A 115,343-nucleotide genomic window follows, 5' to 3' on the forward strand; every position below is an offset into this window, starting at 1 on the left:
GGGTACCGATGTCGCGCTGTTCAATGCGATGCTCAACGTTGTCGTGACCGAAGGGCTGTATGACGAAACCTATATCCGCGAGCATACCGAAGGGTTTGAGGCGCTGAAGCGACATGTTGTGGATATGACTCCGGAAGCGATGTCTCCACTGTGCGGCATTCCGGCAGAGGAGATCCGCGAAGTGGCGCGCCTGTACGCAACTGCTGATCGGGCGATGATCTTCTGGGGCATGGGGATATCGCAGCATGTGCACGGCACCGACAACGCGCGTTGCCTGATCTCACTGGCACTGGCCTGTGGCCAGACAGGGCGTCCGGGTACTGGTTTGCATCCTTTACGTGGCCAGAATAATGTTCAGGGCGCTTCCGATGCCGGTCTTATCCCGATGGTGTTGCCGGATTATCAGCCAGTAACCGATCAGCAGGTGCGCTCAGCCTTTGAAGAGCTGTGGAATACACCGCTGAGCAAGACTCCCGGCCTGACGGTGGTCGAGATCATGCATGCAATCATGGATGGCGTTATCAAGGGAATGTATATCCAGGGTGAGAACCCGGCGATGTCTGATCCCGATCTGGATCATGCCCGTGGTTCTCTGGCGAAACTGGAGCATCTGGTGGTGCAGGATCTGTTCGTGACCGAGACGGCGCAGTTTGCTGATGTGATTCTGCCAGCCTCTGCCTGGGCAGAGAAGGATGGCACGGTAACCAACACCAACCGTCAGGTGCAGATGGGTCGTGCAGCTGTACCTATGCCGGGCGATGCGCGTCCGGACTGGTGGATCATTCAGGAGATAGCTCGTCGTTTCGGCCTCGACTGGCAGTACACTCATCCGCGCGATGTTTTTGCCGAGATGAAACAAGGTATGCCTTCGCTTGCGCATATCAGTTGGGATCGTGTGGAGAAGGAAAACTCTGTTACCTATCCAAGCCCTGCCGAGGATCAACCGGGACAGGATATCGTCTTTGGGGATCACTTCCCGACTCTCAGTGGCAAGGCGAAATTCTCACCGACCCGACCGCTGCCACCGGACGAGCCGATTGATGATGAGTTCCCGGTCGTACTGACCACCGGGCGTCAGTTGGAGCATTGGCATACCGGATCAATGACTCGGCGTGCCCGTGTGCTGGATGCACTGGAACCAGAGGCGGTGGCCAGTCTGGCACCGGCAGAGCTGGCCAAGTATGGCCTGGAGCCGGGCGATGATCTGACCATTACAACTCGCCGGGGCAGCATCACACTGGTGGCGCGAGTCGACCCTCAGATGCCGGAGGGTATGGTGTTTGTGCCCTTCTGCTATGTCGAAGCAGCTGCTAACATACTCACCAATCCGGCGCTTGATCCTTTCGGCAAGATTCCGGAGTTCAAGTATGCCGCCTGCCGCTTGAGTCCGGCGCGTGCAGAAGTGGTCAGTTGATCGCGGAAGAGTTGAGGTGAGCGCGATGATGATCATCGACCTGGTTGATGAAGATGATTTCCGGCAGCAATTGATACTGCTGGGGATCGAATTACCGGCGGATGCTGATCCTGAAACCTGCGCCAGATTGGCGCAGGCACAGCATCAGCAAACACCTGTAGAGGGGCTGGCACAACTGGTCAGCGAATGGCAGCAGCAGCGCGATCTGATGCAGCCGGAAGTGCGGCAGGTGATCGATACCTATCTGCAGGATCTGTGACTCCTTATCCGCTGCTGGTACGAAAGCTGCTTGAGGTCGGAATTTGCCTGATCGAATGCTTTCGAGCTGTAGTGACTGCAGACAATGATCAATCATCTTTGTCTCGGTTTTTCCAGGCTTGAGCAGCGGGCTGGAGTATCAAGTATCTCTTTTCTCTGCCACAGTTAGTCCTGTATAGACCTCAACGGCAAATACTGAGCAAAGTACAAGGGCATCACGATATTAGTTTGCTCCATTGCTGAAGAGCCTTGTGTGCCGGTTAATTTGAACGTTTTTGTTGGTGCGCACTTTTCAATGTAGGAAGTCAGCGATTTAGACCGTGTGCGTTTGCCGCTTTTGACTTCGATTGGGACGATATCACCTTGATCCGTTGTCAGGATAAATTCAATTTCAGCGCGGGCGTCATGCCAGGAGTAACTTGGGTCAATACCTATGGCAGTCAGCTCTTGCTGAACAAAATTTTCTGCTACATATCCCTTGTACTCGTAGCTTTGCTGTTTGATCTCCTTATAACTGCTACCTAACATGTGGTTTAACAGGCCAACATCAAACAGAAACAGCTTGACCATATTGTCTTTTTTATAGGCCGCTAGTGGGGATTTCGGTTTGCCTTCAATAGGGTAGTTTGCCAAAGCCAAGCGACAGCACTTTAACCAGTGGATGGCGGTTTCAAAATCGCTGTAACGAGACTTTCGCTCGTGGACATTTTTAAATTTAAAGCGCTTAACCGATTCATCAGAAACCATTGATAGCTGTGACGGAATGCTCGTGAATACCGATTCGATCAGAGTTGCATCGATCTTGCCCGAGTATTTGCCGAAATCACGTCGATAACCTTCGACCAAGTCAGTATGAATTTTAGAAACCCTTTCAATGCGCTCTAAAATGCTGGACTCTTTATATTGATACCAGGCGGCAACTGCTTCAGGCATGCCTCCGGTAAAAAAGTAGTCTGTCAGCTTATCCATTAGTGTGCTGTGTGCTGCTGGGGAGCTTGCCTGGCTGTCAAATGCTTTGATCAGAGCCTGCTCCCCTGAAGCATAGATAAATTCCTGGAAGGATAATGGACGCAAGTTGTATTGTTCCACCTTGCCAACAGGGAAAGTGTTTAACAAACCAATGTTTGAGCCACTGGCCGCCACAAAATAGGACGGTGCTTTTTCGGCAAAATACTTTAATGAGGTAACAGCGCGTTCACACTCGCCAATCTCATCCAGGATCAACAGGTCTGTTTCCGGGTTGAACACTTGGTTGGTGAGTAGCTCAATGTTCATCAGTAGTTCGTCTGGCGACAATGATCCATCGAACGCTTCTTTGTAAGCAGGATTCTCCAGAAAGTCGATACGGAGGATGTTGGCAAAGGTGTTGCCAAACAGCTCCTGCAGCAAGAACGTTTTACCCGTTTGTCTGGCACCATCAATCAATAAGGGCTTACGAATGGGTTGAGTTTTCCACGCCATTAAGGCGTTGAGTAAGGTGCGCTGCATCGTCTGTTTCTGCCTGCAAGGTCGTTAGCAGGTCAAGACTATAACTTATCTTACACTTTTATGCGCGTAAAAATGATTAATTTTACATTTTTATGCGCATAAAAATGATGTGATTGCTTCCTGAACCCGGTACGGGTTAGTGGCTCTCGCCACATAACGGCTGGCGCAACGCCTCGTGTAGTGCCTCTCCGCTCAGCCCTTTGCCCAGCAGCACATGCAGTTTGGCAAAGGCGGCTTCCGGGGTCAGATCGCTGCCGGGGATAACACCGATCCGGTTCAGGGTCGCGCCCGTCGCATAAGTGCCCTGGCTGACAGCCCCCTGCTGGCATTGCGTCAGATTCAGCAGCGTGATGCCACGCGCTGCCGCTTTCTCCAGCGCCTCGATAAGACCCGGTGTCGCTTCCGGTGGATTACCCGCTCCGTAACTCAGCAGTATCAGTCCCTTCAGCCCCTCCCGCTCAGTCAGTGCGCTCATCACAGAGGCCGAGATACCGGGATAGAACTGTAACAGCGCCACCGCATCGGCATCAAAGGTCGGTACCTGAGCGTCGGGGAGGGCAAATTCAGCCTTTCCGGCAGGCAGCAGCAGTTCGGGTTTAAGCGCAATATCGATGCCGGCTTCACCCAGCCAGGGGAAGTTGGGCGAGTCGAAGGCTGCCAGATGAGCACTGCTGACCTTGCGGGCACGGTTGCCGCGTAGTATCCGGCCATTGAAGCAGATCACCACTTCATTCAGGTCAGTTCTGCTTGCCAGCAGCAGGGAGGTGATCAGATTATCCAGGGCATCGTTACGCAGCTGAGACAGTGGTATCTGAGAGCCGGTCACGACGACCGGTTTGTTGCAGCCCTGCAGCATGAAGGAGAGGGCTGATGCCGTGTACGCCATGGTATCGGTACCGTGCAGCAGGATAAAACCGCTGTAGTCCTGCCAGCGGCTGATCAGTGCCTGCGCAATCCGGTGCCAGTCGGCAGGGACCAGGTTGGAGCTGTCGATCAGAGGCTCCAGATCCAGAAATTCAAAGGCCGGCAGTTGGGCCGTGGCTGAGGTGGGCAGCTGTGCCAGCAGGCGGTCGCGAAAACCGGCAGCGGGCACATAACCCTGATCGGAGGGCACCATTCCGATGGTACCGCCCGTGTGGAGTATCAGAATACGCGATGTCATCTCTTCTTAAGCCTTTTGTTTATTAGCACTTTCTTGGTTCTGATCGCTGGATGGCTGGTCAGTGGCATTATGACTCGACTATCCTTAATTTGCATGTGTTGTCAAAGGTGCTTATTCTTTTGAGAACATCTTCTTGGCTGTCATAAACTGATGCAGTATCTGGCCTTCACTAACAACAGCATGGATATCAGCCAGGCGTATCACGGCAGCCATGCGCCCGGCCTTGTGCTGCTTTCGGTTCTGATCGCGATTCTGGCAGCCTATACCAGCTTTGGATACAGTCGTCTGATGCGTAGCCCCGGCACGGCGGTGAATCATCGTGCATGGCATTTCAGTGGTGCCGTAGCGATGGGGCTGGGTGTCTGGGCCATGCACTTCACCGGCATGGTCTCTTTCAGTTTACCGGTAGAGGTGGATTACCAGATCTCTTTGACCCTCATCTCCGTGGTGCCCGCCATACTGGCCGCTTATGTCACCCTGAGCGTGATAACCCGCCGCGAACCTTCATTCAGTCGCATAGCGCTGGGTGGACTGTTGATGGGGGGCGGTATTGGGGTGATGCATTACACTGGCATGGCAGCCATGGTCATGGCAGCGGAGCGCCTGTATCAGCCCATTCTATTTGCCCTGTCAATTCTCATAGCCGTTGCACTGGCAACTCTGGCTCTTGGGATCTACTCGTTACTGGGGCGCCGTGTGCAACATCAGGCGCTGCTGATTCTGCTCAGCTCAATCATCATGGGGGTAGCGATCGCTTCGATGCACTATGTCGCGATGGGTGCCACTGTTTATCTGCCTGCGGATCAGCGTTTTGGGCTGGCTGGACCGACTCTGGGCCGCAATATGCTGGGGTCACTGGCGGTGGTCGTGTCGGTTGCGCTTCTGCTGATTGCGCTGGCCGCCGTGACCATGCGACAGCGTGTACAGTCGGCAGAGCAGGTCAGTCGACGTTCTGAGCGTATTGCACGGGAGTTGGGTGATCGACTACAGCGTATTGCTGAGCGTGTACCCGGGTTGGTTTATCAGTTCCGTCTTGATAATAATGGTGCCTTCACCTTCCCCTATGCGAGTGAGGCGATCAGGGATTTCTATCGCATCTCACCCGAGGCGGCGCGGCTGGATGCAACACCAGTCATGGATATGATTCATCTGGATGACAGGGAGGAGGTGTTGAACTCCATCTTTCAGTCAGCCACCGAGATGACACCCTGGCAGCATGAATATCGGGTCCGTTATCCGGATGGGCAGGTGCGCTGGTTGTTCGGCAATGCTGTTCCGGAAAAGGATGAATCAGGTGTGAGCTGGAGCGGCTTCATCACGGATATCACCGAGCGCAAAGCCACTGACGAAACGATCGAACGGCTGGCATTTCATGATCCGCTGACAGGGCTTTTCAATAGAGGGCGGATTCAGCAACTGCTGTCTGAGGTTTGTGTCAGCGTTGATCAGGCGAGCTGTATGGGTGCCATATTCTTTATCGATCTGGATCACTTCAAGCGGGTCAACGACACACAGGGGCACGATGCCGGAGATCAGTTGCTGAAGCTGATATCGCGCAGACTGGAAAATCTGGCACCGGCCGGCAGTTATCTGGGGCGCCTGAGCAGTGATGAGTTCACCCTGATAGTGAGTCACCTGCCACGCGATGAGGTGGCTGCAGAAAATATGGCCGAGCAGATGGCCACGAATATTCTGGAGCGATTACAGCAGCCTTTCAGTATCGCCAATCGCTCATATCAGAGCTCTATCAGTATCGGAGCCTGTCTGTTCAAGGATGCCAGTCGCAGCAGTGAAGAGCTGCTCAAGTGTGCCGATATCGCGATGTCCCATGCCAAGAGAGCTGGTGGTGGGGTTTATCAGCTTTTTGATCCGCTTATGAATGATGAGCTGCAGGAGCGTTTTGAGCTGGAGCAGGCGCTGCGCGAGGCGATTCAGGAGCAGCAACTAGAACTGTATTATCAACCTCAGGTCACGGCAGATAATCAGGTTGTCGGTGCTGAAGCGCTGTTGCGCTGGCGCCATCCGGTACGGGGTATGATTTCGCCAGCCATATTTATTCCACTGGCAGAGGAAACCGGCCAGATAGAGCAGATTGGCAGCTGGGTATTGAATCAGGCGTGTCAACAACTGAAACAGTGGCAGCAGGACCCTGTACTTGGCAAATTGATCATCTCGGTTAATATCAGTGCCCGTCAGTTTTATCAGTCCAACTTTGCCGAACAGGTGCAGGAGCTGTTGCAGACGTATCAGATCAAGCCTGCCGGTCTGATGCTGGAGTTGACGGAGAGTCTGGTACTGGCTGACCTGGATGATGCCGTTGAGCGCATGCAGGTGCTGAAAGAGTTGGGCCTGCGCTTTTCCATGGATGATTTTGGCACCGGCTACTCATCACTGTCCTATCTGTCCAGGCTACCCTTCGACGAGGTGAAGATCGATCAGTATTTCGTGCGTCAGTGTGAAGGTGGTGCGCGCAGCAAAGAGTGGGTCATCGTCGAGGCTATCATCGGGATTGCACATACCTTCGGTATGCTGCTGGTGGCTGAAGGGGTTGAAACTGAGGAGCAGCGAAAGTTGCTGTTCGACAGTGGGTGTACCTGTTATCAGGGCTATCTGTTTGCCCGTCCGGCACCGGTGGTTGTCATCGAAGACTGGGTGCGAGGAGTGACTGCGCAGTCGCGAAACTAGCTGCCTGTTGTGAACAATTAAAATGCCGGATGTGGTTAAGGCAGAAACGAATAGCGGCAAATTTGTGCCGCTTCGCATGTTGCTTCAGGTTAGGTGTATATCTGGTTTATCTAGTCCGTTGTTTTATAGCTGTAAATCCAAGGCTGGTGCGCATTTTGCTTGTTTTCCTGTGAACAAAGGAGGTGGCAAATGCAGATTAACTTCCATCAAACCGGATTTCAGGCCACAAACGGTGTTAAACGCTCAAGTGATACAACCTCATCGACCGACTTTGATGCTATTCTGCTCCAGGCTGTAGAGTCGATGCGAGAGAGCCAGACACTGCAGCAACAACATCAGGCTCCGGACCTGCCCGATAAACAGTCACGTGCTGAAGATACCCATGACCGTGACCGTGAGCATCTGCTCAAACTGCTGCGTATGAACCCGATAGAGTTGATGCGCTACAATCTTCTGCGAGAGAAGGGCCTGACCGAAGAGAGCCTGGCCGCCTTGCCGCCGGAAGAGCGTGATGCGATCGAGCAGGAGATAGCGCAGCGGATAAGAGAGTTGGTCGAAGGAGAGCAGTTGGAGGGTCGCGCTCGACCGTTGTAAACCCTCTATTATTCTTGTGAATAGTCATTAACTTCAGTGGTTAAGCTGGTAGTGCTCGCCAGTCAGGTCAAGCCATGTGAACTGATCTCTCCAGGGCGGGTCGGATAGAGATCTGGTATGCTGGCAGAAGACGTAACAGCATCAGAAATCCGATAGATGCAGATACCCTGATGGAGAAAAATGGCGATGATCAGAGGATTGAAGTGGCCACTGCGCATGCTCGCGATTCTGCTGGCTGTGTTTTTTCTTCCGTTGGGCTGTGCCGTGACCTCTCATCTGGGCGGTGATGATCGCGGTTCTGACTGGCGTACGGCGCGCCGCGACAGTGCCGGTATTGCTCCGGCAGCCGAGACTACATCCGAGGCGGTGATACATGTCTATGCAGGGCGCGCCTTTCGCTGGCGAGGTGCCTTCGGCGTGCACACCTGGATTGCTGCCAAGTCTCAGGGCGCTGATCATTACACACGTTTTGAAGTGATAGGCTTCAGTGTTGCCAGGGGCGGTGAAGCGGTGCGTGTGGCGCGTGGTATTCCGGATGGTTACTGGTATGGCAGTGAGCCTGTACTATTGCGCGAAGTGCGTGGTGGTGCTGAGGTGGATGCCTTGATAGAGCGTTTGCATGAGGCTGCAGGACGCTATCCGCATAACCATGAATACCGGATCTGGCCCGGTCCCAACAGCAATACGTTCATCGCCTATCTTGGTCGTGAAGTGCCTGAGCTACGCCTGAATCTACCCCCTACGGCTATCGGTAAGGACTATCTGCCGGAGGGCGCCATCTTCGCCAGTGCGCCCAGTGGTACCGGACTGCAGCTCTCATTCGGCGGCCTGTTGGGGCTGATTATGGCACCGGAGGAGGGGCTGGAGTTGAATCTGCTGGGCTTGAGTGCCGGAATAGATCTCTGGCCGCTGGCTATCAATCTGCCGGGAGTCGGTCGGCTGGGCATGCCGACCCATACGCCAGTCGTGACCAACTGAATACAGGTTGCTCAGGCTGCCTGCTCTCCAGACTGCTCCGGTTGTTACACTTTGATACTTGCCTGATCGGGCTGCTTTGGCTTAAATCCAAGTCAATCAGCTCAGGAGTCAGCCGCGTGTCAGTACAACCTATTCGAGTGGGATTGATAGGCTTTGGCCTGTCTGGACGTATTTTTCATGCCCCGTTTTTGCTGGATCATCCCGATTTTGTTCTGGCAGGCATCTGTAGCAGCCAGGCTGATCTGGTGCATCAGATGGCGCCGGGTGTACCAGTGATGGCGAGTAGTGATGAATTGATCCATGCGGATGATCTGGATCTGATCGTCATCACGGCACCGAATCACCTTCACTTTTCGCTCGCTCAACAGGCGTTGCTGGCGGGTAAGCATGCCCTGCTGGAAAAGCCCGCCGTCACTGAACTGGCGCAGATGGAAGCGCTCAAAACGCTGGCAGAGCAGCAGGGCAAGGTGCTGACGGTGTACCAGAACCGGCGTTACGATGGTGATTTTCTCAAACTCAGAGAGCTGGTGTTCAGTGGCGCACTGGGCAAACTGCGCCATCTGGACAGTCGCTTTGACCGTTTCCGCCCCCGTCCTCAGGCCCGCTGGCGTGAACAGCCGGGTGTGGGTACGGGGATCTTCTGGGATCTCGGGCCACACCTGCTGGATCAGGTGCTATTGTTGCTCGGTCCACCTGAGCAGCTGTCGGCGAGTCTGCAAACTCTGCGGCAAAGTGACCAGGCAGATGCCTTCAGCACTGACTGGTTCGAAGTACAGCTGTTTTATCCAGACAAAGTTGTCGTGGTGGGCTCAACACCCTTTGAAGCCGGCACGATGCGCCGCTTCAATGCACGCTTTGACGCGGGCAGTTGGCAGTGTACAGGAGTAGATCCGCAGGAGGAGGCATTGAGAGCAGGCCAGATGCCTTGGCACGCGGGTTATCCCGATCTGGGCGCGAGCCAGAACGGGCTTCTTTTTCAGCCGGGCAGTGAGCAGACAGCTTCTGTCTCTTCCTGCTCGGTCCCCGGCGATTATCGACACTTTTATCAACAACTGGCGCTGGCCATTCAGGGCAAGGATGAACCACCCGTCACCCTGCAGGAGGCCTGCCGTTTGATCTACACCCTGCAGCTCGCTGAGTGCTCAGCGGAGCAGGGCAGACGGCTGGCGTGGAGCTATCCCTGAAGCAGGTCTGTCTGAATAGAGGCTATTACAACGGTAGAACTGCCACAGAATAGGCGAGGTTCAGTCTCTGAATACCAGAGACTCAGTTGTTCGGGTCGTTTCTGTCCATGATCTCCGGAGTCAGAAACAGCATCGCATTGAAGCGGACTATCTCTTCATCGCTCAGGTTGTTGATATCATCATGTTCGAGAGCCAGAATCTCTTCGCGCAGGGCGCTGATCTTTTCTCTTATCACCGCCATCTTCCTGCGTGAGGTCACCACACTCTTCTCCATCCAGATACCGGCATCACGGCTTAGATCCAGCGGACGATGAGCGATGATATCGCGTGACACTTCGATGGTGGCACTGAGGAAGTCGGCCACAGCCTTGTAGCTGGCAGCGGTGATGACCGGGTCATTGATGTCTGAAGCATCAGGCAGCAGACGTGCAAAGCTGAAAAAGCGTGCAACACAGGTATAGTACTTTTCTACCATGCCTGTTGATGTGTCGATATGATCCACGCGGATCAAGGCAGCCCCTTCGAGCTGCTTGATATGGTAGTGGGTTTTTGCCCGGGTAAGGCCCAGCTCACGAGCGAGCTGGGCGCCTGTTCTGGGGCGGTCAAGCAACTTGATAATCCGGTATCTGAGAGGGTCAGCCATGACCTGAAGCTGTTCGATGCGCTCCAGATAATAACAATCCGGGATGGAGGCATGCTGAGATAGTTCAGGTGTATCCAAGTCATTTTCCTTACTAGATCAAGGTGTTGTTTCGCCAGCAGGCGGATTGATGAGTACTGCTGACGGCGATCAGAGCAGGTTCCTCCAGTGCACAACGCTCAATTGCCATAGGGCAGCGGTTGCGAAAGCGGCAGCCATCAGGCAGGAACATCGGATCGGGTGGCTCGCCCAGCATCGGCAGCTCATCCGCCCGTGCAGTGGGGTCTGGTGCCGGTACTGCTGCCATGAGTGCGCGGGTGTAAGGGTGGCGCGGCTGGCGGAACAGCTCGGTTCGCTCGGCAATCTCCACAATTTTGCCATAATACATCACCGCTACACGGTCGGCCATGTATTCAATCACTCCCAGATTGTGTGAGACAAACAGATAGGTCAGCTGGTGATCCTGTTGCAACCGTTTGAGCAGATTGAGTATTTGTGCCTGGACCGATACATCAAGTGCCGATACCGGCTCATCGCAGACCACAAATCTGGGGCGAAGAACGAGTGCTCTGGCGATCACTACTCGCTGACGCTGGCCACCCGAGAACTCATGCGGAAAACGGTGAGTATGCTCCGGCCTCAGGCCTACCTCGGCAAAAATATCCTCCACGATCTGCTGGCGCTCGGATCGCTTGCCTATATTGTTGATATCCAGCGCTACCCGAACAGCATTTCCGACTGTCTGGCGAGGGTCAAGTGCCGCAAAGGGATCCTGGAAGATCAGTTGCATCTCTCGGCGCATCGCCTTGAGTTTGGCTGGAGGTTGATCCAACACTGAGGTGCCTTCCAGTTGCACCCTGCCGCCGGTGATGGGTATCAGACCGAGCAGGGCGCGCCCCAGTGTACTTTTGCCGCAGCCTGATTCACCGACCAGGCCAAGAGTCTCGCCACGGTAGAGGCTCAGGTCGACACCGTCTACTGCACGCACGACCCCCTTGAGTGGGCTCAGTGGTCCAGCCTTGACGGGGAAATGCGCTTTTATGCCCTCGGCATTCAGTAATGGAGCTGTATTCATTGCGCGTCTCCTGAGTGGTAGATCCAGCAGCGTGTAGTATGTCCCTGTGCAATTCTGGTTGTGGGTGGCGTCTGCGTCGAACATTGATTTAATCTTCCGGCATAGCTGGCCTGACAGCGATCGGCGAAACCACAGCCTTCAGGGTTTCTGCCCAGCACTGGGACAGTACCCGGTATCTCCTCCAGCCTGGACTCGGAGTAGTGGTTGCCGCGCGGAATGGCATTCAGTAAACCCCGCGTGTAAGGGTGCGAAGGGTTGGCGAAGAGCGTTTCCACTGGTGCCTCTTCGACGATTCGTCCTGCATACATGACGGCGACCCGGTCTGCTACCTGGGCAACAACCCCCAGATCATGAGTCACCAGAATCAGGGCGGTTTGATGCGAGCGGCAGCGCTCTGTCAGTAGACGCAGGATCTGAGCCTGCACGGTGACATCCAGTGCCGTAGTGGGCTCGTCGGCGATCAGCAGGCGTGGTTCCAGTGCCAGTGCGATAGCTGTCATGACACGTTGCGCCTGACCACCTGAGAGTTGGTGCGGATAAGCTTTGGCTTTCTCGGCAGCCCCGGGAATACCGACTCGCTCAAGAAGCCCTACAGCCAGTTTCCAGGCCTTTGCGTGGGGCATGCCTCGGCGGCGTTCAAACTGTTCAGCAATCTGGGAGCCGATCCGCTTGACCGGGTTCAGGCTGCCTTTGGGCTGTTGAAAAATCATGGCTATTTCTGCACCGCGCAGTTCTGTCATCTCCTGGGTCGAGAGTGTCAGCAGGTCGCGACCATCAAAGCTGATCTGTCCCGACTCAATCCGGCCAGGTGCCTCGACCAGCCGCATCAGCGACATGGCTGTAACCGATTTACCGCAGCCTGACTCTCCTACCAGTGCGAGCACTTCACCGGGATAGACAGTAAGATCAAGCTCGTTCACTGCCGTTACCGAACCATAATGTGACTCAAAGCAAGTGCGTAGTCCTCGTACCTGCAACAGAGGAAGTTTCTCTTCCTGCACGTCTCGCTCAGCAATGGGTATTCGATTCAGTGCTGTCATGTCCGGAACTCCTCGTACAGCAGCACACCTATTTCACTCATGACATTGGCAACGGCTGCATTTCGCGTTTCGGACAGGCGAATGTTATCGATTGGCAGAGGGGTTGGGTCAAAGGTGAACAGGGCGTAGGCGATATGATCGTGATCCGCGCGGGTGATGATGCCGCAGTCGTTACGTAACCCGCGAAAGGTGCCGGTCTTGTTGCCTACACTGCGATACGGCAGAAAACGGGGTACACGCCCTGTAGTTTGTGTCTGGCGCATGATCAGATGAGCCTGCTCACTGACCTGTGGGCCAAAGGCCTGCCCGGCAGCGATCATTGCCATGAGGTGAGCCATATCGGCTGCCGTGGTGACGGTATTCTCCCGTTTGCGTGCAAAGGTCAGGCTGTTGTAGTCCATCTGAGTACTGCGTGCGGTGTTGATCAGCTCGTCCAGACCGACCGGCCGATCCAGTGGCAGGTGCCAGGCATGCAGAAACATCTCATGTACATTCATGGTCACGGTGGTGTCGTGGCAGCCAAGTGTATGCAGGGCCTGATTGACCGCATCCTTACCGACCAGATCCAGCAGCATGGTGGTGGCTGTATTGTCGCTGATGATGATCATCAGCGTCATCAGATCCTGCAGGGTCAGATCGAGGCCATCATCCAGTGTGAGCAGAACACCGGTGGTCAGAGTCTTGGCTGCAGTGGTCAGCGGCAGGCGCTGATCGGCGCGCAGCTCCCCGCGATCGATACGCCGTAACACCTCCAGCATGACCGGTACCTTGAACACACTGGCACTGGGATAGAGTTGACGTTCATTCAGGCTGATCTGTTGTCCGCTCTCAACCAGACGAGCGGCAAATCCTATCTCGATACCTTCGTTGGCAGCCAGAGCAGCTACCTGTGTGATCAGGTCTGTATCATGGTTGGTCAGGGTCATCTTGAACTCCTTGGATCCAGAACATCACGCAGGGCATTGCCGAGCAGGTTCATGGCAAGAATGGATATGAAAATCGCAAGTCCCGGCATGGTGACAGTCCACCAGGCTGTGCGCATGAAGGTACGGGCATTGACCAGCATCGCCCCCCACTCAGGTATAGGTGGCTGAGCGCCCAGACCAAGAAATGACAGGGCTGCGGCCGACAGAACTGCCAGTGGTGTGGCATAGCTGGCATAGATGATGATAGATGACATCACGTTGGGCAGGATGGTACGGAAAGTGATGCGGGTCTGACTGGCGCCAAGTGCTCGCATCGCCTCGACATACTCGGTCTGGCGCACTGATAGCACCTCGCCACGGACTAGTCTGGCATAGCCGGGAATGGCTGCGATACCTACGGCCACCATGGCTGTTGTCAGGCTGGGGCCGAGGATGGCAACAACGGCCAGAACCAGCAGGATATAGGGGTAGGCGAGCATGATGTCTACGATGCGCATCAGGAGGCTGTCGAGCCAGTAAGGCCCGGCACCGGCCAGCAATCCGAGTGTCACCCCACCAGTGATGGCGATCGCGGCGGCGGTGATCGAGATGGTGACGAAGTAGCGGCTGCCATAGATGATACGACTGAGGATATCCCGTCCCAATTCATCGGTACCGAAAGGGTGTTGCAGGCTGGGTGGTTTGAGCCGGTTCAGGGCATCCACCAGAAAAGGATCGTAGGGCATGATCCAGTTGCCGAAGAGGGCGCAGAACACCAGCAGTATCAAAATGCTGCCACCGATCTGAGCCGAGCGTTTGACGGCCAGTTCTCGCATCAGCCAGACAAAGCCCGAGCGTTTTCTGACTGGACTGGTGGTACCGGACGGCACGGGTGTCAAAGTTGCAGAGAGGTTACTCATGCGTCATGTCCCCAGGTTGATGCGTGGATCTATCCAGGCATAGAGGATGTCTACGATCAGGTTGACCAGTACATAAGTACCTGCACCAACCAGGATCACGGCTTGCGTGATTGTGAAATCGCGCCATTGAATCGCCTGTACAGCCAACTCTCCAATGCCATGCCAGCCGAATATCACCTCAATGATGAACGCGCCACCGAGCAGGTTGCCGACCTGTAATCCAATAATAGTGACGACGGCGAGCAGGGCGTTGGGCAGGGCGTGTCGGAAAAGTACCGTGGATTCACGCATCCCTTTGGCACGGGCGGCCCGGATATAATCTCGCCCAAGAACATCAAGCATGGCCGAGCGCGCAATTCTCGATAAGGGAGCCGCCTCGATAAGCCCCAGACAGAAAGCCGGTAGAATCAGGCCCTGCCAGCCGCTCCCGATCACCGGAATCCAGCGCAACCAGACCGAGAATACCAATATCAGCACCAGCCCGAAGAAGAAGGCGGGTATCGATATTCCGAACAGACTGAATGTGGTGGCGGTGACATCAATCCAGGTATCCTTGTAATAAGCCGCCAGTACACCGCTGAGCACCCCGACACTGACGCCTATCGCCAGTGCCGAAAAAGTCAGCAGCAGAGTGTTCACGTAGCGGTATCCTATTTCGTCCATCACCGGCTGGCGTGTGCGTATCGACTCGCCGAGATCGCCACGTGCAACGTCAGATACGTAGATCACGAACTGTTGATACCAGGGCTTGTCGAGATGATATTTGGCCCTGATATTGGCAATTGCTTCTGCTGCTTCACCCTCTGTCACCTGACCTTCATAAAGCGCCGTAACCGCATCGGTTGGAATGGCAGCCTTGATGAAGAAGGTCAGGAGCAGAATCCCCAGAATGACGGGGATTGCGATCAGAATACGATGGATAATGTAATAAACCATAGTCTCGCTTCCTGCTCCTGGGTGGCTTAGTTGCTCAGACGAACATCACCCGGAATCAGTAATCCGGTGAAGTCCAGATTGTAATCCTCGACCTTGCTCTGAGTGGCGATAACCACATGGTTGGTCAGGATAGGAACCAGCGTGTGTGATTTGAGCAGTGCAGTCTGTGCCTTGCTGACGCACTCTGTCCGCTCGGGGGGGTTCATCAGGCTGTCGCACAGATCCAGAATGTTGTCCACTTCCGGATTCTCCAGCAGGTGCTGACGATGACCTGGTGAGCGGAACAGGCGACTCATGATGTTCGGGTCGAAAGAGGTCCAGCGCAGCAGCGTCATATCCCAATCATCACGCAGCAGGCTGGGATAGAAGGCGCCCCAGTCGGATGTCACCAGTTCAATCTCGACCCCGACCTGGCGCAGGTTACTCTGAATCACCGCCAGTGTGCGCTCTATATGGGTAAAACCTGAATATGAGTGAATGACCCAGCGCGCTTCCTGTCCATCACGATCCAGCGTCCCGTTTCCATTCGTGTCTTGCCAGCCCGCCTGAGCAAACAGCTCGCGCGCCCTTTCCAGATCAAAGCGGGTACCATACTTTTCAGCCACGTCGGCATCAAAACCTGGGATGCCACGGGCAAGCGGGCCGGTGGCTTCAGATGCGTAACCGGACCAGGCAGCTGCGACAGCAGCAGAACGGTTGATGGCGTGACCAATCGCTTCACGCACCAAGGGCTCATTGAAAGGAGGACGGTTCTGATTGAACTCAAGGAATACCAGATTGGTTGTATTGTCATTCAGGATGACTTTGAAGGCAGGATCATGTGCAAAGCGATCAATGATGTCGGCCTGGAGTGTGGCACCGGTCAGCTCCCCCGTTTCCAGCGCAGCCAAAGCGACAGAGTCTTCACGAATGACCGTCAGTATGACCTTATCCGCGTGAGGCAGTCCCTTGTTCAAGGCGTCATTACGCCATTGTATGAACTGGTCGAAACGTTCCAGCTCAATGCGACTGCCCGGAGTCCAGCGCACCAGCTTGTAGGGACCCGTACCGACCACATTGCGCCCATAGCGGTTACCATGTTTTGCAACCGCTGCAGGGGAGTTGATTCCCATATAACCCACTGAGATGTTGTTGAAGAAGGGGGCGTAAGGGGTTTCGAACTCAAATTCGACCTCAAACTCGCCAGCCACCCTTATATCTTTCAGGGGCCCGAGCATAGGAAGAACCGGTGACGCGTTAGCCGGGTCGAGTATGGCATCGAACTGAGCTTTTACTGCCTCGGCATTGAAGGGAGTACCATCATGAAACTGGACACCCTGACGAAGCGTGAAACTGATCAGTGTCTGATCGTCACTGACTGTCCAGCTCTCGGCCAACCATGGGGCCGGCTGACCTCTCGGGTCGATATAGACCAGACGCTCAGTGAGGTAAGTGCCCATGACATCCGAAGCCGTAACCGAGATGGTTTGAACACCATAGAGCGTCTCAGGGTCTTCCGCGAGACGAAAATGGAGATTGAATGCCGAGGCGGGAGTGATAAAGCCAGCAGACAGAGCGATCACTGTCGATGCCAGCAGAGATTTCAGTTTCATGTTCTACCCTCTTGTTGTTGTTTTGGGTCTTGTGTGATCCTGACTACAGCTCGAACTTAGACAATCATTTTTTACATGTCAAATTTAATTACCCTGTAAAATAAATTTTACTACTACTGCAGGGCTATTTTATCCATTAAATTCTATGGCATAGGTAAAAAATTTCCTATAAGAAATTTTTTACCTTGTTATCCTTTGGTTTTTCTATCTGGCTCCCATGGTGAGTCCGGATCCGCTATCATATGCCCTTACATGGCGTACGCCATCAACACACACTTAATATGGAAAAACCAATGTCCGTACTACCCAACTGCCCGCAATGTGCGGCTGAATACACCTATGAAGATGGGCTGATGTATGTCTGTCCCTCCTGTGGCCATGAGTGGGCACAGGATGCGAGTGCTGATGCGGGTAGTGATGAACCGGTTTATCGGGATTCGAACGGCACGGTGCTGCAGGATGGTGACACAGTGACAGTGATCAAGGATCTGAAGATCAAAGGTACCTCCTCAGTGGTGAAGGTAGGTACCAAAGTGAAAAATATCCGTCTGGTAGAGGGCGATCATGATATCGACTGCAAGATCGATGGCATTGGTCCGATGAAGCTTAAATCCGAATTCGTGAAGAAAGCTCAGGATTGATACTTACCTGTCATATAAGCGCGGCAATGGCCTCACCCATCTCGGTTGTGGAGGCTTTGCCGCCGAGGTCGGGTGTGCGTGGTCCTTCGGCCAGCACTTTTTCCACCGCCTGCAGAATCACGTCATGTGCCTCCTTACAGCCCAGGAAATCCAGCATCAGTGCCGCTGACCAGATCATGGCGACCGGGTTGGCGATATTCTGACCAAAGATGTCCGGTGCCGAGCCATGCACCGGCTCAAACAGGGATGGGAATTTGCGCTCGGGATTCAGGTTGGCAGAGGGTGCAAGACCGATCGTACCGGTACAGGCCGGGCCGAGGTCCGACAGGATATCACCGAACAGATTGCTGGCCACAACAACATCGAAACGGGTCGGTTGCAGTACAAAGCGGGCGCACAGGATATCGATATGCTGTTTGTCGACCGTGATCTCCGGGTAGCCCGTGGCCATCTCATCAGCACGGCTGTCCCACCAGGGCATGCTGATGGCGATGCCGTTGCTCTTGGTAGCCACCGTCAGGTGTTTGCGCGCACGGCTCTGAGCCAGTTCAAAGGCGTATTTCAGCACACGATCAGCACCATGGCGGGTAAAGACCGACTCCTGAATGACCACCTCCCGGTCGGTACCTTCAAAGATCTTGCCGCCGAGGTTGGTGTACTCGCCTTCAGTATTCTCACGCACCACAAAAAAATCGATATCACCGGCCTTGCGACCAGCCAGTGGGCAGGGGACACCTTCGAACAGACGTACTGGACGCAGGTTGATGTACTGGTCGAATTCGCGGCGAAACTTCAGCAGCGAACCCCATAGCGAGATATGGTCGGGCACAGTGTCGGGCCAGCCGACTGCACCGAACAGGATCGCATCCATCCCTTGCACCTGCTCTTTCCAGTCGTCGGGCATCATGCTGCCGTGTTCCAGATAGTAATCACAGCTGGCCCAGTCTACGGTGGTGATCTCCAGTTGCAGATCGAAACGTTCAGCGGCCACCTTCAGTACTCTCAATGCTTCGGGCATCACCTCTTTGCCGATGCCGTCACCGGCAATCACAGCGATTTTGAATAGTTTGCTCATGGTGTCTCCTGATCAGATGGCCGTTACATGGCAGGTGGCTGTGTAGCTGAAGAGTCTGGTTGCATGAATGTATCTCGTTGCTGGGACGTAAGGGGTGACAGATAGGTTTATTCAAGCACGTTATGCTACAGATAATAGCAGCTATCCGGCGCTTGGCTATTATCTGTGTCGTACTGCAGAAGTGGTTTGGCCGATAGTGAGGAAGCTCTGTGTTGCCCAGTATTTCCTTACATCATACATTTTCCTTGGCATCAGTACGTATAATCGCAACGGGTTTAAAAGATTTTCAACTGTTTCGTCAGACTCTCAATCGTATTGCTGATGTTTCTGAGCTGTTCGCTGGTACTCAGGGTCTGATCAGACTGAGTGGCGTTGTCATTGGCTTTGGCTGAGATTTTTTCGATGGTTTCTGCCACGTCTCTGGCAGTCTCGACACTCTGCTCTACTCGCGCAACACCTTCACGCATGCGGTTGACGGCTTACTGTGTTTTCGCCTGTATCTGGCAAACCATTTCGGTGATGTTTTCGGTGGAGTGTGATGTTCGCTCAGCCAGGCTGCGCACCTCATCAGCAACGACTGCGAAGCCTCGTCCCTGATCGCCTGCACGGGCTGCTTCTATCGCTGCATTGAGAGCCAGCAGGTTGGTCTGCCCATTTCCTTACACATAACAGTCAGCTTGACTTCAATCACGGATGAAATCATTGTCAGTCAACCTTGAACCAAAGCCGGGGAGGCAGTAACGGGTGCCGGTGTTTATTTACAGTCTGATCTGCGTGGCCCTTGGCAGTGCGCTGGGGGGAATGGCACGCTACTGTGTATCTGATTATGTCGGGCATAAGTTTGGCGCTCATTTCCCCTGGGGCACGTTGCTGGTGAATGTCAGCGGTGCGCTGGTGATTGGTTTTCTGGCAGCTCTGGCCGGTACTCTGCTGGCACATTCCGGGTTGTTCTGGCAGTTGGCCGTGACCGGTTTTCTGGGCAGCTACACCACTGTATCCTCCTTCAGCCTGCAAACCCTGGCGTTGCTGCGTGAAGGCTATCTGCTGCGCGCATTGGTCAATATCACTCTGTCGCTGCTGCTCTGTCTGGTGTGTGTGGGGTTGGGCTATTGGTTTGGGAGCTGGTTGGAGAGCTTGCTGGGAGGCGGGTTGGGCAGTGGAGTGATCAGTGTTTTGGAAATGAGTGGCCAGGGTAGCCTGATAGTCAGGAGTGATGCATGATCAGGCGTTCACTCTCTATCCGCAAGCGCCGACAGGCAATCAGAGCCTACTGGCGGGCGCTGGATAATCAAGTGCAGGTTTACCTGGCGATAGCGCTGGGCGCGATGCTTGGTGGAGTGGCGCGTGCACTGGCGTCCGAAGGGGTAGTGCTGCTGGCCGGTTCCGGCTTTCCCTGGGGAACCCTGTTTGTAAATGGGGCGGGGTCTTTTCTGATCGGGCTCTATGCCACGCTGAGTGCCCATGATGGCCGCATTGTCGGCACTGCCTACCAGCATCAGTTTGTTATGACCGGCTTCTGTGGTGGCTTCACCACCTTCTCTATCTTCAGTCTTGAGACGCTGGCGCTGATGCAGTCGGGGCAGACCGGGCTGGCAGCGATCAACCTTGGCGGGTCACTGCTGATCTGGCTGCTGGCCGTCACGCTTGGGCATCTGCTGGCCAGACAGATCAACCGCCTGACCGGTTAGCAGATCCGGGATTAACACTCTCGGATCACCTGTGGGGCAGATCATACCGATTGCAGGTCGACACCTACTCCTTCGTGAAAGCCCAGCATCAGATTCAGGTTCTGTACCGCCGCTCCCGAGGCCCCTTTGCCAAGATTATCGAGTTTTGCCACGAGCAGACCAGTGCACCGATCAGGTGAGCCAAAGACTGACAGCTCGACCCTGTTACTGTTTTCCAGTCCATGTGGTGTTATGAAAGGTGCCGATACCGCAGCGATCTCGTTAAAGGGAGCCACAGAGACGAACGTTTCATCCTGATAGCTGCGCACCAGCTCGTTATACAGATCTTCAACGCTGATACCTGCTGCAGTCTGGATCGGTATGAAAATAAGCATCCCCTGGCGGAAATTTCCGACACTTGGAATGAATACTGGCTTCTGACTTAAACCGGACCAGGTTTGTATCTCGGGTAAATGCTTGTGTGCAAAGTCGAGACCGTAAGCGGCAAAGCTTGGAGCCTGATCTGTGCTGTTTTCATAGCGATCGATCAGTGCGTTGCCGCCACCGCTGTAGCCCGAGACTGCATTAATGCAGTAGAAGGCACTTTTAGGGAGCAGGTTGGCTGCAATAAGTGGCTGCAGCAGCAGGATGACACCGGTTGGATAGCAACCTGGATTCGATACGAATTGTGCGTTGGCAATAGCTTGCCGCTGATCTGATGTCAGTTCAGGTAAACCATAAACCCATCCATTGGCGGTGCGATGAGCTGAGCTGGCATCGAGTACACGACAGCCCGCTTCTGCGGCCAGTTTTGCGCTTTCTTTGGCGGCATCATCAGGCAAGCAGAGGACGCTGACATCAGCTGCCTGCATGAGACGGCGTTTGACCTCAATATCACGCTTTTCTGCCGGGTCGATACTCAAAATGTCAATGTCAGGGTGGTTTTGCAGACGCTGGCGTACCTGTAATCCAGTGGTGCCTGTTTCGCCGTCAATAAACACTTTTTTCACGCCTGATCTCCTTTAGTGACAGAGCTTGATATGAGCTGAGGATTCTATATATGTCGATCATAGCAGATTTCATCCAGTAGCCATCTAAATGCTCTCTCCTGTCTCTTTACCTTATTGCTTGACGCTATCGTTACTACAGGTATTTAGCTGAACAAGTCGAATGCATTAAAGGCTCAAATGGAGGCCGTATGGGTAGCTTGGGAAAGTGTGCGCGGGTGGTTCAGGTCACCTTTCGCATAGACAACATGGACTGTCCCACTGAAGAGAAGCTGATCCGCAGCAAGCTGGGCGGCATGCAGGGGATCAAACTGGTCTTTCTGGCGCTGGCGGGCATGGCCACGCTTTGGGTGGCAGTATTTGCCGATGTCGGTGCCAGTCTTCTGGTGATCGCCAATGGTCTGAGGCTATTAATGCGACAGTGATTTTTGATCATAGACTTTATTGACCTCAACTTAACTTAAGGTATTAGACTGCATTCTCGTATCAATGAAATGAAGGATGCTATGCGACAGGTTCAGACTGATCTCTGGGAAACCGAGGTCGAAAGTCCCTTTCCGGGGCTGACAACACATGCTTACTTATTGATACGTGATGAAGGGAATGTGCTCTTTTACAACACTGGGCATCTGCATGAGATCGACAGGGTGAGTCTGGCTGATTCGATCAGGATGTTGCAGACACTTGAGCCAGATGTGGTCTTCTCCAGTGCTTTTTCAGCACCTTCTGGCTTTCAGGAGATGCGGCCGGGAGAGTGGGCCGCGCATCTGGATTGGGCGCTTGAGCAACTGCTGGGTAAGTGAGCTATTTCTCTAAGCTCCTGATGCTCAGAGGTAAGTGAGCAGGATCAGCGAAGTCCTTGCAGAGCGTCGACCACATGGCCGGCTAATACACTGCAGGTCTCATCCGTACCCTGCCTCTGAATCAACAGCATCTGATAGTCGCCCAGTGCAGGCAGGCCATACTCCTTATCCAGCTTGCGCAGGGGTGGTTTCACCAGTCCGGCCGGGAAGGGCGCTACCGCCAGGTCTGCAATCATGGCTGCAGACTGTCCGGAGCAGTGTTCACTGGTATAGGCGATGCGATAATCAATTCCCGCCTGATCCAGAGCTTTCAATGCCATGCTGCGCCAGGCACAACCCTGGCTGGCCAGAGAAATCGGCAGCGGAGTTCTCATGGCGGCAATGCCACCCTCGCGGCCAGCCCAGACCAATGGCTCGGTATGTACAATTTGCCCTCTGCCTTTTTCCAGCCCGGCACTGCCTGCCGTGATGACGATCAGATCCAGTTCGCCGGCATCCAGTCGTGCGGCCATATCGATGCTGCGGCCCATCACAACATCCACCTGAGTAGCCGGGTGTGACCGGGCGAACTGGGCCAGCACGCAGGGCAGAATACGAGTGCCGACATCGTCACACGTGCCAAGGCGGACAGTACCTGCCAGTGAGGGCGACAGAAACTGTGTGACGGCCTCTTCATTGAGTTTTAGCAACCGACGGCCATAACTCAACAGAACTTCGCCATCGGGCGTCAGACTGACCTGTCGTGCCTCTCTCAGAAACAATGTCTTTCCCAGGGTTTCCTCCAGTCGTTTGATCTGCATGCTCAGGGCTGAAGGGGTGCGGAACACCTGGTTGGCGGCGCGAGTAAAACTGCCGGTTTCGGCGATCGCGACAAACATGCGCAGTACATCCGTATCCAGCAGAGGCAGAGAAGCGGGCGTGATATCGGTGTGTGAGGTTTGCAGAGTTGTCATGTCATAATCTTTCAGTTTTTCTTAATCGTGAGTGTAGTTCTTTTCGTTTGATTGAACAGCATTTAGAGGCGATGCTTGCACCAGGAATAGACAAAATTCAAATATTCAACAGATGATAAAAGACAGGTAATGGACTGGCAGGAGGATCGAGTGATGACCCCATGGAAACTCACTGAAACGTTTGATTTTCAGGGACGAACTGTTTCCTATGGCATGGTGGGTAATGGTCCGCCTCTTGTCTGCGTTCATGGTACGCCTTGGTCATCCTTCAATCTGCGTCATCTGATTGGAAAGCTGTCTGAACAGTACAGGGTTTATTTCTATGACCTCCTCGGGTACGGACAGTCGAGTAAGATGCCGGGTGATGTTTCGCTGGGCATACAGAACGAGGTACTGATTCAGTTGCTTGATCACTGGGGTTTGGATAACCCGGTTATTCTGGGTCATGATTTTGGTGGTGCAACAAGCCTCCGAACGCATCTGTTGAACGGGCGCCGATTTGAGAAGATGATCCTGATCGATCCGGTGGCAGTGGCACCATGGGGATCGCCTTTTTTCCGTCATGTAAATACCTATGAGTCTGCATTTTCTGGTGTGCCGGATTATATTCATGAAGCGATTGTGCGTGCCTACGTTCAGACTGCAGCCTGCAGGAAGCTGGATGATGAAACGCTGGATGGCATTATCAGCCCGTGGACCGGGGAAGAAGGTAAATCAGCGTTTTACCGACAGATAGCCCAGGCTGACCAGCGTTATACAGATGAAGCACAGGCTTTATATTCGGAGATTACTATTCCTGTGCTGATTTTATGGGGACGGGAGGATTCCTGGATTCCTCTGGCCAGGGGGCAAGAACTCAGAAACCTCATACCCGGTTCAACTCTTCGGGTAATTGATGATGCAGGTCATCTTGTCATAGAAGAAAAGCCACATGAGCTGTTCGATGAAATGATCACTTTTCTCAATGCATCACCAACCGCATAACCAGCGGTACACCGATTCATGTTCCAGTAGCAATCAAGGCATTCTTATAAGGGTTCCGTTTTTGTTTCCTATAAGAAACTTTTGTTGATGAATGGAAATTAAGTTGCTAATGTCAGCAGTTAATCAAGCCAGATAAGTGAGAGGAGCTGCCCATGACTTCCGTTCAGCCTGAAACCACTCGGTCCTTCTTCAGTGATCCATTGTCTCATCGCGATGCTGAGGTCTTCGCAGCATTGCAGCAGGAGCAGAAAAGACAGCAGGATGGGATTGAACTGATCGCCTCTGAAAATATTGTGTCGCGTGCCGTGCTGGATGCTCAAGGGAGTGTGTTGACCAATAAGTATGCAGAGGGGTATCCCGGCAAACGTTACTATGGTGGATGCGAATGGGCAGATGAAGTTGAGCGCCTGGCAATGGAGCGGGCAAAAGCACTGTTTGACTGTGAGTTTGTCAATGTGCAACCTCACTCCGGTGCGCAGGCCAATGGTGCGGTAATGCTGGCCCTGTTGCAGCCTGGCGATACGATTCTGGGCATGTCACTGGATGCTGGTGGTCATCTGACACATGGTGCACGTCCTGCCCTGTCCGGAAAGTGGTTTAATGCCGTGCAGTATGGCGTGTCCTCTGGAACACAGCTGATCGACTACGCTGCATTGGAGCAGCAGGCTGTCGAGAGTCGTCCAAAACTGCTCATAGCCGGTGGCTCAGCCATTCCAAGACAGCTCGATTTTGCGCGTCTTCGTCAGATAGCGGATAAAGTTGGTGCATACCTGCTGGTGGATATGGCGCACATCGCCGGGCTGGTAGCTACTGGTCTGCATCCCAGCCCCTTACCTCATGCGCATGTTGTCACCACAACGACGCATAAAACCCTGCGTGGTCCTCGTGGTGGCATGATTCTCAGCCGTGACATGGAGCTGGGGAAGAAGATCAACTCTGCTGTTTTTCCCGGTCTGCAGGGTGGTCCACTGATGCACGTAATTGCGGCCAAAGCAGTGGCTTTCGGGGAAGCCCTGCAGCCTGAGTTTGTTCGCTATGCACGCCAGGTGATTCGTAATGCACAGGTGCTCAGTGATACGTTGATTGCACGTGGCTGCGATATTGTGACGGGGGGAACGGATACTCATCTGGTGCTGGTGGATCTGCGTCCGAAAGGTCTGACTGGCAAGATTGCCGAGGTGGCGCTCGAAGCGGCCGGAATTACCTGCAATAAAAATGGTATTCCTTTTGATCCGACCGGTCCGATGATTACTTCCGGTATTCGCCTGGGTAGCCCGGCTGCGACAACGCGCGGATTCGATGAAGTGGCTTTTATACGTGTCGGCCACTTGATCGGCGATATACTGGATGCCACGGATGCGGATGGTTTCACGGATCCTGTTGTCTCGGCCTGCGTGCGGCATCAGGTGAACGGGCTGTGTAACCAGCATCCACTTTATTAGATTTAATCAATATTCATCTGTTTTCGGTTGTTGTACCATGCAGTCTGGATGATGGGGTATCTGTTATACTGAGTCATCCATACTGCAACAGCTTTACGGCCTGAGAGATGCGGGTTGTTCCTTGTTGCAGCATGCAATCAGGGAGCTCAGCGAGCGGGATCAGGCATGGACATCCAGACGAAAGTGACACGTACCTTCCAGGTACTTCTCATCATACTGCTACTGCTCTGGCTGATATTTCAGCTGGTTCTGGTAAATTTCTATACCACCACTGTCGAGCGCTATCAGGCACAGGCTCTGACACAGATTGAGCAGCGCGCAGCCTCTCTGGCTATCACCCAGCGCGAGTTGGTTGCTGCCAAGATGCAGGAGCTGGACAGGATTCTGCTGACCATGCGAGACATGATTCGAAACAGCGGGTTTTCGTCCCCCCAGATTCGAGACATGATGTTGACACGCAAAGGTTTCAGCGATGAGGTTGCAGACTTTCTGCTGCTTGATCAGGATGGAGAGATTCTTGCCTGGACCCAGAGAGGTCCGGCTCCGGATGTCAGCGACCGCGATTATTACCTGTGGCATAAAAACAAGGAAGATGATCACCCCTATCTCTCGCAACCCTCAATGTCACGTGTGGAAGAGTCGCGTCACTTTATCGCCTTGAGTCGACCTGTGCGCTCAGATGATGGTCGGTTTGCGGGTGTGCTGGTCGCTGCCATTGATATTGAACGGCTGGCACGCTCTCTTGGCGAGCTGGCCTATCTCGGTGAGATGACCACCGTGCTGGCCAGAGATGATGGCACGATCGTGCTGCGCCTTCCCTATATAGAACAGCCTGTGGGGCAGACTCTCGCATCTATTGTTGCTTATGGCGAGCAGTTGCCGCAGAGAGACACGTTTATTGTTGTCTCGCCGTTTGATGGACAGTCACGTCAGGTCGCATTTGAGCGTACGCCGCACTGGCCGCTGGTGGTGTTTGTCGGTGAAGAGTTGGCTCCTGTTTATGCCAATATTGATGACTTCACAGCACGAGAGCAGCAACGCTGGCTGATGGTGTCAGGGCTAGTGACACTGTTCATGCTGATCATCGCCTGGCTGCTATGGCGTCGGCATGGCATAGAGAAGGATCTCAAAGCGGGGCAGAGAGCACTGGCCGAGCTGAATCAGCGCAATCTGGCGATCGTGGAGGCGATGCCGGATCTGCTGTTCACGCTGGATGCACATGGGAAGTTTATCGATTATCAGGCGGGTGAAGAAACTCGCTTGCTGCTGCCACCGGAGCAGTTTCTGGGTAAAAAATTATCCGAAGTGATGCCATCTCAGGTTGCAGATAAGGCGATGGTGAGAATTGCACGGGTGATACAGACAGGCTCGGTGCAGCAGTTGGAGTATGATCTTGAAATGAAGGGTGAACAGCACTATTTTGAACTGCGTATGTCGCACCTGGCCGATGACAAGGTGCTGGCGATTGCCCGTGATATCACCACGCGTAAGAAAGCCGAAGCCCAATTGACCTGGCAGGCAACGCATGACAGCCTGACTGGATTACCCAATCGTGTTCTGTTTTATGATCGCCTGAACAGTACATTGAGCGACAGTCGTCGTTATCATCATCGCTTTGCACTGCTCTACATCGATATTGATGGTTTCAAGCCAGTTAATGACTCGCAGGGTCATGCAGCGGGAGATCAGCTTCTGATCGAACTGGCACGACGTCTGCAACAGTGTGTGCGCAGCTCGGACACGGTTGCACGACTGGCAGGTGATGAGTTTGCCATCATTATTCGTCACTGTGAGGGTCAGGAGGTCGCAACGAAAATGGCTGACAAGGTACTCCAGGCCGTTGCACAGCCCTTCGTGCTGGATGCTGGCACTGTTCAGGTATCCGCCAGTATCGGTATTGCACTGGGAGAGGGAGAAGGGATGGATGCCGATCGACTGGTACATGCTGCTGATGCAGCGATTTATGAGGTCAAGGATCAGGGCAAGGGTGGTTATCGACTCTACTCAGAAAGATAAACTGATACATAGCAAACCACCCCCTCTTATTCAGAAGGAGTGGTCATTTACTGGCTAGACTCAGTCGAGAGTCGTACTTTTGTAGCCCGTGTTGGTCAGCATGGTTTCGCTGTACCAGTTAACGAAGTCGATTACACCGAATTCGAAGGTTTCGGAGTAAGGGCCGGGCTCATAAGCGATTGAGTTGATACCGCGCTGATTCTCCTCTGCGAGCACGCGATCCTGATCATTGGTGGCATCCCAGACCTTGCGCATGTGTGCCGGGTCATAATCCACCCCCTCGACTGCATCCTTATGCACCAGCCATTTGGTGGTGACCAGAGTTTTCTGTGGGCCCAGTGGCAGCACACGGAAGACCACTGCATGGTCGCCCATGAAATGGTTCCAGGAGTTGGGCAGATGCAGAATGCGCAGCGAACCCATATCCGGGCTGGTGATGCGCCCCATCAGCTTCTGGCAGGCAGCTTTGCCATCCATGGTCATGGAGACGGTACCATCCAGCAAGGGGGTGCGAGTCATACGGTTGCGCTTGCCGAAGTATTTCAATGCATAGGGGACTTTCATCGCATCCCAGTCCTGCTGCTTGCGCGCGACCAGTGCCTTGTATTCAGGTGTAGCCAACGGGTCATCGGTATCATCAAACTGCTGCAGTGAGTTCAGCAGTTCAGGGTGTGTGCCATTGCAGTGATAACACTCACGGTTGTTCTCGAGCACCAGTTTCCAGTTGGCATCTTCCAGTACATTGGATTCAACGGCAACCTTCAGGTTTTCCATATCATAGGGCTCGAGGTAATGCTCAAGCTCAGCAGGAAATGCCTCGAACTCCGGTGGATTATCAGACAGGCAGATGAAGATATAGCCACCAGCCACCTTGACGTTGACCGGCTTCAGGCTATGCGCAGTCAGGTCAAAATTCTCACCCATGTCAGAACCGGCAAACAGCAGGCGGCCATCCAGTTCATAGGTCCACTTGTGGTAAGGGCAGACAAGCTTGGCAACCTTACCCTTGTCGGTCACGCACAGCCGCGAGCCACGGTGGCGGCAGACGTTAAAGAAGGCATGTACCTTGCTGTCTGCGCCGCGTACTATAACAACCGGATTGTCACCAACGTTCAGTGTAATGAAGTTGCCCTTGGTCGGGATTTCACAGGTCATACCTGCAAACAGCCACTCCTTCTCAAAGATTTCCTTGATATCCAGCTGATACACACGCTCATCGTTGTAGAAGGGTTGTGGCAAGGAATAATTTGGCTTGCGGGTTGCCAACAGCCGGGAGGCAGTTTCGCGGACGCCGTCCATCGGGTCAGTCAGCTGAGAGTGTGATATCTGGTTCATTGCCTTGGTCCTGTAAATGGGTTGCAGCCTGATAATCTTGTTTTGTGTGTTTCAGTCGATCTATGACCGTGCGGCGAGTGTGGATTAGGCAGCGTTCGGTCGATTATCTGCCAGCGACATCGGATGATGCTGCGGCGACGCATAAGACCAAAAAATGCACCGTAAAGGTGTAAATAGCGATGGTCTGTGTCGTTAAGAGATAAGTGGTCGTCATTGAGCATGTCCAGAATGCAGGGTAATGACAAGGGGTGCGTATACTACGCATTATAGTGCTAAATTTCGCTGCCGGATGAACCGATATGACAACAAATTTCCTGAATACGATTACCACTCAGACCTGGGCAAACGGCCGTCATATGGTTCGCTGCGTTAAGGTGATCCAGGAGACCTGGGATGTCCGCACGTTTTGCTTCATGGCAGAGCAGCCGGTACTTTTTTTCTTCAAGCCCGGGCAGTTTGTCACACTGGAACTGGAGATAGATGGTGAGCCGATCATGCGCTCCTATACCATCTCGAGTTCGCCATCGGTGCCCTACAGCTTCTCTATCACCGTCAAGCGCATGCCGGGGGGTAAGGTATCCAACTGGCTGCATGATAATCTGAAGCAGGGCGACGAACTGGCGGTGCATGGTCCGGCCGGTAACTTCAACTGCATGGATTTCCCGGCAGAGAAAATTCTGATGTTGTCAGGTGGTGTCGGGATCACACCACTGATGTCGATGGCGCGCTGGTATTTCGATACCAACGCGGCTGTGGATATAGAGTTTATCCACAGCGCACGCTCACCCAAGGATATTATCTATCATCGCGAGCTGGAACATATTTTCTCACGGATCCCCGAGTTTAAACTGCATATTATCTGCGAACGCAGTGATGAACTCGGTGAGTCCTGGTTTGGCTTCCGTGGTTACCTGAACCAGAAGATGATGGAGCTGATTGCACCGGATTATCTTGAGCGCGAAATTTTCTGCTGTGGCCCCACGCCTTATATGAATGCGATCAAAAATCTGTTGAAAATGACAGGTTTTGATATGAATCGCTATCATGAGGAGTCTTTCGGTGCGACTCCGATTGAGGTCAAGGAGGAGGTGCTGGAGCTGGTTGAGCAGGCTGAGCAGGAAGCGGAAGAGATCAATGTCGAAGATATGGTGCAGGTCGAGTTTTCTGCCACAGGTAAAAGCGTGCGTATTCTGCCGACTGAAACCGTTCATGCTGCCGCGGCCAAACTCGGGCTGCATATTCCCAAGGCTTGCGGTATGGGGATCTGCGGTACCTGCCGTGTCGCTCTGACATCGGGAGAGGTGGAGATGGAGCATAATGGCGGAATTACCGATGAAGATGTGGCAGAAGGCTACATTTTGTCCTGCTGCAGTCGGCCAAAAGGAAATATCGTTGTTGGCTACTGATAGTTGAGTACTGATAACTGTTTGATGGCGCTATAGCTTATTTGTTTGTAGGGCACGTGTTACCGGTCGGTTTATCCGCTAAGATGAGAGCAGGAAAGTCTCATTGACACAAAAACGGATATACGATGAATACGGTAGCACCACACCCATTTGAAACACTGACACCGGAGTTCATCCTGGCCGCTGTTGAGTCTGTCGGCTATTTCTGTGATGGCCATATTCTGGCACTGAACAGCTATGAAAATCGTGTTTATCAGGTGGGAATTGATGATCAACCCCCTCTGATAGCCAAGTTTTACCGTCCGCAGCGCTGGAGTAATGAGCAGATACTTGAGGAACATCAGTATTGCCTTGAGCTGGCAGAGGAGGAGCTGCCTGTTGTAGCCCCGATGGTGGATGAGCAGGGATATACTCTGCATGAATATAATGGCTTTCGTTTTGCACTCTATGTGCGTCGTGGTGGTCGTGCCCCGGAGCTGGATAATCTGGAGCACCTGTTTGTGCTGGGTCGAACACTCGGCCGTATCCATCTGGTCGGAGCCAGTAAACCCTTTCTGCACCGCCCGGTGCTGGACAGTGAATCCTTTGGTTACAAAAGTATCGAGTTTGTGCGTGACCACTTCATTCCTGACTCATTGCGTGAGGCGTATGCAACGCTTGCTCAGGATCTGATGGAGATGGTTGAAGCCGCTTTTGCAGAAGTCAGTGATGTGCGGTTGATCCGTGTGCATGGTGATTGTCATGGCGGTAATCTGTTATGGCGTGATGAAACACCTCATTTTGTCGATTTTGACGATGCGCGAATGGCTCCTGCCATACAGGATCTGTGGATGTTGCTCAGCAGCCCCGAACGACTGGAGCGTGAGAAACAACTGGCAGAGGTGATTGCCGGCTATTCGGAGTTCGCCGATTTTGATCCCCGTGAATTGCACCTGATTGAGCCTCTGCGTACCTTGCGCATGCTTCATTACTGCGCCTGGCTGGCCCGTCGCTGGGAAGATCCGGCATTTCCGCACAGCTTCACCTTCTTCAATACCGAGCGCTACTGGGGTGAGCATATTCTGCAACTGCGTGAGCAGTTTTTCGCACTGAAAGAGCCTGTGTTGAGGCTCATGTAAGGATCTGATCGGCTTTCCAATGAGTAGTATCAAAACCCTGGCAGCACCGGTGGAGTGCGAGCTGGAGATCAGGAAATCCCGCTTTATCGGGCGTATCGAGACCATTGATGATCTGGATCAGGGGATGGCGATTGTCGAGTCACTGCGCAGGCAGCACCCCGAAGCCGCTCATGTCTGCTTCAGTATGCTGGTTGCAGGGCAGGTGCGCCAGTCAGACGATGGAGAACCCTCCGGTACCGCCGCTAAACCGATGCTGAATGTGCTGCAACATAAGCATCTGGATGGCGTGCTGGCTACGGTGGTGCGTTATTTCGGTGGTGTCAAATTGGGCGCCGGTGGTTTGGTGCGAGCCTACAGCCAGGCGATCAGTGAACCATTGGGGCGTGCGGAATATATCGAAATAAAGCCTCGCGCCCAGGCTGTTGTCAGTGTGGATTTCGAGTATGATTCGCTCCTTCGCAGACTGGCCAGAGAGGCGGGGCTGGATATCGAAGTGCACTATCTGGATCGTGTATCAGCCAGGGTGTCGGGTGATGCTGCGGTGCTTCAGAACTGGCTTGATATGCTGACTGAACAGACTCGCGGTAGCGCCATCCTCGAACAGGACGCTCTCTAACAGGACCCTCTAACAGGACTCTCTAACAGAATATGGAAGTGCGATGAATCTGGCTCTGTTGTCGGTTTTTGTACCGACATTTTTCTTTGTCTCGATAACTCCAGGCATGTGCATGACGCTGGCCATGACGTTGGGTATCACGCTCGGCGTGCGCCGCACTCTGTGGATGATGTGGGGAGAAATGCTCGGCGTGGCGTTGGTCGCGCTGCTGGCCGTGTTGGGTGTTGCTGCCATATTGCTGGCCTACCCCGGCTTCTTCCAGGTGTTCAAATGGGTCGGCGGGGCCTATCTTTTCTATATAGGTGTGCAGATGTGGCGCTCGCGTGGCCGCATGGCCATTCCGGAGTCCTCTGCGGTTCGCCAGACTGTGTCTGCATGGCAGCTGTTTGTACAGGGATTTGTCACAGCCGTCGCCAACCCCAAGGGCTGGGCTTTTCATGTCGCACTGCTGCCACCCTTTATCAATCAGCAGCAGGCGCTGATTCCGCAGTTGGTGCTGCTACTCGGTATCATTGTGATACTCGAGTTTATCTGCATGCTGATCTATGCCGGCGGTGGCAAGGCCCTGCGATTGTTTCTGCAGCACACCTCCAATGTAAGGCTACTGAACCGTCTGGCAGGCAGCCTGATGATTGGCGTTGGACTCTGGCTGGCTTTTCTTTGAATAGCAGCCTCCCGGCAGAAGTTGATCCAGTCGGGAGGCCTTGTTTCGTTTTCTTGCACTCTGTTTCAATGTCTTGCCATTACTCTATCGGCACCACAAACCACACCTGATTGAACTCATGCCCGGTGACATCGCCCGGCTCTGCATCCCTGACCCAGGTGTAAAGCGGCATATCCTTGTAGGCCCACTGTTTTGAGCCATCGCTTCGTGTGATGATGCTGAAATCACCTGCAGCCATTGCGCCGTCTTCAGCCATCAGTGGTGGCCAGTTGGCAGCGCAGCCGTCATTGCAGTTGGATGTACCGGCGGAGTCGCGGGTGAAGGTATAGAGGGTCATGCCCTGTTGATCGGTCAGTACTTTTCCGAGGGATGTCTCACCGACAGCAACCGGAGTATCCCCATGCATGTCGGCAAAGAGGAATGCGGAGGTCAGCAACAGGCTGAAAAACAGAGCACCAGTTATTGAACGATTCATGATATTACCTGTTAGATTGTTTGAAAATAATTACGTGCCCGTGTGGGTTGTGGATCAAGTATAGGAAGAGAGTATGGATTTCACACCTGGTTCAGGGCATCATAATTTAGAAGAATGAACTGAATCTGCATTATAATGCGCTGTTCTGATGTTCCTGATCAGGAACTCATCAAGCGTGGGAGTGTCAGTTGGTGTTCAATCCAATCTGGAGTAGATGTGTGCGGCTACTGGCTATTCTTTGTTTGAATGTGCTTGTATTGAGCGGATGTGCCAATATTGCCCGCGAGCAGGTGGCTGGTTCTGGAGTTCAGGATGACTCCGCAGTGGCAGTTGAGCGCGAGGTGAAAGAGCTTTTCAATCAGACCTATATCGATCCACTGACTCGCTATCTGGAACGTTACTCCTCAAACCCTGCTCGGGCAGACTTTATCCAGCAGATAACCGCAGAGCGTGACCGACGCTGTGCCGATATTGCTGCACGCTATGACGGGCAACCCAGAAACCTGGAAACACTTGAGCGCTACCGCAGGGGCTATAACTATTCCTGCCCTGAGGATGTAGCGGCTTTTGAAGCTCAGGTGGAAGGGGTCATACCGGATGTAGATGAGCCGGATGACCGGACTCTATCGACTGCCTCTCCAATTGAAACTGCGCCTCCTGTTGAAACAGTGTCTGATGCACAACGTAATGAGTGTTATCTGCTGACCAAGATCCGTAACTTCAATGAAGCCAGAGCGCTCTGCCTTAAGCCGGCAGAGGCTGGAGATATGCGCTCACAACTGAACATGGCCGTCATTTCGCAGGCACTCAGAGACTATCCTCAGGCGTTGCATTGGGCTCGACTGGTGGCAGATCGCTCGCCGGAGGCACGCTTTGTGCTAGGGCAGTTGTTCGCTAATGGCCAGGGGGTGATGCAGGATTATGCCGAAGCGCTGACCTGGTTCCAGCGTGCGGCCAATGAGGATCATGCCGCTTCTCAGGCGGCACTGGGCATGATGTTTCTGCAGGGTCAGGGTGTTGCTGCCAATCCGCTGACAGCCCGTCAGTGGTTGCTGAAGGCGGCACGGCAGAATGATGGCCGAGCCCAGTATTATCTGGGTGAAATGAACGAGAAGGGTGTGTTGGCAGAGCGCGATCCACTGCAGGCGCTTGCCTGGTATGACCTTGCCAGCCGCAATGGTTTCAGAGAGGCTAGAGCCAGAATTGAAGCACTCAGCCAGCAGATTAACCCCGAGCAGTTTGCTCAGGCACAGGCACAGGTACGACAGATCATGGATGGTGGGCAGTAATGACCCGGGATGACACACCGGCTGCCCCAGGCCGTCTGCAGTTGTTCATGCAGACACTGCGTCACCTGAATCCCTCCAAGCAATCCATCGTCTGGGTGCTCCTGCTGCTGATCGGCTTGTTTATCGCCGGTATGTGGGTCATCTCCACGTTGAACCTGAATTTTTCCCAGAAGGCGATGAGTGAACTGCGTGAAGTGCAGTTGGAGGAGGTGTTCTATGCCAATCTGGACCGTATCAATGCCCAGCATCGCCTGCTGGAAAACTATACTGACGATCTGGCCCGCCTGGGCGAGCTCTTCTGGCATTTACAGCAGCAAACTGATGCGCAGCAAGCCAGGGAGTTTGAGGGTGCGTTGCTTGAGAAACTGAGAGACTTTCCGGATGCGTTCGGGGCAGGTGTCTGGTTCGAATCCGGTGCTTTCATCAGCGATGGCATCTATCATGGAGCCTTTGCCTACAGGGGGGATGGGGCCGAGCCTGTGCTGATGTCACTGGCGGAAGCAGGGCTGATGGATTATCGATCGCAGCCATGGTTTGAACAGGCAATGCCGAAAGACTGGTCATCTGCAGATAGGGATCTGCAGGCCTTTTACTGGACTCCGGCATACTATAATCCCGTTTCCGGGGCGGCGGTACTGACGCTGGTCAAGCCCATGTATGCCCGCAGTGGAGAGCTGATAGGTGTTGTCACCACTGACTGGCATGCGGAAAGAGTGATCGACCTGGTGAGTCAGGTTGAAGTGACTCCAAACACCTTTGCCTACCTGATTGATCGCAATAATCGACGACTATCTGCACTGAGTGAGATTGATGACAGTGAGCAGGCGCTGCAGGTGATGGATGTGATTCTGCAGGAGCGGCTGATCGACTCTCTGAACGAACGTATCCAAACATTACTGCCCGGTCTACAGCAGCGTGGCGTGACCATGCAGCATCACCGCCTGGCTGTTGACGGGCGTGAGTATGAGCTGAGTTTTGCTGCCACGAGCGCTGACATGCTGTTCGGCATAGGCGTTCCGCGTGATGAGATAGATGCTGTACTGCAGCCGATGCGAAGCAGTAATTTCCATATTCTGCTGCTGACGGGTCTGGTCATGCTGCTGTTGTCGGGTGTCATTCTGTACAAGGTGGTTGGGCTGATGCGTCAGTTACAGGCCTCCTATACCGATGAGCTGACAGACCTGCCGAACCGTGCCAGATTACTGCTCGATTTCGGCAGGCAACCCGGTGGCAGTCTGTTGCTGATCAACCTCGATGGTTTCAAGGAGATAAATGCCCTGTTTGGTCATGCCTGCGGTGATTATGTGCTGCGGGTGCTGGCAGGCTGGCTGAGAAGCTTCATCGAGAATAACCGACATCTGGGGCCTGTGCGCCTGTATCGACTGACGGCAGATGAGTTTGCGATACTGGGGCCTGACAGCTCACAAAAGAAAATGCAGAAGTATCTGCATGCACTGAATGACTATCTGCAAAGACGCAGCCTGATCTGGCAGGATCAGGAGATTACGATCGGAGTGACGCTGGGAGCTGCGATCCATCCACCTGATCAGTCAACTGCTTCTGTTTCGCAGGACAGCATGATCACCTGGGCGCGCTTTGCATTGAAGCAGGCGCGTCTGCAGCAGAAGAACTATGTGATTTACGATCTGGACCAGCGCATTGAAGATGCCTATGAGTACAATCTGCTCTGGGCCCGCCGCGTCAAGGAGGCGCTGGAGGATGACCGTATTTTGCCGTTCTTCCAGCCGATCCATGATAACCGCAGTGGTCAAATCACCAAGTTTGAGTGTCTGGTGCGCATGCGTGATGAGTCAGGCGAGATTGCAAGCCCCGGGCAGTTTCTGGATGTGGCCAGGAAGTTGCGTCTGGATCGGCAGCTTACCCGGATCATGGTTGAAAAGAGCCTGGCGACCTTTGCGCATACACCCTATGAGTTTTCGATCAACCTCTCCTATGCAGACCTGCTGGATCAGGATCTGAGCCATTTCATTATTCAGAAGCTGGATGAAACCGGACTTGGGAAGCGCATTATTTTCGAGATACTGGAGTCAGATGGCATCGAAAACTATCAGGAGGTGCGGCGCTTCATAGATGAGGTGAAACGGCGCGGTTGTCGTATAGCCATTGATGATTTCGGCACCGGCTACTCCAACTTTGAGCATCTGCTGCGACTGAATGTGGATCTGATCAAGATCGATGGCAGTCTGATCCGCAATCTGGACTCTGACCCTGCTGCTTTCAGTGTCACGCAGGGGATAGTCAACTTTGCGCGCAGCCTGAACATGGAAACAGTGGCTGAGTTTGTTCACAGTGATGCCGTTCAGGAAAAGGTTCGTTATCTGGGTGTGGATTTTTCACAAGGTGCTCATTTCTCCATGCCACAGGCTGAACTGGTGACAGTGTCTGAGGTTCAGCAACCGATCAGGCAGGATTGACCTGACACTAAGTCTGCTCCTGCTCTTTTTCATCCAGCCAGCGATACAGTGTGCGTCTACCGATACCCAGCAGTGCGGCAGCTCGGCGTTTATTGCCACCTGTTTCCTTGAGCACCCGCTGGACGTAGCGTTTCTGCAGCTGTTCCAGCGTCGGTAGTACCGCTCCGGCCAGCAGACCCTCCTCCTCACTGCTCGATGCATGACTGCTGTTGTTATTGGCAGTGCTGCTGAGGGTGTGTGTCTGTGGACGAATCGTCTGCTCCAGCAGGCGAGCAGGCAGGTGCTCCGGCTGGATCGTGTCACCCTGGCAAAAGGCAACGGCACGTTCCACGATATTCCTCAACTCTCGCACATTGCCGGGAAAGTCATACTCATGCAGGTGTTGCATCGTTTTCCGGCTGAATCCTGAAATGGATTTTTTCTGGATTGCCGAGTGTTGCATCAGAAAACGCTGGGCCAACAGCTCCATATCCTCTGCCCGCTCGCGCAGAGGGGGCGACAGCAGGCTGAAGGTTTCCAGTCGGTAATAAAGATCCTCACGGAACTCGCCGCTGGCCACTTTCTCTTTCAGGTCACGGTGTGTTGCTGCCATGATCCGGACATCCACCTGCTCTTCGTGATCAGTGCCAACCGGGCGGATGGAGCCATCCTGCAGGGCGCGCAACAGTTTGGCCTGAAGCGCCAGTGGCATCTCGGCTATCTCGTCCAGCAGCAGAGTGCCGCCATCTGCTTCCTGCAGCAGTCCTTTGCGCTGCTTACGAGCTCCTGTAAAGGCGCCTGCAGAGTGGCCGAAGAACTCACTTTCCAGCAGCTCCTGCGGAATGCCGGCACAGTTGACGGCCAGGAAAGGCTTTGCGGCACGGTCACTCTCGGCATGCAATGCGCGGGCGATCAGCTCCTTGCCGGTGCCACTCTCACCATTAATCAGCACCGGTCCCTGTGCCCGCGCAATCACTCGTATCTGCTCAAACAACTGGCGCATGGCAGGACTCTGACCCTTGAGGTCATGCAATCCCTGGTCATCAGACAGGGTGCGAAAGCGTTGCACCTCCTGGCGCAGTTCACGGGTTTCCAGCACACGCTGTACAGTCAGCACGAAATGGTCCAGATCCAGCGGCTTGGTCAGGAAATCATCGGCGCCGGCCTGCAGTGCTTCCACCGCCTGACGGACGCTGCCAAATGCTGTGATCACGATGATGGCGGGTGGAACCTTCGGCGCACTCTCCATGATTTCACGCACCAGTGTCATACCGTTTCCATCCGGCAGGCGCAGGTCGGTGATAATAAGCGCTGGCAGGGCGCTGAGCAGCGAGCTGCGCGCCTCGGCCAGTGTCTTGGCATGACGGATTTGCCAGCCATCGGCCTCCAGTTCGTCCAGAATCAGCCGTGCCAGGGCCGGGTCATCCTCTACCAGTAATAAGGGGGTGGCCTGCTTCATAGGGTTGCTCCTGTCGATGGATGAGCTTCGTCAGCTGGAAAGTGCAGCTCAAAGCGCGCCCCTCCCAGGTCGCTTTTTTGAATATCCACACGCCCCTGATGTTCACGCATGATCCGCTTCACGATGGCAAGGCCCAGACCGCTGCCGTCTCCCGGTGCCTTGGTGGTATAAAAGGGCCGAAACAGATGCTCCATCTGCTCTGGAGAGACCCCCGTGCCGGCATCGTCTACAGACAGCACGACACCCTCATCGCATTGCCAACCCAGTATGACAGGGCCTTCGGGGCAGGCCTGACAGGCATTACGCATCAGATTGATCAGTGCCTGCTCCAGCATCAGCGCATCACCCCGAATACGGCACTCAGGGCCTGCTGCAAGCTGGATCTGCAGTCCTTCATCCTGTAGCTGTTTGCGTGCACGTGCGACCAGCGCGGCAACATCCAGTGAGTGGGGTTGGGCCCGGACGCTGCGCCCATAAGAGAGCAACTGCTCGACAATAGCGGTCATGCGCTGGGCCTGATGGCGGATATCTTCCAGTTCACTGATATCCTGCGCCTGAGTATGGCGGCGCAGCAGGCGTCTGGCACGGCCATCTACGACACTCAGTGGTGCGCCCAGTTCATGAGCAACACCGGCAGACAGCTGCCCCAGTGCCGCAAGTGTTTCTGCTTCGCGCAGTTGTCCGGACAGGCGTTCCTGCTCTTTCTGCTGCTCTCTGGCCCTGTACTCTGCCTGCTGGATCGCATCCAGCATCTGATTAAGTTCGCTGGCCAGCCGCATCACTTCGCGTGGTCCCTCCGCTGTGGCACGATGATCTCGCTCGCCGGATTCAACTTTACGGATGCTGTCCAGCAGGCGTTGCAATGGTTGTCCGATAGCGCGTTGATGGGTCAGGCTGAGGGCGCCCAGTATGAGCAGAGACGCCAGTGCAAAGCCACCCCAGGAGCGGTATTTCAGTTGTTTCAGCTCGGCCTCGATGTCGCGTCGCAGACGAGTCACCTGCAGCAGCCCGCTGGGCTGACCGAGATGGTCGAACAGAGGCAGAAAGAAGGAGTAGACATCACGTCCTCGAATGCTTTCATACTGTGCGTATTCGCCATCGACGGTCATCTTCAGTGCTTCATCTGCCTGGCTCTGAGTAGGCCTGACCGCACCGAAGCTGATCAGACGCTGCCCATCGGCATCAAACAGATAGGCACCGTACACTTCGGTGATATCGAAGATGGAGGCGAGGCTGTTTTGCAGCTGTTCAACATCATCGCGTTGCAAGGCTTCGGTTACGGGGAGCCGAATCGCTCTGGCAACAAGGCTCAGGTCACGTTGCAGCCGCTCTTCGGCGAAGTGACCCACTACACTGATTGTGGCGGCGAGGATGACCGCGAGCATCAACAGAAGGGGCAGAGCGACCTGCAGCAGTAGAACAGAACGAAGACTTCCGGGGGTGAGTTTGAGACGCATGCTTGACCTGTTGCTGGCAACCAGAGGCCAGCAGCCGCTGATAGCGAGTAGAGTTCATCTAAGATACATGTGCCAAAATGTCACATATGATGTTTGCGGTCAAATGCTGACCGACGACAAAGCCAGAAAGGGTGAGTTGTTTGTTCTATGATTTTCATATTTTGTGGCATGATCTGCTTTATATGGTCATAAAATCTATTTTTTATCGCTGATTTGAACCAGTGTGTACCCACTTTACTGCAAGAGGTCTCTATGGATAAAACGGATCGCAGAATTCTGTCACTGCTTCAGGTGGATGGTCGTCTATCGAATGTTGAACTGGCAGACCAGGTGAGTCTGTCTCCTTCACCCTGCCTGCGGCGTGTTAAAAGACTGGAGGAGTCAGGTGTCATCACCGGTTATCACGTGGCGCTGGACCGCACTCGTATTGGACTGCCTATGACGGTGTTTGTAGAGATTCGATTGGAAAATCATCGTGATGAAGCCAGTCAGATCTTTGAACAGACAATTATGGATATGCCGAATGTACTGAGTTGTCATGTGATCTCGGGCGCGGCGGATTATCTGCTGGAGGTGGTGGTGGAAAGCCTCCTGAGCTATGAGATCTGGCTGAAAACGGTGCAGAAACTGCCGGTGGTCAAGGATATCAACAGTAATTTTGCAATCAGAACAGTTAAGACGGCCACCGCCTTGCCGCTGGACTGATATAACCTGCCATATCAACTCATGTGTCATATGGGCACATGATGAGGGGCTTTTCAGGTTGCTAAACTCCTTGCTCCGATAGTGCCGGATTTGTAAATATGAATATAAAACATATGCTTAAATATTTTTATACAAGTTGGCACAATGTTCGCAATAGCCTTGGTAGCAGATATAGCTCTATTAACCACTGTATTACTCCAAGGAGAGAACCCATGAAACGATTCACGAAACTGGTTATTGCATCCATCCTGGCTGGTGGTATCGGCGCTGCAACCATCACTCATGCTCAGGGTACAGCTCCTCAGGCTGGTGGTATGGCACAGCAGGGAGCAGTTACCTTTGATGACACTCAGTTGCAGACTTTTGTCAGTGTGCAGCCTGTACTGGATGGCATCCGCTCTGAATATGCACAGCGCCTGGAAACAGCCTCTGATGCGGATGCTGCAGCAGCCTTGCAGGAGGAGGCCGGTCTGGAGATGGTGAGTGCCGTTCAGGAAGCGGGTCTTGATGTGAATACCTACAACCAGATTGCCATGACCATGCAGCAGGATCCTGAACTGCGTGAGCGAGTCGAATCCATGATGAACTGATCATCATTAGTCACAAGATTAATCCAGCGGTAAGTTTCTTTCAGGAAGCTTTGATCAGTGAGCTTCAATCAGGCTGCTGATCTTCTATCAGTCTGATCCGGTCGCCCGGGACTATGCCTTTCCTGGCAAACCATCCCTGATTGACCTCAAGACCAAACTGCGCCGGTTTAGTGGCGCAGTGGGTCTCATCCGACAACGGCTGCATATCAAAGAATTCGATTATGCGGCCGTTTCTGTCTATGTAAGCCAGTGTCAACGGTATCAGCGTGTTGCGCATCCAGAAACACTGTTGCTGGCGATCATCCAGAATGAACAGCATGGCACTGTCTTCCGGTAACGACTCACGCCACATCAGTCCCTGAGTTTTCTGTGCCGCTGTTTCTGCGATCTCCGTATCAAGCAGATGCTCGCCGACCTGCAGCTTTACCCGCTCAAACTCAACTGCTTGAAGTTGTTGAGACTTGATCAGGCGAGGGGTATTGCTCAGGTAAGTTGCATCACCCAAAGCCAGCGCACTCAGACTGATGCCAATCAGCAGCGCTGTGCTTTTCAGACAAGTGCGCAATGGCATGGTATCAGGCCTCCGTGGGTGTCTTGCGCTGATGTTCACGCTTGGCCTGTTTCTTGGCCTTGCGCTGCTTAGCCTGCTCTACCGCTTCTGTGCCTATATGTGCTTCGCCGCGCTCACGTGCAAGCTGAATCTGAAGTTCGCGTGAGGCAAAGCGTTGCCTCTGCTCCGGTGTCAGTTTGTCATGGCAGTGGGGGCAACTGATGCCTTGAACATAATGTTCACTGGCGCGATCCTCAGTCGACAGGGGTGAACGGCAGCCTGCACAGAGTTCGTAGTTGCCCGGTGTCAGGTCATGATTGACGGTGACGCGGTTATCAAACACAAAGCACTCTCCCTCCCACATTGACTCCTGAGCTGGTACCTCTTCCAGATATTTCAGTATGCCACCGTGCAGATGGTACACCTCTTCAAAACCCTGCTCCTTCAGAAATGCGGTGCTCTTTTCGCAGCGAATTCCCCCAGTGCAGAACATGGCCACTTTCTTGTGTTGTTCGGGGTTGAGTGTGTTGCGAACATAATCCGGAAACTCGCGAAAACTGGATGTTTCAGGATTGACTGCACCCTTGAAGGTGCCGATCTTCACTTCGTAACTGTTGCGTGTATCGATCAGCAGCACCTCGGGGTCGGAGATCAGGCTGTTCCACTCTTTGGGTTCGACATAGGTGCCAACTACCTGTTTCGGGTCAATTCCCTCCACACCCATGGTCACTATCTCTTTCTTGAGTTTGACCTTGCTACGGTAAAACGGCTGGGCGTCAACCAGCGACTCCTTGTAGTCGATACCGCTGAAACGCTCATCGCTAGCGAACCAGGCCTTGAGCAGATCGATCACTTCACGTGTGCCGGCGACGGTACCATTGATCCCTTCGCTGGCCAACAGCAGAGTGCCGCGGATGGCATGCTTTTCCATCAGTTGGGTCAGGGGCTGACGCAACTCCTGATGATTATCAAGGGTGACAAATTTGTACAGAGCACAGACAACAATAGTGGACATTCAATAACCTCTCCAGCAGGCCGGATCGTAAATCCGGGGCTGATAAACATGATGATGACAGGATGCTGAGCCAGGCTGGCATTCTGCCTCGATTCGGTGCGGATTGTAGCATATCGATGCTGTTTTGCCTGCCTGAGCGTAGCACGGGTGTCATATGGGAAATGTACACAAAATAACCCGCACCTGTTTTGTGCTTCCAATCAGGCTTCGCACCAAAATGACCTCTTAACTCACTTGATGAAATCGTTTATCTGTTGGAAACAGACGTTTAATCCTTGTAAATCAGAGGGCTGTAAAACTGGTATGAAACCTGCTTTATCAATGCAGAAATTCAATAAGCAAGTCAGAAATCAGCTTTGCACATAACGAAACGGGGACTAACCGATGAAACAGATGAAAAGAAAACTGGTAACGGCTTCATGTACCCTTGCTCTGTCTATTGCAGCCATTACAGCGCAGGCGGCAGACACGATTAAAGTAGGCGTACTGCACTCTCTGTCCGGCACCATGGCGATCAGTGAGACCACACTGAAAGACACCATGCTGATGCTGATCGAGGAGCAGAACAAAAAAGGTGGTCTGCTGGGCATGCAGCTTGAAGCGGTGGTTGTGGATCCTGCATCTGACTGGCCACTGTTTGCTGAGCGTGCGCGTGAGTTGCTGGAGCGCGACAAAGTTGCTGCAATTTTCGGTGCCTGGACCTCTGTTTCACGTAAGTCGGTACTGCCAGTGGTTGAGGAGCTTAATGGCCTGCTCTTTTATCCGGTTCAGTATGAGGGTGAAGAGTCTTCCCGTAACGTGTTCTATACTGGTGCAGCGCCCAACCAGCAGGCGATTCCTGCTGTCGATTATCTGATGAATGAACTGGGTATCGAGCGCTGGGTGCTGGCGGGTACCGACTATGTTTATCCACGTACCACCAACCGCATTCTGGAAGCCTATCTGAAGTCTCACGGTGTGGCAGAAGAGGATATTCTGATCAACTACACGCCGTTTGGTCACTCAGACTGGCAGACGATCGTTTCCGATATCCGCAGCTTTGGTTCTGCAGGTAAGAAAACCGCCGTGGTCTCCACCATCAACGGCGATGCCAACGTGCCCTTCTACCGCGAGCTGGGTGCTCAGGGTGTTTCTGCTGAAGATATCCCGGTCATTGCCTTCTCGGTCGGTGAGGAGGAGCTTTCAGGTATCGATGCTGCGCCACTGGTCGGCCATCTGGCGGCCTGGAATTACTTCATGAGTGTGGACACTGAAGAGAACGATGCCTTCATTGATCAGTGGCATGCTTTTATCGGTAATACCGACCGAGTCACCAATGACCCGATGGAGGCTCACTATATCGGTTTCAACATGTGGGTTGAGGCAGTTAACAAAGCAGGCACGACTGATCCTTCAGCTGTTCAGGAAGCGATCATCGGTGTGACCGTGCCCAACCTGACCGGTGGCTATGCCGCCATGATGCCTAATCACCACATCACGAAACCTGTGTTGATCGGAGAGATCCAGGCAGATGGTCAATTCGAGACGGTATGGCGTACGCCCAGCACTGTGGTGGGTGATGCCTGGTCTGATTTTCTTGAAGGCTCCAAGGATATCATCTCCGACTGGCGCAAGCCGCTGGAGTGCGGCAACTACAATGTCGTGACCAAAACCTGCTCTGGCCAGACATTCTGATCTTCATGCCAGCAGCCTGAGGCTTCAGAGGTTTTCTGAGTGCCGACTGGCTGCTTTAAGCCTGCTCGGTTGATAGCAACCGGTCAGGATTTTTTATGCACAGGGATGTGAAGTATGCTGGCAACGCAGGAGTAGTTGCCAGCTCAGCTCCAGGTATTCACCTATGACAAGCAGAATAATACGCTGGCTGCTCGCCAGTGGGGTGCTCCTTGCCTGCCTTGCTGTCAGTGCAGGCATCCAGGCCCAGACTGATGATCAGGTTCTTCTTGAGGTACAGGCTCTGCTGGTGTCACCCAATGCCCCGGATAAAACCGTCGCAATTGAACGGCTGGCACAAGCCGATCATCCCAGAGCGCTGGAGATCTATGCTCTGCTGCTGGACAGCAAACTCTATTTCAACCGTGCTGATGACTTTCTCTATGTGATTGATAATGTAGTGGAAGGGGCTCCGGCACTGGCGCTGTTGAGTCAGGAGACCAGCCTGATTGAAAGGCGTCGTGATTATCGCCGTGTCGCGATCAACAATGCGCAGCGCACCCAGATCAGGCGCGTTATGGCTCAGACCGGTCTCAACCATGAGCGGATGGAAGTGCGTGTTGGCGCGGTACAGCAGTTGATGGGCGATCTGGATCAGGATGCGCTGACACTGATTCGTGAAGCCTATGTGTCAGAAACGCATGGCCGGGTACGTGATCTGATGGCGGTGGCGCTGGCGATCGATACGCTGACCAGCGGTGATGAAGCTGCCCAGCGTGATGCCATCAGCGTGCTGGGTGGCTCGCTCGAACCGCGAGGCAGAGTGGCCCTGGTCAGGTATGTCGAGGCTACAGATCAACCCCGGCTCAAAACGCTGGCGGAGCAGGCGCTGGTCGGGATAGATCAGCAGGTCAGGTTCTATAAGGGGCTGGAAACCGTATTTTTCGGTCTCAGCATGGGCTCTGTACTGGTACTGGCCGCGATCGGTCTGGCTATCACCTTTGGTGTCATGGGGGTGATCAATATGGCACATGGTGAGCTGATCATGATCGGTGCCTACACCACCTTCGTGATCCAGCAACTGATGCCGAACCATATCGGGCTCTCGGTGCTGGTAGCGGTGCCCGCTGCGTTCATTGTCTCCGGGCTGGTCGGTATCGCCATTGAGCGAGGTGTGATTCGTTTTCTCTATGGTCGGCCCCTGGAAACCCTGCTGGCGACCTTTGGTGTCAGTCTGGTCCTGCAACAGGCGGTGCGCTCCATCTTCTCACCGCTGAATCGCTCGGTGCAGACGCCGGAGTGGATGAGCGGCATGCTGCATTTTAATCCGGTATTTGCCGTCACTTGGAACCGTCTCTATATCATCCTTTTCTGCCTGATGGTGTTTTTCCTGCTGTTGTTGATCCTGAAGCGGACGGCACTGGGACTGCAGGTGCGTGCTGTATCACAGAACCGTGCCATGGCGCGTGCCATGGGGGTGCGCTCGGAGCGGGTCGATATGATGACATTTGGCCTGGGTTCCGGTGTGGCCGGGATTGCCGGTGTCGCACTGTCACAGCTGACCAATGTCGGGCCCAATCTGGGTCAGGCCTATATCATCGACTCCTTCATGGTCGTCGTTTTCGGCGGTGTCGGTAATATCTGGGGCACGCTGGTGGCTGGGATGACCCTCGGGGTTGCCAACAAACTGATGGAGCCCTGGGCGGGTGCCGTGCTGGCGAAGATCCTGGTGCTGGTGTTCATCATTCTGTTTATCCAGAAACGTCCACGCGGTCTCTTTCCGCAACGTGGCCGTGCGGCGGAGGGTTAAAAGATGCTGTGGAAGCTGATTCGTGAAGACCGCGGCGGCCAGATACTGCTGGCGATGCTGCTGCTGGCGATCATCGCAGTGCCCTTGTTGAATGGCCTGCCATCCGATCATCCGTTGCATATCCCCACCTATACCGTGGCACTGCTGGGCAAGTATCTGACCCTGGCCTTGCTGGCGCTGTCGGTGGATCTGGTGTGGGGCTATCTTGGTATCCTGACCCTGGGTCATGGCGCATTCTTTGCGCTGGGTGGGTATGTGATGGGGATGTACCTGATGCGCCAGATTGGCGAACGGGGTGTCTATGGCCATCCTGAACTGCCTGATTTCATGGTGTTTCTGAGCTATGACAGCCTGCCCTGGTACTGGCTGGGATTTGACAGCTTCTGGTTCACCGTGATCATGGTGATGCTGGTGCCGGGCGTGCTGGCATTCGTATTCGGTGCACTGGCATTCCGTTCGCGAGTGTCCGGGGTGTATCTGTCGATCATCACACAAGCGCTGACTTTTGCTCTGATGCTGGCCTTCTTCCGTAATGAGATGGGCTTTGGCGGCAATAACGGCCTGACCGATTTCAAGGATATTCTCGGTTTCAGTCTGCAGTCGCGTGAAACACGTCTGGGGTTGTTTATCGCTTCGGCTGTGGCGCTGATGCTGGGTTATCTGCTCAGTCGCTATATTATCCAGAGCCGACTCGGCAGAGTCTGTGTCGCGGTGCGGGATGCCGAGTCGCGGGCGCGTTTTCTCGGTTATCGGGTCGAAAACGTCAAGCTCTGGGTGTTTACTCTGTCGGCGATGATGGCGGGTGTCGCGGGTGCGCTCTATGTGCCTCAGGTCGGTATCATCAACCCGAATGAGTTTTCGCCGTTGAACTCGATCGAAGTGGTGGTCTGGGTGGCTGTTGGTGGCCGTGCAACGCTGTATGGTGCTGTGGTCGGTGCGCTGTTGATCAACTATGCCAAAACCTGGTTTACCACCGAGCTGCCGGAGGTGTGGCTGTTTGCCCTCGGTGCGATCTTTATTCTGGTCACCTTGCTGCTGCCCCGCGGTGTGACAGGCCTGCTGCGTCGTAAGGAGGCGGTATGAGTCAGTCGCTGCTTGAGGAAGTTAAAAACCGCGATCAGGTGTTCTCCTTTCTGCGCCCGGCCGAACAACCGGCGCTGAATGTGGATAAGCAGATTCTGCTCTATCTGGAGGGGTTGTCGGTCAGTTTCGATGGCTTTCAGGCCATTAATGACCTGAACCTCTATGTGCGCGATGGTGAGCTGCGCTGCATCATCGGGCCCAACGGTGCAGGCAAGACCACAATGATGGATATCATCACCGGCAAGACCCGACCCGACAGCGGATCGGCCTGGTTTGGTCAGACCATCAATCTGCTGGATTTGGATGAGCCGGCGATTGCGCAGGCAGGTATCGGGCGCAAGTTTCAGAAACCGACCGTATTCGAGTTTCTCAGTGTCTGGGAGAATCTGGAGCTGTCGATGCCTTCACCGCGCGCTGTCTTCTCGGTGTTGCGGGCAAAGCTGGATGGCGAGCAACGCGATCGTATCGAAGAGGTACTGACCCTGATCGCTCTGCAGGAGCAACGCGAGAGTCGGGCCGGTAGTCTGTCGCACGGCCAGAAACAGTGGCTGGAGATCGGCATGCTGCTGATGCAGCAACCGCGACTGCTGCTGGTAGATGAGCCGGTTGCTGGCATGACCCATCAGGAGATGGATCGCACTGCCGAGCTGCTGATTTCGTTGGCAGGGCGCCACTCTGTCGTGGTGGTGGAACATGATATGGACTTTGTGCGCCAGTTGGCAGGTCGTGATCGTACCGTCACCGTGCTGCATCAGGGCAGTGTGCTGGCTGAGGGCAGTATGGAGCAGGTGCAGAATGATCGCAGGGTCATTGAGGTCTATCTTGGCGAATAAGTGGGAGAATAAATGATGCTGAGCATAACCGGACTCAACCAGTTCTACGGTGAAAGTCATACCCTGTGGGATCTGGATCTGACCATCCCCGAGAAGGCCTGTACCGTGCTGATGGGGCGTAATGGCGTAGGTAAGACCACGTTGCTGCAATGTATCATGGGGCATCAGAAGGTGCGCTCCGGCTCGATTCAGCTTCAGGGACAGGAACTGCTGAAAGAATCAGTGGAGCAGCGGCCGCGCATGGGCATCGGCTATGTCCCACAGGGGCGCCAGATCTTTCCACTGCTGACGGTAGAGGAGAATCTGCAGGTCGGGCTGCCGGTGCTGCCGCGTGGGCAGCGCCGTATTCCGGACTATATCTTCGAGCTGTTCCCGGTGCTGGCGCAGATGATGCACCGGCGGGGCGGGGATCTGTCCGGTGGGCAACAGCAGCAACTGGCGATCGGTCGCGCCCTGGTGGTCAATCCGCAGCTGCTGATTCTGGATGAGCCGACCGAGGGGATACAGCCCAATGTGGTGCAGGAGATCGGCGATATCATTCGCCGCCTGAACCGGGAGATGGGGCTGACGGTGCTGCTGGTGGAGCAGAAACTACCATTTGCGCGCAAAGTGGGTGATCACTTCTGCATCCTGGACCGTGGGCGCAAGGTGGCACAGGGTGAAATGGACAGACTGGATGATCAACTGGTTAAGCAGTATCTGACTGTCTGATGGTATTATGCCGCAATCGAGGAAACTCTGATTTTAAGGCATCACACCCATGTTCAATCGTTGGCAAGCCCTGGATTCCTGGCTCAGTGAGCATGCTGCCTTCTGGCAGCCCGTTCCCTTTTATACACCTCAACCCGACTGGGCGGTTCAATATCCTGAGCTTTACCGTGCATTACAGGGTTTGTCAGCGGAAGACTATGCCGAGTTGCAGCGCGATGAAGCAGCGATAACAGACTGGTTGATCGACTGGTTGCCGGCGTTATCCCAGCGTGCGAGTTTGCTGGAAGGATTTTCGACGGATGAGTCGGCAGCTCAGACGTCGGCCTGGGTGCTGACCGAAGCACAGGCACCCCATATGCCTGAACGTAAACGCATACAGGCGGGTGTGCTGACAGGCTGTTTACAGCCTTTGTCGCAACCGATAACGGACTGGTGTTCGGGTATGGGGCATCTGGCGCGTACGCTGGCTGCCGCCAGTGGTCAGCCGGTGACAGGGTTGGAGTGGAATCCAGAACTGGTGGATCGAGGAGAGCAGTTGATTCAGGCGAGCCACTGCCCGCATCAGACGAAAGTGACCCTGCAACAGCAGGATGTGCTGCAACTACAGGCGAAGACAACTCACTGGCCTGATACGCCCCATCTGGTGGCACTGCATGCCTGTGGTGATCTGCATCGCCATCTGCTGTATCAGGCAGCCATGGCACGCCAGACTCGGATCAGCCTGGTCCCTTGCTGCTACCACTTGACCGCTGATACCCATTGGCAACCCCTGGCCAAAGTGACACGGCAATCGGCCCTGCATGGCCTGACTCAAGCCCAGATGCGTCTGGCTGTGCAGGAAACAGTCACGGCTCCAGCACGTGTGACGGAGCAGCGCGAACAACTGAATGTCTGGCGCCTGGGGTATGAAGCACTTCGGCAGTCGCTGGCTCAGGATGACACCTACCGTCCTTTACCCTCCAGCTCGGTCAAGCAGCTGCAACATGGCTTTCCAGCGTTTTGTCATTGGGCAGCAAGTCAGCATGCTGGAACCTTACCTTCACAGGTTGATTGGCCCGCCTGGCTACATCAGGGTGAGCAGCGCTATGCGCAGGTCCTACGGGATGAGCTCTTGCGACATCAATTTCGCCGTCCATTAGAGCTCTGGCTAGTGCTGGACTATGTGCTGTTTCTGCAGGAAGCAGGTTACCAGGTCAAATTGCAGACCTTCTGTGCCCGCGAGTTGTCGCCGAGAAATCTGCTGATCGAAGCGCGCTACCAGCACTAGAATCGCCGATTCAGGCCACTCGTAACCTATCAGCCTAAAGCTTCAGCAGTCTGAGCAGCCAGTCGGTATCCAGATGCGCATCCAGCATATCGGCCAGCCGATCCAGTGAGGCCTCACGGTGTTGCTGATAGTCGACCCGGGTCTGCAACCTCTGGCCTGGATGGCCCTCGCCCAGAAAGCCGAGCAGGGCAGAGCAGGCCTCGGCTTGATCAAAGATGCCGTGCATATAGGTGCCGATGATCTGACCATCAGTGCTGATGGCGCCATCTCTCTGATCTGTTTCGTCAGTCAGACTACGAGGAGGGCAGTGAGTCAGACAGCGATTCAGGGCGCTGCCCTCACTGTGGCCGTTGTGGATCTCGTAGCCGCTGAAAGCCATGCCTGACTCGGTTGCAGAGTAAGAGGCTGAGTCAGGGCTTGAGTCAGCGTTTGAATCAGAGCCGGCGCCCGGTAACTGCAAAGTGCCGCTGATATGGCGCAGCGTCTTTTTCTGCATCAGCTTGGTCGTCATATCCAGCAGCCCCAGGCCCTGACTGCTACCAGGTTCACCCTCGACACCCAGTGGGTCGTGGATCGTCTGGCCGAGCATCTGGAAACCGCCACAGATTCCCATCACTTTGCCACCATAGCGCAGATGGCGCTGAATCACATCGGGCCAGCCCTGTTGCTGCAGCCAGGCCAGATCCTGACGCGTGTTCTTGCTCCCTGGCAACAGGATCACATCCGCCGCCGAGATCGTTTCATCCTGCCCGACAAAGCTCAGCTCCACGCCGGGGTGCAGGCGCAGTGGATCAAAGTCATTATGATTGCTCATGCGGGGCAGGCGGGGAATCACGATCTTCAGCGCACCTGCTTCATGCTCACCGGCATCGGCGACACTGTCCTCGGCATCCAGCAGCAGTCCCTGCAGATAGGGTAGAACGCCGAGTACCGGTTTGCCGGTACGGGCCGTCAGCCACTCAAGGCCCGAGGTCAGCAGTGCCGGATCGCCACGGAAGCGGTTGATGATAAAACCGCGCGTGCGCGCCTGTTCAGATTCTGACAGCAATGCCAGCGTGCCAACCAGTTGTGCAAAGACGCCGCCGCGATCGATATCACCGACCAGCAGTACCGGGCAGTCGATCGCTTCAGCAAAGCCCATGTTTGCAATATCGCGATCTCGCAGATTGATCTCGGCCGGGCTGCCGGCGCCTTCGGCGATGATGATCTGATGGCGTTGGCTCAGAGCCTGCCAGGCGTCCAGCATCTCTGTGCGGGCATGGGTTTTGAACTGATGATAATCGATCGCATCCATATTGCCGTACACCTGCCCGCGCACGATCACCTGCGCCCCGCGATCACTCTGAGGTTTGAGCAGAATCGGGTTCATGTCGCTGTGTGGCGGAAGTCCACAGGCCAGCGCCTGCAGTGCGGTGGAGCGACCGATCTCGCCGCCGTCGATCGTCACGGCACTGTTCAGCGCCATGTTCTGCGGCTTGAAGGGTGCCACTGACACGCCGCGGCGGGCCAGCCAGCGACACAGCGCCGCGACCACCGTACTCTTGCCGGCATCTGAGGTGGTGCCCTGGATCATCAATGTGGTCATAACTTACAGCTCGATCCCTTTCTGCGCCTTGATCCCCTGATCCTTGAAGGCGTGTTTGATCACCTTCATCTCGGTCACGGTATCGGCCAGGTCGATCAAAAGCTGCGGTGCATTACGGCCAGTCACCACGACATGCTGATGCGCCGGGCGGGCCTGCAGATCATCCAGTACCTGATCAAGATCCAGATATTCATAGCGCAGTGCGATATTCAGCTCATCAAGCAGAATCAGGTCATAGCTCGGATCCTGCAGCATGTCGCGGGTGATCGCCCAGGCCGCTTCAGCGGCGGCGATATCGCGTTGCAGATCTTTCGTTTCCCAGGTGTAGCCTTCACCCATCACATGGTAGGTTACGCCGGGCTGTCGGCGGAAGAATGCCTCTTCGCCAGTCTGGAAGGCGCCCTTGATGAACTGCACAACACCGACTTTCATATCATGCCCCAGTGCGCGGGCCAGCATACCGAAACCGGAGCTGCTCTTGCCCTTGCCCGGGCCAGTCAGCACCAGCAGTACCCCCTGTTCGTTCTGCGCCTCTTCTATGCGCTGGCGCATGAATGCCTGTTTGCGCTCCATGCGGCGTGCGTGGCGTTCGGGATCGCGTGTTTTATCCTGCATCTTGTACCTCGCATTGTTTATTTGATGGTGTGAAGGTCTGAGCTGTGAACAGGTCGGCCACCAGCTCCGGAGCAGATGGGAAGTAACCATGGAAGTAGCTGGCGATCAGGGAGCCGACACGATACACGGGTTCCGCTTCGGTACCGGCCAGGATGCGGGCGCGAGTGATCGGTGTTTCTGTGGTTTCGAGGCGGGAGTGGTGGTAGGTGTGCCCCCGCAGCTCGCCTTTATCGGTATGTACCGACTGCAGACCGATCGCCTGTAATCTTTGCTGCATTCTGGCGCTGCCTTTGAGCAGGTTAAACAGCGGATAGCTTTGCTCCTCGCGGTCAACGAGGGTTTCACAGCTCGCCATCAATCCGCCACACTCGGCCAGAATCGGTTTGCCTGCCTGATGATGGGCCTGAATCGATGCGATCATCGACAGGTTCTGCGCCAGCGTAGCGCCATGCAGCTCTGGATAACCACCGGGCAACCACAGCGCATCAGCGGCGGGTAACTGAGTATCTGTAAGTGGTGAAAAGAACAGCAACTCGGCGCCCATCGCCTGCAACAGATCAAGATTGGCACGATAGATAAAGGCGAAAGCAGCATCCTGTGCCACTGCAATACGCCAGCCTTCGAGCAGGCGTGGTGGAGGCGTCGGGCGTTCGGCACTGAGCGTCACGCGTGTTGGTAGTCGATCGAGCCCGGCTGCTCTCAAGACTTCGGCGGCCTGGTCCAGTTGTTCATCCAGTCCGGTCAGTTCGGTCGCCTGCACCAGGCCAAGATGGCGATCGGGCATCATCATCGCATCATGGCGAGGCACGGCGCCGAGCAACTGAATACCTTCTGGCATTGCAGATCGCAGTATCTCGGTATGACGAGGACTGCCGACACGATTGGCAATGACTTCATGTATCTGCAGCTCGGGGTGAAAGTGTGCCAACCCCTGCGCCACGGCGGCAAATGTCTGTGCCATACCCCAGGCATCGATCACCGGCAGGGCCGGGATTCCGGCGAGAATTGCCAGATCGGCACTGGATGGGCAGCCATCAAACAGCCCCATGGAGCCTTCCACCAGAATCAGATCAGCATCCTGTGCCGCCTCGGCCAGACGCCAGCGACACTCGGCCTCACCGGTCATCCAGGGGTGCAACTGATACACAGGTTGGCCGGATGCCAGCTCCTGCAGCATCGGGTCGAGATAATCAGGCCCGTGTTTGAACACGCGCACCTTGAGCCCGGCGTTGCGGTGCAGTCGGGCTAGCGCCGCTGTCACCATGGATTTTCCCTGTCCTGAGCCAGGGGCAGTGATCAGTGCAGCGGATGCTGTGGCAGTAATGGAAGACATGGCGATCCTTCAGTCTCGTGCGGGGATGAAAATGGGTGTGCCATCAATCATTGTGGTGATCAGGCGCTGGTTATAGAGTTTTTCCAGTGCAGAGGGGATCAGCATGCTCCGGGTGTCGCCCCAGCAGGCCTCTCCATCCGGGTAGAGCAGCAGAATCCGGTCACACCAGCGGGCGGCAAGGTTCAGGTCATGCAGGCACATGAATACCGCCTTGCCAGCCGCGGCCTGGCGCGACAGCAGTTCGAGTACCGCGACCTGATGGTGCAGATCCAGATGATTGGTTGGCTCATCTGCGAGCCAGATCTCGGGCGCTTGTGTCAGCAGTGTGGCGATGGCTACACGCTGGCGCTCACCACCCGACAGGGTACTGACCAGTCGATCACCCAGATGCGCGACATCCAGTGCTGCAAGGGCGGCTTCCGCCTGGTTGATATCCTCGGCTCCCTCCATCTGCCAGGCAGACAGAAACGGATGGCGTCCGATCAAGGCGGTTTCGCGCACGGTGGCCGGGAAACCATCCTGACGCTCCTGAAACACCAGCCCCAGATGCTGAGCAATGGCCCGCCGTTTCAACGATGCCAGAGGTTCATCATTGAGTAGTATCTGCCCGGAGCGAGGTGGACGAAGCCCTGCCAGTGTATGCAACAGCGTGGTTTTGCCAGCACCATTCGGGCCCAGTACTCCCCATACCTGCCCCGGTTCCACACTCAGGCTAATGGCTCTGCCATCAGCACGCGCTGGAACATCAATGATCAGATCCTTCAGCTCAAGGCAGCTCATCATCGACTCCTGTACAGCAGGAAGAGGAAGGTAGGCACACCGAGCAGGGCGGTCAGCACACCCACGGGCAGTTGTTCCGGCGCGATGATTGTACGTGCCAGCGTATCCGCAAGGGTCAGCAGTGTGCCGCCTGCCAGCACGCAGGCGGGTAAGATCAGGCGCTGATCATTGCCCAGCATCAGGCGCAACATATGTGGCACGATCAAACCAACAAAACCGACACTGCCGGCGGTGGTGACAGCTACTGCTGTGAGCAGACTGGCCAGAATATAGATCAGCGCCTCCATCGGCTTCACGGCAACTCCCAGCGCAGCCGCCTGCAGTGGCCCTCGTGCGAGCACATTGAGACTACGCCCGAAGGGTGTCAGCACCAGACAGACCATCAGTAATATGATCAACGCAGGCCAGGGCGTTCTGGCGTAGGAGAGATCGCCCATCAACCAGTAGAGCATGCCGGGCAGGCGTTGCGGGGGACTCAACGCCAGCATCAGGGTGATCACGGCGCCCCAGCCGGAGGCGACGACCACGCCGGTCAGCAACAGCCGTGACGGCGTCCAACTGCCGGTGCCATGGGCCAGACCAAACACCAGCAGAGTGGCTGACAGGGCACCGATCAGTGCCGAACCTGAAATCAAAAAACCGCCGAGACCGGCCAGCATCGCTGTCAGCGCGCCGACAGCTGCACCGCCGGATATCCCCAGAATATAGGGATCTGCGAGCGGGTTACGCAGCAGTATCTGCATCAGCGCACCGGCCAGCGCCAGCAGTCCGCCTGTGGCGAAGGCAGAGAGTGTGCGTGGCAGGCGAAGCTCCAGAATCAGGGTGCGCTGCAGGTCACTGCCCTGGCCGGTGAAAACGGCGATCACATCCTGGAGTGGAATGCTGGAGCTGCCATGCGCGATAGAGAAGATCATCGCCATCAGGGCTGCCAGTGACAGTGTCAGCAGGGGAATACCGATCTGTCTTGAAAAGGAGGTATGCCCAGGCCGTGGTGCCGCTGAGTGGTTTGAGGGCTCAGCGTCGTGCACGTGCTATCTCCAGCTTCTCGCAGAACAGCTGCGCGCCCGCCAGCATGCGTGGCGTGGGCCTTTGTATCAGAGAGGGCGGGATAAAGAACAGATTGCTCTGCTGCGTTGCCTGCAGGCTGCTGTAGTGAGTCCAGTCGGTTAACCACTCTTTATTCTCTTCACCCATGCCACCGGCCAGAATCGCTTCCGGATTGGCAGTCAGCACTGACTCTACATCAATGCGGGGAATCAGGCGGGGCAGGTCGGCAAACACATTCTCACCGCCACACAGCTCAATGACCTGATGGATCAGATGATCGCCATTAACCGTCATCAGTGGTTCCTTCCACACCTGATAGAAAACGCTGATTGGTGAACTGTCCTGATAGCGCTGGCGCAGAGTATCGATACCCTGACGAAAATCCTCGGCGACGGCCAGGCCGTCAGTATCAGTTCCGGCCAGATGCGCCATACGCTCTATCGCGGTCGATACATCCTCAAAGGTACGTGGTTCCAGATAGAAGATGGGCAGACCCAACTCCTCAAGCCGTTCAGTCTGCTCAACCGGATTGCCGGTTACCCAGCCGATCACCAGATCCGGCTGCAGCGCGATCAGGGTTTCCATATCCACCCGGGTATGGCTGCCCACCGAGGTGACCTGACGGGCTTCAGGGGGATAATCACTGTAGGCGACCACCGCCACCACCTGATCACCGGCCCCGGCAGCATAGACCAGCTCCGTGGCACCGGGTGACAGGGCCGCGATACGCTGAGCCGGTTGATCGAGACACACCTGACGACCCTTGTCATCCAGCACACACAAAGCGTCTGCCCAGGCGAAGGGGATCAACCCGGTCAGGAGCAGGGCGGCGGAACATAGCTGTCGCAGGTGTGGCATCTGTATCGGTTCTCTTGCTGATTACTTTATCCTGATGACCTTGGGTGAGACGCCGTGAATACGTCCCTGTAGGCTTAAATGCCGCATCCCTGCGGCATCCCAAGGTCATCGGGATACACTTCGAGGCTAGGGCCTCAGATTACAGGCCAGTATAGCGCAGGGTCAGGAAGCCGCTGCGACCGGGGTTTTTGTAGTCCCAGCCACCGAAGCCACGGGTCGTGACATATTCCTTGTCCAGCACATTGTCGAGGGTGACAACCGCAGACCAGTTTCTGGCAAACTCCCATCCTGCTCGCAGGTTGAGCAGACCATAGCCCGGCATTTTGTCACGGTTGCGACGTGCATTGTAGCGGCTGCCCTGAGTAATGACCGTGGCGCCGAAGGTCCAGTCATTCATGCGGGTGTCGGCATCCAGGCGAGCGCTTTTGGTGGTACGGCGCTGCAGGCGGGTGTTGTCGGCACGATCGATCGGGTCAAGGCCGGTCAGTGCGGCGCGCAGAGTCCAGTTCTGGATCTGTGTACCGGCGGCAAGCTCAATGCCACGCACGCGTGCACGGTCGATGTTCTGAGGTGAGAAGAGTCCGCTGGGTGTCGGTGCCCAGTTGATCAGGTTTTTGTAGTTGGCTTCATAGATCGCCAGATCCCAGAACAGGGTTTCATACTGCCCGCGGGCACCCAGTTCAAAGGTGTTGGAGGTTTCCGGGTTCAGATCCAAATTGCCACTGCCCGGCCAGTACAGGTCGTTGAAGCTTGGAGCACGGAAAGCCGTGCCGTAGCTGGCACGTAGCGTGTGCTGCTGATCCAGGTCATACCCGATTGCAATACCGCCTGTCACTTCATCGCCATAGACTTCGTTGTCGTCGTAACGCAGGCTCAACTGCAGGCTGACCGGATTGAAGTGGAACAGCCCCTGCCCAAACAGCGCATGGTTGTCACGGCTGAGCGAGCCGTAGCTGGAGGTATTGACCTTGTCCTGTACCAGCTCGATACCACCGATCAGCTCATGCTGTCCTGCCCAGACGTTGTTCTCCCAGCGCAGGCGCTGGCTTTTGGTATCAAAGTTGGAGCGCGAGGTCTGGTAACTGGTGTTTTCGTCACGTGCTTCGCTGAGCTGTACGCGTGAGACCCAGTGTTCATTGACCGGCAGGCTGGCGGTTAAGCCAGCAACCTGCAGGCGGAAGTCAGTTTCGCCACCGACAAACTCGGTATTGCCGCGACTGCTCATGATCAGGCCGCTGATATCAGCACCATTGTCAAAAGTGTGGCCCAGGCGAGCCAGTCCGGTGGTGTTGTCATAGCCTCGGCGACCTTGTCCATCACGGATCTCGATACCATCGGTACGGAAGTGGTTGGCGACAAGGTTGAAGCGAGTATTATCCTGACGACCTGAGAAACCGGCAGTCGCCTGTTTCGAATTAAATGAACCGCCACCGAGGGCCAGATCTACACGCGGTTTGCCCTGACCGTCGGGCAGAAAGCCCTGAATGACCCCGCCGGAAGCATCGGCACCATAGAGGCTGCCACGCGGACCGCGCACGATCTCGAAGCGCTCAAACAATCCCGGTGTCAGAAACTGCCAGGAAGCGCCGCCGGAGGTTGCGGTTTGCAGACGGATACCGTCCACCAGCAGCAGCGTGGAGTCACCGGCCGCACCACGGGTGTAAACACTGGTGGTTTTACCGAAGCCACCGTTGGAGCTGAAATCCACCCCGGGCTGGCCTTTAACCAGGTCGATCAGATCACGAGGCTGTTGCTGCCGAATCTGTTCCTGGTCGATCACCGTAACAGAGGCAAGTGAGTCATCAGCGGTGCGTGGAGCAAGCGTAGCTGTAACCACTATGGGATTGAAGCGTAAGTCAGCGTCCAGTGGCGCGTCATGGTCGTGTGCGACAGCAGATAACGGTAAGGCAGACAGGCAGAGCATGGGCAGATGCTTTGCGTTAAAAACGGACTTGTTCATCGGGACGGATCTCATTCACACCATGCACACCCGCACGGCTGACATTAAGGAAAGCTGTCGGGAAGGAGATCAGGAATAGGGATAACAACAGACGTGTCTGGCCCAGTCCAGTGATCGCCCTCCGCAATCAGGCACAACATCACGGGCAGGTCTCCGGGCTGACAAGCGAAAAGCATGCTTTTCGACAGATCGCCTTCCCATACCTGAGTACAGTGGCGTAGGACCTGTCTTGACTTGAACACCGTTGCGGGGGCAGCGTCGGATATGAGCCGACTTCCCTATTAATCCCGGACGCACGTCCTGGGAACCTGTGAAGAAGCGAAGGGTACCACTGCATGGGATGGACCTCAAGGAGGACTGATTAACGCAAATCCCTGTTAACGGAATAGTCTGTTAACAGGTGGTCTTGCGTATATTTCCAGGTCAGCATACAACAGTAGATAAGGTTCAGTCTTTAATCGCCCGCGCCAGACCATGCCAGAGGTAGTGGATCTGATCGCAGAGCCTGGCGGCATCCTGGCTTAGCCAGCCGTTGAGATCCCGCAGTTGGCGGTCGTGGGCATCGATCGGGACGATACCACGTCCGATCTCCAGCAGGATCAGGCAGACCGCCACGCCCTGTTCCATTTCTGCCTGCTGCAGGGCGCGCAGTTCATGCTGCAGGGTTTGACGTAGGGTCGTCAGATCGGGTTCATCTGCTGCAGAGAGTAGATCCCGGAGCCAGCATTCCCAGCCCTCGAGTACCAGCTGATGATTGGGCAATACGCGTGTGTGCCAGCTCTCCAGAGAGTCTCCCTGATAGGCCGAGTGCCAGATCAGCGCATCTGACTGCTGTCGCGCAAAAGCACGCTTGCCACTGTAACTGCCGCCGATAATCAGTTGCATGGATCACTCTCCCTTTTCGGACTCGAAGGTTTCCACTCCAGTGCAATACCAGCGAGCATCTGAATGGCGCGGTCTGCCCGCTGCACCATACGCTGATGTATCAGTTGCTGAAAGATCAGCCAGGCGCGCACTTGCGAATCGGTGGGGGGCAGTTCCTCATTCAGATCATTGGATACCAGCAGCAGATCCACCTGCATCCGCTCAGACTGTTGCACAAAATCATCAAGCAGGGATAGGCCTTGTGCTTCATTTAACGAACTGCTGAACATCACCTGGCTGCTCCAGAGGGTCAGGCAGTCGAGGAGCAGCGTGCTGTTCGGTTCGACCTGTTGCAGTGCTCGGGTCAGTTGAATGGGTTCTTCCAGTGTGATCCAGTGTGGGCCGCGTGTCTGCTGATGATGGCGGATACGTGCGCCCATTTCGCCATCGGCCGGGGCGGCAGTGGCCAGATAATAGAGGTTACCCCCTTTGCGCTGCTGGTTCTGGCAGGCCAGTGTTTCAGCCAGCGCACTTTTGCCGGAACGGACACCGCCCGAGATAAAGGTCAGCATGCTCTCTCTCACCGATTCTGCTCCCGCCAGCTCTGCAATGCCGCGAGCAGAGATCGGTTCTCCTCACGTGAGCGGATCGCCAGTCGCAGCCACTCTCCGTTCAGACCTGTGAAGTTGTGGGTATGTCGTGCCAGAATTCCCTGCTGCAGCAGGTGGCGAAACAGTGCATCAGCACTGGGTTGCTCTTCAGCAGGAGGGTTGGCATCCTGCAGCAGGAAAAAGTTGGCGGCTGGTGTGGGTATCCGGTAACCGAGCGCGAGCAGTTGTGGCAGTAGCCAGTCGGATTCTGTCCTGAGCCAGTGAGCGGTTGCCTGCAGAAAGGGCCGATCCGCCAGCAGCGGCGCGACCAGTTCAGCTGCCAGGTAATTCACGCTCCAGGGCATCTGCCGGGCGAGTAGCCGCTGGATCAGATCGGCATGGGCGAGGATATATCCCAGCCTCAACCCCGGCAGGGTATAGAGTTTGGTCATCGAACGCAGCAGGATCAGGTGCCGGGACTGATGAAGACAGGACTGATGTAAAGGGGGCTGCTGTAGATGCTCGACCAGACTCGGTTCGCCTGGCTCGCAGAAGTCGATGAAGGCTTCATCAATGATCAGCGTGCAGTGAGACTGCTCAGCCAGTACCAGCCAGCGGCTGATGGTTTCAGCCGGGATCAGTGTGGCTGTGGGGTTGTTGGGACGCGCTATCAGGATCAGATCCCGCTGCCGGATTGCATCACGGATCAGCGATTCATCCGGTAAAAAAGCCGGTTGCTGCAGCGGCAACTGGGTGATGGCGATCCGGTAGTGGTCGCAGGCGCGGGCGTACTCACCGAAGGCGGGTTGCAGGATCGCGGCTTTCTGGCCGGCAAACAGCGAGGCTGCCAGAAAGATCGCCTCACTGCCGCCATTGGTCAGACAGACCTGATCCGGCGAGACTCCTTCACAGTCGGCGATGGCACGTCGGGCATTTATGTAGGTCGGGTCGGGGTAGAGTGCCAGCCCAGCACTCAGACTCGCCAACTGTGCGGCAACCCATTTTGGTGGTCCCAGCGGGTTCAGGTTGGTGCTGAAATCCAGCAATGGGTGAGTGTCGGGCAGGCCAAAGTGTGCCAACAGTGCGTTCCGCTGCCCGCCATGTGAGGGCCAGAAGGGCTGAAGGTCTGTCGGCAAACTGATTCTATCCACGCTCTCTTCATCCACGCTCTCTTCCTCCACTCTCTCTTCCTCCAAACTACACCTGCCCCATCCATCCTGAACCTGCCATGAGTAGTATGCCGATGGCTATCAGCAACAGAAACACCAGCCAGGCCCCATGCATCAAGAAAATAGCACGATGGATGTGCACTTCCCGCAGTGGGCCCAGAGCCTCCCCCATCAGGTTGCGTTCCGAGGCGACTCCCTGATAGTAGTTGGTGCCTCCGAGTCGTACTCCCAGCAGATATGCCATCATCGCCTCAGGCCAGCCTGCGTTCGGGCTCGGGTGCAGGGGCGCATCCCTGAGAGTGCCTTGCCAGGCCTCGCGAGTGTGGCAGCCTGGAAACAATAGCCCACAGCACCAGAGGCACAAAGCGGTCAGTCGTGCAGGAATCCAGTTTGCCAGATCATCCAGTTTAGCCGAAGCATAACCAAAATCGTTGAAGCGCTCGTTACGGTAACCCACCATTGAATCCAGCGTATTCACCGCCTTGTAGGCCAGCGCCAGCGGTGCACCGCCGATCAGTGCCCAGAAGAGCGGGGCGGTGATGCCATCGACAGTGTTTTCTGCCAACGTCTCGACGGTGCCGCGGGTGATCTCGGCTTCATCCAGTTGCTCCGTGTCACGCCCGACTATGCGTGCCAGTGAACGTCTGGCCTGCACCAGATCACCTCGGCTCAGAGGCTCTGCCACCTGAAGGGCTGCATCTTTCAACCCCTTGATGGCCAGCGCTGAGGCCAGCAGCAACACCTCGGCCAGCAGACCGAGCCAGAGATGCAGGTGATACAGCACAGACAGCAAACCCAGTACCAGCAGATAGGTACCACCCACCAGTATCAGTGGCAGCAGAAAACCGCGTCGACGTCGAGTGATGGCTGTGCCTCGGTTCAATCGCCGTTCCAGTGAACTGATAACCCTGCCCATCAGTACGACGGGATGGGGCAGCCAGTCAGGGTCGCCGATCAGCAGATCGATGATGATCGCCACAACCACCAGGGCCAGCATTGACAGACTCAGGGCCGGCAGCATAGCCAGTTAATCCTCAAAATGTGAAAGCGCAGTAGTGTACATCAGGGCACTTTGAAAAACCTGTCCGGTGCCTTTGGCAAGGTTCAAGACGTGTGATCTTCCTTTAATTTTTTCCAGCGCTGCTGGGCATCTTCGGGCATATGCCTGCTTGGTTCGCCAATCAGATCCCGGAAACTAACCGGCTCACCGCACTCAGAGCAGACAACCTGAGGGCTGGTGATCTGGTTGCAGGCTTTGTGAGTCAACTCGATGGGTGGTTGGTTCTTGAATACCCACTTGTCTCCCCACGCGATCAGCGTCAGCAAGACAGGCCCGAGTTCATATCCCTTTTGGGTCAGGTGGTATTCGAAGCGGTTTCCCGTGTCGTATGGAACCTGTTTGAGTATCCCCTCTGCGACCAGGGTTTCCAGCCTGTCGGTCAGGACTTTTCTGGAGATGCCGAGGCTGTCCAGAAGTCCGCTGAAGCGATGATTACCGATGAATACATCGCGAAGAATCAGCAGCGTCCACCACTCACCAACAATATTCAGGGCTTGAGCGATGGAGCAATGCATATCAGAAAAATCGGTGCGTTTCATAACGGCCTGCTGTACTTGAACAAAGTGAGTGCTTGGGATATCTTATCAGTCTCCTAAAGAGACTTTATGGTTATCTTTAATCATAACTGACTGAACAGGTTTCATACACTCGCCAAGGCGACAGTCTGGGCGGGAATTAAAGAGGCAGGATATGCGAAGAGTCGTCATTACGGGTATGGGCATTGTTTCGAGCATTGGCAATCAACTGTCAGAAGTGACGGCGTCATTGAAAAACGGTACTTCAGGTATCCGACTTCAGGAGTCTTATCGAGAGCAAGGACTGCGCTGTCATGTAGCCGGCTCAATACAGAACCTGAATTGTGAAGAGCGGATACCACGAAAACTCTACCGTTTCATGGGTGATGCAGCCGCTTTTGGATATGTCGCCATGGAGGAGGCCATCGCCCAATCCGGCCTGACCGAAGCGCTGATCAGCCATCCCCGAACCGGTCTGTTGATGGGTTCAGGTGGCGCCTCCACCATGGATATAGTCGAGGCGGCAGATATCTTGCGTTCAAAGGGGATCCGCCGTGTAGGCCCTTATCGTGTTACGTCCACCATGGGCAGTACGGTCTCGGCCTGTTTATCCACCTCGTTCGGGATCAAGGGGATGAACGCGACGATGACCTCGGCCTGCTCCACAAGCGCACACTGTATCGGTTACGGCATGGAGCTGATTCAGTGGGGTAAGCAGGATATTATTTTTGCCGGTGGAGGGGAGGCGGAACATTGGAGTCAGAGCTGTCTGTTCGATGCCATGGGCGCTTTTTCCACCCGCTCTAATGATCAGCCAGACAAGGCCAGTCGTCCATATGATGCTGACCGGGACGGTTTTGTTATCGCGGGCGGCGGTGGTGTGGTGGTGCTGGAGGAGCGCGAGCATGCACTTCGTCGAGGCGCCCCTATTCTGGCTGAACTGGTAGGTTATGGTACCGCTTCGGACGGTTATGACATGGTTGCTCCATCCGGTGATGGGGCGGCACGTGCCATGGCGTTGGCGATGGAAACCGTCAATGCGCCTATCGATTATCTGAACACGCACGGTACCAGCACGCCAGCTGGCGATATTGTGGAGTTGGAGGCGGTGGCCAGGGTGTTCGGTTCAGACTTTCCGAGATTCAGTTCCACCAAATCCCTGACCGGGCACTCGCTGGGGGCGGCCGGAGTCCATGAGGCTATCTACAGTATTATCATGCTCAATGAAGGTTTCATAGCGGCCTCTGCGAATGTTGAAAACCTTGATCCGGGCGTGGGTGACTGGCCGATTGTGCTCGAACGCCAGGAGACACCTCTGAGTCGAGTGATGAGTAACAGCTTCGGCTTTGGTGGCTCCAATGTCAGCCTGGTATTCTCCAGGCATGGCTGATTTAATTTTCTGAATGACTCTGGGTCACACTGTTTGGAATAGCTCCTGTGTAGGAACGGAGCTACCCGACAACGTCAGTCAAGGTTGTTATTTTAGCACCAGCGCCTTACTCTGCGACTTTTCCACACCTGAAAAGATCAAAGGGATTGTCGTGAATCAGCCTTTATTGCCGCCTATCTTCCATGTTCAACCGGTCAGCGCAGCGCTGGATGAGCAGATACAGAGTGTGATCGACAACAAAACCAAGCCTCTGGGTTCGCTCGGGAAACTGGAAACGCTCGCGGCGCAGCTGGCACGGATACAACAGAGTCTGTCACCCCGGGCTGATGAGGTGATGCATCTGGTATTTGCGGCAGATCATGGTGTCTGTGATGAGGGGGTCAGCCCTTTTCCACAGGAAGTGACGGCACAGATGGTACTGAATTTTCTGAGCGGTGGTGCTGCGATCAACGTGTTCTGTCGTCATAATCGCGTCGGCCTGAAGGTGATTGATGCCGGCGTTGCTGTGCCTCTGCCGAGTCATCCCGATCTGATCTCTGTGCCGGTAAGAGCAGGTACGGCCAACTTTACCCTGCAGCCAGCAATGACCGAAGCCGAACTGATGAACTGTCTGGAGCAGGGCGCAGCGATGGTGGATACCTGGGCAGCGGATGCACAGATTCTCAGCCTGGGTGAAATGGGGATCGGTAATACCACGGCTGCGGCAGCCATTCTGGCATCGATGATGCAGGTGCAGCCATCCGAAGTGGTGGGGGCTGGTACGGGGGCCAGTGAGCAGATGCAGCAGCATAAAGCAGCTGTAATCGCGAAAGCGCTGGCACGGATACCACTCGGCCCAGATCAACCACTGGCTGTGTTGCAGCAGGTGGGCGGGCTGGAAATTGCGATGATGGTCGGGGCTTTCCTGCGTGGTGCTGCGCTGGGTAAGCTCTTGCTGGTGGATGGTTTTATTGCCACCAGCGCCTGGTGGATCGCCTATGCTCTACAGCCTGCATTGAAGCACTACACAGTGTTTGCACATCAAAGTGATGAACAGGGTCATACCCGTGCCCTGCAAGCGCTGCAGGTGACACCTTTGCTGCAACTGGATATGCGCCTCGGAGAAGGGACAGGTGCTGTAGCGGCAGTGCCGTTGCTGCGTCTGGCCGCGGCCTTTTTCAATGAGATGGCCTCCTTTGCCGATGCCGGTGTGAGTAACGCCTGATATGAAAGTCTCCCTGCAGCACGAATGGCAGGCCTTCTGGCTGGCGTTGGGTTTTCTGACGCGCATCCCGATGCTGGTGCGCATCGACTATTCCCAGTCTTTGATGAATCAGAGCAGTGTCTACTTCCCGCTGGTGGGGTTGCTGCTGGGGGCGGGTTACGTAGGTTTGTATCTGCTGTTGAGTCAGTTATGGAGCTTGCCTGTCTGTCTGCTGCTGGTGTTGATCTTTCACCTTTGGATCACCGGTGCTTTTCATGAAGATGGGTTGGCTGATTCGATCGATGCACTGGGGGGCGGCTATACGGTTGAGAAGCGCCTGAGCATCATGAAGGACAGCCGTATCGGCACCTATGGCAGTGTTGCCTTGATAATGGCGCTGGGGTTGAAGCTGGCGCTCTGGCTCTCGATTGACGGCCTGCTGATCGCCTTGCTGATTGTACCGGCCATTGCCCGCTTCACGCCGCTGCTGCTGATGCATTTCATGCGTTATGTCACGGATCCTGATAGCAGTCGCAGCAAGCCTGTAGCGGAAAGTTTTTCTGGCAGGCGCCTGCTGCTGGCTGGGCTTTTCTGTCTGTTGCTGTCGCTGCTGACACAGACTCTGTTCTGGTCACTGCTGGCCGTGGCTGCCACGGCGCTGATCTGGGGTTTTTATCTGCAGCGACAACTGGGCGGTTATACCGGAGATACGTTGGGTGCCAGCGTTATTCTGACCGAGCTGGTGCTGTTGCTCTTGCTGGCCGTATAAGAGGGGCTTATAGAAGGGCTATGCGCTACTGGATTCGACATGATCGACCGGAGTTGCCGGATCACATCTGTTATGGCTGGCTGGATCTACCGCTGGCGGTACCTGTTGAGCAGACCTTGCAGGCTCTGCCGGAGCTGCCGCACGGGCTGCCGATTTTTACCAGTCCATTGCAGCGTTGCCGGTTGCTGGCTGAATCCCTAGCGGAAACCCTGTCTGAGTCGATGGCGGGAAGCATTGAGATCGAGTGTCTGACATCGCTGCAAGAGGTGCACTTTGGCCGTTGGGAAGGCGTGCGCTGGGATGATGTACCCAGGGATGAACTGGATGCCTGGGCTGCAGATCCTTTCGGATATCAGTTTCCGCAGGGTGAGTCGGTTCCGGCTTTTATCGAGCGTGTCAGATTGGTGCTGAACAGCCTGCCAGCGGATGCGATCATCATCACTCATGCCGGTGTGATCAGGGCCGCGCTGCATCTGAGTCAGTCTATCACTCTGGCTGAAGCATTTGATCGCAGAATCGATTTTGCTCAGTGCCTGCGTTTTTGAGAAGAGATAACAGATGTCACTCTGCCAGTCAGAAGAATAACCACCTGTTCAGGATCATTCCCGGCTGGGCAGAGATAGATACCAGAGCTGATCAAATCTGGCTTTCCAGTGTCCCAGAGCTTTCCAGGGTTGTTTTGAAGTCAGGGGCGGGAGTGGATAGTGTACCAGCGCCACCTCCAGTTGCTGCTTTTCAGCAGGGGTCAGCGTCAGCATCTGATCCAGCATCACTGCATCCAGCCAGGGATTGCCGAGGGAGGCGAACTCCCAGTCGATCAGCGTACAGTGATCCTCAGTCAGTAACAGATTACCCGGGTGCAGGTCGTGATGGGTCAGGCAGACCTCTGCTGTCGGCCAGTCGGCACATTCATGTAGCAACGCTTCGCTGAGGGCGTTGATCTGTTCAACATTGAGCTCTTCAGCACTGAACTCGTTAGCACTGAAGACGTTTTGCCGCGCAAGCTGCGCGTACTGCTGAATCAGATCGGCGTAGCTACATGATGGCAAGTTACACAGTGGTAGCGCCTCGCGGATCTGCCAGCAATCGATCACGGCCTGCAGTATCAACGTGCGCTGTCGGTCGGTCAGAGTCATACCGTCTTGTTGCATGACCGTCATCGTCTTTCCAGGTGCTTCACGCATCAACAGGCCCTCACCGGGCAGGACGGCAATCAGCTCAGGTGCCCAGTGTTGCCCTTGAATCGCCTGCATCACAGCCATCTCACGCTCCCTGTACACGCCAGGGTTGGTTTGGCTGAACTGACGCCAGACATAATGGCCGGATGCTGTTGCGATCAGCCAGTGTGGATTGCCGGTGCCCATGCCAAGGAAGGTGATCTGCCCGGCATCAATGTAGTGCGTGGCAAGCAGCGCATCCAGCCCTGAGCAGAGGGCCGGTTGAGTCGAGGGTGTTGATTGATGCGAGTCCGGATACATTGGGATATACTGATTGCTGTCTTATCGGGGTGCCCTGCGGAAGGTGATTTCACCTTCATGGTCTTGTCATCAAGGCCCGGGCTGAGAGTGTACACCCGTTGAACCTGATCCAGTTAATGCTGGCGGAGGGAATGAGATAGCGGCGCTGTATCCAGCCGCTCTTGTCACCCGCCGTCGGCCCAGTTGCCTATGGCCGGTCGTCATCCATGAAAATCACATCTCGTAATCTTGCCTGTGCTGCGTTGGCAACTGTTCTGAGCAGCGCATCTGTATCTGCATCCGAACTGACCGTGTATACCTACAGCTCCTTCACCAGCAGTTGGGGGCCGGGTCCACAACTGAAAACCCTGTTTGAAGCCCAGTGCGGCTGCAGTCTGACGTATGTCAGCAGTGACGATGGTGTCAGTCTGCTCAACCGGGTGCGTCTGGAGGGCAGTAATACCCGGGCGGATTTGATCATGGGTATCGATGATGCACTGATGTCGCAGGCACGTGAACTGGGGCTGGTACAGCCGCACGGACTTGACCTGTCTGCCTGGCCGCTGCGTAGCGAGCTGGATTGGAAGGACGATACCTTCGTGCCTTTCGATTATGGCTATTTTGCGTTTATCTATGATGCCGAACGACTGACAGAGCCAGCGACCTCCTTTGCCGAACTGCTGACATCCGGTGCCAGCGTGATCTATCAGGATCCTCGCACCAGCACGCCGGGGCAGGGCTTGATGCTGTGGATCAACGCGGTACATGGTGAGCAGGCAGGCGAGGCCTGGCAGCAACTGGCTGCTCAGACTGTCACCGTCACCAAGGGCTGGTCGGAAGCCTACAGCATGTTCCTCAAGGGCGAATCGGATTATGTCCTGAGCTATACCACCTCGCCCGCGTATCATCTGGTGGCAGAAGAGGAGAGCCGCTATCGGGCAGCTGAGTTCAGCGACGGCCATGTGGCTCAGATCGAAGTGGCGGCGCTGTCTGCCCATGCGCAGCAGGTTGAGCTGGCGCAGCAGTTCCTGCAGTTTTTGTTGAGTGAAGAGGCGCAGTCAGTGATCCCTGTCACCAACTGGATGCTGCCGGTACGTGATGATATCGAGCTGCCGGATGCCTTCGATACGCTGATTCAGCCGACCCGTATCGGTTTCAGCCCCGAAGTGATTCAGCAGTCCCGACCGGACTGGATTCGTGAGTGGCGGAACGCGGTCAGCCAATGATTCGATCATGAGCCGCCCTGTACTGATTAACCTGCCAACTAACCGGACCGGGCTGTGGTTCTGGTTCTGGCAGCGCTGGCCGATAATGCTGCCGGGTGCGCTGGCACTGTTGCTGATGCTGGGTATCAGCGTCATGGCCTTTGTTGCACTGGCTGGCTGGGGCGATGCCGGTGTTGATACGACACTGTTACAGGAGCCCTGGTTCTGGCGGGTACTGCAGTTTTCGATCTGGCAGGCGCTGCTCAGCGCACTTCTGTCAGTGCTGTTGGCGTTACCAGTGGCGCGAGCGCTGGCGCTGGATCAGCGACTGCCGGGAAAAAGCTGGTTTCTGCGCTGGTGCCTGCTCTGTTTCGTGATGCCGAGTCTGGTGCTGATCACGGGGCTGGTGGCACTGTTCGGGCGCTCCGGTTTGCTTACCCCGCTACTGCCTGATGGCTGGAATCTCTATGGCCTGAGTGGCATTTTGCTGGCTCATGTGTTTCTGAACCTGCCTTTTGCGCTGCGTGTGTTTACTTTTCAGTGGCAGAGCATTCCGCAGGGTGCCTGGAAAATGTCGGCGCAACTGGGGTTGAGCGGCTGGCAACGTTTTCGGCTGGTCGAGTTGCCAGCACTGCGTGCCGTGGTACCGGCCGTTACGGGCTTTGTTTTCCTGCTCTGCTTCAACAGTTTTGCAGTGGTGCTGGCGTTGGGTGGCGGGCCGCGTGCGACCACGCTGGAAGTGGCTATCTTTCAGGCACTTAAATATGACTTCAACCCGCCTGAAGCGTTGTTTCTGGCCTGGACCCAACTGCTGGTCGCCGGTGGATTGTATCTCATGTTCAGTCGCTGGGGTGGTTTGCAGTGGTTGACGCCTCTGCAACCGGATAGTGGCTGGCGACCACATCTGAGTCGTGCGGGGCGTATTGGTGGTGGATTCGCTTATCTGTTGTGCGTGCTTTTCCTGTCGCTTCCTGTGCTGGTGCTGATTCCGACGGCGCTGCAGGCCAACCTTTCGGCGGTTCCCTGGCAGGAGATGCTACAGGTGAGTCTGCGCTCGGTGATCCTGGCGATCAGTGCCGCCTGTCTGGCGCTGCTGCTGGCACTGGCTGTACTCTCCTGGTGGCGACGTTTCGCCAGTCCGACACTGCGCCGACTGATCGAAACCGCGGCACTGCATCATCTGGTGATTCCCGGTATGGTGCTGTCGGTGGGTGTCTATGTCATGCTGATGCCCTGGCTCAACTGGCAGGAGTGGGGCTGGCTTGCCATTATCCTGCTCAATGCATTGGTGGCACTGCCGTTTGTTTTCCAGCAGCTCAAACCTCGGGTGTTCGAGTATGATGCCAATTACCGACCGCTGCTGGCTGATCTGGGATTGGGTGCCTGGCCGCACTGGAAACTGGTGTATGGCCCTTTTCTGAAGCCGGTGCTGCAGCGGGTGTTTGCGATCAGTTTTGTGTTGGCACTGGGTGATTTTGCTATCTTCGGTATCTTTGGCAATGATGAGTGGCGCACCCTGCCCTGGATGATCTATACCCTGTCGGGCTCCTATCGTCTGGCAGAAGCCGCACTGGCCTCCCTGTTGTTGCTGATGCTGGCACTTGTCGCCTTGAGACTACTGGAACGCAACCATGCTTGAAGTCCGATCTCTGCAACTGTCGCGTGGCGCCTTGAGCTGGCAGTATGACTTTACGTTACAACCTGCTCAGATGCTGGCGTTGATGGGGCCCAGTGGCACGGGTAAAAGCAGTCTACTGGAGTGTCTTGGCGGTTTTGTACCGGCTGATGCCGGTCAGATTCTGCTGCAGGGAGAGCCTATCCAGCATCTGCCGGCTGAACAGCGGCCTGTCTCCACACTGTTTCAACAGCATAATCTGTTTGAACATATCAGTGTGGCGCATAATCTGCGGTTGGGTTTCAATCAGGGGCGTCCCAGTCATGAGCAGTGGAGCAGGGTGGAAGCTGCCTGCGAGCACCTTGGTATCCGTGAGCTGCTGGATCGGCTGCCTTCAGCCTTGTCTGGTGGTCAGCGCCAGCGCGTGGCACTGATCCGAACCGTTCTGCGAGAGCAGCCCGTGATTTTGCTGGACGAACCCTTCAGCGCACTGGATGATGATACTCGCCTGCTGGCCGGGCAATGGGTCCGTGCTGAGGTCAGCCGCACTGGCAAGCATCTGCTGTTCGTGACACATATGCAGGCAGATGCCGATAGCTGGGCCGATCAGGTGATCACCATCAGCTGAGTTGGTGGCGATCAATTTTTGACAATGATACGAAATAACAGATAAGGGTACTCAATGAAAACAGGTCAGTGGATCGGTGCCATCATCGCGGTCATTATCTTCCAGCTTATTGCACCCTATTTTTTCGATCTGTCAGAAGGCTTCAACATTCTGCGCACGCTTATGTCAATTGTGGCAGCTGTAATGGGTGCGATGGTGGGTAGCTTTGTCGCTGAATCAATCAGTAGCAGGAAGTGACGCTCGGGGATCACTTCTGCCCGATCCGTTCAATTGCCTGGCCTCCTTTCTGGATATCCTTGCCCAGTCCTTCCATGGTGTTACAGCCAGCGATACCGAGTGGAAGAGTCAAAAGCAGTAACAGCAAGGCACGTTTCAGAGGAGAAATTTTTTCCATCTACAGACTCCTGAATCAGTGTTCAGACGGTTATACAGTGTGAGATCAGGATCGGATTATAGCACTGATAATTCTGCAGGGTAGCGTCAGGCACAACATGGCTCTCAAAGCTGTTGCTCTGTTTTCAGACGGGGAGATGTAGAGAGAGATTGGAGAGATTGGGGTCAGAGTCAAGGACTCTGACCCCAATCTCTTGACCCCTCTCTTCAATCTCTCAAACGGTTCGTTTGAACTGGTGCCAGGCTTTCTGCAAGCCGATCAACCAGGCTGGAGAAGCCTGGCCCGTTCCGGCCATTTCCAGCCCCGGGTGATGTCTGACCACCTCATCCAGTATTGGCTCCTGTGCCTGATTCACATCCACAAAGAATACATGTTGACCGGCTTCCAGTTTCTCTCTGAACGGCTTGAAGTCGACATTTTCTTTCTGGATACCCACGAAACCACCTTCCCAGACACAGAAGGCAAATAGAATTGCCGCCAGGAAGATAAAGGGCATCCAGCCGACACCGGATTCGGCCCAGCCATTGAGATAGGTGGTGCCGATGACCAGCACGGCAAGTGTCAGGCCGATCAGGGCGCCGATTTTACCGGAATGAGCAACATCCTGTTTCATCATCGCAGAAACTGCGGGTAGATGGTGCTCTTCGACATCACGTTCATGATCACTCAGTACATGAATCTGTTCCAGGCTGATGCCCTGCGATTCGAGCTCATGCTCCAACGACTCCAGATCATCCAGATTGTCACTGACATAGTAGTGTCTGTTCATATATCACCTCGCAACACAAAGGTTGGAGTGGGTTGCCGGACTGCATGTCAGGGCAGTCACTGCAGGTAGTTGATCTCTTAATGTCTGGTTAAATTGTAACCAGTTAAAGTATAGCATTAGAATCTATTTCAGCCTGCTCCTGTAAAAGGTGCAGATACTCATCCGGTGGTATGGGACGGTAGAGATAGAATCCCTGTCCGGAATGGCAGCCCCAGGATCTGAGCAGATCGAGTTGTTCCTGGGTTTCAATCCCTTCGGCGGTGGCATGGGTGTCCAGATCCCTGCTCAGATGGATCAGGCAGCGGCATAGTGTCTGATGGGTTTCGTTGGTTGTCAGATCAGACACAAAGAGCCGGTCAATTTTGATCTCTTCAGGTGCAAGGCGATTGATATTCTGCATTGAGCTGTAGCCAGCGCCGAAATCATCAATGGACAGGCTGAAACCAGCGGATCTGAGCAGGTCGGCATTTTCTGCAGCCAGGCCTTTATCGCTGATTGCTGTGGTCTCGGTAATTTCCAGGACAATACAACGAGGGGAGATATCATACTCTCTGCATAATTCAATCAAACCGTAAGCAAAGTTCTGCTGCAGCAGGTCGCGCGCAGAAATATTGATGGCGAGTGTTGTGCCGTGCAATTCGTCGGCATGTGTTTTCATCCAGCTCAGCACCATATGCAGTACCAGTTGTGTCAGCTTGAAAATCAGCCCGACATGTTCAGCCAGCGGGATAAAATCGGCGGGAGATATCCTTCCCAGAGTCGGGTGCTTCCAGCGCAGCAGTATTTCACCGCTTCTGATTTGTCCACTGGCCAACTCCACCTTGGGCTGAATCATGAAGTGGAAACCCTTGCTGCTTATCGCTTTGCTCATTTCGGCCACCAGCATCAGTTGCCTGTGCTGATGCAGCTGCAGATCCTGCTGATACTGACTCCACAAATGGTTGGAGCGCCAGTTGGACCGGGCGGCCAGTTGAGCATGCTGATAGAGGGTGGTCATGTCCATCTCATTCAGACAGCCCGACGCAACGCCTATGGCGAAGAGTTGTTGAAATTCGATCTGGTGCAGTTGAATTGGACGGCTTAATACCGGTTCAAGTCGTTCAATGATCTCTTGCGGGCTGCTGATCTGATGGCACAGGAAAATCAGATTATCCTGATCCATATCGATGACACGGGACTGGCTCAGATTGGGCAGGCGGTGCTTGATGACACAAGGCTCGGATTCGAGTGCCTGATTGACTCGCCTGGCCAGCGTGGCTGTGGCTTTCACTGCACTAGATGGGCCGACCGCCTCACTGAGTTCTGTGATGCCAGACAGGTGGATCAGAACCAAGTGTACCGACAGATCCGGCAGTTCACGATGATGGTGGTTACGCAGGTGGTTGAGGAAGTAGTTGCGATTGGGCAGGCCTGAGTCTGGATTGGTCATCAACTGCTGATTTTTCTCCGTTTCCAGATGTCGGGCACGCAGTGCAAGGCTGAAGGAAAAGCACAAGAGTTCAATGACAGTGCTGATCAGCAGGGCGTGCTCGGTAAAGCTGTTGAATGGCAGTTGGTTGCGAAACGTCATGCCGCCTATTGCGGCACCCACGATGAAAAAAGACCAGGCGATCAGATACAGGGCCGCGGGCGTAAAGCCTCTGCGCAGGATAGTGATCCCCCAGTAGATGCTGCAGATTGAGACAATACCTTGCAGAATCGAGAATGGGGTGGCGTAGTAGTATTCAGGAAGGATCAGGCTGATCAGTACCGCTGTAGCAAAAGCCAGGTCTGCGTGGCGGCGGTAGCGCCACCAGCGGGGCAGGCGAGTGCGGATCTGCAGAAACTGCAGGCTGAAGTGAAAAATACTCCAGGCAGAGAGTGTGTAGAGGGTCAGAATGATTGACCCAAGAAATTGGTTGAACGCCATGGGCCACAGCCAAGGCCCGAATCCCTGTGTCACGCCCAGGCTGAGAAACACCGTCAGATGAAACAGTATGTAATAGCCATAGGCGGGATAGCGAAAAAGCAGAAAAATTACCGTGTTATGGATCAGGAGTATCAACAGGGCGCCTACGGCAGCTGCCCAGATCTTGAAGCTGTGCTCGGTCAGTCGATCGAATTGCTGTTGGCTCATCAAGCGCAGTGGCAGCAGCAGAGGGCCGTCGCTGGCTTTTCGGATCAGGACCAGATTTTCGGCATCTGGTAGCAGGTCGATAGGAAACCAGATGCTGGCATAGGCCTCTTCCGGGGTCCATATCTGGGTATCACCGCGTATCCAGTGGCGGATCGTTTGGCCATCCTGGATCAGGTAGAAGTCCAGTTCATCTATCATGATGTTGCTGAGACGCAGTATCAGCTCTGTGGGTGCTTCTACCGGAGCAAACTCGATTTTGTGCCAGTAAGCCTGATCGGAGAGATCGCTGGCCCGGTGAAAATGGTGGGTGCTGAAATCAAGTACCTGCAGTGCCTGTTCGGGTGAGAGGCGCTCTGGTCCTTCGATTGCTGTCAGTAACGGCTCAGAGATGTAGTGGGATGAGCCGGTAAAACCGGCGGGCACAGTGTAGGCTCCGATATCTCCGGATAACAGTGAGAATAACAGCACTCCAGTGCGAATGAGCAGGCGCAAGAGCTAACTTCCCATGCTGGCGTTTGCGACAGAAGGTCCTGCACACAGTATAGTGCCTTTTTCTAATACTGCCGGTCAGGGGATGATGAAGTGGAAAGCGAATGGACAGTGAAGTGTCAAGCGAGGTGACCGAGCCTGCCAGCCTTAAGACTGGCAGGCTCGGTATTTGCGTTCACGACTCAGCGCAGTGATGGCACCGCATTGCGGCGATAGAAGCGTGTACTCAGTTTCATCTTGATCCGCTGCTCGCGCGCCAGGTGGCGGTTGAGGTGATTGTTGATCTTGCCGAAGATCATGATCAGGATCAGCGTGAACAGAATGAAGTAGGCCCCAGCGATCGGATAGGGAATAAACGGGTTGAAGGTCTGGTCCGCAAAGTAGCGGGCATAGTAGAGGGCATCTCCCTTTTGCTGCCATGCCGGGAAGCCGGAGAAGAACACCAGTGTGGTGGCATGGAACAGAAAGATCGCTTCATTGGTATAAGATGGCCAGGCGAGGCGCATCATGGTCGGCCAGACGATCTTTCTGAAACGGGAAAAACCACTCATACCATAGGCATCCGCAGCTTCCAGATCACCCCTGGGAACAGAGCGCAATGCACCATAGAAGATCTCGGCCGAGTAGGCTGAGGTATTCAGGAACAGTACGATCAGAGCGCCGGCAGCTGCTCTGGTGAGCCAGCGGGTTTCTGCGGTGATCTGTACAAACAGCAGGTCTATCTCGATACCTGCCCGTGGCAGCAGCACAAAGGCTTCATAGGCGAGAAAGAACTGGATGAACAGCGGGGAACCACGGAATACGAAGATAAACCCCGTTGCTGGTGCCCGCAGGAGCCTGTTCTTGCTGTTCTTTGCCAGCGCCAATGCTGTGGCGAGGAAGAAGCCCAGCGTCAGTGCCAGAACGGCAAAGTAGATGTTCCATATCATGCCACTGCCGATCAGTACTATCTGATCACACAGAGTGATATCGCCACGCGGCAGCAGGCGGGGACCATGACCCAGCGAGCGCAGACCGTATTCAGAAAGTGTTTGCAGGCAGCTCATGCTTTAGCCTCCAGATGTTGTTGGCCCGCTTGAGTAGCCTGTCCACGCGCAAATCGGGTGCTCAGACGACGGAACACTTTTTCACTGCCCCAGGTCATCAGCAGGTAGAACACCAGCAGGACCATGAAGTACCACAAGCGCCAGTCACCATGCGGGTACTCGTAGCGGCTGGTTTTGCTGCCGCCGAGTTCGCGTGCCCAGTAGACGACATCCTGTACGCCGAGCAGGAACAGCAGAGGTGTGGCCTTTATCAGGATCTGCCAGAGGTTGGACAGACCAGGCAGCGCATAACTCCACATCTGGGGTACCAGTATGCGCCAGAATACCTGGCGGCGAGTCATGCCATAGGCATGGCCGGTTTCCAGTTGATTGGCCGGCACCGCACGCATCGCACCATCAATGGTATTGGCAACAAAGGCGCCGAACACAAAGGCAAAGGCAACGGTTGCCAGTGCGAAACCATAGGTTTGGTGTACCCATTGATCAGCACTTCCCAGCGGGAATTTGGCAGCTGCGCACACCACAAAATCATTGCCCTGCCGGATAGGCTCCGTGACATCAGGACACTTGATCTTGTGGCGCACATATTCGATACCCTGTCCCAGTGCGATAGGTACGAACATGAAGAAAATGATATCGGGAATGCCCCGGACCATACTGGTATAGATGGAGCCGATCCAGCGTACCACAGCGACTTGGGAGCGTTTCGCCATGGCTCCAAGGAATCCGAGCAGCAGTGCAGCGGGAGCTGTCAGTGCCAGCAGCGCAAGCACTATGCCGAAGCTCCAGTAGAACATTGAATGCTTGACAGTGGTCAGATAACACATGAACCACTGGGTCCCTTCCAGAAGTGAGGGATCAGAACAGAACTCAAACAAAACAGTCACCCTATGCGATGTGGGAGGCTCAGCGAGCCTCCCGGGTAGTCAGAGCGTCAGGCTGTGATCAGTTAAACCACTTGTCCAGCATCACCTGGAGTTCGCCGTTATCTTCCAGCTCCTTGATGGCTGCATCAAACGCTTCGCGCAGCTCATTGTCACTCTGCCTCAGGCCCATACCGACGCCATCAGCAATATCCAGCGGCTCGCCGACAAACACCAGGCGACCACCGCTCTCGTTGATCACGTCTGACAGGTAGGCTGAGTTGGCCAGCGCGGCATCGACTTCACCGTTACGGACCGCAGCAACCATATCTTCCGGTGTAGGAAACTCAACCAGCGTGGCAGGTGTGTCAGCCAGGTAGCTGGACTGAATGGTGTTGGACTGTGCAGCAACGACGCCGGTCATGACCGACTCATCCGCACCTTCCAGAGCCAGGAAGGAGCTTGGGTCACCTGGCTTGTAGCGCTGGGTGAAGGAGATCATCTCCTTGCGGGCGTCGGTGATGCTCATGCCCGCCATGATCGCATCGTAGTTACCTGCGACCAGGTTGGGGATGATGGTATCCCAGTCATTGGTGACCCAGGTGCAGTTGAAGCCTGTCATTTCGCACAGACGATCTCCCAGCTCACGCTCAAAACCATCCACCTGACCATTGTCATTGATGAAGTTATATGGAGGGTAGGCACCTTCAGTACCTATGCGAACGGTGCGCTCCTGCGCCATAGCCGTGCCACTGGCACATACTGCCAGCGCGAGTCCGATAATCAGTTTTTTCATTGTTGTTCTCCTGGTTGATAACACGTGTTTCACAGTTTCAGTCCGCTGAAGAGGCACTTAGAAAACCCCTCAGGCGTTCACTTTTAGGGTTGTTTAACACTTCGGCAGGTGGGCCCTGCTCTTCGATTAATCCCTGGTGCAGAAATATCACATGGTCAGCAACATCGCGAGCCAGATTCATGTCATGGGTGACGATGATCATGGTACGACCCTCTGCTGCCAATGCCTTGATAACACGAATAACCTCCTGTTCCAGCTCCGGGTCCAGCGCGCTGGTCGGTTCGTCGAACAGCATGGCGGTGGGCTCCATCGCCAGTGCACGGGCAATCGCGGCACGCTGCTGCTGTCCGCCAGACAGCTGGGATGGGTAGGCGTGACTCTTGTCACCGATACCGACCTTATCCAGCAGCGCCTGACCAAGTTTTTCAGCTGCGGGGCGCTCCTGTCCCAGCACCGTGACCGGCGCTTCGATCACATTCTGCAGAATGCTCATGTGTGACCAGAGGTTGAATTGCTGAAAGACCATCGACAGCTTGGTGCGAAAGCGAATGACCTGTTTCGGATCAGCTGGCTGACGATCGCTGTCGTTGCCTTTCCAGAGGACATGCTCCCCTTCAAACTGGATATCACCCTGCTGTGGTATTTCAAGCAGGTTGGCACAGCGAAGCAGAGTACTTTTTCCAGAACCGGAAGAACCGATCAGACAGATCACGTCCCCTTTGCGGGCGACAAGATCAACGCCTTTGATCACTTCCAGATTGCCGTAACGCTTATGGATACCAGTCATCGAGATAACGACGGGCTTGGTATCGGGATAGGCGGTTGCATCTTGTGTTTGCATAACTGTCCTACTCTTGTCGCTGTAGTCCTGGATAATGACCCAGCGCAGTTCTTATTGTTCAGCTGGCAGAAGCGGATTCTGCCAGCTAAAGGTTTAACGCTGGAACGGGTAGACCGGTCCCAGATTCAGTATCTGAGTCAGCTCATCCAATGCTGTGCGGGATTCGAGCAGCAATTGCGGATCAGCCAGGTCCTTTTCTTCGAGATAGTCACGGTAGTGCTGATCTATCCAATCGTTCAGTTTACTAAAAAGTTGATCATTCATCAGCGTATGTGGGTTCGTTGCTTTTCGCTCCTCTTCGGTCAGTACGACTCGAAGACGCAAACAAGCAGGGCCGCCGCCGTTGAACATACTCTGTCTGAGATCGAAAATCTTCAGCTCATCGATCCCCTGTTTGCTCTCCAGCAGCTCGTTGAGATAGTTCCAGACAGAGACTGTCTGACGACTTTCTTCCGGTATAACCAACAGGTTACGGCCATCAGGCATGGTCAGCAGTTGACTGTTGAACATATAGGATTTTACCGCATCCGTCACGGAGACTTTTTCAGTCGGTACCTCAATAACACTGAAGTTACCATGCATTGCTCGTGCCAGGTCCTGTTTTACCTGCTCCTGATTCAGATAGGCCTGTTCGTGACAGAACAGCATGTTGCGGTTGCCCACACCAATCACATCGTTATGGAAAACGCCTTGATCAATCAGGTCAGGATTTTGCTGTGCATAAATGACCTTGTTGGGTGACAGCTTGTGCTTTCGAGCGATCGCCTGTGATGCTTCAAAGGTCTGACGGGCAGGATAGCGCACTGGTTTGGGGCGACTCTCATCAAACGCATAACGGCCAAAGACAAAGAACTCGACACCCGGATCTCCATACTCCTGACAGAAGCGTGTGTGGTTGGCTGCACCCTCATCACCGAACTGCTCGGCACCAGGAAGTGCGGAGTGGTGGACAAAGTGTCGAGCGCTGTTGAATGTTGCTGCCAGAATGCGGCCGGTGGTCTCATGCTCAATCGAACGATGGAACTTGTTGGTCAGGTTGGCAGGTGTGAAATGCACCCGTCCATCCATGGTATCGGCACTGGGAGAGACAGTTGCGGCGTTGGCCGTCCACATACTGGATGCCGAACAGCAGGCAGCCAGTAGGCGCGGTGAGTACTCGCGCGCCTGAAACAGCACCGCCGAATCACTGCCGCTGAAGCCAAGACGACGCAGGGTGTGAATGTCCGGGCGCTCCTGAGGTGCCAGCACGCCCTGAATCAGCCCTGCATCATGCAGCGCCTTCATCTTCACCAGACCCTGCTTTGCTGCCTGTCTGGGGTTGGATGGTTTGGCCTGATTCTTACTGGACGCCAGATTGCCTGAGGACAAACCACTGTAGTTGTGAGTCGGCCCAACCAAGCCATCAAAGTTGGCTTCAAGCGCTTTAGCAGGATTTTGCATGTTCGTATCTCTTGTTATTATGATGGCCGAAATATACTGCTGATGGCCACCGGCTACTTATGTGTTGTTTGCGTATATATTGTTACCGTACAAGTTGTTACGGTTTTTTCTACACACCCAGATCGTCAGCATCCAACTGGATCAGGCGCAGGGTATCGCCATTACTGACTTGCAACCTGTCTGCCACCTCCATTGAAATGACAGGATTATCAGCATTGCCACGCATGATCAGACAGCGGTAGTTCTGCAGAAGATTGTTGCTGACCATCAGCCAGTCATCCCCTCCGGCCTCGCCAATCGCAACCGTGATGTTACGACTTTGCCAGATGGTTCGGATGTTATCTGTGCGTACCTCAAGTGTCGGGCCTGCATCAAAAATATCGACATAGCCACGGTACTCAAAACCCTCGTCCTCAAGCAGATCCATGACATGCTCTATGTCGGGACGAGGCTGGCCGAGAGCTTTCTGAGCCTCTTCACTCAAAAGCGGAACATAAACCGGGTAGTGTGGCATCAGTTCGGCAATAAAGGTTTTGCGGTTGATGCCGCTGAGATAATCGGCCTTGGCCAGATCCATTCTGAAGAAGTGACGCCCGACCGCTTCCCAGAAGGGAGATCTGCCATGCTCATCAATCAGCCCCTGCAGCTCGGCGACCGTGCGGCGTGAGAAACGCTTCATGTGTTCGGCCATGAACAGCATGCGGGCACGGGAAAGGAGGTGGCTGTTGAACGCGGTGTTCTGCTCCGGCTCCAGAAAACGGGTACACAGACGGCTGGTGCCATTGTAATCCTGACACAGATTCAGAGAGGGAATCCGGTTGTGAATCTGCAGTTCGCTGGAGGCGTGTATCACCTCGTCGATGCGGTAACTGTAGAAGGGCGTATCCAGTCCGATACAGGACTCAATGCCGCTGATGCCGATGAGATGGCCGGTGGTCGTATCTTCCAGCACGAAGTGATAGGACTCGTCATGTGGATGAGTCACTTTCCTGTTCAGGGAGTTCTGGGTAGTACCAATCAATCGCGCCAGATGTTCTCGGTTGGCGGGCAGTGTGGTAATTCCGCCGCCTGACTTGGCGGATAACTGTTCCAGTGCTGGCAGATCCGGAAAATCAACCGGTCTAATAATCAGCATAGGTGCTCTCTCCGTTATATTTATACTCTGCTTCTTCGGCTGAGGATCTATTTGTGAGCAGGTCTGCGACATTATTGACCATTGTGGCGTTTGCCGACAGAGCAAAAGTGTTACTGATGCGACGTGGATTTTTAACTATCAGACATGGGGCTTCATGAATGCTTTCAGAGGTGCTCATAAGGGGCTGCCACGACACTGATCCAGAGGAGTCAGTATCGTGGCAGGTTTTGACGAGAGTCCAGCCAGAAGCGTCTGGCCAGAAGGATCAGGCCAGGTGGAGCTGATGGATACTGCCGAGCTTGCGCACCACGATGGACAGCATCGCCAGATCCGGTCGATCGTTGCTGCGTACCTCGGTAAACGTCTGCTGCAGAATGCGCAGCTCCTTGTCGTACTGTGCTTGCCACAGTGACAAACGCTCCGTCAGCGGCAGATCGGCATCCGTATCCTGCAGAATGCTGGTGCAGGCCTGCAACTGGCCACGGTCGACCTCAAAGGCGAGAGCCGCTCGGGCCTTGCGTTGCCAGAGATCCTCTTCCGGCAGCTTGGCAATAAACTGGCGAAGGGGCTGCAGATGCAGCTCTTGCTCCAGTGCAAAATAGAGGCGCGCGGTATCTTCGCTGCTCTGATTCTGCTCCTGTGCCAATTCGACAATATCCAACCCGGAATACAGGTGCGGCAGACTTGCCAGGCGTAGTGCCAGTGATTCGGGAACTCCACCGGCCTGCAGCTCTGCCACTGCTACTTCTATCACCTCACGTCCGCTGTCATGCATCAGTTCAGGCAGGGCGCTCGGCAGCTCTGACTGCAATTGATGATAGCGCTCGACCAACTGAGCAATGCTGAGATTGCCCGGAGTGCGGCGCACCAGCCACAGGGCGGAGCGCTCCACCAGGTCCTGAATCCGTGTCAGTTGAGTACGGAACAGTTGATCATCAACGGTCTCTTCCAGAGCTTCCAGCTCCTGCCAGAGGCTGTTCAGATTGAAGATCTGACTCAGCGCGAAAAACGCCCGTACAGCATTTAGAGCGGAGCAGTTGGTTTCCGACTGCAGGTAGCTGACAAAAGTCGATCCCATACGGTTGCAGACCAGGTTGGTCAGGTGGGTGGCCATCAGCTCAGCGCGCAGAGGATGCTGCTGGATCTGCTGCGGGTAGAGGCTGCGAATCACGGCCGGAAAATAGTCCGGCAGCAGTTGGGCCAGATCCTGATCTTCGCCGATGCCTTCGGCGATCAACTGATCAGACAGCCAGAGCTTGCTGTACGCCATCAGCACAGCAATCTCAGGGCGGCTCAGCCCGCTGTTGCTGCGCGCCAGATCATCCAGATGCTCTTCACTGGGCAGGTGCTCCAGCTTGCGGTTCAAGCGGCCTGCGCGCTCCAGCATATGGATAAGACGACGATGATCGTTCAGGCGCTGAGGTGCCTGCCAGGCACACAGACTGAGAATCTGGCTCTGCTGAAAGTTGTGCTTCAATACCAGTGTGGCTATCTCATCCGTCATGCTTGCCAGCAGCTTGTTACGGTCGGCTTCGCTGAGTCGGCCACTGGCCACTTCCTGGCTCAGCAGTATCTTCAGGTTCACCTCATGGTCTGATGAGTCCACACCTCCGGCATTATCGATCGCATCTGTGTTGATCAGACCACCCTTACGGGCAAACTCGATTCGCGCTTTCTGCGTCAGGCCCAGGTTGCCTCCTTCGCCGACCACCTTGACGCGCAGTTCAGCACCATCCACACGCAGGCCATCATTCGCACGATCGCCGACATCGGCATGGGTTTCGGTACTGGCTTTGGCATAGGTACCGATGCCACCGTTCCACAGCAGATCGACCGGAGCCAACAGCAGACGATGAATCAGCTCGGTCGGGGCCAGACGTTTTTCGCTGATACCGAGCGCTTCACGCGCCTGATCGCTCAGTTCGATGAACTTGGCACTGCGACGATAGATACCGCCCCCTTTTGAAATCAGGGTCGCGTCATAATCTTCCCAGCTTGAGCGCGGGAGTTTAAACAGGCGTTGGCGCTCCTGGAAGCTGCTGGCCGCATCCGGATTGGGATCGATGAAGATATGCATATGATTGAAGGCTGCCAGCAGGCGGATATGCGGTGACAGCAGCATGCCGTTGCCGAACACGTCGCCAGCCATATCGCCGATACCGATCACGGTGAAGTCTTCACGCTGGCTGTTGCGGTTCTGCTCACGAAACAAACGCTTGACCGATTCCCAGGCACCGCGTGCCGTAATCCCCATCTGTTTGTGATCGTAGCCATTGCTGCCACCCGAGGCGAAGGCATCATCCAGCCAGAAGTCATACTCGCGAGAGATGCTGTTGGCGATATCCGAGAAGGTGGCCGTGCCCTTGTCGGCTGCCACGACCAGATAAGGGTCGGGCTCGTCATGACAGACCACATCCTTCGGCGCAACCGGCTGGTTGTCCTTCAGATTATCGGTCAGATCCAGCAGGCCGCGGATGAAGGTTTTGTAGCAGTTGACCACTTCTGCCTGCACTGCGTTGCGATCACTGCTGTCAGGCAGTTGTTTGGGCACGAACCCGCCTTTGGCACCGACAGGTACGATAACGGCATTCTTGACCATCTGTGCTTTCACCAACCCCAGTACCTCGGTACGGAAATCCTCGCGGCGATCCGACCATCGCAGCCCGCCTCGGGCGACTGGCCCTGCACGCAGGTGCACGCCCTCGACGCGTGGCGAATAGACAAAGATCTCGAAGGCTGGGCGTGGTTCGGGCGCTGCCGTGATGGCACGGGTATTGAATTTGAACGACAGGCGGTCACGCGCCTGATCAAGGCTCTGATAATAGCTGGTGCGCAGCATCGCCTGGATCACCTCCAGGTAGTGCCGCAGGATTCGATCCTCATCCAGATTATCCACGGCTTCCAGCGCGTCGTTGATCTCGCTGGTGATGCTGGCTTGCAGCGTATCGCGATCACCCTTCAGCATGGGATCAAAGCGTGCCGCAAACAGGGCGATCAGCTGTCGGCACAGTTGTGGATTGCGTGACAGCGCCTGTTCGATATAGTGCTGACTGAACGGCAGGCTGAGCTGCAGCAGATACTTGCACAGCGCACGCATCAGTTCCACTTCGCGATAGCTGATACCCGCTTTCAGGATCAACTGATGGAAACGGTCGTTTTCCAGTTCGCCGACATAGGTGCGAATAAAGCTCTCCTGGAACTGCTGGCGCATTTGTGCAGAGCTGAGATCCGGGTTATCGGCACTATCGAGGCTGAAGTCGATGATCCAGAAGGCGCGGCCGTCATCCAGGTCAATATCATAGGGGGAGGCACTGAGTACGCGCACTCCAAGATGCTCCAGAATCGGCAGAACATCAGACAGAGCGATACTCTGGCCCTGGCCGAGCACCTTGAAGCGAATTGTGTCGTCATCACTGCTGCGTGGATAGAGCTGCGTGGTCAGCGGAGCGTTCATCTGCTCCAGTGTGCAGATATCGCGCACGGCTTCGCTGGCACTGATCTCCTCCTGATAGGCTGTGGGCATGGCATTACCGAATCGGGTCAGCAGGCGGTTGGCCTCAGACTCGTCCAGCTCCTGCAGCATGGCATGGTGCAGTTTATCCTGCCAGGAGAGCATTGCATCATTGATCTGCTGCTTCAGCTTCTTCACATCGGGGTTGATCAGATGCGCCTTACGACAATGTATGGTGAACTCGATCAGTGCCAAGGGCTGCTCGCTCAGGCGCACACCGAACTCTACGCTGTAGGCATTGAACTCCTCCTTGAGAATCTCCAGTACCCGAAGGCGCAGATTGGTATTGTAGCGATCACGCGGCACCAGCATCAGCACGTCTATGAAGCGACCATAGGTGTCCGGGCGCAGAAACAGCCCCAGTTGGCGGCGCTCGAAGCTGCGCTGCATGCCGAAAATGGCATCCCTGAACTGCTCATAGCTGGCCTGAAGGATCTCGTCACGCGGGTAGGTGTTGAGCAGATGGCGCAACACCTTGTAACCATGGTTATCCGAAGGCAGTCCGGAATCGGCAAGGACGCGCTGCACACGCTGGCTGATCAGCGGAATAGTCGACAGGGGTGCGTCGTGGGCCTTGCTCGAGTAGAGGCCGAAGAAGCGCCATTCGCCGATGATCTTGCCCTGGTCATTGACCTTTTTCACACCCACATAGTCCAGGTGTGCATGCTGCTGCACAGTCGAGCGAGTGGTGGACTTGGTCAGAACCAGTATATCCGGCTGCTCGATCAGACGGCTCATATACTCATCCAGCCGGATTTCGCGCTGGCTCTCGGAGATCGGGTCGCGGAAGCAGCCCAGACCACTACCTTCGAGATAGTTCAGGTGATAAGTGTGATCCGGTTTCAGTGACACATCATAATAGCGCGAGCCGATCAGCAGGAAGTTTTCCTGTCCCAGCCAGCGCAGGAAACGCACGGTTTCTTCCAGATCCGACGTCTGATAGCCTGAGGCATGTGTTGTGCACCATTCGGCAGCTTCTTCCAGCCGCGCCAGCATCGGTTTCCAGTCCTCGACCGCAGAGCGGACATCGTTAAGTACCGTGCGCAGGCTGTCTGCGACAGCGTCCAGTTGCTCCGGGCTGATCTGGCGATCTATTTCCAGCCGCAAGAGTGCTTCGGGTGTGCCTTTGGCACCGGATCCTGTGGCGTGAAGCGTCTTCAGGGTTCCTTTCTTGTCTCGCTCTATCAGAAAAACCGGGTAGGCCTGGCGATGAACGCGGATATTCTGTCTGGCCAGGTCGGCGAGCACGCTGGCGATGATGAAAGGCATATCCTCCATGATGATCTCTACCAGCGTGTGCTCGATATGCCAGCCGCTCTTGGCGGGGTCAGGGTTGAACACGCGGATCAGTGTTTCGCCCTGCTGGCGCTTCTGCGCACACTCCCAGACTGACATCAGGGCACAGTACTGATCGGTTGGACTCACTGGCTGATCATCATCGATCTCATTACTCTGAAAAAAAGCGTTTTGCAGCAGCTCAAGCTGTCTTGCGACGGCTTCCGAGTGACATTCACTGATGAGTTGATGAAGAGGGGGAGTAGGCTGATTTTTTTGTACAGACTTTCTGTCCATTTGAAGATCCGGTTTATTGTTATTGCGGGAGAACGGTAGAATTATTATTAGTGATATTGATCTGACGTGACAGATGACGAATTTTGACAATGCGACGCCGACTTTAAACAGCATAGCATCCGTACTCACCAGTGACACGAATCTACTTCGATTATGTGCTCCTGAGGTCTATTATAAAGAGCAATACAGTCGCATAACTCCAACTACAAGGCGATCAGGCGTTGAGTGATCAACTGCAAATAACGGCACAGGTGCATCAGGCTCAAAGATATGGCTTTCTGCTGGTACCCGACTTTTCGCTGATCGGCTTTTCCAGCGCCGTAGAAGCCCTGCATATGGCGAACCGTCTGGTGGCACAGACTCTCTACGAGGTCGTGTTGATCGGCGCTGAGTCGAGTGCAGTGCAAAGCAGTTGTGGTGTAGAGATCAAAACCGAGTGCGGTTATGAAGATGTCGGGCAGCTGGATGCCTTGATTCTTTGTGGTCCGGCCAGTGCCCAGCGTGCTGAATTTGCCGATCTGATTGCCAGACTCAAACGTCTGCAGCGCAATACCCGTCTGCTCGGTGGAATCGGTACCGGTACTTATCTGCTGGCCTGTGCCGGGTTGCTTGACGGCTATCGTGCCACGACCCATTGGCTGGATCTGCCGGACTTCAGGCAGGAGTTCCCATTGATTGAGGCCACAGGTACGCTGTTCGAGATAGACCGGGATCGTCTGACCTGCAGTGGCGGTACCGCAGCGATGGATATGCTGCTGTTTCTGATCGGGCGTGAGCATGGCATTGAGCTGGCTTCCGCCATATCCGAGCAGTTTGTATGTGAGCGCATCCGTGCCAGTGATGATCCGCAGCGGGTGCCGCTCAAGGTACGTCTGGGGACTCAGCAGCCGAATCTGACCGAGGCGGTTATGCTGATGGAGGCGAACATTGAGGAGCCACTGAGTATTGATGATCTGGCGAGCCTTATCGGGGTGTCGCGTCGTCACCTGGAGAGGTTGTTCAAACAGCATCTTCAGGCGATGCCATCGCAATACTATCTGGAGTTGAGGCTGGAGAAAGCGCGTCAGCAGTTACGCAGTTCCAGCCATCCGATTCTGCAGGTGGGTTTGATGTGTGGTTTCTCCAGTGCATCCTACTTCAGTACCAGCTATCGCAACCACTTCGGGATTACACCGCGTCAGGAAAGGCGGCAGGCACAGCTGGCAGAGGGTCTGCTGGATCTGCAGAGCAGCTTCGGACGCTCATCGCCGCAGTGATGAGCTGTCAGGAGTTGATCAGCGCACCGTTGCTTTCGCCGGCAGCAGGCCATCGGCACGGAACATCGCCTTGATGCCGCGCAGTGCCTGACGAATTCGGTCCTGATTTTCGATCAGTGCAAAGCGCACATGATCATCGCCGTAATCGCCGAAGCCTATGCCGGGCGATACAGATACCTTGGCATCCGCCAGCAGCTTCTTGGCAAACTCCAGCGAGCCCAGATGGGCATATTGCTCAGGGATTTTTGCCCAGACATACATGGATGCCTTGGGATTTTCGACCATCCAGCCCAGCTCATGCATCCCTTTCACCAGTACATCGCGGCGCTTCTGATAGTTGCCGACAATCTCGTTGACGCACTGCTGATCCCCCTCCAGTGCTGCTATCGCAGCCACCTGCAGCGGTGTGAAGGTACCATAGTCGTGATAGCTCTTGATCCGCGCCAGCGCATTTACCAGCTCGGGGTTGCCGACCATGAAACCGATACGCCAGCCCGCCATGTTGTAGCTTTTGGACAGAGTGAAAAACTCCACTGCGACATCCTTCGCGCCCGGTACCTGCATGATCGACGGAGCTTTCCAGCCATCGTAGACAATATCGGCATAGGCCAGATCGTGCACCACCAGAATGTCGTGCTCTTTTGCCAGTGCAATGACGCGCTCGAAAAAGTCCAACTCGACACACTGCGCGGTTGGGTTGGAGGGAAAGCCCAGAATCATCATCTTCGGTTTCGGGATGCTCTCCTTGATCGCGCGCTCCAACTCAGCAAAAAAATCCATGCCCGGAATCAGTGGCACTGAGCGCACCTGCGCACCGGCAATCACGGCACCATAAATATGGATCGGATAGCTGGGGTTTGGTACCAGCACACCATCACCACGATCCAGCGTGGCCAGCATCAGGTGTGCGAGTCCCTCTTTGGAACCGATGGTGACAATCGCCTCGGACTCGGGATCAATCGACACATCGTAACGCTCCTTATACCAGTGGCTGATCGCGCGCCGCAGGCGGGGTATGCCACGTGAAGTGGAGTAGCCGTGTGTATCGGGGCGTTGGGCAACTGTGCAGAGCTTCTCGACGATATGCGGCGGCGTGGCACCATCGGGATTACCCATGCTGAGATCGATAATATCTTCACCGCGACGTCGCGCGGCCATCTTCAGTTCAGCAGTGATATTGAAAACATAGGGGGGCAAGCGCTCAATGCGCTCAAAACGACGCTTGAATTCGTGACTCATGATGATCTCTTAACGTAAGCGCCCGGAACCGTCCGAGCGACGCCGGCTGCCCGTGCAGCCTGACGTTAAGATATGCTCACGCAGCTTGTTTGTCGAGAGGTTGTTCGAAAAACAGTGGCTGTGAGATCAGGCCACCTGGTCAAGCTCGTCAATAAAGGTGCGAACCAGTTGCACGAAGGCGGCGGGGTCCTCCAATGGCAGCATATGTCCGACATCAGGGATCACTCTGGCATGCACCCCGTGAATTGCATCGCTCGCGGCGTCGAATACAGCCCTGAACAGAGGGCGTGTCTTCTCGCCACGTAACAGTGCAACCGGTATGCGCAGCTGGTTCAGTTGCTCGGTTGTGATGGCTGGCGGTTCCGTCTGTGTCATCTGCAGTGCAAGACTGTGCGCGTTTTCAAGCTGATGTACCCGCAATGACTCATCCTGCTCCTCAAAGTAACCCTCACGTCCACCAGAAGCGTCCATCATCAGGCGCGCTGCCTTCTCCAGATGATTCTGCGCCACGATTGGGAATATCGGACCAAACATCTCTTCGGCGTCACTCATGAAGCACTGCATCTGATCCTCATTCAGATAGGCCGGACAGCCAGGTTCATAGAGGAACAGACTGCGGACCAGGTGCGGCGCCTGAATTGCCAGTGCGAGTGCGACATCGGCACCATAGGACCAGGCGACCAGATGCACAGGGCCCTGATCCGCCGTTTCGATCAGACTGCGCAGATCCTGCATGTGTGTCGTGATACCAAACGGATAGTCATCATTCACAACCGCCGCGCGCTTGCCGAAATAGCGCTGAGTGAAGGAGATCGCTTTGTAGCCATCTGCCAGGAAAGCACTGTGCTTCTCCCAGATGCGATGGTCGGCCAGTGCGCCATGCACCAGAAGAACAGGCGCGCCATCGCCCTGAATGAAATACTCCATGTCACGCTCATTGATACGTGCGCTGCATTTCTGAATGCCAGGAGCGCTCAGTTCCAGGTGCAGCAGTGGGAAGGGATTACCCATCATATCCAGCGGTGAACGACCAATGATGCGAAAGCCCATCTTCAGATAAAACTCGAGCGCTTGCGGATTCTGTTCATTCACATCAAGAATGGTTGCACCCATCTCTGAGATGGCATGCTGCAGCAGGCGACGCCCTATCCCCTTGCCGCGGCTCTCGGGTGAGATGAAAAGCATCTCTATGCGATTGCCGGAGACACCGACAAAACCGAGGATGTGGCCATCTGCATCCCGATAGGCGCGCAGCACCACTGAGGCCAGATAATCATTGAGAACGCGCGGTCTCAGGCTACTGATATCCTCTTCGCTGAGAAAATGATGGGTAGCCCGCACTGACTCTTCCCACACGGCAGTGAGCAGTTCGTATTCATCTTCGGTGACGCTGCAGATAGTACCTGTATCAGTCAGCTGGCCTGAGGGGGCTTTGGCTGACGGTGTGGAGCTTTTCATATCGCATACTGCCTGATGGCCATGACCCCGGCCTCATGAGGCGGCTCTTGAGGCGGAGATCGCTGATAAGGAGAGTATAGTATACAGACATTGAGGGTGGGGAATCATCCGTTGGAGCTGTTCTCTTTCGTTTGTGGCAAGGTTGGCCATCCCTGGCCGGTCGAATAACAGTCCCTGTCCGGGATGCTGCTGTGTCAGCAGGTCAGAAGTGCCACTCCAGTTGCAGAGTCGGTGCGCTGGTGTTGACGCCGGGCTTGCCATGGTTGCCGAATTTGTTACGCCTGTATTCATAACCGACTCCAGTTCACAGGGGGGGCTTGTTGATAAAAAATGAAGGTTTTGCGACAGATAATGCTAATTATTGAATACAAAAAAATTATAAATTGTTTGAAAATACAAAAAATTGTCATCACAATGTAATGTGTTTGAATTTACAGTAATGTACTGAATTTTAAAAATATATATCAATAATAGCTTGCCTTTTATGACATTTTTTTAAGAAATTTCAGGCGAATCATAATGCATGAAATGCTTTTTTTGACTTAATACTCAGGTTTGATTTTTATATATTGTGTACATAAACTTTGTTTCCGTAGACAATGTCTGCTTACCAGGCTCCTTACAGGAGCTAGCCTCATACTAAGAATAAAAATCAGTGGAGCTGTTCTATGAATCGTCTGTCCATTCGGGCCAAGTTTCTTGTGCTGGTTGTATCCATCTCCGCCATATTCATCGCCTCTCTGTTCGTTATAAAAGGCACGAACACGCGTATTGCCGACAATTTTGATCGTTTCTATCAGGACAACTTTTCCGTCTCCCTGCAGGTGGAGCGGTTGAAGGAGGCGCAGGTGGATATCATGGTTGATGTGCGTGGGCTGCAGATTGCGTACCTGCTGAATCTGGATAATCAGATACCCGGTTACCTCAGTAATATGCAACGGAACTATGAGGAAACGCCGTCTATGCTGGAGAATCTGAGCAGTGGTTTCAGGGATGATCCTGCTATATATGATCGACTGGTTCATTTGGTTAACGAATATCAGAGTCGCACTCGGGCATTTGTGCAGGCAATGAATGATGCACCCGACAATCGTGCACCTTTCCCGATTTTCTCAGCTTTCAGTGAGTCCTATAGCCAGCTCAGTGATTATTTTGACTTACTGAAAACCAGTACGGACCAGGCTGCGATTCAATCTCAGCGCGAAGCGGAAAGTGCGATCAACATGGCCAACCGCGTGTTCTACCTCTCACTGCTTATTGCCATTCTGGCGGCGCTGGTGCTGAGTTTCTTTATTTCACGCGACATCATCAATGGCATTGCGCGTGTACGTGAGTTGGCCGCTCAGTTGGCCAAGGGAAATCTGATGGTGCGTGCCGATGTGACAGGCAGTGATGAGGTGGCCGTGCTCGGGCGTTCGCTGAACGACACCATGGAGCACCTGGGTAAGATTATTCGCGATATTGCCCGTTCGGCAGATATCGTCGGTCATAACAGTGAGCGGGTGCTTAAAGCTAACAGTGCCGTACAGAGAATGTCGACCGAGATCACCGACAACACGCATCAGGTGGTTACTGCCATTGAGGAGATGTCGGCCACCAGTAAGAACATTGCGGAAAATACTACTGAAACGGCCAGGGCGTCCGGTGAAATGGAGCGCATGGTGAACCAAGGCATGCAGGCATCTGCTTCCACCATGGCTACGGTGCAGCAGATGGTGGAAAGCCTGCAGAAAACCTCGGGTGTGGTCGGTAAGCTCCAGGAGGAGCTGGCCAGTATCGAGAAGATTCTGGATGTGATCCGGGGTATCTCCGAGCAGACCAATCTGCTGGCGCTGAATGCCGCCATTGAAGCAGCGCGGGCAGGTGAGCAGGGAAGAGGCTTTGCCGTGGTTGCTGATGAAGTACGCACCCTTGCTCAGCGCTCACAGGGATCGGTGGATGAGATCGAGTCGCTCCTGACCCATCTGCGCAGTATCGGCCAGAATGCGGTGGCCCGCATGAGTGATTCTTCTGATATGGCCGGTACGACCAGTGAACAGATAGAGGAAAACAACGCCATGCTGGCAGCTATACTGGATGCAGTGGAGCAGGTTAACGGACAGGCGCAGCAGATCGCTACAGCAGCCGAGGAGCAGAGTGCAGTGGCGGTGGATATCAGCCAGAACATGCATGCTGTACAGGCGCTGACCCAGCAGTCGGCTGAAACCGCGATCCAGACCAGTGAGTTCAGTGAAGAGATGCACCAGGTCAGCCGTCAGGTATTGGCACAGCTGTCCTTTTTCAAGGTGAGTACACGTGCAGAGTGAGGTTGCCTCTGAGCTGATGCACTCTGGGATTATCTGTTGGCCGCTGCGTCTGCTATTGCTTTAAACCTGGCGACATGGCGCTTGATACGATCGGCATCGCACAGGGTGCATAACCAGGACTTACCTTTGCCGGTCAGCATCACCATGGATTTGTCACCGCAGCCTTTGCAGGCTGTCCATTCCACCCGTTCACCTAAAGGCTCGAACAGATCGCAGAGGGTATGTGGCATGCTGCCTGCCAGAGTAGCTACCTCCTCCATCTTGAACTGGTTGGACAGTATCAGATGCTTCAGTTTATGCAGCTGGAGGATTGGTTTCAGCGATTCATTGTTCACGGTGGTGGTTGTCAACGATAGTCGTTCAAGATTGTGTAGACCTTCGAGTGGCTTCAGCGTTTTGATCTTGATCGACTTGATGCTGTTGCTGTCTCCGGCGATCGAGAGGGCTTTAAGTTGTGTCATCCCTTCCAGAAAACCGAGATCAGAGGAAGCGCGGATATTCTCTATCTCCAGATTTTCCAGCAGTGGCAGATCACGTAATGCCTCAAGCGGCTCTGCAGACGGTGATGCACCCAGATGCAGATGGCGAAGCTGTTGGAGCTGGCTGATAGGCTGCAGGGATTTTATCCCGCTCCACTTGATATACAGGCTTTCCAGCCCCGGCATTCTGCAGGCGGCCTCAAACAGGTGTTGAGGTACACGCGAGTGAAACCAGAGTATTTTCACCTGTGTCAGTGTTGGCAGGTACTCGCACCATGATTCAACTAACCGCTTCTGAGCGGTTGCTGACAGCTCTGTCTGGGTACAGACAAGAGATAATCTGTCGCCACCCTTATACTCTTCGGGATTTTGAATCGAGGCTGGAGGAAAGTCGCGAGCAGGACGATGAAACCAGTAGCTATCCCAGGGTTCTACTACCTCACTGCGCTGTGCCTGCGCATCCTTCAGATTTTGCATGATCTCTTCAATCGATGGTTCCATGGTAACTTTCTGCTTCCCGGGGCTTTTTCAATCGTGCTCTGTGCAGCCATTTTGGCTGGCACGGACGGTGTTATGTCAGCTTAGCCCTCCAGTGTACTAGAAGTAAGCTGCGGAGGCGGGACTCTTTTGCGTGGAGTTTGGGTATGGGATTTGAAAAAACGCGAATGCCAGGTGTTCCAATAGATAGTCAGTTGATTTAAAGAAAGCGATGTTTGATCATCGTTGACTGCATTGATGCTGGAGCTCAGTGAAACCTCATTCATACCGCTATCGGAGACTGTAATGCCGTCAACCGTTATACCCCTCCCGGATTTTGCGATACTGGAGAGTAATTCTCAGGGGCGTGAGTTTTTGTGCATTCGCCATCCGTCAGTGAGTGCTCGTATCTCTCTGACGGGCGCTCACCTTGTCAGTTGCCAGCCAACTGGTCAGGCAGATCTGCTCTGGTTCAGTCCTGAAGATGAGGAGTTACCGGACACTGCTCTGCGTGGTGGCATACCCATCTGCTGGCCCTGGTTTGGTAATGACCGACCTGATGCGCCAGCGCATGGTATTGCCCGCACGGCCCGCTGGGAGCTGAGAAGTGTTGAGCAGCGCTCTGACCATGTCCGGATCATTATGGTGTTGCCAGAAGAAATTATCGCTAGAGTACTGCCGGATGAGTCATGGGCTGTGCAGGTGACTTTTGAGTTGTGCCAGGAGCTTAAGGTATCCCTGACCAGTTGCAATACCGGGACCATCGCTCAGCCCTTGAGCCAGGCGCTGCACACCTATCTGCCGGTTCTGGATATAGACAGGGTTGAGCTATCGGGCCTGATGGGTGTGCGTTTTTTTGACAAGCTGACCGGTGAGGATCAATCGGGTAAGGATGAAGCCCTGAAGGCTGATGGTGAACTGGATCGTATCTATCATGGTTACACTGGTCCGGTAACGCTTTACTGCCCAGGAATGCCTGATCGGATCATCACACGTGAAGGCTCATCATCTCTGGTGGTATGGAATCCTGGCCACGAAAAGTCAAAGACCCTCAGTCAGTTTCCTGCAGATGGTTACCGCCGCATGATCTGTGTGGAAGCAGCGAATGCCGGACAGGATAAACGGCTATTGGCGCCGGGGGAGGTGCATACTTTGGCAACAAGGCTCAGGCGTGAGAAAGCGCTTCACGATGTCTGATCAGGATTCCACATGAATTTTTCTCAATAAGAATCCCCTTATGTATCTTGGTGGATTCTTCCGGCTGCAGTATTATCTGTGTTCTGCTAAAGGGAGATTCAATCAGGACTCTCACGGTTATGGATAATCAATCAAGGATGACACGCATGGACTGTACAATCCGCTACGCCCAACCTCAGGATCTTAATCAGATACGTACTCTGATTACAGAGTCAACCCGTGCGCTGCAGCGCGAGCACTACTCTCTGAGTCAGATCAACAACGGTCTGGAATTGATTCAGGGCATTGATCAATTGGTGAAAGATGGCACGTTAGCCGTCGCTCTGCTGGATGACCTGATCATTGGCAGCGGTGGCTGGACGCAACAACTGGCCGACTCACCATGGGAAGCTGAGCTGCGAGCCTTCTTCGTATCTCCTGCTTTTTCCGGAATGGGGGTGGCATCAAGCCTGCTGCGCTACTGTGAGGATGCCTGCCGAGCCATGGGAGTCTGCCACCTGACTCTGGCATCCACCCTGACCGGTGAAGCTTTCTATCTGCGTAATGGTTTTGAGTCACTTGGACCCAATACCAGATTGCTTGAAAGTGGTGAGCTCTTCAAGCTGATCATGATGCGGAAAAGCCTTGCGGAAAGGGCTGCCTCCTGACAAATGACAACAACTTGATTGACATGATACTCCATATTTCGGCCTGATCAGGTTTTGGTGAGCATGGCTTCCTGGATGGGCTGAACTGATAGGGCAGCCTGTCAGAACTGGCACCTGGGATAGCAGTCTATGCTCAGACAAAATAGGTGCCAAGCAACAATAAACTGAGTAACAGTGTCAGCAGGCTGAAGTAGGTGGCAATCAGGCTGCGGTTTTCCAACTGGTTTTCCAGATAGATGATCAGCTGGTCAGCAAAGCCAGCCCGCTGCTCTTTGACCGGCTCATGCAGACCGGCAGTGGCTCGCTGGAATTTGCTGAAAAAAATCGGTACCTGCCGCAGTAGTGCCTCAATTGGCTGTATCAGGTCACCCGGCGGGATGGGTAGAGTGCGCCAATGGCGCCGCGCAATTTCAGCCAGCAGTAATCCAGCCATAACTGGCCATAGCATGCTCAGCCATGCAGTGGGATCTGCAGAGGGGTAAACAGGCGCTATGGCCTGTGGCATCCAGTAAACTGCTGTCAGACTGGCCAGCAGGGTCAGGAGCCAGCTCAGCAGCATGCTCTGAGGCAGTGGCGATAGATCATGGGTACTCTTGGCGGAGAGGTTCTGTGACAGTAACCAGAGGTAGCGTAACATCAGAAGCGATGTGGCAACCGCGCTGAGTGTGATGGCAGGCAGTAGCCAACCGGGCAGAAGATCATCATACAGCATCGCTTTCAGTGACAATTTGGCATGACTGCCACTACTGAGCAGGCCGACCAGTGACAGTGCAGGTACGCAGATAGCGGTTGCCAGAACCAGCAGGGGGAGCCTGGAGTCATACTGAGTGATACCGACAGCCAGGAACAGCGTGCCCTTGGTCAGTGCGTGGTGCATTGCGAACAGTGCCAGCACCGGTACCAGACCCGTCCAGATCTCGGGCTGGATGAAGGCCGCACCCAGAGCGGTGGTGAGCAGTCCCATCTGACTGATACTGGAGTAAGCCAGCACCGTTTTTGACTTGTGCTGCTGCACACCGATCAATGCGGCGGCAAAGGCCGCTAACAGACCGATGACGCAGATGCTGATGCCCCAGTGCGGCAGACTGACCATCCCTGCCGGCAGCAGGAAGATCCAGCCGAGCAGGCCAGCCTTGATCATGGCGCCGCTGAGCACAGCGCTGGCTGGTATCGGTGCCACCGGATGAGCCAGAGGTAGCCACATGTGGAGCAGTGGCAGCCCGGCTTTGACGCCAAAACCGGCAAACAGGCAACTGATGATCAGCGGCTGATAGGTTGAGGTGGCATTGGCACGGGCAAAGTCCTCCAGCAGCAGTGAACCTGGAACCAGCAGTTGTGCGGCGCTGAGCAGCAGCCCGGCCAGAATCAAGGCTTCGCCCAGAACAGCCATGATCAGGTAGACGCGGCCCGCGCGCAAGGCCTCTTCCGAGCGAGTGTGAATCACCAGGCCATATCCGGCAAAGGTCATCAGTGCGAAGAAGAGGTAAAAGCTGACGACATCAGCGGAGATAATCAGACCGAGATTACCGCTTAGTGTCAGCAGCCAGAGCAGGTGGAAACTCTTTTCACGGACATCTCCCGCCATATAGCCTTGTGCATAGATGGCACATCCCCCCCACAGAAGTGCAGTGAAGCACAGAAATACACGGCGAATATCATTCAGAAGCCAGTCGCTGCCGAGCAGCAGCCAGGGCAGTTCGAGGTGCAGCTCAGCGCCGCTCAAAGCTATCGCAAGTGCCGGTAGTACTGCCAGTGGTGTCAATCTGCAGGCTGTTTCACGCCAGCGCGGCAGGCACCAGATCAGGATCAGCAGGAGTGGCGTCAGTGGGATCAGCAGCAGGCTATGGTTCATGGCAGATACTCCCGCAGGGTGATCAGTTCCGCCCAACCGACTGGGCTGATTTGCAATCCGGCAAAGAGTCCTGCGGCTATGCTGAGCAGAGCAGTGGCCAGTGCCGGAAACAGTAGCAGCGGGGCGGTATCACGATAACGGGTGATCATCTCGTGGGGCCAGCTGTCAGGCACTGGCTTGAACCAGATGCGATAGAGCAGAGGCAGAAAGTAGGCTGCATTGAGCAGACTGCTGGCCACCAGTACGGCCACAACCCAGTCCATGCCAGCCAGCAGCGCGCCAGTGCCGAGATACCATTTACTGATGAAACCGGCTACCGGGGGCAGACCGATCATGCCGAATGCACCGACAGTGAAAGCGGCACTGGTCAGAGGCATGCGTGTGCCGACACCATCGAGCTCGTTAATCTTGTGTATCCCGAGAGTTTCGGCATAGTTCCCGGCGCAGAAGAAGAGTGTGACCTTCATCAATCCCTGGTGCAGCAGGTGCACCAGCCCCCCAATGGTACCGAGTGGCCCGAACAGTGTGATGCCAAGGATGATATAGGAGACCTGGCTGACGGTGGAGTAGGCCAGCCGCCGTTTGATATCCGTCTGTTGCAACGCGCGCAGCGAGCCATAGAGGATGGTGATCGAGGCAACGATGGCCAGAGGGGTGAGCAGCCCCTGTTGCCAGGAGTAGTCGATGCCATATACATCATAGACTACCCGAACTATGCCGAAGGCACCGGCTTTGACGACAGCCACAGCATGCAACAGGGCACTGACCGGCGCTGGTGCAACCATCGCAATAGGCAGCCAGCCATGCAGAGGGACCAGTGCTGCCTTTACCCCCAGACCGAGGATCAGCAGCGCAAAGACCAGGTGCAGCAGGGGGTGCAGATCCGGGGCCATCTCAGCGACCCGCTGCAGATCGCCGAACTCGATATCGCCGGCGAGCGCATAGATGGCGACGATGCCGATCAAAAGTACTGCACCACCACTGAGAGTATAAGCCAGATAGATCCGCCCGGCTCGCAGTGACTCCGGTGTGCCGCGATGCACGATCAGTGGGTAAGTGGATAGCGTCAGGAGTTCATAGAAGATGAAAAAGGTGAACAGATTGCCCGCCAGAGAGATCCCCATGGTACTGGCCACGCAGAGACTGAAGAAGCCGAAAAAGCGACTGCGGTTGGGGGAACCCTCCAGATAGCCGATCGCATAGAGGGTCGTAAACAGCCAGAGCATGGAGGAGAGCCCGGCGAACAGCATTGCCAGAGCATCGGCACGCAGAATCATCGAAAGCCCCGGCAGGACCTCCAGTCGCAACTCCGGTCGAAAGCCAGCCACGACATACTGTATCAGCAGAAGGATCAGAGCGATCTTGAGTACAGCAGCTCCCAGATTTACGAGGCTGCGCAGGCGATGCTCCTGCTCCGGCAGCATAAAGATCACCATGGCTGCAAGGAAAGAGGTCATCAGTACAATCAGTGGCAGCAGATTCATCATGGCTGTTGCTCCGAAGTGCCATGAAGCGTTTCGTATGTCGGGGTCTGGAGCAGCTCAAGTGACTGTTCAAGAGACCCTTCAGGCAGCACAGCGAGCGGCAGAATATCAGGCAGTGTCAGCAGGTGCAGCGGCCAGGTGGCGATAAAGCCCAGGAGTATGCTGGCAGCGGACAGGGCCAGCGCACAGATCTCGAGCCCAACTCCCGGACGGTGGAAGGTGTCGCTATTTTCAGCCTCTTTAAATGAGTAGTGAAACACTCTGAATACATAGGCGGCAGAGAGCAGGCCACCGAGCAGCATGACCGGAATCCACCACCATTGTGCGCTTGCCAGAGCACTCTGCAGCAGCAACCATTTGGCACTGAAGCCGCCGCTGGGTGGCAGCCCCATCAGGCTCACACCGGCCAGGCCAAAACCGAAGATACTCAGCGGGCGATACTGGCTGGTACCGGCCAGGGCACTCAACTCCGGACGACCGGTACAGAGGATCAGATTACCGGCGGCCAGGAACATGCCGGCTTTGGCCAATGCATGGGACAGCACCATCAGCACACCACCCTGCAGGGCCAGGGTGGACGCCTCTGCATTATCTGCTCGCAGCAGTGGAAACATCAGCATGATATAGCCGATCTGGGCGACGGTGGAGTAAGCGACCACTCGCTTCAGCAGCGTCTGGCGGAGGGCCATCCAGCCACCCCAGGCGATGGCCAGTGCACCCATCCAGCCCAGCAGTTGTGAGGCATCCGGAGCCAGTTCATGAATGCGCAGCTCTATCCACAGGCGTAGCAGAATATACAGGGATGCCTTGATTACCAGCGCCGACAAGAGGGCGCTGACGGGTGTCATGGCTCCGCCGTGTGCCGGAGGGAGCCAGGTGTGCAGTGGGAAGAGCGCACTTTTCAGCAGCAGTCCCATTGCCATGGCAGCCAGGGCAATGCTGCTCGCGACACCCGGTTGCATCTGCTGTGACAGATCAGACAGAGACAGCGTGCCATGAGCACCATAGAGCAGTGCCACACCCAGCAGATAGGCGAGCGAACCGAGCAGCGCCGCGAGCAGATACCGGATTGCCGCGACCAGAGCCTCCTTGCTGCCGGAAAAGGCGACCAGCCCGACAGCAGCCAGACTCAATAACTCCAACCCGACATACAGGTTGAATATATCAGCGGCCAGCCAGATGCCGTTCAACGCGGCCCACATGAACCAGAAAAGAGGCCAGAAGTGCGCCCGCAGAGGGCCGGGAGTCAGGTACAGGGCTGCATACAGGGCAGCGATGCCCGCAACCACCGATGTCATCAGCACAAAGAGCACTGCCAGGCCATCAGCACGCAATGCGATGCCCAGCGGCGCCTCCCAGCTTCCCAGCGGGTGCGTGATGGGGCCTTGCTGCAGCAGGAGCAGCAGCAGCGACAGAGAGGCCAGCAGTTGTATCAATACGGCGGCAAAGGAGACCAGCAGACGTGAGCGCTCAGACAACAGCATGCAGATCACGGCCGCTGCCAGTGGGGTGATCATCAGCAGTGGGATGGGAGCATTGAGCATCATCGGCGATCGTCCTCCGGCAGCTCAGTGGACCCACTGAGTTGCAGCCAGCGGCGGATCAGATAAAGTGCCAGAGCAGTGGCCGAAACCGCCACAACTATTCCTGTCAGGACCAGCGCCTGAGGTACAGGGTCCGTATGACCGCTGCGCTGTGCCATCCCTACCAGCAACAGAAAGACACCGCTACCCATGATATTGAATGCCAGCAGTTTGCGGATCAGATGGGTGTGCAGCATGAAGCCGAACAGACCAATGGCACAGAGGCCTATACCGGCGAGACTGAAGATCACGGCACTGCTGCTCATTTCGGCCGCTCCTGTTCCGGTAAGGCAAAGTGTGGCAGCGTGAACAGGCTCAGCAGGATCAGCCCTATCGACAGGGTCAGTGCCAGTTCGATAATCAGAATCAATATTCCAGCCAGATGATCGGGGTAGGTCAGTAATGGCTGGCCATCAATCAGAGCGCTGGCGGCCACCAGCAGGAACACGCTGAACCCCAGCAGCAGCCCGGCACGCATCAATCGCTCGCTGGTGCGCAGGGTCAGGCGAAAGCCCGACAGGTGCAGCAGTATGCCGGTTGCGGCCAGTACAGCACCGGCCTGAAAGGCACCGCCGGGCTGTTTCGATCCCGCCCAGAGCAGATAGCTGCTGACCATCAGCATCAGGGGTACCAGCAGTGCCAGGCAGGCCTGCAGCAGGGGATTGGGGAGTTTGGGCAACGACAGCTGTGCCGAGTCTTTGTCTGCCAGTGTCAGTCCGACAAGAATAGCGACTACCAGCACGCCAATTTCGAGCAAGGTGTCATAGCTGCGGAAGTTGAGCAATACAGCCGTGATTGGGTGATCGACACCACTGTTGGGTAATGCTCTGGCAACCTGCTCAGCCAGCATGGTGGGAGTTGCAGGGGTGTCCAGCAGAGCCCATAGCAGCAGGCCAGCCAGACTGAGGCTGCTGATCAAAGCAACCCAGAAACGACTGCTCTTGAGTCTTATGGGGCTGGACTCCTGATCAGCGCGATGGTGCAGGTGACCCAGTGTATCCAGCAGCAGTACGCCGGTGATGCCGGCACCGATAGCCGCTTCTGCCAGTGCTATATCCGGTGCATCCAGCCTGATCCATACCAGTGCCAGCATCAGTCCGAGAAGAATGAAAAACACCACGCCACGAAACAGCGGCAGTGCCGTCAGCGTCAGCAGCGCAAATACCCAGAGTGAACTGAGCAACAGCAGATCGAGTAATACCGACATGCTCATCTCTCCCGCTCAGCGCTGTCTTGAGCGGCATTGCCGGATGAGGGCAGGTCGCCAGAGGCGGCATCCATACCCTGAGCATCACCCTCCCAGGCGACCAGATGTCCGCTCAGTGCGCTGGCCAGCATCACCAGAAGCCAGATCAGCAGAAGTTTGAACACCAGCAATACAGAGCCGGCACTGAGCATCAGCCCGGCAATGATCAGCCCCAGGCCCAGATTATCTGCCTTGGTCAGGGCATGTATACGACAATAGGTGTCAGGAAAACGCAGCAGGCCCAGTGTTCCGGCAGCGAACATCACGACACCCGACAGCAGCAGGGCGGCCTGCAGCAGATCAATCAGAAGGCTCATGTTCAGCCTCTCGTGCCTGATGGCGTGCATTACTCCAGACTCTGCTGACAAATGCGACTGTTGCCAGAGCCGCGAGAAGCGACAGCACCAGTGCGGCATCGCGTGCTGCTGACTGCGACTGCAGCTCAGCCAGCAGCAGAAGAATTGCGACGCCGGTGGTGCCGAACAGCTGTGCCGACAGAATCCGGTCGGCAGAGCGGGGCCCTCGCCAGACACGGATAAGTCCAACCAACAGCGTGATCAGCAGCAGGATAATGCACAGGATGTACAGGTTACTCATGAGTTGCTTGTCCTCAGGCCATAAAGTGTCTGAATTCTGTGTTCCAGCGCTTTGGCATCGTCCTGCGGGTTGTTTGAGGTATCCAGACAATGCAGTCGAATGGAGGAGTCTGACTGTCGATTGACGCTGAGCGTTCCGGGCATCAGGCTGATGGTGATCATGAACAGCCACAGGGGTTGCCCTTCGGGCAGGTCTATTTGCAGATCAAGCATACCGGGTTGCAATGGCAGCGAGGGGCTCAAGGTACGCTGCAGAATATCCAGTCCGGCGATAACGGAGACAGTGATAAAGTAGAGGCAGAAGTGTGGCAGCGCCAGCAGTCGGAGCCTGTAGCGTCCGGGTGGTGCCAGTTTCAGACTGACCCAGCCTACCAGCAAGGCTGTTGGAATGCCTATCCATACACTGCCAATGAGATCGTTGCTCAATATCCACCATACCAGCAGTGCCAGCAAGAAACGCTGCAGGGCTGGCACTGCCTTGTCGTGCCAGTGACGTGACTCCATCTGTCTGATTTCCTGATGTACATTACCCATAGACTTATAGCCTAAGGTAAAGACACTGGCTTCTCAAGCAGTTACGGACTCTTCTGATCAAGCTGTGCGTGGCGGCTCTTCAGCACGGTTGATAGACTCAGCTTATGCTTCAGATCTTCATTGAGGCTCCTGTCATCTCGCAACAGGCCGGTGCTGAGCCCACGATAGCTTTACATGGCGGTGACCGGTTGTTATTCCTCTTCCAGCAGCACCTTCAACTCCGGTATGCAGGAGCCGCAGTTAGTGCCACAGCCAAGTTGTCTGCCCAGTCGCTGAGTGCTCCTGCAGCCTTGAGTGATCGCTTTGCGGATGGCTGTTTCCGTCACCTGAAAGCAGCTGCAGATCACGGCGCCGACAGGTTGAGCGTCGCTGGCTGAGGCGCGCAGCAGTTGTCTGCGCATGTCGGGCGTGACCGGGCCGGCAAACTGCTGGTCCAGCCAGGCTGTATCCGGCAGGCGGTTATCAGGCCCTATCAACAGCACCCATTGCAGTTTTCCGTCCTGGATATGACAGCCGCGGAACAGCACCTGTTCTGGATCTTCCATCCAGATATCCGGTGCCTGTCCGAGGTGCTGGTGACACCAGCCGTTCCAGTCGTCTGCCTTTGTTCGGTCGGCCAGCAGGTAGCTGGTTGAGTGCTCAAGCGGGACTTTTACCCAGTAATCTGACGGAGGCTGATAGTCGGGTGACAGCATAGCGCTTGTCGATGTGCTGGGTGTCAACGCAGAGGGCGGCTGACGTATCAGCAGACGACCCTGCCAGGTGTTGGGCAGGAGGCTGATCGCAACTGCTCCCTGCTTGGATTCAGGTTGCCCGGATACAGGGTCACAGGCCGATTGAATCAATGAATCGCAGCAGCCGGCGGAGGCGAACTGGTCATTCCAGTGTATCGGCACAAACAGCTCACCGCTGCGCTGACTCCTGCTCAGCCTGACTCGTGCCAGCATCTTGCCGATTGGGTTGTGAAGCAGGGCAATATCCCCTTCCATCAGACTCAACTGCTGCGCATCTTCCGGGTGTATCTCAACGAAGGGTTCCGGACGGTGCTGCAGCAGGCGTGCGCTGCGCCCTGTTCGTGTCATGGTGTGCCATTGGTCACGGATTCGCCCGGTATTCAGCACAAAGGGATAATCACTGCTTGTCTGCTGTTCCGGCTTGCGCGGCACCACCGGGATAAAGCGTGCGCGCCCGGAAGGGGTAAAGAAGCGTCGATTACTGAAGAGCCTGGCGGTGCCGGCAGGTGCATGACGCGTAACGGGCCACTGCAGGGGCTGCAGGGCATCAAACGCCTCCTCACTGATACTGCTCAGGGCGCTGATATCGAAGCAGCGACTGCCGTTGTTGTCCAGTCCTGAAAGAGTCGCATGTTCGCGAAAGATCTCGACCGGGTGCTGGTAGAAAAACTGATCGGCAAAGCCCAGTCGCTTTGCTACATCGCAGATGATCTGCCAGTCGTGACGCGCCTCACCTGGGGGTGGTACCAGGCTGCGCTGTCGCGATATGCGCCGCTCGGAGTTGGTCACGGTACCGCTTTTTTCTGACCAGGTGGTGGCTGGCAGTGCGATATCGGCCAGTGTCAGGGTGTCGGTTGCGGCCATGCTTTCGGACACGATCACCAGTTCACAGCCAGCCAGAGCCTTGCGGATACGATTTACATCCGGCAGGCTTACCGCCGGATTGGTTGCCATGATCCAGACCGCCTTGATCTCCCCGGTTTCGATGGCACGAAACAGATCGATCGCCTTATAACCCTCCTGCCGACTGATGTTCGGAGCCTGCCAGAACTTGCCGACCCGATCGATCATTTGCGGGTTGCTGAAATCGATATGGGCGGCCAGTTGATTAGACAGGCCACCGACCTCACGCCCACCCATGGCGTTAGGTTGGCCGGTAAGTGAGAAGGGGGTACTGCCCGGTTTGCCGATACGCCCGGTGGCGAGATGACAGTTGATGATCGCGTTGACCTTATCAGTGCCACTGCTGGACTGGTTGATCCCCTGAGAGAAGAGGGTGACGGTCTTGTCATGCGCCGTAAACCAGTCAAAGAAGCGTGTCAGATCGTCCACTGCCAGATCGCAGTAGTCGGCGGTGGCAGACAGATCCAGTGCCAGGCTCAAGGCCGCAACGATGGTTTCACTGAACTGTTCGGTATGCTGGCTGATAAACGCATGATCGAGTCGATCCTCATTCACCAGATGCAGCAGCAGGGCGTTGAACAAGACAGCATCAGATCCCGGCTTTAACTGCAGGTGAAGATCGGCCAGATCGCAGGTGGCGGTTCTGCGCGGATCGATGACCACCACTTTCAGTGCGGGATTGCGAGTCTTGGCGGCTTGCATGCGCTGAAACAGAATCGGGTGGTTCCAGGCCGCATTGGAGCCGACCAGTATCAGCAGGTCGGCAAGTTCAAGGTCAGCATAGCAGCCGGGAACCGCATCAGCTCCGAAGGCACGCTTATGACCGGCCACGGTGGAGGCCATGCAGAGTCTGGAGTTGGTATCGACATGGCTGCTGCCGATGAACCCCTTCAGGAGTTTATTGGCGACATAATAGTCCTCTGTCAGCAGTTGGCCCGAGAGGTACATGGCGACGCTGCCGGGGCCATGCTCATCAATGATGCTTTGCAGGCGTGAGGCGGTTTCATCCAGCGCCTTATCCCAACTGACCTGCTGACCGTCAACGATCGGATGCAGCAGACGGTTGTGATGGCCGGTTGTTTCACCCAGTGCACTGCCCTTGACACAGAGTTTGCCATAGTTGGCCGGGTGAGCCTGATCACCGGAGACTGCGATCAGTTGCTGGCCGGTGACAGCCGCCTTGACGCCACAGCCGACACCGCAATAGGGACAGGTGGTGAGTTCATTCATCATGGTCACATCCAAAAAAAAACGCCCACACCCGCTGCTGCCATCAACAGAGAGTGTGGGCGCCATTGCCCATGGGGATTTCCCCCTGACACAGTTAAAACATTCGTCATTTTTCTTGCACTGAATAAAGCAACATCAGTGCCACTAATTAATTGTTGATATAAATCAATTAATTACCTATTGAGTGGGGCAGTTTTTATAAAGCATGTGCACGTATCTGGTGCGTTTGCACCGCTTTGTGCCCATCAGAGTGAAGAGACGTTGTTCGCTTATTCCAATCAGCTATTCTTTTCTGTCTGACCATAACTGGAACAACTATTGCTTATCTTTATCTGAGGCGATGAAGTGTTGGTGTGCCGTGACAGGCATTTCATGCCAGGTGTATTCGATGCGCTGTACAGCGCCTCGCCGTAATAAACCAAATACAGGTGGTGTTGTGACCTGCCTGGCTGGAGCCGTAGATGAGATCCGCAGAACGCTTTTTACTGGCAGCCAAACGCTGTGAAATCGTCAGCCTGGAACAGTTGGCCCTTACCTGTGAACTGGTCAGTGTGGTCAGTGAGCTGGTTCATCAGCTACAGCGGGAGCGAGGTGTGTCGAATGTGTTTCTGGTCTCAGACGGGCTGCGCTTCAGCGACAGACGGTTACTGCAGATAAAGGATACAGATGCTGCAGTGCTGGTGGTACGTCAGCATTTTGAGCGTCTGGATTGCGATACGGCAAACTTCTCGTGCGGTGGCGTCAGACTCTTCAACCGTATTGCCTGGGTGCTGCATGGGCTGGATCTGCTGCAGGACTTGAGGCAGCAGACTGCTGCATTCAAGGTGTCTCCTGATGATGCAACCACGGCGTTCAGTCGGCTGATCGGTGGGTTGCTGGCGGTGGTGTTTGAGGCCGCGGATACCGCAGCTGACCCTGTTGTGACGCGGTTGCTCGTCGCGATGTTCAACTTCATGCAGGGCAAAGAGCTGGCTGGGCAGGAGCGTGCCTGTCTGGCTTCCGGTTTTGCCTCTGGTTATCTGAGTCTGGATCAGCAGCATCGTCTGCAGCATCTGATTGAGTCTCAGGCGCGCTGTTTTGACATTTTCACCGAGTTTGCACCTGCTCCCATCCTGCAGGACTGGCATCAGCTTTGCCACGATGATGTCAGTCAGGAGATAGCAAGGTTGCGTCAGGTAGCGACTCGTTCCACCGCACAATCCCCTGTGCCGTCCGGTGTCAGTGAGCTGTGGTTTGAGCTGGCCTCTAACCGGATCGATGCAATGAAAGGGATAGATGATCAACTGGCTCAGGCGCTGCGCCATCTGTGCACCGACAAGATCGAGGCGGCCCGCAAAGATCTGCAAGAACATCAGCAGAGTCTGGACGGCCTGACCAGGGGACAGGATCAGATGCTGTCACCGGGTACGCTGATGCTGGCACCAACAGGTGCGGGGCTTGAGAGTCTTGCGGCAGGCCTTGAGTCCTTCTCTGCAGATGGGATGAGTCCGGCGCTCGGGCGTTCGGTATTTGATCTGGTGCAGGCGCAGGCGCAGCGTCTGCAGGCTATTGGTGATGAGTTGAACGAGGCACGCCGGGCGTTGCATGAGCGCAAGCTGATCGAGAGAGCCAAGGGGTTGCTGATGGAGCATCAGGGATTAAGTGAAGAGCAGGCGTATCGACTGATGCGGCAGACTGCCATGCAGCAAAGCCGTCGCCTGGCGGATGTAGCTGAAACGCTGCTTAATCTGACGGACCTGTTGCAAAGCAAATCCTATGCGACAAAGGCAGAGTAACAATACACATTATGCACCTTTGTTGGGCGTGGATGCTCTTTTGCTGCACTGCAGCAGTGCGTATTCGCTGGAAATAATATCCCTTTCCATTATGCCAAATCCTACGCATTACAAGCGAATAAAGCAGGATTTCAGTAGTTGGCACGCTTAGTGCTTTATTCACATCAGTGATCGAGTCAGTGTTGGCCCGATAAGCGTAACAAGAGACTTGTAACAAGAAAGATATTGGACAACGGCGTCCATCTCGGGCCTGCAGAGTGCAGGCAACCGCAGATGACGCCGTTTTTTTTGTCCTGATTCTTAGCTCTGATTATAAGCCCTGATTATCAGCCCCGATTCTTTGCGACGACTTTTTGATCCGACAATTTGAGGTAGCGATGATGGATATGAGAAAAAGTGAACACGCCAGAAGTAGCCTGAGTGCCTGGGTACGTGCCTGCACGCTTGGGATGGTGGTAGTCAGTGGCAGCAGCTTTGCCAGTATCGGTGCACCGGAAAAGGATGAGCTCAAGTTCGGATTCATCAAACTGACCGATATGGCACCTCTGGCGATAGCTCTTGAGAAGGGCTACTTCGAAGATGAAGGCCTGTTTGTGCAGCTCGAAGCGCAGGCCAACTGGAAAGTGCTGCTGGATCGCGTGATAGATGGTCAGCTTGATGGCGCACATATGCTGGCGGGTCAGCCACTGGGTGCCACCATTGGCTTCGGCACCGAAGCACATATCGTCACCGCTTTCACCATGGATCTGAACGGTAATGCCTGCACAGTTTCCAACGATGTCTGGGAGGAGATGAAGCCGCATCTGCCGATGGAGGATGGCAAACCGGTGCATCCGATCAGCGCTGAACATCTCAAACCCGTTATCGAAACCTATCGTGATATGGGGCAGAACTTCAATCTGGGGATGGTTTTTCCTGTTTCCACGCACAACTATGAGCTGCGCTACTGGCTGGCTGCTGCGGGAATCCACCCAGGCTACTACGCGCCTCAGCGAGGCGATACCTCTGGCCAGTTGGATGCCGATGTACTGATCTCGGTTACGCCACCACCCCAGATGCCCGCGACACTGGAAGCTGGCACCATCAATGGCTACTGCGTGGGTGAGCCCTGGAATCAGCAGGCGGTGTTCCGTGGCATAGGTATCCCCGTCGTGACCGACTATGACATTCGCAACAATGTGGCCGAAAAAGTGTTCGGGGTCAGCAATGAGTGGGCAGAACAGAACCCGAATACGCACCTGCGTGTCGTGAAGGCGCTGATCCGTGCAGGCAGTTGGCTGGATGAAAACGACAATGCCAACCGCGAGGAGGGTGCCCGCATCATCTCCAACTCCTACTATGTCGGAGCGGATTACGAAGTGATCGCCAACAGCATGACCGGCGTCTTCGAATTCGAGAAAGGAGATGTCCGTCCGGCACCTGACTTCAACGTTTTCTTCCGTTACCACGCCACCTATCCCTACTACTCCGATGCGATCTGGTATCTGACCCAGATGCGTCGCTGGGGACAGATCCCGGAGCAGAAATCGGATGACTGGTATATGGAGATGGCAAAGAAGGTGTTCCTCCCCGAGATCTATCAGCAGGCGGCTGAAGAGCTGATCGCAGAGGGTCTGATGAGCGCGGCGGACTTTCCGGATTTTGCCACTGAGAAGGGTATCCGTGCAGTGGATGCCACTCGCTTCATTGATGGCCATACCTTTGATGCCGAGCAACCCAACCTGTATCTGGAGCAGTTCGAGATCGGCCTCAAGGCTGATGCGACACCCTGATTTTTATAAAGACCGGCAGTGTCTGACAGGCACTGCCCGGCACAGCAAGCCGAGGGCGACACGATGAGTACCGCACTGCTATACCTGAATAAGTTGTACCTGAGCAAGCTGAACCTGGCAAAGTGGACCCCGACACAGTGGCGATTGCTGGCGCAGCAACTCTTTTTCCCCATGTTGGGACTGGCACTCTTTCTGACCTTCTGGCACCTCGGTGCACAGCAGATCAACACCTCGCTGGGCACCTTTCCCGGGCCGGTTGAAGTCAGTCAGCAGTGGAGCAACCTGGTGGATGAGCATCGTCAGGAGACTCAGCGCAAACATGAATTCTATGAGCGCCAGGAGCAGCGCAATGCGGATCTGCTGGCGAAGAACCCGGATGCTGAGCTGCGCTGGCGCGATTACAGCGGCCGCCCCACTTTTTTCGATCAGATACTGACCAGTCTGTGGACCGTACTCAGCGGCTTTGCGCTGGCCACCCTGATTGCGATTCCGCTGGGCATTCTGATCGGCTTGAGTGCCAATGTTTACCGCGCCGTTAACCCGCTGATTCAGGTGTTCAAGCCGGTTTCGCCTCTGGCCTGGTTGCCACTGGTGACACTCGTCGTCAGCGCCGTATATGTCAGCAGCGATCCGATGTTTTCACGCTCGTTTCTGGTCTCGATGATCACCGTGACCCTCTGTTCTCTCTGGCCAACGCTGATCAACACCTCAGTGGGTGTCAGCAGCATCAGCAAGGACCTGCAGAATGTCAGCAAGGTGTTGCGTCTGGGCTGGTTCACACATGTCCGTACCATCGTGATTCCCTCAGCTATTCCGATGATGTTCACCGGCCTGCGTCTGTCACTGGGTATCGCCTGGATGGTGCTGATAGCAGCCGAGATGCTGGCGCAGAACCCGGGGCTTGGCAAGTTTGTCTGGGATGAGTTCCAGAATGGATCATCCGACTCGCTGGGGCGTATCTGCGTAGCCGTCGTTGTGATCGGTCTTATCGGTTTTCTGCTGGATCGCACCATGTTGCTGCTGCAGAGCTGGATAAACTGGGATAAGTCAGCCGTTGTTCGTTAACAAAGGTCGTTAATGAACAGATGTTAATGAACAGAGCGCTAATGAACAGGAGGCTGTTATGAGCCACACACATCTTGAACTGACACAGGTGGGAATCGATTTTCCGACACCAAAAGGCCCTTTCTGTGCCCTGCAGAACGTGAATCTGAACATTGCAAAGGGTGAGTTCGTCAGTCTGATCGGTCATTCGGGCTGTGGCAAGTCGACCGTTCTTAACATTGTTGCAGGACTGTATCAGGCCACCACGGGTGGCGTGCTGCTGAATGGTCGTGAAGTGGATGAGCCGGGCCCCGAGCGTGCGGTGGTGTTTCAGAACCACTCGCTGTTGCCCTGGCTGAGTACTTATCAGAACGTTGAGTTGGCCGTGAAGCAGGTATTCAAAGGCAAGAAAAGCCGGGCTGAAATGCGTGAGTGGATCGAATACAACCTTGAACTGGTACATATGACCCATGCGATGGACAAGCGTCCGGATGAGATCTCCGGTGGTATGAAACAGCGCGTCGGCATCGCCCGGGCACTGGCGATGGAACCGCAGGTGCTGCTGATGGATGAACCCTTCGGTGCGCTGGATGCGCTGACCCGCGCCCATCTGCAGGATTCACTGATGGAGATTCAGTCGGATCTGAAAAATACCGTGATCATGATTACGCATGATGTCGATGAAGCGGTGCTCCTGTCGGATCGTATCGTGATGATGACCAATGGGCCGGCTGCGACAATCGGTGAAATCCTTGAGGTCAAACTGCCTCGGCCGCGTAATCGTATCGCTCTGGCCGATGATGCCGAGTACAACCACTACCGTCATCAGGTGCTCAGCTTCCTGTATGAAAAGCAGCGCAAGGTGGAGGATATCAGCCAGCGTCGCTCAGCGGAAAAGCCACAAGCGACTGTTGAGGCAACGCAGCATCAGCAGGAAGAGCCAGTCCAGCAGAAGGTAAGGGCTCAAGCATGAAACATTACGATCTGATCATCATCGGCAATGGCATGGCCGGACATCGGTTGCTGACAGAGCTTTCGCAGCAGGCATCAAAACCCCGCTCGGTGCTGGTGATCGGTGAAGAGCCAGGTGTGGCCTATAACCGCATATTGCTGTCACCTCTGCTGTCGGGGGAGATGGAGGAGATATCAGCCGAGCTGAGTACCGAGCAGTGGTATGCCGAGCAGGGCTTCTCTCTGCTGACAGGTGAGCAGGTGGTCTCGATTGAACCACGGAAAAAACAGGTTGTGACCTCCGCCGGGCAGACGATTGGTTATGAAAAACTGGTGTTGGCGACGGGTTCAAGACCATTTCTGCCTCCTCTGGAAGGACGAGAGCTGGACGGGGTAATGAGCTTTCGCAACTGGAAGGATATGCAGCAACTGCGAAGTATCGGGCTGGGCGGTGGTCAGGCAATAGTGATCGGCGGTGGGTTTCTGGGTCTGGAAGCGGCTGAAGGGTTGCGTAAGCTCGGAATGCAGGTGACTGTGCTGCAACGCGCCGATTATCTGCTGAATCGACAGCTGGATCAGGTGGCGGCAGGTCTGCTTCAGAATGAGCTGTCTGCACGCGGCATGACTGTCCTGACAGATGTTGATATCCAGTCCCTGCAAGGTGATGGAAAGGTTGAGCGGGTGCTGTTGAAGGATGGACGTTTGCTGCCGGCGGATCTGGTGGTGATTGCCACCGGGATAGTGCCGCGCACTGAGCTGGCACAGGAGGCGGGCCTGCAGGTACGTCAGGGGGTCTGTGTCAATCGTCGCCTGCGCACCTCGGATGCGGCCATCCATGCCCTGGGTGAGTGCTGCGAGTGTCAGGGCAATACCTATGGTCTGGTGGCCCCGATCTGGGAGCAGGCTCGCGTACTGGCCTCTCTGCTCAGTGGTGAAGATGACAGCTACACCGAAAATCCCGTGGCGACTTCGCTCAAGATCAGCGGTATCTCTCTCTACTCCTGTGGAGATATCGATGCAGCCGACGCCACCGAGCAGGTGTATATGGACAGTGATCTGAAGGATTACCGTCGACTACTGATTAAGGATGACCGGCTGGTCGGAGCCATCCTGTATGGCGATATCGGACTGGGTCCCTGGTATTTCGATCTACTCAAGACGCAGCAAGCGGTTGGGCAGTGGCGCGAACAGTTGATGTTCGGCCTGTCCGATGAGTCTGCTGCGTCAGAAGCGGCCTGAAGTGTCGTTATTGAAAGAGGTAAGTAACATGAGCAAACAACTGGTCGTCGTGGGTAACGGAATGGTTGGACACCATTTTGTCGAGCAGTGGCTGGCATCGCCCGCCGCAGCAGATTATCAGGTGCGGGTGCTGGGCGAAGAGCCACACCCTGCCTATGATCGGGTTCATCTGTCGGAGTACTTTGATACCCAGGATCCTGCGCAGTTGCGACTGGGTGATGAGCAGTTCTACCTGCAGGAGCGCGTGACGCTGCATCTGGGTGAACAGGTGATCGAGATCGACCGCGAGGCACGGCAGGTGATCACCGCTCAGGGGCGCTATCCCTACGATACCCTGGTGCTGGCGACCGGCTCCTACCCTTTTGTACCGCCGATCGAAGGGCGTGATCGCGAGCATTGTCTGGTGTACCGCACACTGGATGATCTGGATGCGATTCAAGCCAGCGCTGCCGGTGCCCGGCGCGGTGTTGTGGTCGGCGGCGGTCTGCTCGGACTTGAAGCCGCCAATGCGCTGAAGAAGCTGGGGCTGGAGGCGCATGTGGTGGAGTTTGCGCCGCGCCTGATGCCGGTGCAGCTGGATGATCAGGGTGGTGCTCTGCTGCGGCAGAAGATCGAAGCGCTGGGGGTGCAGGTGCACACCGAGAAAGGCACCCGCAGCATTGATGTCGGCGAAGAGTACCGCCTGCGCATGTGTTTTGCCGGAGATGACTATCTGGAAACGGATCTGATCGTCTTTTCTGCCGGCATCCGACCTCAGGATGCGCTGGCGCGCAGCAGCGGGCTGATACTGGGCGAGCGTGGCGGTATCCTGATCGATAACCACTGCCGCACCAGTGATCCTGACATTTTCGCTATCGGCGAGTGCGCCATCTGGAACGGTGGTCACTACGGGCTTGTCGCGCCCGGTTACAGCATGGCGCGTGCCGCTGTGGCAAGTATTGCCGGCAGCTCTTCCGTGAGCTTCACCGGTGCCGATATGTCGACCAAGCTGAAACTGCTCGGGGTGGATGTCGGCTCGATCGGCGATGCGCATGGTGCGACACCGGGCACATTGAATTATCGCTACATCAATGAAGTGGAAGGCGTATACCGCCGACTGGTGGTGTCTGCCGATGGCAAGCATCTGCTCGGCGCCATCCTGGTTGGGGATAACAGCTATTACGATACGTTGCTGCAGTATGCCCTGAACGGCTTAGAGCTGCCGGCGAACCCTGAATCACTTATTTTACCTACCTCCAGCGGTGCCCCCGTTGCACTGGGAGCGGGTGCGCTGCCCTACGAGGCGACCATCTGCTCCTGCCATAATGTCACCAAGGGTGATATCTGCGAAGCGATGAATGATGGCGCCGTGACGCTGTCGGATATCAAATGCTGCACCAAGGCCGCGACCGGTTGTGGTGGCTGCAGCGCGATGCTGAAAAACCTGTTTGAAAATGAGCAGGAGAAACGTGGTGTACAGGTGGATCGCTCTATCTGCGAACACTTCCCCTATACCCGTCAGGAGCTGTTTCATCTGATCAAGGTGGAAGGGATCCGCAGCTTCGGCGAGCTGATCAGCAAACATGGCAAGGGCCATGGCTGTGAAATCTGTAAACCGACTGCAGCATCGATCTTTGCCAGTTGCTGGAACGAGCACGTACATGAGCCGGCGCATGTCGGGCTGCAGGATACCAATGACACCTTTATGGCAAACATGCAGAAGAACGGCACCTACTCAGTGGTCCCGCGTATTCCGGGTGGGGAAATTACACCGGATATGCTGATCGTGATCGGTGAGGTGGGCAAAAAATACAACCTCTACACCAAAATCACCGGTGGTCAGCGTATCGACCTGTTTGGTGCCACGCTGGATGAGCTGCCGCTGATCTGGGAGGAGCTGATCGCAGCCGGTTTCGAGACCGGGCATGCTTACGGCAAATCACTCAGAACCGTTAAGTCCTGTGTCGGTAGCACCTGGTGTCGCTATGGCGTACAGGACAGTGTCAGCATGGCGATCCTGCTGGAAGATCGCTATAAGGGTTTACGTTCCCCGCACAAGGTCAAGATGGCGGCATCCGGCTGTACCCGCGAATGTGCCGAGGCACAGAGCAAGGATATCGGTGTGATTGCGACCGAAAATGGCTGGAACCTCTATGTCTGCGGCAACGGCGGTATGAAACCTCGTCATGCCGACCTGTTTGCGACCGATCTGGATGATGCCACGCTGATCCGTTATATCGACCGTGTCCTGATGTTCTATGTCTATACCGCAGACCGTCTGCAGCGCACTTCCGTCTGGATGGAGGGTTTGAAAGGTGGTCTGGAATACCTGCGTGAAGTGGTGATTGATGACAGCCTGGGTCTGGGCGCTGAACTGGAGTCACGCATGCAGCATGTGATCGACACCTACCAGTGCGAATGGAAAACCGCAGTGCAGGATCCAAACAAGCGCAAACGCTTCCGCAGTTATGTTAATGCCGATCAGCCGCGCAGTGCCCGTATCCAGATGATCGAGGAGCGTGGACAACTGATTCCGGCCAGAGAAATCCAAGAGGAGGAGGTCGCATGAACGCGGCAATGTTGAATGAAGTAAAGTGGCAGCCGGTCTGCTCGGTGGATGATCTGGTCGCAGGTTCCGGCGTGGCGGTACTGCTGGGGCAGCAACCCGTCGCGCTCTTCTGGCTGCCGGAGCTGGAACCGGGGCTGTTTGCGCTGGCACATCGTGACCCCTTTTCCGGTGCCGAAGTACTGGCGCATGGGTTAATCTGTGATATCAACGGCGAATTAACCGTCGCTTCACCACTCTACAAGCAGCATTTCAGGTTGGCTGATGGTGTCTGCCTGGAGGATACTGGTGTCAGTGTGGCCTGCTGGCCGGTGCGGATAAATGGAGATCAGATCGAAATCATGGGTTGATTCCAGCACAGTGGTCCTGTTCTGGCAGGGCCGCGGTGAAAAGCAGAAACTCGCGTTCGGACACATCAAGACCAAGACTCTCCGGCAGATAAGCCGATGCATCGGTTGTGTTATTTAGGCTGCTCAGCAACAGACTCAGATGCGGTAGCTCCGGCTCAATCCAGCGAGGAACGCCCGTCGACTGCCAGGCATGAACGGCGCCGGTGATCAGAACGCCTGTTCGCTGTGGATAAACATGCTGCGCCAGCGCATCGGTCATCTGCTGATCGCGCGCCAGTTGCACCTGCAGCATCTGACCGAGATGTTCGCGTGGCAGCTTGCCGCAGTGACTGGTGAACAGCAGTTCCTTCATGAACTCGCTGTGTGCTGTGTCCAACTCACCTGCCGGAGCGCCCTCTACATAGGCCTGGCTTTGCTGCGCGCGTGGCAGATCCGCTGCGATGACTCTTTCAGCCAGATTCAGTGCTGTTCTGACCTGTAGTTCGTAGCGCTCCCAGGGCCATCCGGGATTCCAGTCAAGGTCTTCAGGTGTGACCTCATCACCTCGTCCCAGCCATTGATCGAGCAAGGGCTGCTGTTCTGTATTCAACATTTCGAAGGCCACGGCCCCCAGGCGACCCTGCTGCGAAAGTGACTGCAGGAGTGTGACTTGAATCTGATGATGGTCCGGATGGTCATGCTGCTCGCCCAGCAGCAACCAGCCTCCCCGGGGCAGGCTGTTGAACAACTCTACTGCACTGATGCTGCCTGTTGACAGTGACCAGATGTCGCCGATCAGAGGGTGATCATGCTGCTCCTGTGCCAGCCATCTATCAGGTACGATGTCTGGGGTGCCGGCACTTGCTTCCATCAGCCCGGCACCTGACAACAGCAGGGTCAGCAGAAGGGTCAGTCTCATGTAAGGTTGATCTCTGTTCATCCCTTTTCTGATCGTACGTCCAGATA

The 115,343-nt window shown here is 55.2% G+C and carries 102 protein-coding genes, 2 pseudogenes and 2 riboswitches (2 of these 106 running past the window's edge); of the genes and pseudogenes, 47 read left to right on the plus strand and 57 right to left on the minus strand.

The window, feature by feature from the left end; translation table 11 throughout:
- Window positions 1-1,414, plus strand: the 3' portion of a protein-coding gene (fdhF, locus tag F7R27_RS01310) for a formate dehydrogenase subunit alpha (protein ID WP_151702419.1). It extends 1,373 nt beyond the left edge of the window; 1,414 of the gene's 2,787 nt are visible here — the last part of the coding sequence; its start codon lies off the left edge, out of view; the stop codon is at window positions 1,412-1,414.
- 25 nt (window positions 1,415-1,439) lie between these two features.
- Window positions 1,440-1,673: a hypothetical protein gene (locus tag F7R27_RS01315; protein WP_151702420.1), complete on the plus strand. Its 234-nt coding sequence runs from the start codon at window positions 1,440-1,442 to the stop codon at window positions 1,671-1,673.
- A 164-nt stretch (window positions 1,674-1,837) separates the two neighbouring features.
- Here the strand turns inward: F7R27_RS01315 and F7R27_RS01320 are convergent, their stop codons facing one another.
- Together F7R27_RS01320 and F7R27_RS01325 are read right to left on the minus strand one after the other, a co-directional pair.
- Entirely contained in the window at window positions 1,838-3,160 is a 1,323-nt protein-coding gene (locus F7R27_RS01320) for an ATP-binding protein (RefSeq protein WP_151702421.1), read from the minus strand.
- Between the two features lie 136 nt (window positions 3,161-3,296).
- Window positions 3,297-4,322, minus strand: coding sequence for a type I asparaginase (locus tag F7R27_RS01325; RefSeq protein ID WP_151702422.1), 1,026 nt, complete (start codon window positions 4,320-4,322; stop codon window positions 3,297-3,299).
- A gap of 150 nt (window positions 4,323-4,472) precedes the next feature.
- Here F7R27_RS01325 and F7R27_RS01330 point away from each other — a divergent pair, with 150 nt between their 5' ends.
- The 4 genes from F7R27_RS01330 (at window position 4,473) to F7R27_RS01345 (ending at window position 9,763) form a co-directional block, all read left to right on the plus strand.
- The gene (locus tag F7R27_RS01330) at window positions 4,473-7,007 is read left to right on the plus strand and encodes an EAL domain-containing protein (protein ID WP_151702423.1); all 2,535 of its coding nucleotides are present in this window, start codon (window positions 4,473-4,475) and stop codon (window positions 7,005-7,007) included.
- A 189-nt stretch (window positions 7,008-7,196) separates the two neighbouring features.
- Window positions 7,197-7,601, plus strand: coding sequence for a hypothetical protein (locus tag F7R27_RS01335; RefSeq protein WP_151702424.1), 405 nt, complete (start codon window positions 7,197-7,199; stop codon window positions 7,599-7,601).
- A gap of 180 nt (window positions 7,602-7,781) precedes the next feature.
- Window positions 7,782-8,579 carry a DUF3750 domain-containing protein gene (locus tag F7R27_RS01340; protein ID WP_206060335.1) on the plus strand — a complete coding sequence of 266 codons (798 nt, stop codon included), beginning with the start codon at window positions 7,782-7,784 and terminating at the stop codon, window positions 8,577-8,579.
- Window positions 8,580-8,695: 116 nt separating this feature from the next.
- Window positions 8,696-9,763, plus strand: coding sequence for a Gfo/Idh/MocA family oxidoreductase (locus tag F7R27_RS01345; protein ID WP_240776160.1), 1,068 nt, complete (start codon window positions 8,696-8,698; stop codon window positions 9,761-9,763).
- Between the two features lie 82 nt (window positions 9,764-9,845).
- Here F7R27_RS01345 and F7R27_RS01350 read toward each other — a convergent pair whose 3' ends face one another.
- From F7R27_RS01350 to F7R27_RS01380, 7 genes are read right to left on the minus strand one after another with little or no spacing between them, the layout of a single operon-like run.
- The gene (locus F7R27_RS01350; RefSeq protein ID WP_151702425.1) at window positions 9,846-10,484 is read right to left on the minus strand and encodes an ArsR/SmtB family transcription factor; all 639 of its coding nucleotides are present in this window, start codon (window positions 10,482-10,484) and stop codon (window positions 9,846-9,848) included.
- Window positions 10,485-10,497: 13 nt separating this feature from the next.
- Complete coding sequence (locus tag F7R27_RS01355; RefSeq protein WP_151702426.1) at window positions 10,498-11,478, minus strand: ABC transporter ATP-binding protein; 981 nt, start codon at window positions 11,476-11,478, stop codon at window positions 10,498-10,500.
- Window positions 11,475-12,518 (minus strand): ABC transporter ATP-binding protein, encoded by a 1,044-nt coding sequence (locus F7R27_RS01360; RefSeq protein ID WP_151702427.1) that lies wholly within the window; start codon window positions 12,516-12,518, stop codon window positions 11,475-11,477. The genes F7R27_RS01355 and F7R27_RS01360 overlap by 4 nt, the downstream gene beginning before the upstream one ends.
- Entirely contained in the window at window positions 12,515-13,444 is a 930-nt protein-coding gene (locus F7R27_RS01365; protein WP_151702428.1) for a serine hydrolase, read from the minus strand. Before F7R27_RS01365 ends, F7R27_RS01360 begins: the two co-directional genes overlap by 4 nt.
- Complete coding sequence (locus tag F7R27_RS01370) at window positions 13,441-14,343, minus strand: ABC transporter permease (protein ID WP_206060336.1); 903 nt, start codon at window positions 14,341-14,343, stop codon at window positions 13,441-13,443. Before F7R27_RS01370 ends, F7R27_RS01365 begins: the two co-directional genes overlap by 4 nt.
- 3 nt (window positions 14,344-14,346) lie before the next feature.
- On the minus strand, window positions 14,347-15,279 hold the full coding sequence (locus tag F7R27_RS01375) for an ABC transporter permease (protein WP_151702429.1): 933 nt from the start codon (window positions 15,277-15,279) through the stop codon (window positions 14,347-14,349).
- 26 nt (window positions 15,280-15,305) lie between these two features.
- Window positions 15,306-16,871, minus strand: a complete 1,566-nt coding sequence (locus F7R27_RS01380; RefSeq protein WP_151702430.1) for an ABC transporter substrate-binding protein — start codon at window positions 16,869-16,871, stop codon at window positions 15,306-15,308.
- A gap of 293 nt (window positions 16,872-17,164) precedes the next feature.
- Here F7R27_RS01380 and F7R27_RS01385 point away from each other — a divergent pair, with 293 nt between their 5' ends.
- On the plus strand, window positions 17,165-17,512 hold the full coding sequence (locus F7R27_RS01385) for a zinc ribbon domain-containing protein YjdM (RefSeq protein WP_151702431.1): 348 nt from the start codon (window positions 17,165-17,167) through the stop codon (window positions 17,510-17,512).
- A gap of 10 nt (window positions 17,513-17,522) precedes the next feature.
- Here F7R27_RS01385 and F7R27_RS01390 read toward each other — a convergent pair whose 3' ends face one another.
- The 3 genes and pseudogenes from F7R27_RS01390 to F7R27_RS01400 form a co-directional block, all read right to left on the minus strand.
- Window positions 17,523-18,587: a tartrate dehydrogenase gene (locus F7R27_RS01390; RefSeq protein WP_151702432.1), complete on the minus strand. Its 1,065-nt coding sequence runs from the start codon at window positions 18,585-18,587 to the stop codon at window positions 17,523-17,525.
- A 275-nt stretch (window positions 18,588-18,862) separates the two neighbouring features.
- Complete coding sequence (locus tag F7R27_RS01395) at window positions 18,863-19,054, minus strand: hypothetical protein (RefSeq protein ID WP_151702433.1); 192 nt, start codon at window positions 19,052-19,054, stop codon at window positions 18,863-18,865.
- Between the two features lie 50 nt (window positions 19,055-19,104).
- A pseudogene (locus tag F7R27_RS01400) lies at window positions 19,105-19,237 on the minus strand (methyl-accepting chemotaxis protein); the annotation flags it as partial.
- A gap of 94 nt (window positions 19,238-19,331) precedes the next feature.
- Here F7R27_RS01400 and crcB point away from each other — a divergent pair.
- Together crcB and F7R27_RS01410 are read left to right on the plus strand one after the other, a co-directional pair.
- Window positions 19,332-19,808 (plus strand): fluoride efflux transporter CrcB, encoded by a 477-nt coding sequence (gene crcB / locus F7R27_RS01405; protein ID WP_151702434.1) that lies wholly within the window; start codon window positions 19,332-19,334, stop codon window positions 19,806-19,808.
- On the plus strand, window positions 19,805-20,275 hold the full coding sequence (locus F7R27_RS01410; RefSeq protein WP_151702435.1) for a CrcB family protein: 471 nt from the start codon (window positions 19,805-19,807) through the stop codon (window positions 20,273-20,275). Before crcB ends, F7R27_RS01410 begins: the two co-directional genes overlap by 4 nt.
- A gap of 41 nt (window positions 20,276-20,316) precedes the next feature.
- Here the strand turns inward: F7R27_RS01410 and argC are convergent, their stop codons facing one another.
- A complete protein-coding gene (argC, locus tag F7R27_RS01415; protein WP_151702436.1) occupies window positions 20,317-21,264 on the minus strand; it encodes an N-acetyl-gamma-glutamyl-phosphate reductase in 948 nt (315 codons plus the stop codon).
- Between the two features lie 188 nt (window positions 21,265-21,452).
- Between argC and F7R27_RS18685 the strand changes: the two genes are divergently transcribed.
- Entirely contained in the window at window positions 21,453-21,686 is a 234-nt protein-coding gene (locus F7R27_RS18685) for a hypothetical protein (RefSeq protein WP_206060356.1), read from the plus strand.
- A gap of 81 nt (window positions 21,687-21,767) precedes the next feature.
- Window positions 21,768-22,064 (plus strand): hypothetical protein, encoded by a 297-nt coding sequence (locus F7R27_RS01425; RefSeq protein ID WP_151702437.1) that lies wholly within the window; start codon window positions 21,768-21,770, stop codon window positions 22,062-22,064.
- A 44-nt stretch (window positions 22,065-22,108) separates the two neighbouring features.
- Here the strand turns inward: F7R27_RS01425 and F7R27_RS01430 are convergent, their stop codons facing one another.
- On the minus strand, window positions 22,109-23,017 hold the full coding sequence (locus F7R27_RS01430) for a LysR family transcriptional regulator (protein WP_151702438.1): 909 nt from the start codon (window positions 23,015-23,017) through the stop codon (window positions 22,109-22,111).
- 153 nt (window positions 23,018-23,170) lie between these two features.
- Between F7R27_RS01430 and F7R27_RS01435 the strand changes: the two genes are divergently transcribed.
- The 3 genes from F7R27_RS01435 (at window position 23,171) to F7R27_RS01445 (ending at window position 27,459) form a co-directional block, all read left to right on the plus strand.
- Complete coding sequence (locus tag F7R27_RS01435) at window positions 23,171-24,001, plus strand: alpha/beta fold hydrolase (RefSeq protein WP_151702439.1); 831 nt, start codon at window positions 23,171-23,173, stop codon at window positions 23,999-24,001.
- A 152-nt stretch (window positions 24,002-24,153) separates the two neighbouring features.
- Complete coding sequence (gene glyA, locus F7R27_RS01440; RefSeq protein ID WP_151702440.1) at window positions 24,154-25,443, plus strand: serine hydroxymethyltransferase; 1,290 nt, start codon at window positions 24,154-24,156, stop codon at window positions 25,441-25,443.
- 165 nt (window positions 25,444-25,608) lie between these two features.
- A complete protein-coding gene (locus tag F7R27_RS01445; RefSeq protein ID WP_151702441.1) occupies window positions 25,609-27,459 on the plus strand; it encodes a sensor domain-containing diguanylate cyclase in 1,851 nt (616 codons plus the stop codon).
- Between the two features lie 60 nt (window positions 27,460-27,519).
- On the opposite strand, the gene F7R27_RS01450 is transcribed toward F7R27_RS01445, so the two are convergent.
- Window positions 27,520-28,794, minus strand: a complete 1,275-nt coding sequence (locus F7R27_RS01450; RefSeq protein ID WP_151702442.1) for an aromatic ring-hydroxylating oxygenase subunit alpha — start codon at window positions 28,792-28,794, stop codon at window positions 27,520-27,522.
- Window positions 28,795-29,093: 299 nt separating this feature from the next.
- Between F7R27_RS01450 and F7R27_RS01455 the strand changes: the two genes are divergently transcribed.
- The 4 genes from F7R27_RS01455 (at window position 29,094) to F7R27_RS01470 (ending at window position 32,598) form a co-directional block, all read left to right on the plus strand.
- Window positions 29,094-30,200 (plus strand): FAD-binding oxidoreductase, encoded by a 1,107-nt coding sequence (locus tag F7R27_RS01455; RefSeq protein ID WP_151702443.1) that lies wholly within the window; start codon window positions 29,094-29,096, stop codon window positions 30,198-30,200.
- A gap of 125 nt (window positions 30,201-30,325) precedes the next feature.
- Window positions 30,326-31,318 carry a serine/threonine protein kinase gene (locus tag F7R27_RS01460; protein WP_151702444.1) on the plus strand — a complete coding sequence of 331 codons (993 nt, stop codon included), beginning with the start codon at window positions 30,326-30,328 and terminating at the stop codon, window positions 31,316-31,318.
- A 19-nt stretch (window positions 31,319-31,337) separates the two neighbouring features.
- Window positions 31,338-31,934 (plus strand): IMPACT family protein, encoded by a 597-nt coding sequence (locus tag F7R27_RS01465; RefSeq protein WP_151702445.1) that lies wholly within the window; start codon window positions 31,338-31,340, stop codon window positions 31,932-31,934.
- 43 nt (window positions 31,935-31,977) lie between these two features.
- Entirely contained in the window at window positions 31,978-32,598 is a 621-nt protein-coding gene (locus F7R27_RS01470; RefSeq protein WP_151702446.1) for a LysE family translocator, read from the plus strand.
- Between the two features lie 79 nt (window positions 32,599-32,677).
- Here the strand turns inward: F7R27_RS01470 and F7R27_RS01475 are convergent, their stop codons facing one another.
- Window positions 32,678-33,073, minus strand: coding sequence for a COG4315 family predicted lipoprotein (locus tag F7R27_RS01475; RefSeq protein ID WP_151702447.1), 396 nt, complete (start codon window positions 33,071-33,073; stop codon window positions 32,678-32,680).
- A 191-nt stretch (window positions 33,074-33,264) separates the two neighbouring features.
- Here F7R27_RS01475 and F7R27_RS01480 point away from each other — a divergent pair, with 191 nt between their 5' ends.
- Window positions 33,265-34,362, plus strand: coding sequence for a tetratricopeptide repeat protein (locus tag F7R27_RS01480; RefSeq protein ID WP_151702448.1), 1,098 nt, complete (start codon window positions 33,265-33,267; stop codon window positions 34,360-34,362).
- The gene (locus F7R27_RS01485; RefSeq protein ID WP_206060337.1) at window positions 34,362-36,797 is read left to right on the plus strand and encodes a bifunctional diguanylate cyclase/phosphodiesterase; all 2,436 of its coding nucleotides are present in this window, start codon (window positions 34,362-34,364) and stop codon (window positions 36,795-36,797) included. The genes F7R27_RS01480 and F7R27_RS01485 overlap by 1 nt, the downstream gene beginning before the upstream one ends.
- A gap of 7 nt (window positions 36,798-36,804) precedes the next feature.
- Here F7R27_RS01485 and F7R27_RS01490 read toward each other — a convergent pair whose 3' ends face one another.
- The gene (locus F7R27_RS01490) at window positions 36,805-38,235 is read right to left on the minus strand and encodes a sigma-54-dependent transcriptional regulator (RefSeq protein ID WP_151702449.1); all 1,431 of its coding nucleotides are present in this window, start codon (window positions 38,233-38,235) and stop codon (window positions 36,805-36,807) included.
- Window positions 38,232-39,692: an ATP-binding protein gene (locus F7R27_RS01495; RefSeq protein WP_151702450.1), complete on the minus strand. Its 1,461-nt coding sequence runs from the start codon at window positions 39,690-39,692 to the stop codon at window positions 38,232-38,234. Before F7R27_RS01495 ends, F7R27_RS01490 begins: the two co-directional genes overlap by 4 nt.
- Window positions 39,693-39,944: 252 nt before the next feature.
- On the opposite strand from F7R27_RS01495, the gene F7R27_RS01500 reads away from it, so the two are divergent.
- Both F7R27_RS01500 and F7R27_RS01505 read left to right on the plus strand, forming a co-directional pair.
- On the plus strand, window positions 39,945-40,397 hold the full coding sequence (locus F7R27_RS01500; protein ID WP_151702451.1) for an Lrp/AsnC family transcriptional regulator: 453 nt from the start codon (window positions 39,945-39,947) through the stop codon (window positions 40,395-40,397).
- Between the two features lie 212 nt (window positions 40,398-40,609).
- Window positions 40,610-40,987, plus strand: a complete 378-nt coding sequence (locus F7R27_RS01505; protein WP_168927393.1) for a DUF4168 domain-containing protein — start codon at window positions 40,610-40,612, stop codon at window positions 40,985-40,987.
- A gap of 64 nt (window positions 40,988-41,051) precedes the next feature.
- On the opposite strand, the gene F7R27_RS01510 is transcribed toward F7R27_RS01505, so the two are convergent.
- Together F7R27_RS01510 and trhO are read right to left on the minus strand one after the other, a co-directional pair.
- Complete coding sequence (locus F7R27_RS01510) at window positions 41,052-41,558, minus strand: DUF192 domain-containing protein (protein ID WP_151702453.1); 507 nt, start codon at window positions 41,556-41,558, stop codon at window positions 41,052-41,054.
- A 4-nt stretch (window positions 41,559-41,562) separates the two neighbouring features.
- A complete protein-coding gene (gene trhO / locus F7R27_RS01515; RefSeq protein ID WP_151702454.1) occupies window positions 41,563-42,552 on the minus strand; it encodes an oxygen-dependent tRNA uridine(34) hydroxylase TrhO in 990 nt (329 codons plus the stop codon).
- A 393-nt stretch (window positions 42,553-42,945) separates the two neighbouring features.
- On the opposite strand from trhO, the gene urtA reads away from it, so the two are divergent.
- From urtA to F7R27_RS01545, 6 genes are all read left to right on the plus strand, one after another.
- A complete protein-coding gene (urtA, locus tag F7R27_RS01520) occupies window positions 42,946-44,226 on the plus strand; it encodes an urea ABC transporter substrate-binding protein (protein WP_420846609.1) in 1,281 nt (426 codons plus the stop codon).
- 163 nt (window positions 44,227-44,389) lie between these two features.
- Window positions 44,390-46,012, plus strand: coding sequence for an urea ABC transporter permease subunit UrtB (gene urtB, locus F7R27_RS01525; protein ID WP_151702456.1), 1,623 nt, complete (start codon window positions 44,390-44,392; stop codon window positions 46,010-46,012).
- Between the two features lie 3 nt (window positions 46,013-46,015).
- A complete protein-coding gene (gene urtC / locus F7R27_RS01530; protein ID WP_151702457.1) occupies window positions 46,016-47,095 on the plus strand; it encodes an urea ABC transporter permease subunit UrtC in 1,080 nt (359 codons plus the stop codon).
- Window positions 47,092-47,928: an urea ABC transporter ATP-binding protein UrtD gene (urtD, locus tag F7R27_RS01535; RefSeq protein WP_151702458.1), complete on the plus strand. Its 837-nt coding sequence runs from the start codon at window positions 47,092-47,094 to the stop codon at window positions 47,926-47,928. The genes urtC and urtD overlap by 4 nt, the downstream gene beginning before the upstream one ends.
- Before the next feature lie 15 nt (window positions 47,929-47,943).
- Window positions 47,944-48,639, plus strand: coding sequence for an urea ABC transporter ATP-binding subunit UrtE (urtE, locus tag F7R27_RS01540; RefSeq protein WP_151702710.1), 696 nt, complete (start codon window positions 47,944-47,946; stop codon window positions 48,637-48,639).
- A 49-nt stretch (window positions 48,640-48,688) separates the two neighbouring features.
- Window positions 48,689-49,906, plus strand: a complete 1,218-nt coding sequence (locus tag F7R27_RS01545) for a methyltransferase (protein WP_151702459.1) — start codon at window positions 48,689-48,691, stop codon at window positions 49,904-49,906.
- A gap of 34 nt (window positions 49,907-49,940) precedes the next feature.
- On the opposite strand, the gene F7R27_RS01550 is transcribed toward F7R27_RS01545, so the two are convergent.
- The 12 genes from F7R27_RS01550 to F7R27_RS01605 form a co-directional block, all read right to left on the minus strand.
- Window positions 49,941-51,491 (minus strand): cobyric acid synthase, encoded by a 1,551-nt coding sequence (locus F7R27_RS01550; RefSeq protein WP_151702460.1) that lies wholly within the window; start codon window positions 51,489-51,491, stop codon window positions 49,941-49,943.
- A gap of 3 nt (window positions 51,492-51,494) precedes the next feature.
- Window positions 51,495-52,106, minus strand: a complete 612-nt coding sequence (gene cobO / locus F7R27_RS01555) for a cob(I)yrinic acid a,c-diamide adenosyltransferase (protein WP_151702461.1) — start codon at window positions 52,104-52,106, stop codon at window positions 51,495-51,497.
- On the minus strand, window positions 52,096-53,439 hold the full coding sequence (locus F7R27_RS01560) for a cobyrinic acid a,c-diamide synthase CobB (RefSeq protein WP_151702462.1): 1,344 nt from the start codon (window positions 53,437-53,439) through the stop codon (window positions 52,096-52,098). The genes cobO and F7R27_RS01560 overlap by 11 nt, the downstream gene beginning before the upstream one ends.
- Before the next feature lie 9 nt (window positions 53,440-53,448).
- Window positions 53,449-54,219 carry an ABC transporter ATP-binding protein gene (locus F7R27_RS01565; protein WP_151702463.1) on the minus strand — a complete coding sequence of 257 codons (771 nt, stop codon included), beginning with the start codon at window positions 54,217-54,219 and terminating at the stop codon, window positions 53,449-53,451.
- Window positions 54,219-55,139 (minus strand): FecCD family ABC transporter permease, encoded by a 921-nt coding sequence (locus F7R27_RS01570; RefSeq protein WP_151702711.1) that lies wholly within the window; start codon window positions 55,137-55,139, stop codon window positions 54,219-54,221. Before F7R27_RS01570 ends, F7R27_RS01565 begins: the two co-directional genes overlap by 1 nt.
- 94 nt (window positions 55,140-55,233) lie before the next feature.
- Window positions 55,234-56,124, minus strand: a complete 891-nt coding sequence (locus F7R27_RS01575; protein ID WP_206060338.1) for a cobalamin-binding protein — start codon at window positions 56,122-56,124, stop codon at window positions 55,234-55,236.
- Window positions 56,125-56,263: 139 nt separating this feature from the next.
- Window positions 56,264-58,084, minus strand: a complete 1,821-nt coding sequence (locus F7R27_RS01580) for a TonB-dependent receptor domain-containing protein (RefSeq protein ID WP_240776162.1) — start codon at window positions 58,082-58,084, stop codon at window positions 56,264-56,266.
- 127 nt (window positions 58,085-58,211) lie between these two features.
- Window positions 58,212-58,411, minus strand: a riboswitch (cobalamin riboswitch).
- A 120-nt stretch (window positions 58,412-58,531) separates the two neighbouring features.
- Entirely contained in the window at window positions 58,532-58,969 is a 438-nt protein-coding gene (locus tag F7R27_RS01585; protein WP_151702465.1) for a bifunctional adenosylcobinamide kinase/adenosylcobinamide-phosphate guanylyltransferase, read from the minus strand.
- Entirely contained in the window at window positions 58,960-59,532 is a 573-nt protein-coding gene (locus F7R27_RS01590) for a bifunctional adenosylcobinamide kinase/adenosylcobinamide-phosphate guanylyltransferase (protein WP_240776163.1), read from the minus strand. Before F7R27_RS01590 ends, F7R27_RS01585 begins: the two co-directional genes overlap by 10 nt.
- A complete protein-coding gene (locus F7R27_RS01595; protein ID WP_240776165.1) occupies window positions 59,529-60,719 on the minus strand; it encodes a pyridoxal phosphate-dependent aminotransferase in 1,191 nt (396 codons plus the stop codon). The genes F7R27_RS01590 and F7R27_RS01595 overlap by 4 nt, the downstream gene beginning before the upstream one ends.
- A 16-nt stretch (window positions 60,720-60,735) precedes the next feature.
- Entirely contained in the window at window positions 60,736-61,728 is a 993-nt protein-coding gene (cbiB, locus tag F7R27_RS01600; RefSeq protein WP_151702466.1) for an adenosylcobinamide-phosphate synthase CbiB, read from the minus strand.
- 83 nt (window positions 61,729-61,811) lie between these two features.
- Window positions 61,812-62,306 (minus strand): winged helix-turn-helix transcriptional regulator, encoded by a 495-nt coding sequence (locus F7R27_RS01605; RefSeq protein WP_151702467.1) that lies wholly within the window; start codon window positions 62,304-62,306, stop codon window positions 61,812-61,814.
- Between the two features lie 151 nt (window positions 62,307-62,457).
- Here F7R27_RS01605 and fabB point away from each other — a divergent pair, with 151 nt between their 5' ends.
- The 4 genes from fabB (at window position 62,458) to F7R27_RS01625 (ending at window position 66,169) form a co-directional block, all read left to right on the plus strand.
- Window positions 62,458-63,672, plus strand: a complete 1,215-nt coding sequence (gene fabB, locus F7R27_RS01610) for a beta-ketoacyl-ACP synthase I (protein WP_151702468.1) — start codon at window positions 62,458-62,460, stop codon at window positions 63,670-63,672.
- 151 nt (window positions 63,673-63,823) lie between these two features.
- The gene (cobT, locus tag F7R27_RS01615) at window positions 63,824-64,876 is read left to right on the plus strand and encodes a nicotinate-nucleotide--dimethylbenzimidazole phosphoribosyltransferase (RefSeq protein WP_240776167.1); all 1,053 of its coding nucleotides are present in this window, start codon (window positions 63,824-63,826) and stop codon (window positions 64,874-64,876) included.
- Window position 64,877: 1 nt separating this feature from the next.
- The gene (gene cobS, locus F7R27_RS01620) at window positions 64,878-65,624 is read left to right on the plus strand and encodes an adenosylcobinamide-GDP ribazoletransferase (protein ID WP_151702470.1); all 747 of its coding nucleotides are present in this window, start codon (window positions 64,878-64,880) and stop codon (window positions 65,622-65,624) included.
- Between the two features lie 20 nt (window positions 65,625-65,644).
- A complete protein-coding gene (locus tag F7R27_RS01625) occupies window positions 65,645-66,169 on the plus strand; it encodes a histidine phosphatase family protein (RefSeq protein WP_151702471.1) in 525 nt (174 codons plus the stop codon).
- A 54-nt stretch (window positions 66,170-66,223) separates the two neighbouring features.
- On the opposite strand, the gene F7R27_RS01630 is transcribed toward F7R27_RS01625, so the two are convergent.
- Window positions 66,224-67,102, minus strand: coding sequence for an aminoglycoside phosphotransferase family protein (locus tag F7R27_RS01630; RefSeq protein ID WP_151702472.1), 879 nt, complete (start codon window positions 67,100-67,102; stop codon window positions 66,224-66,226).
- Window positions 67,103-67,117: 15 nt separating this feature from the next.
- A riboswitch (TPP riboswitch) is annotated at window positions 67,118-67,250 on the plus strand.
- A gap of 58 nt (window positions 67,251-67,308) precedes the next feature.
- On the opposite strand from F7R27_RS01630, the gene thiB reads away from it, so the two are divergent.
- The 4 genes from thiB to F7R27_RS01650 are packed head-to-tail and all read left to right on the plus strand — an operon-like array spanning window position 67,309 to window position 70,766.
- The gene (gene thiB, locus F7R27_RS01635) at window positions 67,309-68,307 is read left to right on the plus strand and encodes a thiamine ABC transporter substrate binding subunit (RefSeq protein ID WP_151702473.1); all 999 of its coding nucleotides are present in this window, start codon (window positions 67,309-67,311) and stop codon (window positions 68,305-68,307) included.
- 7 nt (window positions 68,308-68,314) lie between these two features.
- Complete coding sequence (locus tag F7R27_RS01640; protein WP_151702474.1) at window positions 68,315-69,925, plus strand: ABC transporter permease subunit; 1,611 nt, start codon at window positions 68,315-68,317, stop codon at window positions 69,923-69,925.
- The gene (locus F7R27_RS01645) at window positions 69,918-70,529 is read left to right on the plus strand and encodes an ATP-binding cassette domain-containing protein (protein WP_151702475.1); all 612 of its coding nucleotides are present in this window, start codon (window positions 69,918-69,920) and stop codon (window positions 70,527-70,529) included. The genes F7R27_RS01640 and F7R27_RS01645 overlap by 8 nt, the downstream gene beginning before the upstream one ends.
- Before the next feature lie 54 nt (window positions 70,530-70,583).
- Window positions 70,584-70,766 carry a hypothetical protein gene (locus F7R27_RS01650; protein ID WP_151702476.1) on the plus strand — a complete coding sequence of 61 codons (183 nt, stop codon included), beginning with the start codon at window positions 70,584-70,586 and terminating at the stop codon, window positions 70,764-70,766.
- Between the two features lie 10 nt (window positions 70,767-70,776).
- Here the strand turns inward: F7R27_RS01650 and F7R27_RS01655 are convergent, their stop codons facing one another.
- The 10 genes from F7R27_RS01655 to F7R27_RS01700 all read right to left on the minus strand — a co-directional run bounded on the left by F7R27_RS01655 (window position 70,777) and on the right by F7R27_RS01700 (window position 85,501).
- A complete protein-coding gene (locus F7R27_RS01655) occupies window positions 70,777-70,923 on the minus strand; it encodes an entericidin A/B family lipoprotein (protein WP_151702477.1) in 147 nt (48 codons plus the stop codon).
- A 214-nt stretch (window positions 70,924-71,137) separates the two neighbouring features.
- Complete coding sequence (locus F7R27_RS01660; RefSeq protein ID WP_151702478.1) at window positions 71,138-71,692, minus strand: magnesium transporter; 555 nt, start codon at window positions 71,690-71,692, stop codon at window positions 71,138-71,140.
- Window positions 71,693-71,795: 103 nt separating this feature from the next.
- Window positions 71,796-74,300 (minus strand): EAL domain-containing protein, encoded by a 2,505-nt coding sequence (locus F7R27_RS01665; RefSeq protein WP_151702479.1) that lies wholly within the window; start codon window positions 74,298-74,300, stop codon window positions 71,796-71,798.
- A 179-nt stretch (window positions 74,301-74,479) separates the two neighbouring features.
- Entirely contained in the window at window positions 74,480-75,343 is an 864-nt protein-coding gene (locus tag F7R27_RS01670) for an ABC transporter permease (protein WP_151702480.1), read from the minus strand.
- Window positions 75,340-76,170: an ABC transporter permease gene (locus F7R27_RS01675; protein ID WP_206060339.1), complete on the minus strand. Its 831-nt coding sequence runs from the start codon at window positions 76,168-76,170 to the stop codon at window positions 75,340-75,342. The genes F7R27_RS01670 and F7R27_RS01675 overlap by 4 nt, the downstream gene beginning before the upstream one ends.
- A 118-nt stretch (window positions 76,171-76,288) precedes the next feature.
- Window positions 76,289-77,002 carry a transporter substrate-binding domain-containing protein gene (locus tag F7R27_RS01680; RefSeq protein WP_151702482.1) on the minus strand — a complete coding sequence of 238 codons (714 nt, stop codon included), beginning with the start codon at window positions 77,000-77,002 and terminating at the stop codon, window positions 76,289-76,291.
- A 37-nt stretch (window positions 77,003-77,039) separates the two neighbouring features.
- Complete coding sequence (locus F7R27_RS01685) at window positions 77,040-77,843, minus strand: ABC transporter ATP-binding protein (RefSeq protein ID WP_151702483.1); 804 nt, start codon at window positions 77,841-77,843, stop codon at window positions 77,040-77,042.
- 93 nt (window positions 77,844-77,936) lie between these two features.
- A complete protein-coding gene (gene astB / locus F7R27_RS01690; RefSeq protein WP_151702484.1) occupies window positions 77,937-79,283 on the minus strand; it encodes an N-succinylarginine dihydrolase in 1,347 nt (448 codons plus the stop codon).
- A gap of 109 nt (window positions 79,284-79,392) precedes the next feature.
- Window positions 79,393-80,418: an arginine N-succinyltransferase gene (gene astA, locus F7R27_RS01695; RefSeq protein ID WP_151702485.1), complete on the minus strand. Its 1,026-nt coding sequence runs from the start codon at window positions 80,416-80,418 to the stop codon at window positions 79,393-79,395.
- 265 nt (window positions 80,419-80,683) lie between these two features.
- Window positions 80,684-85,501, minus strand: a complete 4,818-nt coding sequence (locus F7R27_RS01700; protein ID WP_151702486.1) for an NAD-glutamate dehydrogenase — start codon at window positions 85,499-85,501, stop codon at window positions 80,684-80,686.
- A 221-nt stretch (window positions 85,502-85,722) separates the two neighbouring features.
- Between F7R27_RS01700 and F7R27_RS01705 the strand changes: the two genes are divergently transcribed.
- Window positions 85,723-86,757, plus strand: coding sequence for a GlxA family transcriptional regulator (locus F7R27_RS01705; RefSeq protein WP_240776169.1), 1,035 nt, complete (start codon window positions 85,723-85,725; stop codon window positions 86,755-86,757).
- Window positions 86,758-86,775: 18 nt separating this feature from the next.
- Here F7R27_RS01705 and alaC read toward each other — a convergent pair whose 3' ends face one another.
- Window positions 86,776-87,996, minus strand: coding sequence for an alanine transaminase (gene alaC / locus F7R27_RS01710; protein ID WP_151702487.1), 1,221 nt, complete (start codon window positions 87,994-87,996; stop codon window positions 86,776-86,778).
- Window positions 87,997-88,122: 126 nt separating this feature from the next.
- Window positions 88,123-89,454 carry an alpha/beta fold hydrolase gene (locus F7R27_RS01715; RefSeq protein ID WP_151702488.1) on the minus strand — a complete coding sequence of 444 codons (1,332 nt, stop codon included), beginning with the start codon at window positions 89,452-89,454 and terminating at the stop codon, window positions 88,123-88,125.
- Between the two features lie 1,301 nt (window positions 89,455-90,755).
- On the opposite strand from F7R27_RS01715, the pseudogene F7R27_RS18980 reads away from it, so the two are divergent.
- Window positions 90,756-91,760, plus strand: a pseudogene (locus tag F7R27_RS18980) (methyl-accepting chemotaxis protein); the annotation flags it as partial.
- A gap of 29 nt (window positions 91,761-91,789) precedes the next feature.
- Here F7R27_RS18980 and F7R27_RS01725 read toward each other — a convergent pair.
- Window positions 91,790-92,740: a leucine-rich repeat domain-containing protein gene (locus F7R27_RS01725; protein WP_151702489.1), complete on the minus strand. Its 951-nt coding sequence runs from the start codon at window positions 92,738-92,740 to the stop codon at window positions 91,790-91,792.
- Window positions 92,741-93,022: 282 nt separating this feature from the next.
- Here F7R27_RS01725 and F7R27_RS01730 point away from each other — a divergent pair, with 282 nt between their 5' ends.
- Window positions 93,023-93,913 (plus strand): D-hexose-6-phosphate mutarotase, encoded by an 891-nt coding sequence (locus F7R27_RS01730; RefSeq protein ID WP_168927394.1) that lies wholly within the window; start codon window positions 93,023-93,025, stop codon window positions 93,911-93,913.
- Window positions 93,914-94,059: 146 nt separating this feature from the next.
- The gene (locus F7R27_RS01735) at window positions 94,060-94,560 is read left to right on the plus strand and encodes a GNAT family N-acetyltransferase (protein ID WP_168927395.1); all 501 of its coding nucleotides are present in this window, start codon (window positions 94,060-94,062) and stop codon (window positions 94,558-94,560) included.
- A 133-nt stretch (window positions 94,561-94,693) separates the two neighbouring features.
- Here the strand turns inward: F7R27_RS01735 and F7R27_RS01740 are convergent, their stop codons facing one another.
- The 9 genes from F7R27_RS01740 to F7R27_RS01780 all read right to left on the minus strand — a co-directional run bounded on the left by F7R27_RS01740 (window position 94,694) and on the right by F7R27_RS01780 (window position 104,725).
- Window positions 94,694-96,412: a complex I subunit 5 family protein gene (locus tag F7R27_RS01740; RefSeq protein WP_151702492.1), complete on the minus strand. Its 1,719-nt coding sequence runs from the start codon at window positions 96,410-96,412 to the stop codon at window positions 94,694-94,696.
- Window positions 96,409-97,899, minus strand: coding sequence for a monovalent cation/H+ antiporter subunit D family protein (locus F7R27_RS01745; protein WP_206060341.1), 1,491 nt, complete (start codon window positions 97,897-97,899; stop codon window positions 96,409-96,411). The genes F7R27_RS01740 and F7R27_RS01745 overlap by 4 nt, the downstream gene beginning before the upstream one ends.
- Entirely contained in the window at window positions 97,896-99,443 is a 1,548-nt protein-coding gene (locus F7R27_RS01750; protein ID WP_151702493.1) for a complex I subunit 5 family protein, read from the minus strand. The genes F7R27_RS01745 and F7R27_RS01750 overlap by 4 nt, the downstream gene beginning before the upstream one ends.
- The gene (locus F7R27_RS01755; protein WP_151702494.1) at window positions 99,440-99,745 is read right to left on the minus strand and encodes a sodium:proton antiporter; all 306 of its coding nucleotides are present in this window, start codon (window positions 99,743-99,745) and stop codon (window positions 99,440-99,442) included. The genes F7R27_RS01750 and F7R27_RS01755 overlap by 4 nt, the downstream gene beginning before the upstream one ends.
- Window positions 99,742-100,686 carry a hydrogenase subunit MbhD domain-containing protein gene (locus F7R27_RS01760; RefSeq protein WP_168927396.1) on the minus strand — a complete coding sequence of 315 codons (945 nt, stop codon included), beginning with the start codon at window positions 100,684-100,686 and terminating at the stop codon, window positions 99,742-99,744. Before F7R27_RS01760 ends, F7R27_RS01755 begins: the two co-directional genes overlap by 4 nt.
- A gap of 2 nt (window positions 100,687-100,688) precedes the next feature.
- A complete protein-coding gene (locus tag F7R27_RS01765; protein ID WP_151702496.1) occupies window positions 100,689-101,042 on the minus strand; it encodes a cation:proton antiporter in 354 nt (117 codons plus the stop codon).
- Window positions 101,026-101,322: an MrpF/PhaF family protein gene (locus F7R27_RS01770; RefSeq protein WP_151702497.1), complete on the minus strand. Its 297-nt coding sequence runs from the start codon at window positions 101,320-101,322 to the stop codon at window positions 101,026-101,028. The genes F7R27_RS01765 and F7R27_RS01770 overlap by 17 nt, the downstream gene beginning before the upstream one ends.
- A complete protein-coding gene (locus tag F7R27_RS01775; RefSeq protein ID WP_168927397.1) occupies window positions 101,319-101,825 on the minus strand; it encodes a Na+/H+ antiporter subunit E in 507 nt (168 codons plus the stop codon). The genes F7R27_RS01770 and F7R27_RS01775 overlap by 4 nt, the downstream gene beginning before the upstream one ends.
- Window positions 101,826-102,046: 221 nt before the next feature.
- Window positions 102,047-104,725, minus strand: coding sequence for a nitrate reductase (locus F7R27_RS01780; RefSeq protein ID WP_338088387.1), 2,679 nt, complete (start codon window positions 104,723-104,725; stop codon window positions 102,047-102,049).
- A 458-nt stretch (window positions 104,726-105,183) separates the two neighbouring features.
- Here F7R27_RS01780 and F7R27_RS01785 point away from each other — a divergent pair, with 458 nt between their 5' ends.
- The 7 genes from F7R27_RS01785 (at window position 105,184) to nirD (ending at window position 114,398) form a co-directional block, all read left to right on the plus strand.
- Window positions 105,184-106,497, plus strand: coding sequence for a nitrate regulatory protein (locus F7R27_RS01785; RefSeq protein ID WP_151702499.1), 1,314 nt, complete (start codon window positions 105,184-105,186; stop codon window positions 106,495-106,497).
- 449 nt (window positions 106,498-106,946) lie between these two features.
- Window positions 106,947-108,269 (plus strand): CmpA/NrtA family ABC transporter substrate-binding protein, encoded by a 1,323-nt coding sequence (locus tag F7R27_RS01790; protein ID WP_240776186.1) that lies wholly within the window; start codon window positions 106,947-106,949, stop codon window positions 108,267-108,269.
- A 63-nt stretch (window positions 108,270-108,332) separates the two neighbouring features.
- On the plus strand, window positions 108,333-109,334 hold the full coding sequence (locus F7R27_RS01795) for an ABC transporter permease (RefSeq protein ID WP_151702500.1): 1,002 nt from the start codon (window positions 108,333-108,335) through the stop codon (window positions 109,332-109,334).
- 58 nt (window positions 109,335-109,392) lie between these two features.
- Window positions 109,393-110,286 (plus strand): ABC transporter ATP-binding protein, encoded by an 894-nt coding sequence (locus F7R27_RS01800; protein WP_151702501.1) that lies wholly within the window; start codon window positions 109,393-109,395, stop codon window positions 110,284-110,286.
- Window positions 110,283-111,503 carry an NAD(P)/FAD-dependent oxidoreductase gene (locus F7R27_RS01805; RefSeq protein WP_151702502.1) on the plus strand — a complete coding sequence of 407 codons (1,221 nt, stop codon included), beginning with the start codon at window positions 110,283-110,285 and terminating at the stop codon, window positions 111,501-111,503. The genes F7R27_RS01800 and F7R27_RS01805 overlap by 4 nt, the downstream gene beginning before the upstream one ends.
- 28 nt (window positions 111,504-111,531) lie before the next feature.
- Window positions 111,532-114,051 (plus strand): nitrite reductase large subunit NirB, encoded by a 2,520-nt coding sequence (gene nirB / locus F7R27_RS01810; RefSeq protein WP_151702503.1) that lies wholly within the window; start codon window positions 111,532-111,534, stop codon window positions 114,049-114,051.
- Entirely contained in the window at window positions 114,048-114,398 is a 351-nt protein-coding gene (gene nirD, locus F7R27_RS01815; protein ID WP_151702504.1) for a nitrite reductase small subunit NirD, read from the plus strand. The genes nirB and nirD overlap by 4 nt, the downstream gene beginning before the upstream one ends.
- Here the strand turns inward: nirD and F7R27_RS01820 are convergent.
- Both F7R27_RS01820 and F7R27_RS01825 read right to left on the minus strand, forming a co-directional pair.
- On the minus strand, window positions 114,388-115,296 hold the full coding sequence (locus F7R27_RS01820) for a ChaN family lipoprotein (protein WP_168927398.1): 909 nt from the start codon (window positions 115,294-115,296) through the stop codon (window positions 114,388-114,390). The genes nirD and F7R27_RS01820 overlap by 11 nt on opposite strands.
- 17 nt (window positions 115,297-115,313) lie before the next feature.
- Window positions 115,314-115,343 carry the end of a plant Invertase/pectin methylesterase inhibitor family protein gene (locus F7R27_RS01825; RefSeq protein WP_151702506.1) on the minus strand. Its footprint extends 294 nt past the window's final position, so 30 of the gene's 324 nt are visible here — the last part of the coding sequence; its start codon lies off the right edge, out of view; the stop codon is at window positions 115,314-115,316.

It is taken from the genome of Nitrincola alkalilacustris, from assembly GCF_008973755.1.
GTDB lineage: Bacteria > Pseudomonadota > Gammaproteobacteria > Pseudomonadales > Balneatricaceae > Nitrincola > Nitrincola alkalilacustris.

Coding starts and splice junctions, on each gene's coding strand:
- F7R27_RS01315 (WP_151702420.1), top strand. CDS start 1,440: ATGATGATCATCGACCTGGTTGATGAAGATGATTTCCGGCAGCAATTG.
- F7R27_RS01320 (WP_151702421.1), bottom strand. CDS start 3,160: ATGCAGCGCACCTTACTCAACGCCTTAATGGCGTGGAAAACTCAACCC.
- F7R27_RS01325 (WP_151702422.1), bottom strand. CDS start 4,322: ATGACATCGCGTATTCTGATACTCCACACGGGCGGTACCATCGGAATG.
- F7R27_RS01330 (WP_151702423.1), top strand. CDS start 4,473: ATGCAGTATCTGGCCTTCACTAACAACAGCATGGATATCAGCCAGGCG.
- F7R27_RS01335 (WP_151702424.1), top strand. CDS start 7,197: ATGCAGATTAACTTCCATCAAACCGGATTTCAGGCCACAAACGGTGTT.
- F7R27_RS01340 (WP_206060335.1), top strand. CDS start 7,782: ATGGCGATGATCAGAGGATTGAAGTGGCCACTGCGCATGCTCGCGATT.
- F7R27_RS01355 (WP_151702426.1), bottom strand. CDS start 11,478: ATGAATACAGCTCCATTACTGAATGCCGAGGGCATAAAAGCGCATTTC.
- F7R27_RS01360 (WP_151702427.1), bottom strand. CDS start 12,518: ATGACAGCACTGAATCGAATACCCATTGCTGAGCGAGACGTGCAGGAA.
- F7R27_RS01365 (WP_151702428.1), bottom strand. CDS start 13,444: ATGACCCTGACCAACCATGATACAGACCTGATCACACAGGTAGCTGCT.
- F7R27_RS01370 (WP_206060336.1), bottom strand. CDS start 14,343: ATGAGTAACCTCTCTGCAACTTTGACACCCGTGCCGTCCGGTACCACC.
- F7R27_RS01375 (WP_151702429.1), bottom strand. CDS start 15,279: ATGGTTTATTACATTATCCATCGTATTCTGATCGCAATCCCCGTCATT.
- F7R27_RS01380 (WP_151702430.1), bottom strand. CDS start 16,871: ATGAAACTGAAATCTCTGCTGGCATCGACAGTGATCGCTCTGTCTGCT.
- F7R27_RS01385 (WP_151702431.1), top strand. CDS start 17,165: ATGTCCGTACTACCCAACTGCCCGCAATGTGCGGCTGAATACACCTAT.
- F7R27_RS01390 (WP_151702432.1), bottom strand. CDS start 18,587: ATGAGCAAACTATTCAAAATCGCTGTGATTGCCGGTGACGGCATCGGC.
- F7R27_RS01395 (WP_151702433.1), bottom strand. CDS start 19,054: ATGCGTGAAGGTGTTGCGCGAGTAGAGCAGAGTGTCGAGACTGCCAGA.
- F7R27_RS01410 (WP_151702435.1), top strand. CDS start 19,805: ATGATCAGGCGTTCACTCTCTATCCGCAAGCGCCGACAGGCAATCAGA.
- F7R27_RS18685 (WP_206060356.1), top strand. CDS start 21,453: ATGGGTAGCTTGGGAAAGTGTGCGCGGGTGGTTCAGGTCACCTTTCGC.
- F7R27_RS01425 (WP_151702437.1), top strand. CDS start 21,768: ATGCGACAGGTTCAGACTGATCTCTGGGAAACCGAGGTCGAAAGTCCC.
- F7R27_RS01430 (WP_151702438.1), bottom strand. CDS start 23,017: ATGACAACTCTGCAAACCTCACACACCGATATCACGCCCGCTTCTCTG.
- F7R27_RS01435 (WP_151702439.1), top strand. CDS start 23,171: ATGACCCCATGGAAACTCACTGAAACGTTTGATTTTCAGGGACGAACT.
- glyA (WP_151702440.1), top strand. CDS start 24,154: ATGACTTCCGTTCAGCCTGAAACCACTCGGTCCTTCTTCAGTGATCCA.
- F7R27_RS01445 (WP_151702441.1), top strand. CDS start 25,609: ATGGACATCCAGACGAAAGTGACACGTACCTTCCAGGTACTTCTCATC.
- F7R27_RS01450 (WP_151702442.1), bottom strand. CDS start 28,794: ATGAACCAGATATCACACTCTCAGCTGACTGACCCGATGGACGGCGTC.
- F7R27_RS01455 (WP_151702443.1), top strand. CDS start 29,094: ATGACAACAAATTTCCTGAATACGATTACCACTCAGACCTGGGCAAAC.
- F7R27_RS01460 (WP_151702444.1), top strand. CDS start 30,326: ATGAATACGGTAGCACCACACCCATTTGAAACACTGACACCGGAGTTC.
- F7R27_RS01465 (WP_151702445.1), top strand. CDS start 31,338: ATGAGTAGTATCAAAACCCTGGCAGCACCGGTGGAGTGCGAGCTGGAG.
- F7R27_RS01470 (WP_151702446.1), top strand. CDS start 31,978: ATGAATCTGGCTCTGTTGTCGGTTTTTGTACCGACATTTTTCTTTGTC.
- F7R27_RS01475 (WP_151702447.1), bottom strand. CDS start 33,073: ATGAATCGTTCAATAACTGGTGCTCTGTTTTTCAGCCTGTTGCTGACC.
- F7R27_RS01485 (WP_206060337.1), top strand. CDS start 34,362: ATGACCCGGGATGACACACCGGCTGCCCCAGGCCGTCTGCAGTTGTTC.
- F7R27_RS01490 (WP_151702449.1), bottom strand. CDS start 38,235: ATGAAGCAGGCCACCCCCTTATTACTGGTAGAGGATGACCCGGCCCTG.
- F7R27_RS01495 (WP_151702450.1), bottom strand. CDS start 39,692: ATGCGTCTCAAACTCACCCCCGGAAGTCTTCGTTCTGTTCTACTGCTG.
- F7R27_RS01500 (WP_151702451.1), top strand. CDS start 39,945: ATGGATAAAACGGATCGCAGAATTCTGTCACTGCTTCAGGTGGATGGT.
- F7R27_RS01505 (WP_168927393.1), top strand. CDS start 40,610: ATGAAACGATTCACGAAACTGGTTATTGCATCCATCCTGGCTGGTGGT.
- F7R27_RS01510 (WP_151702453.1), bottom strand. CDS start 41,558: ATGCCATTGCGCACTTGTCTGAAAAGCACAGCGCTGCTGATTGGCATC.
- trhO (WP_151702454.1), bottom strand. CDS start 42,552: ATGTCCACTATTGTTGTCTGTGCTCTGTACAAATTTGTCACCCTTGAT.
- urtA (WP_420846609.1), top strand. CDS start 42,946: ATGAAAAGAAAACTGGTAACGGCTTCATGTACCCTTGCTCTGTCTATT.
- urtB (WP_151702456.1), top strand. CDS start 44,390: ATGACAAGCAGAATAATACGCTGGCTGCTCGCCAGTGGGGTGCTCCTT.
- urtC (WP_151702457.1), top strand. CDS start 46,016: ATGCTGTGGAAGCTGATTCGTGAAGACCGCGGCGGCCAGATACTGCTG.
- urtD (WP_151702458.1), top strand. CDS start 47,092: ATGAGTCAGTCGCTGCTTGAGGAAGTTAAAAACCGCGATCAGGTGTTC.
- urtE (WP_151702710.1), top strand. CDS start 47,944: ATGCTGAGCATAACCGGACTCAACCAGTTCTACGGTGAAAGTCATACC.
- F7R27_RS01545 (WP_151702459.1), top strand. CDS start 48,689: ATGTTCAATCGTTGGCAAGCCCTGGATTCCTGGCTCAGTGAGCATGCT.
- F7R27_RS01550 (WP_151702460.1), bottom strand. CDS start 51,491: ATGACCACATTGATGATCCAGGGCACCACCTCAGATGCCGGCAAGAGT.
- cobO (WP_151702461.1), bottom strand. CDS start 52,106: ATGCAGGATAAAACACGCGATCCCGAACGCCACGCACGCCGCATGGAG.
- F7R27_RS01560 (WP_151702462.1), bottom strand. CDS start 53,439: ATGTCTTCCATTACTGCCACAGCATCCGCTGCACTGATCACTGCCCCT.
- F7R27_RS01565 (WP_151702463.1), bottom strand. CDS start 54,219: ATGAGCTGCCTTGAGCTGAAGGATCTGATCATTGATGTTCCAGCGCGT.
- F7R27_RS01570 (WP_151702711.1), bottom strand. CDS start 55,139: ATGGCGATGATCTTCTCTATCGCGCATGGCAGCTCCAGCATTCCACTC.
- F7R27_RS01575 (WP_206060338.1), bottom strand. CDS start 56,124: ATGCCACACCTGCGACAGCTATGTTCCGCCGCCCTGCTCCTGACCGGG.
- F7R27_RS01580 (WP_240776162.1), bottom strand. CDS start 58,084: ATGAACAAGTCCGTTTTTAACGCAAAGCATCTGCCCATGCTCTGCCTG.
- F7R27_RS01585 (WP_151702465.1), bottom strand. CDS start 58,969: ATGCAACTGATTATCGGCGGCAGTTACAGTGGCAAGCGTGCTTTTGCG.
- cbiB (WP_151702466.1), bottom strand. CDS start 61,728: ATGCTGCCGGCCCTGAGTCTGTCAATGCTGGCCCTGGTGGTTGTGGCG.
- F7R27_RS01605 (WP_151702467.1), bottom strand. CDS start 62,306: ATGAAACGCACCGATTTTTCTGATATGCATTGCTCCATCGCTCAAGCC.
- fabB (WP_151702468.1), top strand. CDS start 62,458: ATGCGAAGAGTCGTCATTACGGGTATGGGCATTGTTTCGAGCATTGGC.
- cobS (WP_151702470.1), top strand. CDS start 64,878: ATGAAAGTCTCCCTGCAGCACGAATGGCAGGCCTTCTGGCTGGCGTTG.
- F7R27_RS01625 (WP_151702471.1), top strand. CDS start 65,645: ATGCGCTACTGGATTCGACATGATCGACCGGAGTTGCCGGATCACATC.
- F7R27_RS01630 (WP_151702472.1), bottom strand. CDS start 67,102: ATGTATCCGGACTCGCATCAATCAACACCCTCGACTCAACCGGCCCTC.
- thiB (WP_151702473.1), top strand. CDS start 67,309: ATGAAAATCACATCTCGTAATCTTGCCTGTGCTGCGTTGGCAACTGTT.
- F7R27_RS01640 (WP_151702474.1), top strand. CDS start 68,315: ATGAGCCGCCCTGTACTGATTAACCTGCCAACTAACCGGACCGGGCTG.
- F7R27_RS01645 (WP_151702475.1), top strand. CDS start 69,918: ATGCTTGAAGTCCGATCTCTGCAACTGTCGCGTGGCGCCTTGAGCTGG.
- F7R27_RS01650 (WP_151702476.1), top strand. CDS start 70,584: ATGAAAACAGGTCAGTGGATCGGTGCCATCATCGCGGTCATTATCTTC.
- F7R27_RS01655 (WP_151702477.1), bottom strand. CDS start 70,923: ATGGAAAAAATTTCTCCTCTGAAACGTGCCTTGCTGTTACTGCTTTTG.
- F7R27_RS01660 (WP_151702478.1), bottom strand. CDS start 71,692: ATGAACAGACACTACTATGTCAGTGACAATCTGGATGATCTGGAGTCG.
- F7R27_RS01670 (WP_151702480.1), bottom strand. CDS start 75,343: ATGAGCTGCCTGCAAACACTTTCTGAATACGGTCTGCGCTCGCTGGGT.
- F7R27_RS01675 (WP_206060339.1), bottom strand. CDS start 76,170: ATGTGTTATCTGACCACTGTCAAGCATTCAATGTTCTACTGGAGCTTC.
- F7R27_RS01680 (WP_151702482.1), bottom strand. CDS start 77,002: ATGAAAAAACTGATTATCGGACTCGCGCTGGCAGTATGTGCCAGTGGC.
- F7R27_RS01685 (WP_151702483.1), bottom strand. CDS start 77,843: ATGCAAACACAAGATGCAACCGCCTATCCCGATACCAAGCCCGTCGTT.
- astB (WP_151702484.1), bottom strand. CDS start 79,283: ATGCAAAATCCTGCTAAAGCGCTTGAAGCCAACTTTGATGGCTTGGTT.
- astA (WP_151702485.1), bottom strand. CDS start 80,418: ATGCTGATTATTAGACCGGTTGATTTTCCGGATCTGCCAGCACTGGAA.
- F7R27_RS01700 (WP_151702486.1), bottom strand. CDS start 85,501: ATGGACAGAAAGTCTGTACAAAAAAATCAGCCTACTCCCCCTCTTCAT.
- alaC (WP_151702487.1), bottom strand. CDS start 87,996: ATGAGTCACGAATTCAAGCGTCGTTTTGAGCGCATTGAGCGCTTGCCC.
- F7R27_RS01715 (WP_151702488.1), bottom strand. CDS start 89,454: ATGAAAAGCTCCACACCGTCAGCCAAAGCCCCCTCAGGCCAGCTGACT.
- F7R27_RS01725 (WP_151702489.1), bottom strand. CDS start 92,740: ATGGAACCATCGATTGAAGAGATCATGCAAAATCTGAAGGATGCGCAG.
- F7R27_RS01730 (WP_168927394.1), top strand. CDS start 93,023: ATGCCGTCAACCGTTATACCCCTCCCGGATTTTGCGATACTGGAGAGT.
- F7R27_RS01735 (WP_168927395.1), top strand. CDS start 94,060: ATGGACTGTACAATCCGCTACGCCCAACCTCAGGATCTTAATCAGATA.
- F7R27_RS01740 (WP_151702492.1), bottom strand. CDS start 96,412: ATGAACCATAGCCTGCTGCTGATCCCACTGACGCCACTCCTGCTGATC.
- F7R27_RS01745 (WP_206060341.1), bottom strand. CDS start 97,899: ATGATGAATCTGCTGCCACTGATTGTACTGATGACCTCTTTCCTTGCA.
- F7R27_RS01750 (WP_151702493.1), bottom strand. CDS start 99,443: ATGATGCTCAATGCTCCCATCCCACTGCTGATGATCACCCCACTGGCA.
- F7R27_RS01755 (WP_151702494.1), bottom strand. CDS start 99,745: ATGAGCAGCAGTGCCGTGATCTTCAGTCTCGCCGGTATAGGCCTCTGT.
- F7R27_RS01760 (WP_168927396.1), bottom strand. CDS start 100,686: ATGTCGGTATTACTCGATCTGCTGTTGCTCAGTTCACTCTGGGTATTT.
- F7R27_RS01765 (WP_151702496.1), bottom strand. CDS start 101,042: ATGAGCCTTCTGATTGATCTGCTGCAGGCCGCCCTGCTGCTGTCGGGT.
- F7R27_RS01770 (WP_151702497.1), bottom strand. CDS start 101,322: ATGAGTAACCTGTACATCCTGTGCATTATCCTGCTGCTGATCACGCTG.
- F7R27_RS01775 (WP_168927397.1), bottom strand. CDS start 101,825: ATGGAGTCACGTCACTGGCACGACAAGGCAGTGCCAGCCCTGCAGCGT.
- F7R27_RS01780 (WP_338088387.1), bottom strand. CDS start 104,725: ATGATGAATGAACTCACCACCTGTCCCTATTGCGGTGTCGGCTGTGGC.
- F7R27_RS01785 (WP_151702499.1), top strand. CDS start 105,184: ATGAGATCCGCAGAACGCTTTTTACTGGCAGCCAAACGCTGTGAAATC.
- F7R27_RS01790 (WP_240776186.1), top strand. CDS start 106,947: ATGGTGGTAGTCAGTGGCAGCAGCTTTGCCAGTATCGGTGCACCGGAA.
- F7R27_RS01795 (WP_151702500.1), top strand. CDS start 108,333: ATGAGTACCGCACTGCTATACCTGAATAAGTTGTACCTGAGCAAGCTG.
- F7R27_RS01800 (WP_151702501.1), top strand. CDS start 109,393: ATGAGCCACACACATCTTGAACTGACACAGGTGGGAATCGATTTTCCG.
- F7R27_RS01805 (WP_151702502.1), top strand. CDS start 110,283: ATGAAACATTACGATCTGATCATCATCGGCAATGGCATGGCCGGACAT.
- nirB (WP_151702503.1), top strand. CDS start 111,532: ATGAGCAAACAACTGGTCGTCGTGGGTAACGGAATGGTTGGACACCAT.
- nirD (WP_151702504.1), top strand. CDS start 114,048: ATGAACGCGGCAATGTTGAATGAAGTAAAGTGGCAGCCGGTCTGCTCG.
- F7R27_RS01820 (WP_168927398.1), bottom strand. CDS start 115,296: ATGAGACTGACCCTTCTGCTGACCCTGCTGTTGTCAGGTGCCGGGCTG.